This window comes from Xanthomonas sp. SI, assembly GCF_014236855.1.
Lineage (GTDB): Bacteria > Pseudomonadota > Gammaproteobacteria > Xanthomonadales > Xanthomonadaceae > Xanthomonas_A.
In genome coordinates this window covers 1,088,211-1,203,553 of the sequence record NZ_CP051261.1, presented here as the reverse complement: position 1 = coordinate 1,203,553, position 115,343 = coordinate 1,088,211, and the positions used below count along the sequence as shown (strand labels likewise).

Annotated in this window: 98 protein-coding genes (2 of these 98 cut by a window edge); 39 read left to right on the top strand and 59 right to left on the bottom strand. The window is 69.4% G+C overall.

The genetic code is table 11. From position 1 onward, the window contains the following. The 10 genes from uraD to HEP75_RS05080 form a co-directional block, all read right to left on the bottom strand. A protein-coding gene (uraD, locus tag HEP75_RS05125) for a 2-oxo-4-hydroxy-4-carboxy-5-ureidoimidazoline decarboxylase (RefSeq protein WP_185825679.1) crosses the window boundary here: on the bottom strand, nt 1–415 show its 5' portion. The gene continues 77 nt to the left of window position 1, outside the view; the window shows 415 of its 492 coding nt (coding positions 1–415); the start codon lies at nt 413–415; the stop codon falls past the left edge of the window. Beyond that, nucleotides 412–792, bottom strand: coding sequence for an oxalurate catabolism protein HpxZ (gene hpxZ, locus HEP75_RS05120; protein WP_185825678.1), 381 nt, complete (start codon nt 790–792; stop codon nt 412–414). Before hpxZ ends, uraD begins: the two co-directional genes overlap by 4 nt. Then, nucleotides 789–1,679: an allantoinase PuuE gene (gene puuE, locus HEP75_RS05115; RefSeq protein WP_185825677.1), complete on the bottom strand. Its 891-nt coding sequence runs from the start codon at nt 1,677–1,679 to the stop codon at nt 789–791. The genes hpxZ and puuE overlap by 4 nt, the downstream gene beginning before the upstream one ends. Next, the gene (locus HEP75_RS05110) at nt 1,676–2,872 is read right to left on the bottom strand and encodes an alanine--glyoxylate aminotransferase family protein (protein ID WP_255424077.1); all 1,197 of its coding nucleotides are present in this window, start codon (nt 2,870–2,872) and stop codon (nt 1,676–1,678) included. The genes puuE and HEP75_RS05110 overlap by 4 nt, the downstream gene beginning before the upstream one ends. Before the next feature lie 52 nt (nt 2,873–2,924). Continuing rightward, nucleotides 2,925–4,145, bottom strand: coding sequence for an allantoate amidohydrolase (locus tag HEP75_RS05105; RefSeq protein ID WP_255424076.1), 1,221 nt, complete (start codon nt 4,143–4,145; stop codon nt 2,925–2,927). A gap of 610 nt (nt 4,146–4,755) precedes the next feature. Next, nucleotides 4,756–5,670 (bottom strand): LysR family transcriptional regulator, encoded by a 915-nt coding sequence (locus HEP75_RS05100; RefSeq protein WP_185825674.1) that lies wholly within the window; start codon nt 5,668–5,670, stop codon nt 4,756–4,758. A 139-nt stretch (nt 5,671–5,809) separates the two neighbouring features. Next, on the bottom strand, nt 5,810–6,196 hold the full coding sequence (locus HEP75_RS05095; RefSeq protein ID WP_185825673.1) for a tetratricopeptide repeat protein: 387 nt from the start codon (nt 6,194–6,196) through the stop codon (nt 5,810–5,812). Between the two features lie 22 nt (nt 6,197–6,218). Then, nucleotides 6,219–7,799, bottom strand: a complete 1,581-nt coding sequence (locus tag HEP75_RS05090) for a gamma-glutamyltransferase (protein ID WP_185825672.1) — start codon at nt 7,797–7,799, stop codon at nt 6,219–6,221. Continuing rightward, nucleotides 7,799–9,256 (bottom strand): AtzE family amidohydrolase, encoded by a 1,458-nt coding sequence (locus HEP75_RS05085; RefSeq protein WP_185825671.1) that lies wholly within the window; start codon nt 9,254–9,256, stop codon nt 7,799–7,801. Before HEP75_RS05085 ends, HEP75_RS05090 begins: the two co-directional genes overlap by 1 nt. A gap of 216 nt (nt 9,257–9,472) precedes the next feature. Beyond that, nucleotides 9,473–10,579, bottom strand: a complete 1,107-nt coding sequence (locus tag HEP75_RS05080; protein WP_185825670.1) for a nucleoside hydrolase — start codon at nt 10,577–10,579, stop codon at nt 9,473–9,475. A 220-nt stretch (nt 10,580–10,799) separates the two neighbouring features. Between HEP75_RS05080 and HEP75_RS05075 the strand changes: the two genes are divergently transcribed. Continuing rightward, a complete protein-coding gene (locus HEP75_RS05075) occupies nt 10,800–11,306 on the top strand; it encodes an isoprenylcysteine carboxylmethyltransferase family protein (protein ID WP_185825669.1) in 507 nt (168 codons plus the stop codon). Nucleotides 11,307–11,495: 189 nt separating this feature from the next. Here HEP75_RS05075 and HEP75_RS05070 read toward each other — a convergent pair whose 3' ends face one another. Then, a complete protein-coding gene (locus tag HEP75_RS05070; protein ID WP_185825668.1) occupies nt 11,496–11,981 on the bottom strand; it encodes a hypothetical protein in 486 nt (161 codons plus the stop codon). A 126-nt stretch (nt 11,982–12,107) separates the two neighbouring features. On the opposite strand from HEP75_RS05070, the gene HEP75_RS05065 reads away from it, so the two are divergent. The 3 genes from HEP75_RS05065 to HEP75_RS05055 all read left to right on the top strand — a co-directional run bounded on the left by HEP75_RS05065 (nt 12,108) and on the right by HEP75_RS05055 (nt 20,626). Continuing rightward, complete coding sequence (locus HEP75_RS05065) at nt 12,108–12,665, top strand: O-acetyl-ADP-ribose deacetylase (protein ID WP_185825667.1); 558 nt, start codon at nt 12,108–12,110, stop codon at nt 12,663–12,665. A 580-nt stretch (nt 12,666–13,245) separates the two neighbouring features. Beyond that, on the top strand, nt 13,246–14,862 hold the full coding sequence (locus HEP75_RS05060) for a ShlB/FhaC/HecB family hemolysin secretion/activation protein (RefSeq protein ID WP_255424002.1): 1,617 nt from the start codon (nt 13,246–13,248) through the stop codon (nt 14,860–14,862). Nucleotides 14,863–14,875: 13 nt separating this feature from the next. Next, entirely contained in the window at nt 14,876–20,626 is a 5,751-nt protein-coding gene (locus HEP75_RS05055) for a GLUG motif-containing protein (RefSeq protein WP_185825665.1), read from the top strand. A gap of 221 nt (nt 20,627–20,847) precedes the next feature. Here HEP75_RS05055 and HEP75_RS05050 read toward each other — a convergent pair whose 3' ends face one another. Further along, nucleotides 20,848–22,821, bottom strand: a complete 1,974-nt coding sequence (locus HEP75_RS05050) for a sensor histidine kinase (protein ID WP_255424001.1) — start codon at nt 22,819–22,821, stop codon at nt 20,848–20,850. 169 nt (nt 22,822–22,990) lie between these two features. On the opposite strand from HEP75_RS05050, the gene HEP75_RS05045 reads away from it, so the two are divergent. Beyond that, complete coding sequence (locus tag HEP75_RS05045; protein WP_185825663.1) at nt 22,991–23,668, top strand: response regulator transcription factor; 678 nt, start codon at nt 22,991–22,993, stop codon at nt 23,666–23,668. 198 nt (nt 23,669–23,866) lie between these two features. On the opposite strand, the gene HEP75_RS05040 is transcribed toward HEP75_RS05045, so the two are convergent. The 6 genes from HEP75_RS05040 to HEP75_RS05015 all read right to left on the bottom strand — a co-directional run bounded on the left by HEP75_RS05040 (nt 23,867) and on the right by HEP75_RS05015 (nt 33,126). Then, on the bottom strand, nt 23,867–24,871 hold the full coding sequence (locus tag HEP75_RS05040) for a class I fructose-bisphosphate aldolase (RefSeq protein WP_185822387.1): 1,005 nt from the start codon (nt 24,869–24,871) through the stop codon (nt 23,867–23,869). Nucleotides 24,872–25,099: 228 nt separating this feature from the next. Beyond that, nucleotides 25,100–26,566, bottom strand: a complete 1,467-nt coding sequence (gene pyk, locus HEP75_RS05035) for a pyruvate kinase (protein ID WP_039005845.1) — start codon at nt 26,564–26,566, stop codon at nt 25,100–25,102. 402 nt (nt 26,567–26,968) lie between these two features. Beyond that, nucleotides 26,969–27,613: an HAD-IA family hydrolase gene (locus HEP75_RS05030; protein WP_185825662.1), complete on the bottom strand. Its 645-nt coding sequence runs from the start codon at nt 27,611–27,613 to the stop codon at nt 26,969–26,971. Further along, nucleotides 27,610–28,788 carry a phosphoglycerate kinase gene (locus HEP75_RS05025; RefSeq protein ID WP_185825661.1) on the bottom strand — a complete coding sequence of 393 codons (1,179 nt, stop codon included), beginning with the start codon at nt 28,786–28,788 and terminating at the stop codon, nt 27,610–27,612. The genes HEP75_RS05030 and HEP75_RS05025 overlap by 4 nt, the downstream gene beginning before the upstream one ends. A gap of 265 nt (nt 28,789–29,053) precedes the next feature. After that, entirely contained in the window at nt 29,054–30,418 is a 1,365-nt protein-coding gene (locus HEP75_RS05020; protein ID WP_185825660.1) for a DUF3999 domain-containing protein, read from the bottom strand. After that, nucleotides 30,415–33,126, bottom strand: coding sequence for a DUF2339 domain-containing protein (locus HEP75_RS05015; protein ID WP_185825659.1), 2,712 nt, complete (start codon nt 33,124–33,126; stop codon nt 30,415–30,417). Before HEP75_RS05015 ends, HEP75_RS05020 begins: the two co-directional genes overlap by 4 nt. Before the next feature lie 250 nt (nt 33,127–33,376). Here HEP75_RS05015 and HEP75_RS05010 point away from each other — a divergent pair, with 250 nt between their 5' ends. Next, entirely contained in the window at nt 33,377–34,453 is a 1,077-nt protein-coding gene (locus HEP75_RS05010; protein WP_185822382.1) for a methyl-accepting chemotaxis protein, read from the top strand. A 26-nt stretch (nt 34,454–34,479) separates the two neighbouring features. On the opposite strand, the gene HEP75_RS05005 is transcribed toward HEP75_RS05010, so the two are convergent. The 5 genes from HEP75_RS05005 to HEP75_RS04985 form a co-directional block, all read right to left on the bottom strand. Then, a complete protein-coding gene (locus tag HEP75_RS05005) occupies nt 34,480–35,487 on the bottom strand; it encodes an NADP-dependent oxidoreductase (RefSeq protein WP_185825658.1) in 1,008 nt (335 codons plus the stop codon). Further along, nucleotides 35,484–35,858: a hypothetical protein gene (locus tag HEP75_RS05000; RefSeq protein ID WP_185825657.1), complete on the bottom strand. Its 375-nt coding sequence runs from the start codon at nt 35,856–35,858 to the stop codon at nt 35,484–35,486. The genes HEP75_RS05005 and HEP75_RS05000 overlap by 4 nt, the downstream gene beginning before the upstream one ends. 5 nt (nt 35,859–35,863) lie before the next feature. Beyond that, entirely contained in the window at nt 35,864–36,649 is a 786-nt protein-coding gene (locus HEP75_RS04995; RefSeq protein ID WP_185825656.1) for an SDR family oxidoreductase, read from the bottom strand. A gap of 40 nt (nt 36,650–36,689) precedes the next feature. Then, complete coding sequence (locus HEP75_RS04990; RefSeq protein WP_185825655.1) at nt 36,690–37,478, bottom strand: SDR family oxidoreductase; 789 nt, start codon at nt 37,476–37,478, stop codon at nt 36,690–36,692. A gap of 72 nt (nt 37,479–37,550) precedes the next feature. Beyond that, nucleotides 37,551–38,645 carry an alkene reductase gene (locus HEP75_RS04985; RefSeq protein ID WP_185825654.1) on the bottom strand — a complete coding sequence of 365 codons (1,095 nt, stop codon included), beginning with the start codon at nt 38,643–38,645 and terminating at the stop codon, nt 37,551–37,553. 173 nt (nt 38,646–38,818) lie between these two features. Here HEP75_RS04985 and HEP75_RS04980 point away from each other — a divergent pair, with 173 nt between their 5' ends. Further along, nucleotides 38,819–39,418: a TetR family transcriptional regulator gene (locus HEP75_RS04980; protein ID WP_221899325.1), complete on the top strand. Its 600-nt coding sequence runs from the start codon at nt 38,819–38,821 to the stop codon at nt 39,416–39,418. A gap of 265 nt (nt 39,419–39,683) precedes the next feature. Here HEP75_RS04980 and HEP75_RS04975 read toward each other — a convergent pair whose 3' ends face one another. Further along, complete coding sequence (locus HEP75_RS04975) at nt 39,684–40,109, bottom strand: hypothetical protein (protein WP_170867566.1); 426 nt, start codon at nt 40,107–40,109, stop codon at nt 39,684–39,686. Nucleotides 40,110–40,401: 292 nt separating this feature from the next. On the opposite strand from HEP75_RS04975, the gene HEP75_RS04970 reads away from it, so the two are divergent. Both HEP75_RS04970 and HEP75_RS04965 read left to right on the top strand, forming a co-directional pair. After that, nucleotides 40,402–40,869 carry a hypothetical protein gene (locus HEP75_RS04970; RefSeq protein ID WP_185825653.1) on the top strand — a complete coding sequence of 156 codons (468 nt, stop codon included), beginning with the start codon at nt 40,402–40,404 and terminating at the stop codon, nt 40,867–40,869. A 103-nt stretch (nt 40,870–40,972) separates the two neighbouring features. After that, nucleotides 40,973–41,380, top strand: coding sequence for a hypothetical protein (locus HEP75_RS04965; RefSeq protein WP_185826500.1), 408 nt, complete (start codon nt 40,973–40,975; stop codon nt 41,378–41,380). 85 nt (nt 41,381–41,465) lie between these two features. Here the strand turns inward: HEP75_RS04965 and gap are convergent, their stop codons facing one another. Next, entirely contained in the window at nt 41,466–42,467 is a 1,002-nt protein-coding gene (gene gap, locus HEP75_RS04960; RefSeq protein WP_185825652.1) for a type I glyceraldehyde-3-phosphate dehydrogenase, read from the bottom strand. Between the two features lie 160 nt (nt 42,468–42,627). Between gap and HEP75_RS04955 the strand changes: the two genes are divergently transcribed. From HEP75_RS04955 to HEP75_RS04945, 3 genes are all read left to right on the top strand, one after another. After that, a complete protein-coding gene (locus HEP75_RS04955) occupies nt 42,628–43,257 on the top strand; it encodes an OmpW family outer membrane protein (RefSeq protein WP_185825651.1) in 630 nt (209 codons plus the stop codon). A gap of 117 nt (nt 43,258–43,374) precedes the next feature. Beyond that, on the top strand, nt 43,375–43,995 hold the full coding sequence (locus HEP75_RS04950; RefSeq protein ID WP_185815437.1) for an OmpW family outer membrane protein: 621 nt from the start codon (nt 43,375–43,377) through the stop codon (nt 43,993–43,995). A 105-nt stretch (nt 43,996–44,100) separates the two neighbouring features. Next, a complete protein-coding gene (locus HEP75_RS04945; RefSeq protein WP_185825650.1) occupies nt 44,101–44,913 on the top strand; it encodes a S1/P1 nuclease in 813 nt (270 codons plus the stop codon). A gap of 151 nt (nt 44,914–45,064) precedes the next feature. Here the strand turns inward: HEP75_RS04945 and trxC are convergent, their stop codons facing one another. From trxC to HEP75_RS04910, 7 genes are all read right to left on the bottom strand, one after another. Further along, nucleotides 45,065–45,502 carry a thioredoxin TrxC gene (trxC, locus tag HEP75_RS04940; protein ID WP_185825649.1) on the bottom strand — a complete coding sequence of 146 codons (438 nt, stop codon included), beginning with the start codon at nt 45,500–45,502 and terminating at the stop codon, nt 45,065–45,067. Next, the gene (locus HEP75_RS04935; protein ID WP_185815434.1) at nt 45,499–45,672 is read right to left on the bottom strand and encodes a hypothetical protein; all 174 of its coding nucleotides are present in this window, start codon (nt 45,670–45,672) and stop codon (nt 45,499–45,501) included. Before HEP75_RS04935 ends, trxC begins: the two co-directional genes overlap by 4 nt. 214 nt (nt 45,673–45,886) lie before the next feature. After that, nucleotides 45,887–46,165 (bottom strand): hypothetical protein, encoded by a 279-nt coding sequence (locus HEP75_RS04930; protein WP_185825648.1) that lies wholly within the window; start codon nt 46,163–46,165, stop codon nt 45,887–45,889. Between the two features lie 101 nt (nt 46,166–46,266). Next, nucleotides 46,267–47,262, bottom strand: a complete 996-nt coding sequence (locus tag HEP75_RS04925; RefSeq protein ID WP_185825647.1) for a trypsin-like serine protease — start codon at nt 47,260–47,262, stop codon at nt 46,267–46,269. A 250-nt stretch (nt 47,263–47,512) separates the two neighbouring features. Further along, a complete protein-coding gene (locus HEP75_RS22255; RefSeq protein ID WP_255424000.1) occupies nt 47,513–47,767 on the bottom strand; it encodes a hypothetical protein in 255 nt (84 codons plus the stop codon). An 84-nt stretch (nt 47,768–47,851) separates the two neighbouring features. Next, nucleotides 47,852–51,076: an efflux RND transporter permease subunit gene (locus tag HEP75_RS04915; protein WP_185825646.1), complete on the bottom strand. Its 3,225-nt coding sequence runs from the start codon at nt 51,074–51,076 to the stop codon at nt 47,852–47,854. A gap of 1 nt (nt 51,077) precedes the next feature. Beyond that, complete coding sequence (locus HEP75_RS04910) at nt 51,078–52,160, bottom strand: efflux RND transporter periplasmic adaptor subunit (RefSeq protein ID WP_185825645.1); 1,083 nt, start codon at nt 52,158–52,160, stop codon at nt 51,078–51,080. A gap of 136 nt (nt 52,161–52,296) precedes the next feature. On the opposite strand from HEP75_RS04910, the gene HEP75_RS04905 reads away from it, so the two are divergent. The 7 genes from HEP75_RS04905 (at nt 52,297) to HEP75_RS04875 (ending at nt 56,772) form a co-directional block, all read left to right on the top strand. After that, the gene (locus HEP75_RS04905) at nt 52,297–52,659 is read left to right on the top strand and encodes a rhodanese-like domain-containing protein (protein ID WP_185825644.1); all 363 of its coding nucleotides are present in this window, start codon (nt 52,297–52,299) and stop codon (nt 52,657–52,659) included. A gap of 5 nt (nt 52,660–52,664) precedes the next feature. Next, nucleotides 52,665–53,015 (top strand): metalloregulator ArsR/SmtB family transcription factor, encoded by a 351-nt coding sequence (locus HEP75_RS04900; RefSeq protein WP_185822368.1) that lies wholly within the window; start codon nt 52,665–52,667, stop codon nt 53,013–53,015. Next, nucleotides 53,012–53,845: an MBL fold metallo-hydrolase gene (locus HEP75_RS04895; protein ID WP_185825643.1), complete on the top strand. Its 834-nt coding sequence runs from the start codon at nt 53,012–53,014 to the stop codon at nt 53,843–53,845. Before HEP75_RS04900 ends, HEP75_RS04895 begins: the two co-directional genes overlap by 4 nt. Before the next feature lie 115 nt (nt 53,846–53,960). Then, entirely contained in the window at nt 53,961–54,737 is a 777-nt protein-coding gene (gene modA, locus HEP75_RS04890) for a molybdate ABC transporter substrate-binding protein (protein ID WP_185825642.1), read from the top strand. Nucleotides 54,738–54,747: 10 nt separating this feature from the next. Beyond that, nucleotides 54,748–55,443, top strand: coding sequence for a molybdate ABC transporter permease subunit (modB, locus tag HEP75_RS04885; protein WP_185825641.1), 696 nt, complete (start codon nt 54,748–54,750; stop codon nt 55,441–55,443). 85 nt (nt 55,444–55,528) lie between these two features. After that, the gene (locus HEP75_RS04880) at nt 55,529–56,146 is read left to right on the top strand and encodes an ATP-binding cassette domain-containing protein (protein WP_185825640.1); all 618 of its coding nucleotides are present in this window, start codon (nt 55,529–55,531) and stop codon (nt 56,144–56,146) included. 68 nt (nt 56,147–56,214) lie between these two features. Then, entirely contained in the window at nt 56,215–56,772 is a 558-nt protein-coding gene (locus HEP75_RS04875) for a flavin reductase family protein (protein WP_185825639.1), read from the top strand. 212 nt (nt 56,773–56,984) lie between these two features. On the opposite strand, the gene HEP75_RS04870 is transcribed toward HEP75_RS04875, so the two are convergent. From HEP75_RS04870 to HEP75_RS04860, 3 genes are read right to left on the bottom strand one after another with little or no spacing between them, the layout of a single operon-like run. Then, complete coding sequence (locus HEP75_RS04870; protein ID WP_185826499.1) at nt 56,985–57,569, bottom strand: hypothetical protein; 585 nt, start codon at nt 57,567–57,569, stop codon at nt 56,985–56,987. 5 nt (nt 57,570–57,574) lie between these two features. Then, nucleotides 57,575–59,044 (bottom strand): TonB family protein, encoded by a 1,470-nt coding sequence (locus tag HEP75_RS04865; RefSeq protein WP_255424075.1) that lies wholly within the window; start codon nt 59,042–59,044, stop codon nt 57,575–57,577. Between the two features lie 16 nt (nt 59,045–59,060). Continuing rightward, complete coding sequence (locus HEP75_RS04860) at nt 59,061–59,429, bottom strand: BlaI/MecI/CopY family transcriptional regulator (RefSeq protein WP_185815421.1); 369 nt, start codon at nt 59,427–59,429, stop codon at nt 59,061–59,063. A gap of 112 nt (nt 59,430–59,541) precedes the next feature. Here HEP75_RS04860 and HEP75_RS04855 point away from each other — a divergent pair, with 112 nt between their 5' ends. The 9 genes from HEP75_RS04855 to HEP75_RS04815 all read left to right on the top strand — a co-directional run bounded on the left by HEP75_RS04855 (nt 59,542) and on the right by HEP75_RS04815 (nt 72,485). After that, entirely contained in the window at nt 59,542–61,488 is a 1,947-nt protein-coding gene (locus HEP75_RS04855) for an acetyl-CoA hydrolase/transferase C-terminal domain-containing protein (protein WP_185825637.1), read from the top strand. A gap of 379 nt (nt 61,489–61,867) precedes the next feature. Continuing rightward, nucleotides 61,868–63,037, top strand: coding sequence for a phosphatidylinositol-specific phospholipase C1-like protein (locus HEP75_RS04850; protein ID WP_185825636.1), 1,170 nt, complete (start codon nt 61,868–61,870; stop codon nt 63,035–63,037). 136 nt (nt 63,038–63,173) lie between these two features. Beyond that, nucleotides 63,174–65,897 (top strand): TonB-dependent receptor, encoded by a 2,724-nt coding sequence (locus HEP75_RS04845; protein WP_185825635.1) that lies wholly within the window; start codon nt 63,174–63,176, stop codon nt 65,895–65,897. A 174-nt stretch (nt 65,898–66,071) separates the two neighbouring features. Beyond that, nucleotides 66,072–67,031, top strand: a complete 960-nt coding sequence (locus HEP75_RS04840) for a L,D-transpeptidase (RefSeq protein WP_185825634.1) — start codon at nt 66,072–66,074, stop codon at nt 67,029–67,031. Between the two features lie 4 nt (nt 67,032–67,035). After that, nucleotides 67,036–67,746, top strand: coding sequence for a M23 family metallopeptidase (locus HEP75_RS04835; protein WP_185825633.1), 711 nt, complete (start codon nt 67,036–67,038; stop codon nt 67,744–67,746). Between the two features lie 304 nt (nt 67,747–68,050). Further along, complete coding sequence (locus HEP75_RS04830; RefSeq protein ID WP_185815415.1) at nt 68,051–68,782, top strand: DUF3348 domain-containing protein; 732 nt, start codon at nt 68,051–68,053, stop codon at nt 68,780–68,782. Nucleotides 68,783–68,792: 10 nt separating this feature from the next. Continuing rightward, nucleotides 68,793–71,129: a DUF802 domain-containing protein gene (locus HEP75_RS04825; protein ID WP_185825632.1), complete on the top strand. Its 2,337-nt coding sequence runs from the start codon at nt 68,793–68,795 to the stop codon at nt 71,127–71,129. Beyond that, on the top strand, nt 71,126–71,776 hold the full coding sequence (locus HEP75_RS04820; RefSeq protein WP_185825631.1) for an OmpA family protein: 651 nt from the start codon (nt 71,126–71,128) through the stop codon (nt 71,774–71,776). Before HEP75_RS04825 ends, HEP75_RS04820 begins: the two co-directional genes overlap by 4 nt. Then, entirely contained in the window at nt 71,766–72,485 is a 720-nt protein-coding gene (locus HEP75_RS04815; protein WP_185825630.1) for a DUF2894 domain-containing protein, read from the top strand. The genes HEP75_RS04820 and HEP75_RS04815 overlap by 11 nt, the downstream gene beginning before the upstream one ends. A 218-nt stretch (nt 72,486–72,703) precedes the next feature. Here the strand turns inward: HEP75_RS04815 and tkt are convergent, their stop codons facing one another. Together tkt and HEP75_RS04805 are read right to left on the bottom strand one after the other, a co-directional pair. After that, nucleotides 72,704–74,704, bottom strand: a complete 2,001-nt coding sequence (gene tkt / locus HEP75_RS04810) for a transketolase (protein ID WP_185825629.1) — start codon at nt 74,702–74,704, stop codon at nt 72,704–72,706. Between the two features lie 152 nt (nt 74,705–74,856). Beyond that, on the bottom strand, nt 74,857–76,170 hold the full coding sequence (locus HEP75_RS04805; RefSeq protein ID WP_185825628.1) for a dicarboxylate/amino acid:cation symporter: 1,314 nt from the start codon (nt 76,168–76,170) through the stop codon (nt 74,857–74,859). Nucleotides 76,171–76,919: 749 nt separating this feature from the next. Between HEP75_RS04805 and HEP75_RS04800 the strand changes: the two genes are divergently transcribed. Continuing rightward, nucleotides 76,920–77,909 carry a hypothetical protein gene (locus tag HEP75_RS04800; protein WP_185825627.1) on the top strand — a complete coding sequence of 330 codons (990 nt, stop codon included), beginning with the start codon at nt 76,920–76,922 and terminating at the stop codon, nt 77,907–77,909. A gap of 643 nt (nt 77,910–78,552) precedes the next feature. Here the strand turns inward: HEP75_RS04800 and HEP75_RS04795 are convergent. The 11 genes from HEP75_RS04795 to HEP75_RS04745 form a co-directional block, all read right to left on the bottom strand. Continuing rightward, nucleotides 78,553–80,283, bottom strand: coding sequence for a BatD family protein (locus tag HEP75_RS04795; RefSeq protein ID WP_185826498.1), 1,731 nt, complete (start codon nt 80,281–80,283; stop codon nt 78,553–78,555). 41 nt (nt 80,284–80,324) lie between these two features. Beyond that, the gene (locus tag HEP75_RS04790; protein WP_185825626.1) at nt 80,325–82,148 is read right to left on the bottom strand and encodes a tetratricopeptide repeat protein; all 1,824 of its coding nucleotides are present in this window, start codon (nt 82,146–82,148) and stop codon (nt 80,325–80,327) included. Next, nucleotides 82,145–83,176 (bottom strand): VWA domain-containing protein, encoded by a 1,032-nt coding sequence (locus tag HEP75_RS04785; RefSeq protein WP_185825625.1) that lies wholly within the window; start codon nt 83,174–83,176, stop codon nt 82,145–82,147. The genes HEP75_RS04790 and HEP75_RS04785 overlap by 4 nt, the downstream gene beginning before the upstream one ends. After that, nucleotides 83,173–83,628, bottom strand: a complete 456-nt coding sequence (locus tag HEP75_RS04780; protein ID WP_185825624.1) for a DUF4381 family protein — start codon at nt 83,626–83,628, stop codon at nt 83,173–83,175. The genes HEP75_RS04785 and HEP75_RS04780 overlap by 4 nt, the downstream gene beginning before the upstream one ends. Next, on the bottom strand, nt 83,625–84,554 hold the full coding sequence (locus HEP75_RS04775) for a DUF58 domain-containing protein (protein ID WP_185825623.1): 930 nt from the start codon (nt 84,552–84,554) through the stop codon (nt 83,625–83,627). The genes HEP75_RS04780 and HEP75_RS04775 overlap by 4 nt, the downstream gene beginning before the upstream one ends. Nucleotides 84,555–84,676: 122 nt before the next feature. Beyond that, nucleotides 84,677–85,696 carry a MoxR family ATPase gene (locus tag HEP75_RS04770; protein ID WP_185822347.1) on the bottom strand — a complete coding sequence of 340 codons (1,020 nt, stop codon included), beginning with the start codon at nt 85,694–85,696 and terminating at the stop codon, nt 84,677–84,679. 177 nt (nt 85,697–85,873) lie between these two features. After that, nucleotides 85,874–87,775 (bottom strand): type IV pilus secretin PilQ family protein, encoded by a 1,902-nt coding sequence (locus tag HEP75_RS04765; protein ID WP_185825622.1) that lies wholly within the window; start codon nt 87,773–87,775, stop codon nt 85,874–85,876. A gap of 20 nt (nt 87,776–87,795) precedes the next feature. After that, nucleotides 87,796–88,335, bottom strand: coding sequence for a pilus assembly protein PilP (locus HEP75_RS04760; protein WP_185815400.1), 540 nt, complete (start codon nt 88,333–88,335; stop codon nt 87,796–87,798). Next, nucleotides 88,332–89,006, bottom strand: coding sequence for a type 4a pilus biogenesis protein PilO (locus HEP75_RS04755; RefSeq protein WP_185815399.1), 675 nt, complete (start codon nt 89,004–89,006; stop codon nt 88,332–88,334). The genes HEP75_RS04760 and HEP75_RS04755 overlap by 4 nt, the downstream gene beginning before the upstream one ends. After that, nucleotides 89,003–89,779, bottom strand: coding sequence for a PilN domain-containing protein (locus HEP75_RS04750; protein WP_185825621.1), 777 nt, complete (start codon nt 89,777–89,779; stop codon nt 89,003–89,005). Before HEP75_RS04750 ends, HEP75_RS04755 begins: the two co-directional genes overlap by 4 nt. Beyond that, nucleotides 89,779–90,837, bottom strand: coding sequence for a pilus assembly protein PilM (locus tag HEP75_RS04745; protein WP_343203498.1), 1,059 nt, complete (start codon nt 90,835–90,837; stop codon nt 89,779–89,781). Before HEP75_RS04745 ends, HEP75_RS04750 begins: the two co-directional genes overlap by 1 nt. A 217-nt stretch (nt 90,838–91,054) precedes the next feature. Between HEP75_RS04745 and HEP75_RS04740 the strand changes: the two genes are divergently transcribed. The 3 genes from HEP75_RS04740 to HEP75_RS04730 all read left to right on the top strand — a co-directional run bounded on the left by HEP75_RS04740 (nt 91,055) and on the right by HEP75_RS04730 (nt 95,215). After that, nucleotides 91,055–93,484 carry a penicillin-binding protein 1A gene (locus tag HEP75_RS04740; protein WP_185825620.1) on the top strand — a complete coding sequence of 810 codons (2,430 nt, stop codon included), beginning with the start codon at nt 91,055–91,057 and terminating at the stop codon, nt 93,482–93,484. Between the two features lie 209 nt (nt 93,485–93,693). Beyond that, nucleotides 93,694–94,341 carry a hypothetical protein gene (locus HEP75_RS04735; protein ID WP_185815395.1) on the top strand — a complete coding sequence of 216 codons (648 nt, stop codon included), beginning with the start codon at nt 93,694–93,696 and terminating at the stop codon, nt 94,339–94,341. A gap of 55 nt (nt 94,342–94,396) precedes the next feature. Next, nucleotides 94,397–95,215, top strand: a complete 819-nt coding sequence (locus HEP75_RS04730; protein WP_185825619.1) for a DUF4375 domain-containing protein — start codon at nt 94,397–94,399, stop codon at nt 95,213–95,215. Between the two features lie 375 nt (nt 95,216–95,590). On the opposite strand, the gene HEP75_RS04725 is transcribed toward HEP75_RS04730, so the two are convergent. The 9 genes from HEP75_RS04725 to HEP75_RS04685 all read right to left on the bottom strand — a co-directional run bounded on the left by HEP75_RS04725 (nt 95,591) and on the right by HEP75_RS04685 (nt 105,832). Next, nucleotides 95,591–96,880: a citrate synthase gene (locus HEP75_RS04725; protein WP_185815393.1), complete on the bottom strand. Its 1,290-nt coding sequence runs from the start codon at nt 96,878–96,880 to the stop codon at nt 95,591–95,593. Between the two features lie 288 nt (nt 96,881–97,168). Then, complete coding sequence (locus tag HEP75_RS04720) at nt 97,169–97,411, bottom strand: type B 50S ribosomal protein L31 (protein ID WP_046977672.1); 243 nt, start codon at nt 97,409–97,411, stop codon at nt 97,169–97,171. A 160-nt stretch (nt 97,412–97,571) separates the two neighbouring features. Beyond that, nucleotides 97,572–98,510, bottom strand: coding sequence for a nucleoside hydrolase (locus HEP75_RS04715; protein WP_185822341.1), 939 nt, complete (start codon nt 98,508–98,510; stop codon nt 97,572–97,574). 145 nt (nt 98,511–98,655) lie between these two features. After that, a complete protein-coding gene (gene recG / locus HEP75_RS04710) occupies nt 98,656–100,812 on the bottom strand; it encodes an ATP-dependent DNA helicase RecG (protein WP_185825618.1) in 2,157 nt (718 codons plus the stop codon). A gap of 9 nt (nt 100,813–100,821) precedes the next feature. Beyond that, nucleotides 100,822–101,205, bottom strand: coding sequence for a RidA family protein (locus tag HEP75_RS04705; protein WP_185825617.1), 384 nt, complete (start codon nt 101,203–101,205; stop codon nt 100,822–100,824). 301 nt (nt 101,206–101,506) lie between these two features. Beyond that, entirely contained in the window at nt 101,507–103,678 is a 2,172-nt protein-coding gene (locus HEP75_RS04700) for a bifunctional (p)ppGpp synthetase/guanosine-3',5'-bis(diphosphate) 3'-pyrophosphohydrolase (RefSeq protein ID WP_179566931.1), read from the bottom strand. 101 nt (nt 103,679–103,779) lie between these two features. Then, a complete protein-coding gene (gene rpoZ / locus HEP75_RS04695; protein WP_003470812.1) occupies nt 103,780–104,079 on the bottom strand; it encodes a DNA-directed RNA polymerase subunit omega in 300 nt (99 codons plus the stop codon). Between the two features lie 112 nt (nt 104,080–104,191). Then, on the bottom strand, nt 104,192–104,821 hold the full coding sequence (gene gmk, locus HEP75_RS04690; protein WP_185815388.1) for a guanylate kinase: 630 nt from the start codon (nt 104,819–104,821) through the stop codon (nt 104,192–104,194). A gap of 150 nt (nt 104,822–104,971) precedes the next feature. Then, nucleotides 104,972–105,832: a YicC/YloC family endoribonuclease gene (locus tag HEP75_RS04685; RefSeq protein WP_185822339.1), complete on the bottom strand. Its 861-nt coding sequence runs from the start codon at nt 105,830–105,832 to the stop codon at nt 104,972–104,974. Between the two features lie 109 nt (nt 105,833–105,941). Between HEP75_RS04685 and rph the strand changes: the two genes are divergently transcribed. From rph to pepQ, 7 genes are all read left to right on the top strand, one after another. Then, complete coding sequence (rph, locus tag HEP75_RS04680) at nt 105,942–106,667, top strand: ribonuclease PH (RefSeq protein ID WP_046981340.1); 726 nt, start codon at nt 105,942–105,944, stop codon at nt 106,665–106,667. Continuing rightward, the gene (locus tag HEP75_RS04675) at nt 106,664–107,056 is read left to right on the top strand and encodes a VOC family protein (protein WP_185825616.1); all 393 of its coding nucleotides are present in this window, start codon (nt 106,664–106,666) and stop codon (nt 107,054–107,056) included. Before rph ends, HEP75_RS04675 begins: the two co-directional genes overlap by 4 nt. Next, the gene (gene rdgB, locus HEP75_RS04670) at nt 107,053–107,646 is read left to right on the top strand and encodes an RdgB/HAM1 family non-canonical purine NTP pyrophosphatase (RefSeq protein ID WP_185822338.1); all 594 of its coding nucleotides are present in this window, start codon (nt 107,053–107,055) and stop codon (nt 107,644–107,646) included. The genes HEP75_RS04675 and rdgB overlap by 4 nt, the downstream gene beginning before the upstream one ends. 103 nt (nt 107,647–107,749) lie before the next feature. Then, the gene (hemW, locus tag HEP75_RS04665) at nt 107,750–108,907 is read left to right on the top strand and encodes a radical SAM family heme chaperone HemW (RefSeq protein ID WP_185825615.1); all 1,158 of its coding nucleotides are present in this window, start codon (nt 107,750–107,752) and stop codon (nt 108,905–108,907) included. Between the two features lie 87 nt (nt 108,908–108,994). After that, nucleotides 108,995–111,505, top strand: coding sequence for a DUF1631 domain-containing protein (locus tag HEP75_RS04660; RefSeq protein WP_185825614.1), 2,511 nt, complete (start codon nt 108,995–108,997; stop codon nt 111,503–111,505). Beyond that, nucleotides 111,502–111,843 carry a PilZ domain-containing protein gene (locus HEP75_RS04655; RefSeq protein ID WP_185815382.1) on the top strand — a complete coding sequence of 114 codons (342 nt, stop codon included), beginning with the start codon at nt 111,502–111,504 and terminating at the stop codon, nt 111,841–111,843. Before HEP75_RS04660 ends, HEP75_RS04655 begins: the two co-directional genes overlap by 4 nt. Before the next feature lie 273 nt (nt 111,844–112,116). After that, complete coding sequence (gene pepQ / locus HEP75_RS04650) at nt 112,117–113,445, top strand: Xaa-Pro dipeptidase (protein ID WP_185825613.1); 1,329 nt, start codon at nt 112,117–112,119, stop codon at nt 113,443–113,445. A 92-nt stretch (nt 113,446–113,537) separates the two neighbouring features. Here the strand turns inward: pepQ and pepP are convergent, their stop codons facing one another. Both pepP and HEP75_RS04640 read right to left on the bottom strand, forming a co-directional pair. Beyond that, nucleotides 113,538–114,899 carry a Xaa-Pro aminopeptidase gene (gene pepP / locus HEP75_RS04645; protein ID WP_185825612.1) on the bottom strand — a complete coding sequence of 454 codons (1,362 nt, stop codon included), beginning with the start codon at nt 114,897–114,899 and terminating at the stop codon, nt 113,538–113,540. A gap of 3 nt (nt 114,900–114,902) precedes the next feature. Continuing rightward, nucleotides 114,903–115,343 carry the 3' portion of a YecA family protein gene (locus HEP75_RS04640; RefSeq protein ID WP_179566969.1) on the bottom strand. Its footprint extends 105 nt past the window's final position, so the window shows 441 of its 546 coding nt (coding positions 106–546); the start codon falls outside the window, past its right edge; the stop codon is at nt 114,903–114,905.

Genomic DNA, 115,343 nt, shown 5'->3' with positions numbered 1-115,343 from the left:
CGTTCGCCAGCCGCGCCTGCATCGCCGCGAGAATCCCGGCCTTGTCGGTCAGCCGCACGCAGATCACGAACGGGAAATCGAAGCGCGCGCGGTAGGCCGCATTGAGCGCATGGAAGCGCGCGAACTCCTCGGCAGTGAGCCGGTCCAGCCCGGCCTGCGCCTGCTCGGCGGCCGAGGCCGCGGTCAGGCTGCCGTCGATCGCGGCCTTGCCGGCCAGTTCCGGATGCGCGCGGATCAGTGCCAGTTGCTCGTCGGCGCTGGCCGCATGCAGCACCTGCAGCAGGCCGGCATGCAGATCGGCGAAAGGGCGCCGTGCCGCGGCCCGTTCGGCCACCCACGGCGAGTGCTCGAACAGCGCGTGCAGGCGCGCGACGAACTCGGCAGAGGACAGCGCATTCCAGTCGACGGCGTTCATGCGTGCTCGCCCTGCAGCGACACGTGCGCCGACACCACCTTCCAACCGTCGGCGAAGCGCACCCAGCTCTGGCTCTGGCGACCGCGGCGGGTTGCGCCTTCGCGCAGGAACTCTGCATCGGCGGTGGCGAAGTCGCGCCCGTACGCGACGATCTGCACGCGCTGCAACTGCCGCTGCGGCGAACCGCCGCGCGCGCGGCGGAACGCGCGGATCGCCTCGGCGCCGTACAGCGTCTCGCCGACGCCGTAGCGCACCGTGGTCGGCGCATCGTGGAACAGCCGGTCCAGCGCGGCGACGTCGTCGGTCATCAGCGCACGCTCGTAGGCGGCGAACGCTGCCTGCACCTCGGCCAGCACCTCGGGCGCATCGACGATCATGCCGGGTGCACCTGTTGCCAGTGACGGGCGATGTCGATGCGCCGCGCGATCCAGGCCTGGCCGCTGGCCAGCGCATGATCGACGAAACGGGCCAGCGCCAGCGCGCGCGCCGGGCGTCCGGCGATGCGCCCATGCAGGCCCACCGACATCATCCGCCCGCCTTCGGCGCACAGTTGCTCGAAACTGTCGCGCAGGTAGCGGAAGAACGGTTCGCCGTCGGCGAAGCCGTTGTAGGCGACGAACTTCATGTCGTTGGCGTCCAGCGTGTACGGCACCACCAACTGCGCGCGGCCGTGGCGGCGATCGTAGTACGGCAGGTCGTCGGCGTAGCTGTCGGCGTCGTAGACGAAGCCGCCCTCCTCGGCCACCAGGCGCGCGGTGTTGGGGCTGGTGCGGCCCTGGTACCAGCCCAGCGGACGCGTCCCGGCGACTTGCGTGTGCAACGCGATCGCCGCGGCGATATGCGCGCGTTCGGTTGCCTCCGGTACCTGCTGGTAATCGATCCAGCGCAAGCCGTGGCTGGCGATCTCCCAATCGGCGTCGCGCATCGCCTGCACCGCCTCGGGATTGGCCGCCAGCGCCTGCGCCACGCCGAACACCGTGACCGGCACGCCGCGTGCGGCGAACAGCCGCTGCAGCCGCCAGAAGCCGGCGCGGCTGCCGTATTCGTACAGGCTCTCCATCGCCATCGCGCGTGCGCCCGGCTGGCTGTGCGCGCCGACCATCTCCGACAGGAACGACTCCGAGCCGGCATCGCCGTTGAGCACGCCGTTCTCGGCGCCTTCCTCGTAATTGATCACGAACTGCAGCGCCACCCGCGCGCCACCCGGCCACTGCGGGTCCGGCGGCTGCGCGCCATAGCCGACCAGGTCGCGCGCCGTACTCATCCCTGCGCTCCGTCGGCGTGCCAGGCGGCCAGCGCCGCATCCACCCCGGCGCCCGGCGTGCAGGCATAGCCTTCTGCGCGCAGCACCGCTTCCAGCGCGCCCAGGGTGATCAGCACCTTGTGCTTCATCGCGTTGTAACCCATCGCGCCGATCCGCCACAGCTTGCCCTGCAGCGGCCCGAACGCGGTGCCGATCTCGATCTCGAAATCCTCGCGCATGCGCCGCCGTACCGCCTCGCCATCGATGCCGGCGGGAATCGCCACGCCGGTGACGTTGGCCATGCGGTAGCGGTCGTCGCCGAACACCTGCAGTCCCAGCGCGCGCACGCCGGCGGCGACTGCGCGGCCGGCCGCGGCGTGCCGGGCGAAGCGCGCGGGCAGGCCTTCCTGCAGCGCCACGCGCGCGCACTCGCGCGCCGCGTACAGCATGCTGGTGGCTTCGGTGTGGTGGTTGAGGCGCTTGTCCGACCAGTAGTCCATGACCATCGCCAGGTCGAAATAATTCGAGCCGATGCGCACGCCGCTGCCGTTGGCGATGTCGTCGCGGACGATGCCGCGCTCGACATGGCGGCGCGCGAAGATCGCCTCGGCGGCGCGTGCGGACACGGTGATCGGCGCCGAGCCGGACGGCCCGCCCAGGCACTTCTGCAGGCCGCCGGTGACCACGTCCACGCCCCAGGCATCGCTGGCGATGCGCATGCCGCCGATGGTCGCGGTGGCGTCGACGTAGGACAGCGCGCCGGCGGCGCGGCACAGCGCACCCAGGCCGTCCAGCGGCTGCGCCATCGTGGTCGAGGTATCGCCGTGCACGCAGGCGACCAGCTTCGGCGCGACGCGTTCGATCGCGTCGGCCACCGCCGCCATCGGCACCACCTCGCCCCACGGCGCATCCACGCTCTCGACCACGGCGCCGATGCGGCCGAGGATCTCGCCCAGCAGCAGCCCGAAGCGGCCGAAGTTCAGCACCAGCACGCGATCGCCCGGCGCCACCAGCGACACCAGCGCCGCCTCGATGCCGGCACGCGCGGTGCCGTCGACCAGGAAGGTCCAGCGGTTCTCGGTCCCGAACAATGGCCGGTACAGCGCCATCACCTGGTTCATGTAGCCGGTCATTTCCGGATCGAACTGGCCGAGCAGGTCGGCGGACATCGCGCGCAGCACGCGCGGATGCGCATTGACCGGGCCCGGTCCCATCAGCAGGCGTTGCGGCGGATCGATTTCGCCGAACAGGTCGGCGTGCAGCGGATCAACGGACAAGGGTGTCTCCCAGGGACTCGATGAAGTGCAGCATCGCCGCCACCGCCACGTCGGCATCGGCGGGATCCACATGTTCGGCAGGGTGGTGGCTGACGCCGCCGGCGCAGCGCAGGAACAGCATCGCGGTCGGGCACAGCGCGGCCATCACCATCGCGTCGTGGCCGGCGCCGGACACCAGCCGCCGCGGCGCGAGGCCCTGCGCGGCGATCGCCGTGTCCAGCGCGGCGACCAGGCGCGGGTCGCAGGGACTGGCCGGCAGGTCCTGCACGCACTGCAGCTCCAACTGCACGCCGCGCGCGGCGGCGATGGCGTGCAGGCGCTGCGCGATCGCCGCGGCCGCCGCATCGCGCACGGCGTCGTCGCCGGCCCGCACGTCGATCGAGAACTCGACCCGCCCCGGCACCACGTTGACCGCACCCGGCGCGACCTGCAGGCGCCCGACCGTGGCCACCAGGTCCGCGCTGCCGGCGCGCGCCACCTGTTCCACCGCCAGCACGCATTCGGCGGCGGCGGCCAGCGCATCGGCGCGCAGGTCCATGCGCGTGGTGCCGGCATGGCCGGCGCGGCCGACCAGCAGCGCGCGGTAGCGCCGCTGCGCGGCGATGCCGGTGACCGCGCCCAGCGCCAGGCCTTCGGCCTCCAGCACCGGGCCTTGTTCGATATGCGCTTCCAGATAGGCCAGCACGCTGTGCGGCGCGCGCGCCGCGCTCGGTAGCAGGGCGATGTCCAGCCCCCAGCCGGCCAGCGCATCGGCCAGCGTCACGCCGTCGCCGTCGGTCACCTGCAGCGCCGCCGGGTCCAGCGTGCCGGCGACGGCGCGGCTGCTCAGCATCGAGGCCGGGAAGCGCGAACCTTCCTCATCGCCGAACGCGATCACCTCGATCGCGAACGGCAGCCGGCGGCCCTGCGCGTGCAGCGCGGCCACGCATTCGATGCCGAGCATGATCCCGAGCGGGCCGTCGTAGCGGCCGGCGTCGCGCACGCTGTCCAGGTGACTGCCGATCAGCAGCGCCGGCGCCTGCGCGGCGACGCCCTCGTAGCGGCCGAGCAGGTTGCCGGCCGGATCGATGCGGGGATGCAGGCCGGCCTCGCCCATCCACGCGGCCACGGCCGCCACGCTGGCGCGATGCGCCGGACTCAGCCAGCCGCGGAACAGGCCGTCCGCGGTGTCGCTATAGGGCGCCACGCCGAGCGCGTCGCAGCGTGCCACCGCGCGCTGGCCAGGAACGCAGGCCGGCATCAGCATGGCTGCTGCCGGCTCAGGTGCGGCCGCCGTCGGGGTCGGGATGTGGCGAGGTGTCGCGCATGGCTGGGTTCGCTTGGAAGACGGGCGGAGCGGGACGGGCGATCGGTGCGAGCCGTGGCGCGGGTCTGGCGCGCCCAAGGAAGTTCTTTCAATTCAAAAGCTTATTTCCGAGGAAACGCAGCTTTGCCGGGGTAAAAGCACTATACGAAGCGTGCCGAAAGCCGGCAAACACCGTTTTCGCGTGCGGGCAGTGCAAAAAATGCAACACCGACGCGGGCTACGTGCTCATTCGCGTGCGAAGGAGGTTGTGCGTGCTGCTTCGTGCGCTTTCGAGACGGGGCCTTGACTGGCGCCGGTTGGACGTTGTCGCGGCTGAAGCCGCTCCTGCAGGGACTTGCGGCGAGCCGGCTGGTGCACTGTGGGAGGGACTTCAGTCCCGACGCATTGCCCCGCCGGAAAGCGCAGCGCTTCGTTCGTCGCGGCTGAAGCTGCTCCTACAGGGACGTCATGGGCTGGCGGTGAGACTACGGGAGGGGGTTTTCCAACCCCGACCGCTGCAGCCGCCGGCGCTCGGCTAGCGCGGTTCCAGGATGGCTTCCACCCGCGGCGCCAGCGCCTTGAGCATGGTCTGCGCGGCTCTGGACAGCTGCCGCTGCGGGGCCACGCACAGCGACAGCGTCATCGGCTTGGCCAGGCCTTCGCGCAAGGGCACGAACGCCAGCCGCCCCTCGGCCAGGTCCGCCAGCACGTCCAGTTGCGACAGCAGGCCCACGCCCACGCCCTGCCGCACCAGCGCGCGCAGCGTGCGCACGTCGTTGCAGCGGATGCAGCGGCGCGTGTCGATGTGCTGGCGCTGGTACACCACCTTGGCGTGTTCGTTGACGATCAGCGGCGCGGCCGGCAGCAGCAGGCGATGGTCGTCGAGCACTTCGTTCAACTGCAGGCTGGCCCTGCCGCTGAGCGGATGCCCCACCGGCATGCAGATGCCCAGCGGGATCTCGGCGAAGGCGACCACCTCCAGGTCGATGCCGCTGACCGGATCCAGCAGCAGGCCGAAATCCACCTCCGCGGCGATGACCTTGTCGGCCACCTTCTGGTTATCCTCGGTCTGCAGGCCGAAGGTCAGACCCGGATGCTCGTCGATCAGTTGCGCCAGCGCATCGACCACGATGCCCTCGCTCAAGGCATCGATCATCGCAATCTCGACATGGCCGCGGCGCAGGCCCTTCAGTTCGTCGAACTGCTCCAGCGTGCGTTGATAGCTCTTCTCCCAGCGCCGCACGTCGACCAGCAGCAACTCGCCGGCGCTGGTCAGGCGCAGCCCGCTCGGCAGCCGCTCGAACAACTGCACGCCCAGCTCCTGCTCGGCCTTGAGGATCTGCCGGTCGATCGCCGACGCCGACACGTGCAACGCTTCGGCCGCGCGGCGGATGCTGCGCCAATGCGCCACTTCCATGAAATAGCGGGTGAAGCGGGAGAAGGTCGGCATGGCGGCATCGGTTCCTGTGGGGCCTGACGCTCGGCGTGGAAGCGGCTGCGTCGTCGCGCGACTGCCATGGTACGGAAGCGTCGCCGCTGGCGCCGCCTGCGCTCGTCTTGTGCTTCGCCTGCATCGTGCGCATGGCGCTTCATTGCGCCTGAGGATCGAAATACGCTTCCCAGGTCGCCGCCGACGCACGCCGCGACGCCGCCTGCCGGAAGCGCTGCATGGCCTGGCGGCGCTTGCCGCTGTTGAGCAGCGCGACGCCGAGATTGAAGTAGGTGTTGCGGTCGTCCGAGCGCAGGCGCACCGCGCGCTGCAGCGCCTCGGCGGCCTCGCGGTACTTCGCCAGATCGCACAACACCGCGCCCAGGCAGGTGAGCACCGCGCTATCGTCCGGCGCCGACGCCGATGCGGCCATGAGCAGCGCCTCGGCCTGCGCAAGATGGGCGGACCAACGCTCCGGATCGCGCATCGCCGCATCCACCAGCGCTCTGGCACGCGCGAGGAATTGGCTGTCGTGGTTCATTGCCATCGCAAGCTGCAGGCAGCGAGCGCTACCAGCCCGCCACCGCGCCATCGCTGCGCGGATCGCTGGCGCCGCACAGGGTGCCGTCGGCCTCGCGCACCAGCGCGCCGGCATGGCCCATCACCGCGCTGTAGGCCGGCAGCAGTTCGACCGCGTGGCCGGCGGCGCGCAGTGCGTCAACCACCGCCGGATCGAAGCGGTCTTCCAGTTTCAACGTGGTGCTGTCCTCGCCCCAGGTGCGGCCGAGCAGCCAGCGCGGCGCGCTGAGCGCCTGCTGCAACGGCATGCCGAAGCGCGCATAGCGGCTGAACAGCGCCGCCTGAGTCTGCGGCTGGCCTTCACCGCCCATGGTGCCGTAGGCCATGAGCCGGCCGTCGTCGAAACGCGCCAGCGCCGGATTGAGCGTGTGGAACGGCTTGCGCCCAGGCGCCAGCGCGTTCCAACCGTCGGCGGCGAGGCGGAAACTGCAGCCGCGGTTCTGCCAGACGATGCCGCTGCGCGGCAGCACCAGCCCGGAACCGAATTCGAAATAGGTGGACTGGATGCAGCTGACCGCGCGGCCGGCGCCGTCGATCGCGCCGAACCACACGGTGTCGCCGGCCTGCGAGGGCTGCGGCCACGGCAGCGCGCGCGCGGGATCGATGCGCGCGGCCATCGCGTCGAGCGCGCCGGCATCGTCGAGCAGCGCTTGCGCGTCCAGCGTCATCCAGGCCGGGTCGCCGACGTGCGCATCGCGCACCAGAAACGCCTGCTTGGTCGCTTCGATCAGCCCATGCAGATGCGCATAGCCGTCGGCCTGGTCGGCGGCCAGGCGGTCGAACAGCGCCAGGATCAGCAGCGAGGCCAGGCCCTGGGTCGGCGGCGCATGGTTGTACAGGCGCGCACCGGCGATCGCCACCGACAGCGGCACGCTGGCCTCGGCGCGGTGCGCGGCCAGATCGACTGCACGCAACGGACTGCCCAGGGCCTGCAGGTCGGCGGCGATGTCGGCGGCCAGCGCGCCGCGGTAGAAATCTTCCAGGCCGGCCGCGGCCAGGCGCTGCAGCGTGGCGGCCAGCTGCGGCTGGCACAGCAGTTCGCCTTCGCGCAACGGGCGACCGGCGGCTTCGAAGATCGCCGCATAGGCGCCGGGCTGCTCGCGCAGTTCGGCGCCCTTGGCCGCAGCGATGGCGGCACCGCCGAGGGTGACCGGCACGCCTGCCGCGGCGTGATGGACGGCGTCCTCGAACAGGCGCGACAAAGGCAGCCGTGCGTCGCTGCGCAGCAGCGCCAGCGCCCAGCCGGACACGGTACCGGCGACGGTGTTGGCCGCGCCCGGACCGCGCCAGGGGATCGCCGCCTGTCCGGCGTAGTGCTGCAGCGTGGCCGCCTGCGCGGCGCGACCGCAGGCATCGATCGCATGCACGCGGCCATCGGCTTCGGCGATCAGCCAGAAGCCGTCGCCGCCGATGCCGGTCATGTGCGGATAGACCACCGCCAGGCAGGCCGCGGTCGCCACCGCCGCCTCCACCGCGGTGCCGCCGTCGCGCAGCACATCGCGCCCGGCCTGCGCGGCCAGGTGATGCGGCGCGACCACCATGCCGCGCCGGGAACGCAAGGTGTGCAGCATCAGCGCGGCTCCAGCGACGGCGGCGTGGAGCCGATCAAACCGTCGCGTTCCAGTTGCGCGGCGAGCGCGAACAGGCGGTCCTCGCGCCCCGGCGCGGCGATCAATTGCACGCCCAGCGGCAGGCGCCCGGGACTGTACAGCGGGGCGGCCAGCACCGGGCAACGCGCCAGGCCCAGCGGCTGGGTGAAGATGCCGAGGTTGGCGCGCGCCGACACCGCCTTGCCGTCGATCTGGATCGTCTCCTGATCGATGCGCGGCGCCGCACACGGCGTGGCCGGCGCCAGCAGTACATCGACCTCGTCCCACAGGCGCTGCATCGCGCCGGCGAACCACGCGCCGAACCGCTGCGCATCGGCGATGGCGGCCGCGGGCACTTGCAGGCCGGCGAGCAGGCGCTCGCGGGTGGCCGGATCGAAGCGCTCGCCGTGCGCGGCCAGTGCCTGCCGATGACGGTAGCCGCCTTCGGCCGCAGTCATCACGAACGCCGCGGCGCGCGCGCGTTCAGCCTGCGGCAGTTCGCGCAACGCATTGCCGCCGAGCGCGGCATGCAGCGCGGCCAGGCCGGCCTCCAGTTCTGGATCGAGGTTGCGCTGGAACCAGCCGCCCAGGCGCGCCACGCGCAACGCGGCGGTGTCCACCGGCGCCGGTTCGCGCCCGCGCATCGCCGCGTACACCGCGCGCAGGTCGGCGACCGTGGTCGCGAACGGCCCGACCACGTCGAAGGCCTCGACGAACGGGAACACGCCGTCCATCTCCAGGCTGCCGTGGCTCGGGCGCAGGCCGTACACGCCGCACAGCGCCGCCGGCACGCGGATCGAGCCGTTGGTGTCCGAGCCCAGCGCGAACGGCACCCAGCGCGCCGCCACCGCCGCCGCCGAGCCGCCCGAGGACCCGCCGGCCAGGCGCTGCGGATCGTGCGGATTGGCCGTGGTGCCGTAATGCGCATTGACCGTGGCGAAGCCGTAGGCGAATTCGTCCATGTTGGCGGTGCCGACCAACACCGCGCCGGCGTCGGCCAGGCGCCGCACCACCGCCGCATCGTGCGTGGCCGGCGGTAGCTCGGCGCGCAACGCGGCGCCGGCGGTGGTCGCCAGACCGGCGACATCGAACAGGTCCTTGACCACGAACGGCACTCCGGCCAGCGCACCGCCATCGCCGCCGCCGGCCAGCGCCGCCTGCACGCGCGCCGCATCGGCCTCGGCACGCGCCGGCAGCGCTCGCGTCACCGCGCACAAGCGCGGATTTTCGCGTTCGATCTGCGCCAGCGCCTGCCGCGCGTGCCGCTGCGCGGCCGCGCCATCCGTGCGCGTGGCGGCGACCATCGCGGCGACCGCTCCGCCGCCGTCCGCGACCGGCGGCTCGGACGGCGTTTCGAACGCCTGCAGCAGTTGGGCGTAGCCGAGCAGCAACTCGGTGTTGCGCTGGATGCCGGCGTGCCACGTCGTGGGGATCTGCATGACGCTTGTCTCTCGATGAGGGGAGCCGGCCAACCTTCGCCGCGGTTGCAGGGTCGCCTGCGGCGAGCGGATCGCGCAAGCGCGGTCGCGCATCGGCCTGGCGGCGCGCCGGCAGCGCGGCGCACAGCGGAGTGCCGGCGGACGGAGCGACGCGACCTGGCGCGGGAGCGCGCCTGCGTCGGAAATGCCGTGCACGCTACCGGCGCCGCGCTACCGTCAGCCCGGCAAAGGCACGCCCAGCGCCGGCGGCTGCGGCGCGGTCAGGCGCTCCACCAACAGGCGTTCGATCGCGTCCACGTCGACCTCGCACACCACCTGCTGCGCCTGTTCGCCGAGGCCGGGCTGGTAGCCCGGCGCCCACGACAGGATGTCGCCGTAGCCGGGGCCGAACTCGGTGTTGGTGTCGATGTACAGGGTTTCGCTGACGGTGGCCAGTTCCGGATGCAGCCATAGCGCCGTGGCCAGTTCGTCCCACAGCGGGAACCCCGGCTCGCGCCGGCGTAGCGCGTGGCCGATCGGCGTGTCGGCAGCGCTCATCCGCGCCAGCAGCTGCGGGGTCAGTTCGGTGGCGGTGGACGGGTCCACCGGCACCATCACCATCTTGCGCCACGGCGAGCGCATCACGATGCTCGCCGCTTCCGGATCCCAGCGGATGTTGAATTCGCGCCGCGGCGAATTGACGAACTCGCGCGCGAACTGCCGCGCCGACACGCTGTCGCGCCGCTGCCGCGGGTTGAGGCTGCCGCCCATGTAGACCAGTTCCTTGGCCAGCGACGCGAACTGCGGGTCCAGCCGCTGCGCCAATGCCAGATTGGTCAACGGGCCGGTGGCGACGATGCTGACTTCGCCAGGGAACTCGCGCACCTTGCGGATCATGAACAACGCCGCCGGTTCGCTGGCCGCCTGCACCACCGACGGATTACCCAGCGCCAGATCCGGCACCACGTCGTGCGCGTGGTAGCGCGGCGAACTCTGCACGGTGTCGTGCTCGATCCATTGCCGGGTCCACGCCCCCTTCCACAGCAGCTTGCCGTACAACGCTTCCCAGCGCTCGGTGGCCAGCTCGCTGTTGAGCAGCGGATGCACCGGCCCGGGCAGCACCGGCACCTCGCCGCGGCCGGCGATTTCCAGCAGGCGGCGCGTGTGCGCCAGCGCCTCGTCGCGCCAGATGTTGCCGCTGACCACCGAGATGCCGAGCACCTCGACCTCCGGCGATTGCAGCAACAACAGCTGCGCGGGAGTGAAGCCGTCGATGTCGTCTTCGAGGATGACGCGGCGGCGCGGTGCGAGGGAAGCAGCGGAAGCGGATGTCGGATCGGGCATGGAATGCGTATTGGAAGGAGGAGGAAGGCAACGCGTGTGCAGCGGGCCAAGTGAACACCATTGCGCCAGCGCTGCACAGCCTGCGCGTCGGCGCATGCCTGCAGCGCGCGCCGCCGGCGGACTGATCGCGGCGCGGCGGCGAACGATGGCGCGCTCCCTGCATGAGCTGCGGCGCGTTACAGTGGCGCTGCACGGAGCCTAGGGGACGGGAGAAGTAGCGTTGAGCGATCAAGCAAGCGGCCAGCGGCAGGACCGGTACCCGCGTATCCCGCTGCTGGTGCGCACCACGTCGCCCGCGCATTTCATTGCCGCGATGCTGATCGGCGCATGGCTACAGCGCGCGTTGACCCTGCCGCTGCCGCAAGGCCGTGCGCTGGCCTGGATGCAACTGGCCGGTGGCGTGGTCGCCGTCGCCGGGCTGACGCTGTCGCTGCTGTGCCTGGCACTGTTCGTGCAGCGACGCACCACCGTGCTGCCCGAACGCGATCCGTCCCATCTGGTGCTGCGCGGTCCGTACCGCTACACCCGCAACCCGATGTACCTGAGCCTGGTGCTGAGCTACGCCGGCCTGTGCGTGCAGATCGGCTGGCCGTGGGCGCTCCTGCTGCTGCCGTTGCCGTTGCTCGCCTTGCAGCGCGTGGTGATCCCGTTCGAGGAGGCGCGCTTGCGCGAACGCTTCGGCAGCGCCTATGACCGCTATTGCGCGCAGGTGCGGCGCTGGGTGTAGGCGGCGCCGCACGGCGAATCGGATGGCGTCGCGTTGGAGCGCAACTGCGCTCGCCTCGGCAAGTATTAGATCTCGCTACCTTGCTCGCTCCCTTGTAGGAGCGACTTCAGTCGCGACGGGCATTACCAGCGAAGCCCGTCGCGACTGAAGTCGCTCCCACAACCTGCAAACAGTTCGCAGAACAATCCGCTAGCCGCGCAGCCACCAGAACGCCGCAGCAGCGACCACCAGCAGCAGGAGCACGCCCCACAGCCACGCGCCGGGGCGATCGCCACCGGCCACGGTCGGTGGCGTGCCTGCGCGCGGCGCATTGCGGTCGCGGTAACGCTCGACCAATTCCTTGGCCTCGCGCAGGCCCATACCTGGATGCTGCTCGCGGGTCAGCTTGATCGCCTGCAGCAGTTGCCCCTGGCCCAGCGCCAGCAACGCCGCCGGCGGCAGCCGGTCCGTCTCCGCGCCCAGCGATGCCCTGGCGGGGGTCTGGCTGGCGCCGGCATGCCGGTCGAGCATCTCCGCGACCGTCTGCGCCGCCCCGGCCTGCAGCCACGCATCCACCTGCAGCTTGGCGCTGCGCAGGTCCATGCCGCTCTGCGCGCGCAACAGCTTGATTGCCTTGATGATCTCGCCACGCGCCAGGGCCTCGGCGATGGCGGGTGACGGCTGGGTCGGGTTCATGTCGCAGGCGCTGAGATGAAGACGCTGCAGTCTTGCCGTTCGCCAGTTAAGCCGCCGTTGCATCGCAGCGGCGCGAACTCCACGTTCATCACGTTTCCATCATTGGAATCCCATAAAGATCCCGGCATGAAGATCGAAATCTGGCAAGGCGACATCACCGAACTGGACGTGGACGCCATCGTCAACGCCGCCAACGAATCCCTGCTCGGCGGCGGCGGCGTGGATGGGGCGATCCATCGCGCCGCTGGTCCGCAGCTGCTGGACGAATGCCTGCGGCTTCCGGAACTCAAGCCCGGCGTGCGCTGCCCGGTCGGCGAGGTCCGCGCCACCGCGGGCTACCGGCTCAAGGCACGCCATGTGCTGCACACCGTCGGCCCGGTGTGGCGCGACGGCGCCCACGACGAACCGGCGCTGCTGGCCAACTGCTACTGGCGCTCGCTGCGCTTGGCCGAACAGATGGGCCTGCACTCGGTGGCATTCCCGGCGATCAGCTGCGGCATCTACGGGTATCCGCTGCACCAGGCCGCGCGTATCGCGGTGGCCGAAACCACAGCCTGGCAGCGCGCGCATGCGGTGCCGAAGCGGGTGATCCTGGTCGCCTACGGCGATGCGGCCTACAAGGCCTACCAGCAAGCGCTGATGCAGGTATCGTTGCTGCAGGCGGCGCAGACGCAGGTGGCCTGAGCCGCATTCGCGCCGCTGCATCCGATGGGCGGCATCGCGCTCATCGGGCTTGGCTTGCACCCAGCCGTGTTTCCGCGATCGGTTCTGGGGTGGCCTGCCAAGCATCCCACCCAGGCCGCGCGCGTCGCGGCCGCAGAAAGACTCGGCACCGGACAGGCATGCAGTACCCAAGCGGCGAGCCTACAATGACGCCCGCGCCAGGGCCTGGCGTGCGCAACGCGGCAGTTGGCGTACACCAGCGATACGGCCTGTAAGCACCGCACATAGCGTTACTGCGATATTCCGCCACCGCTCGCGCGGACATCGCAACACCTAGCCGCGTGGATCGGCCCTGCTGCGCAGGCGACGACCTGAAGCGCCCGCCGTAGGGATTTTCCCCACACCCCTGTCAGGGTGTGACGGCCGGCACGAGGGCGCGCTCAGATTTGCTCAGATTGGCCTGCAGTGGCGGCGCTACATTGCGCCAACTTCACACTATTTTTACTTCCCCATGACCAAGACCTCTTGCCGTCAGCCACGTCCGAGTGCGCTGGCGAAAGCCCTGTTCGCCCTGCCCTGGGCGACCAGCCTGGCCTTGGTCATGGCCTCCTGCCCCGCCGCCTTCGCCCAGGATGCGGGCGCCGCCACTAATAGGCCTGCCGCAGCGGCGGCGCCCATCGCCGTCCAGGCCATCCGCGTGACCGGCGTCGGCGAACATCCGCGCCAGGACATCAGCCCGCAGCGCCTCCAGGCGCTGGCCGATGCGCGCCTGCGCGAACTCGGCGGCCAGGCCCTGCCGGCCCAGCTCAGCTTCGCCCAGTTGCAGCAGATCGCCGATGCCTTGACCCAGGCCTATCGCCAGGCCGGCTCCCTGGTCGCGCGCGCCTACCTGCCGGTGCAGACCATCGGCGCCGACCACAGCGTCGAGATCCGCGTCGCCGAAGGCCGCGTCGGCAAGATCACCGTCGAAGGCACGCGCCGCTACGACGAGCGCCTGATCGCCAGCCCCGCGCTGGCCCTGCAGGGCCAGATCCTGCGCCAGCAGGACCTGCAGTCGGCGCTGCTCTACGCACGCGACCTGCCCGGCGTATCTGTCACCTCGGTGCTCAAGCCCGGCGCGCAGCTGGGCGAGACCGACGTGGTGATCCAGGCCACCGAGGACCGCCCGCTGCAGGTCAGCGTCGGCGCCAGCAACTACGGCACCGAGAGCATCGGCCGCTACCGTGCCCAGCTCGGCGTGGACTGGAACAATCCGCTCGGCCTGGGCGACCACCTCTCCGCCAGCTACGCCTATGCGCTGGATCCGGCCAACAACTGGCAAGGCAGTTTCGCCTACCAGGTGCCGATCGCCGACGTCGACGGCCTGAGCGTCAACGCCGCCTACACCCGCAGCCTGATCAACCTGGACACCGGCGCCTTCGCCGCGCTGGGCATCCAGGGGCCGACCCAGCAGAAATCGCTGGGCCTGGACTGGAAGTTCCGCAACACCGACGCCTGGCGCATGCAGACCTGGCTGCACCTGATCCAGGAAAGCTCGCGCATCCAGGGCCTTGGCGTGCTGCTGTCCAAACAGAAGTTCGACGTGGTCGAACTCGGCGCGGCCTTCCGCCATGACGACCGCCAGCGGCATGCGATCGACGCGCTGCAGCTCAGCGTGCGCAGCGCGCTGGACGACGACTCGCAGCGCACCGACTACCTGTACGCGCAGCACGACCGCCACTTCCTGGTCGCGCGCCTGGCCTACACCCGCCTGCAGGGCCTGACCGCCACCCAGCGCCTGCAGCTGCGCCTCAACGGCCAATACAGCGACGATGCGCTGACGCCGCTGGAGCAGTTCTCGCTCGGCGGCCCGACCAGCGTGCGCGCCTTCGCGCTCGGCGGCGCGCTGGGCGACCGCGGCTTCGACTCCAGCCTGGAATACCAGGTCGACGCGCCGGGCTTCGCCGGCGCCGCCTCGCCGTTCGGCGGCCGCCCCTGGGGCGAACTGCTGACCGCCAGCGTGTTCTACGACTACGGCCGGGTCTATCCCAACGGGGCCAACCGTGCCGTGTACGACGCCGTCACCACCTTCCAGGGACCCGGCGTCGGCTTGAATTTCCGCCTTCCCCACTGGCAGGGCCTGTCGTTCGACCTGGCCGCGGCCAAGCCGACCGGCGGCACCGAGCCGGCCGACGGCAAGAACGTACGCTACTGGGCCCGCTTCGGCCTCACTTTCTGATTTGGGGAACGCCATGAACCGCATCTATCGCCTCGTCTTCAACCGCAATCTCGGCGTGCTCCAGGTCGCCTCCGAAGTCGCCGCCGGCCACGCCGGCGGCGGCACCTCTGGCGCCAAGCGCCTGCTGGCGCCGCTGCTGCCGTTCGCCCTGGCCTGGGTGCTGGCCGCGCCTGCGCACGCCGGCGGCCTGCCCTCGCTGTCCAGCGCCACCGGCGCCAGCGTGTCGCAGCACGGCAGCACCCTGACCATCGACCAGAACGCGGCCAAGGCCGTGCTCAACTGGAACAGCTTCAACATCGGCAAGGACGCCAGCGTGATGTTCGCCCAGCCCTCCAGCTCGGCGGTCGCGCTCAACCTGATCGATGCCAGCCATGGCGCCAGCACCATCAACGGCAGCCTGCGCGCCAACGGCAACGTGTTCCTGATCAACTCGGCCGGCATCCTGTTCGGTAGCCATGCCCAGGTGAATGTCGGCGGCCTGGTCGCCAGCTCGCTGGGCCTGGCCGACGACGACGGCGACGGCTACCTGCTCGGCCGCGGCGATGCAGCAGCCGCCAGCGTGATCAACCACGGCCAGATCACCGCGCGCGACGGCGGTTCGGTCAACCTGGTCGGCAACCATGTCGCCAACAGCGGCACGATCAGCGCCAACGGCGGCGCCATTCGCCTGCTCTCCGCCGACCAGGTCCAGGTGACCATGGACGCGGCAGGCGCGATCGGCCTGCAGCTGCTCGCCGCCTCCACCCAGACGGCGAGCGGCACCGGCGCGGCCGTGGAGAACAGCGGCACGCTCACCGCCGGCGGCGGGCAGATCCTGCTGCAGGCAGCCAGCACCGGCCTGTCCGAACTGCTGGTCAACAACACCGGCGCGCTCGAAGCCTCCGCCGTAGACACCTCCGGCGGCAGCATCCGACTGGTCGCCAGCGGCGGCGGCGTGGCCAGCAGCGGCAGCATCGACGTCTCCGGCAGCGACGGCGGCAGCGTACAGCTGCTGTCGGACGCCAACGTGGCGGTCGACGGCAGCATCGATGCACGCGGCACCAACGCAGGCGGCAGCATCCGCATCGGCGGCGGCTACCAGGGCGGCGAGAACCTGCTGCAGGCCAGCTCGGCCACGGTCGGCAGCGGCAGCGTGCTCGACGCCAGCGCCACCGCGCACGGCGACGGCGGCTCGATCGTGGTCTGGTCCAACGGCGACACCGCGGTACACGGCAGCCTGCGCGCCAATGCCGCCGGCAGCGGCGACGGCGGCAGCATCGAGACCAGCGGCCACCACGTGGACTTCGGCGGCATCGCGGTCGGCGCCAAGGCGGCCGGCGGCGGCAGCGCCGGCACCTGGCTGGTGGATCCGGAAGACCTGACCGTGGACAGCGCCGCGGCCGGCACCATCGGCAGCACGCTGGACGGCGGCACCAACGTCACCCTGATCACCACCAGCACCACCGCCAGCGGCCCCGGCACCGTGAGCAGCGGCAGCGGCGACATCAACGTGAATTCGGCGATCAGCTGGGGCGGCAACTCCACGCTGACCCTGGATGCCTACAACGACATCAACCTCAATGCCGCCATCACCGCCACCGGCAACAACGCCGGCCTGGTGCTGAACTACGCCGGCTACACCGCCAACGGCGCCGCCGCCAGCGGCAGCGACTACCGGGTCAAGACCCCCGTCACGCTCAGCGGCAGCAACGCCCAGCTGAGCATCAATGGCGATGCTTACACCCTGCTGCGCTCCATGGACGATCTGCAGAACGTGATAAGCAATACCGGCAACTACGCCCTGGCCGCGGACCTGGACGCCAGCGGCACCACCTACGGGTCGCCGATCATCGCCCGCACGGCCTCCGGCGAGTTCTCCGGCACCTTCACCGGCCTGGGCCACACCATCAGCAACCTGAGCATCAACTCGGGGAATAACTACGTCGGCCTGTTCGGCTACGTCGGCGTCGCGACCATCCGCGACCTGGGCCTGGTCAACGCCAGCGTCACCGGCAGCAACTATGTCGGCGCCCTCGTCGGCAGCAGCAGGGCGACGATCAGCAACGTCTACGCCACCGGCAACGTCAGCGGCAACAACTATGTCGGCGGGCTGGTCGGCTACAACCCCGACGGCACCATCACCGCCTCTCACTCGGGCAGCAATGTCAGTTCGAACGCGGGCTACTACGGCGGGCTGGTCGGCTACAACGGCGGCACCATCCGCAATTCCTACGCGACCGGCAACGTCACCGGCACCGTCCTGTTCGCCGGCGGCCTGATCGGCTACAACACCGGCGCGATCAGCGATGCCTACGCCACCGGCAACGTCTCGGGCGTGTCCTATATCGGCGGCCTGGTCGGCTATACCAACGGCCCCCTCGACCATGTCTACGCCTCCGGCAACGTCTCGGCGACCAGCAACAACGCAGGCGGCCTGGCTGGGCAGATGGTCGGCACCTCGATCGACAACGCCTACGCCACCGGCAACGTGACCGCGACCTCGGAGGTGGGCGGCCTGGTCGGTTACACCTACCAGGCGACGCTCGACAACGTCTACGCCACCGGCCTGGTCACCGGCACCAACGGCGGGACCGCAGTGGCCGGCGCCCTGGTCGGCTACCACCGCTACAACTCGAGCCTCACCAACGCCTACTGGGACGCGGGCAGTTCCGGGCAGGCCAGCGCGATCGGCCAGAACTTCGAGAACTCGACCTCCGCCAACGTCGCCAGCGTCACCGGCGGCAGCCGCTATGCCCATGCCAGCTACGGCGCGTTGGGCACCTGGTCGCTGCTCAACGGCAGCAGCGATGTCTACGTCGCAGCCGACGGCAACGGGCAAGCGGCCTGGATCATGATCGAGGGGCAGACGCGCCCGTTCCTGGCCAGCGAGTACAGCACCACCATCGGCAACGCCCACCAGCTGCAGTTGATGGCCTACAACCTGGCGGCCAGCTACTCCGTGGCCACGGACATCGATGCCAGCCAGACCTCCGGCAGCAACGCCAGCGGCATGTGGAGCAGCGCCGGCTTCGATCCGGTCGGCGATGCCACGCGCGCCTTCACCGGCAGCTTGAACGGATACGGCCACACCGTGAGCGGCCTGAGCATCGCCCGCGGCGCCGAAAACAGTGTCGGTCTGTTCGGCGTGACCGGCAGCGGCAGCGCGATCCGCAATCTCGCGCTGACTGGCAGCAGCATCGCGGGCCTGGCCTATGTCGGTGGCCTGGTCGGCCAGAACGCCAGCACCCTCAGCGGCGTCTCCGCCGCGGGCAGCGTGGCCGGCACCGGCAATTTCGTCGGCGGCCTGGTCGGCTACAACGACGGCGGTGCGATCTCCGGCGCGCAGACCGCAGGCACCGTGGTCGCCAGCGGCGGCGCCTACAGCGGCAACTACGTCGGCGGCCTGATCGGCAGCAACAACGCCGGATCGGTGTCCGCCTCGTCCTCGACGAGCACGGTGTCCGGCGGCAGCACCGTCGGCGGCCTGGTCGGCAACGACTATCTGGGCACGTACGACGATGTCCGCGCCAGCGGCAACGTGACCAGCACCAGTTCGTCCACCGGCAACAACGTCGGCGGCCTCATCGGCAGCGCAACCCAGAGCAACATCCAGAACGCCCATGCCACCGGCGACGTCACCGCGACCACCGCGAGCGCGGGTGGCCTGGTCGGCCTCGCCGCGTCCAGCAGCATCCACAATGCCTACGCCAGCGGACACGTCTCCGGAACCAAGAGCGTCGGCGGTTTGGTCGGCCGCAGTTCCAGCACCACGATCGGCAACGTCTATGCGACCGGCGCCGTGACCGGCACCACCTACGACACCGGCGGCCTGGTCGGCAGCCTGTCCGGCGGCAGCATCGAATCGGCCTACGCCAGCGGCAACGTGTCGGGCGGAAGCTATGTCGGCGGTCTGGTCGGCTACAACGATTCGGCCAGCGTCGGCACGGTCTACGCGATGGGCAATGTCTCCGGCGACGATTACATCGGCGGACTGGTCGGCTACAACGACGAAGGCAGCATCGCCACCGCCTACGCCACCGGCACCGCGACCGGCGACATGTATGTCGCCGGGCTGGCCGGCTACAACTACAACGGCACCATCGCCAACACCTACGCCAGCGGCAATGTCTCGGGCAGCGCGTATGTCGGCGGCCTGGTCGGCGTCAACTACAACAACACCCTGCGCGACTCCTATGCCACCGGCAGCGTGACCGGCAGCAATGCGGTCGGCGGCCTGGTCGGCTCCAATTCCAACGGCACCATCGTCGCCAGCTTCTTCGCCACCACCGATGCCAACGGCAATGCGATCAATGCCGGCCTGAACCTGGCCGGCAATGCCGGCGGCAGCATCGACGGCTACAGCGGCGGCAAGAGCTGGAACCAGCTGACCACGTTGTCCACCTTCACCAATGCCGGCTGGAACATCGACGACAAGGGCGGGACCGGCCTGACCTGGCGCATGTACGAGGGCCATACGTCGCCGTTGCTGCGCGGTTTCCTGAAGTCGCTCACGGTCACCGCCACTGTCTCCGGCGTGGACAAGACCTACGACGGCACCGGCGCCAGCGGCACCACGTCCAACTACACGGTGGGCGGCAACCCCAACAGCAACCTGCTGCTCGGTTCGTCGTTGACCTACGCGACCGCCGGCAAGAACGCGGGAACCTACACCACCGGCAATGGCGGCATCGCCGTGAGCGGGCTGTACTCCACCCAGCAGGGCTACGACATCGCCTACACGGCAACCGGCAGCATCACCATCACACCGGCGAGCCTGACGGTGACCGCCAGCAACGCCGGCAAGACCTACGGCAACACCGCCAGCCTCAACGGCTACAGCGTGTCCGGCCTGATCGGTGGCGACGCGGTCTCCGGCGTGACTCTGAGCAGCGGCGGCGCGGCCGCCACCGCCGGGGTCGGCACGTACGCCATCGGCGCCTCCGGCGCCAGCGGCACGGGACTGTCCAACTACGTCATCAGCTATGTCGATGGCAGCCTGACGGTGGATCCGGCGACGCTGCGCATCGTCGCCACCGATGCCAACAAGACCTACGGCAGCGGTGTCGGCCCGACCGGCTACAGCGTGTCCGGCCTGCTCAATGGCGATGCGGTTTCCGGCGTCAACCTGAGCAGCGCCGGTTCGGCCGCCACCGCTTCGGTCGGCCGCTACGCCATCGGCGCCTCCGGCGCCAGCGGTTCGGGACTGTCCAACTACGTCATCAGCTACGTCGACGGCAGCCTGACGGTCGATCCGGCGACGCTGCGCATCGTCGCCACCGACGCCAGCAAGACCTTCGGCAGCAGCATCGACCTGACCGGCTACACCGTGTCCGGTTTGCGCAATGGCGACACGGTCTCCGGCGTCGGCCTGAGCAGTGGCGGTTCGGCCGCCAACGCCGCGATCGGCAAGTACGCGATCAGCGCGTCCGGCGCCACCGGTGCGGGGCTGTCCAACTACACCGTCAGCTATGTCGATGGCCTGTTGAGCGTGCTGCCCGGCGGCGATACCGGCCCCGGTCCCGGTCCCGGCATTCAGCTGGAAAATGCGACGGTGCAAGCGATCAACAGCTCGGTCTCGGCGACTGCGCAAACCGGCACTTCCGGCACCAGCAACGACGAGACCGCCAGGGAGCTGGCGGCGAGCGCCCAGGCCGCAAGCGGCAGCAGCGCCACGGCCGCGACCGACTCCATCCTGATCGTCGATGGCGGCGTTCGCGTCCCCGCGCTCGCCTGCAGCCAGGGCACGTCCGCCGCGCCCGCGGAAACCTGCATCATCCAGCAGTAGCCGCCATCGGCTGCGGCGCCTCGCCGAGGCGTCGCGCGGCCGAGCCGCCGCCATTCCCGCATCGCGAATGGCGGCGGTCTGCGCCGAACGGCCAAGGCCTGACGGACGGGCACGCCATTCTCGCGCGGCAAGCCGGCGCGCGGGTCGCCCGCACGTGGGTGGCTCGAATCTCGCGCCGCCACGCCACGGAATCCACGCGCGCGATCGCGTGCGCTGCAAGATCAGGAATCGAACGCTGGCGGTAGCGGCTCGATCTGCGCCTGCGGGCGCCGCGGCAGCAGCAGAACGAAGCACACCGGTGCGTCCGCAGCGTCCCCGGCCAGCCCCACCCAACCGCCGAGACGCTCGGCGATCCTGCGCACCAGGTACAGGCCGAGTCCGGCGCCTGGCGTATTCCTGGCGTTCTCGCCCCGGTAGTATTTCTGGAACAGCCGCTGCCGATCGGCGGCGGCGATGCGATCGCCCGCATTGGCGATCTCCACCCGCAGCGCTTCGCCGTGCCCGCGCACGCGGATGTGGATCGGCTCGTCCGGCGGGCTATGGCGATCGGCATTGGCGATCAGGTTGCGCAAGGCCACGCGCAACAGTCCGCTGTCGGTGACCAGGCTGTCGTCGTCGCTCTCGTATGCGCAGACCACGCGCTGCGGCGGGAAGTCACGACACACCGCGTCCAGCAGATCGCGCAGCGCGCAAGGCTGCAGCCGCAGTTCCGCGGTGGTCGCGTCCATGCGGTCGGCGCCGAGGTATTCGTCCACCAGTGCCAGCAGCCGCTGCGCCGCGCCATGGATGTTGCCGCAGCGCGCGCGGTTGCGCTCTATCGGTCCCTCCAGCTTGCGCGCCAGTTGCTGCGCCGAGGTCATGATGACCGCCAGCGGCGTGCGGAACTCGTGCGACACCATCGCCACGAATTCGCCCTGCTCCTGCATCACCCGGCGTTCGGTTTGCAACGAGGCGCGCAGTTCGTCCTCCAGGCGTTGCCGCCTGCGGATCTCGCCATGCAGTTCGGCGGTGCGCAACGCGACCTCGCGTTCCAGCTGCATGCCGTGCCTGCGCGCCAGTTCCGCCGCGGCATTGGCGTGGCGCCGCTCGCGGATGCGCCGCCGGCGTTCGTAGCGACCAATGACCAAAAAACTCATCACGGTCATGTGCAGCATGGTGCCGACGGTGGTGGCGTACTGGGTCCATGCATTCACCGGCACCAGCCCCAGATTGCGCAGGAATCCGAGCATCACCCCCAGATAGAACGGGAAGAACGCGAGCGCGAACAACGCCGCGGGCGGATAGCGTTTCCACAGCAAGCGCAGCGCCAGCGCCGTCAGTACCGCGATGCCGAGCAAGGCCAGCATCTGCACCGGCTGCATGCCCAGCGCGTAGTGCCCGGTCGCGACGAGCGCGGCGCAGACCAGCGCGACGCCGCACAGGAAGCGGATCGACCAGCGCGCGAACCGCGGATACAGGGCGCGCAGGTGCAACTGCCTGCTCGCGATCTGGAATCCCACCGGCAGGCTGCAGGCGATGCTGATCCCCAACAGGCGGTCGCTCCACTCCACCGGCACTCCCGTCACCTGCTGCACCAGGCCGATCGACATGGCCTCGTTGAGCACGCAGCCGCCGAGGTAGGCGACGAACAGGCCGCTCATCGGCGCACGCGTCACGCTCCAGAACAGCAGATGCACGCAGATCAGCAGCAGGTAGAAGCCGAAGTACAGGCCGAACTGCAGCCCCTCGCGCCGCGACTGGTTGTCGAACGGCAACCGTTGCCAGATATCGAGGCGGGTGACCAGCGCATTCTTGCTCTGCAGCCGCAGCAGGATCACGTAGTCGCCGGGACGCGACGGTGCGAACTGGAACACCGGGCTGCGGTAGTCCACCGGCCAATCGTGGCGGCGGACGTTCTCGCCGCTATGGCCCAACGCTTGCCAAGCGCCGCCGTCGACGCTGGCGTAGGCCTGCGCATCGTCGATGACGGCATTGCTCAGTCGCAGCATCCAGCCCGCGGACGCTACACTGTCCACGCGCAACGGAACGCGCAGCCACACGGTGTTGGCGGTGAACCCGGCATTGAGGCTGGCGGGCAGCGGGGTCCAGCCGGACGCCGCCGCGGCCTGGCGGGCGTCCAGCCGGCCTTGCGGATCGTCCAGGCGCTGCAGGTATCCGCTCGCATCCAGATGCTCGGCCGCGGCGGTCAGCGGCAACGTTCCAGGCGGCGCCCATCCCGGTTGCGCCGCAACACAGGCCACCGCGCCCCAGCACAGCCATGCGCCCACAAACCAGCGAAAACACCTCGCCATCATTTGCCACACCGCACGATCGCCGAACCCGGTTGAGTCACAGCGATCAATGATGCACCAAGAGTTTGCCGCGATGGGCGAGGTGATCCTGCTTGAAGACGAGCCCGTGCTGCGCGAGGAGCTCGGCGAATTTCTCGAGGATCTCGGCTACGCCACGACGTGCGCGGCCAGCGTCAGGGAATTCTGGCAACGGTTCGATCCGCTGCGCCATGGCCTGGCGGTGATCGACGTCGGACTCCCCGACGGCAGCGGCCTGAACCTGATCGGCGAACTGCGGCAAGGCGCGCAACGGCTGGGCATCGTGGTGTTCAGCGCGCGCAACACCAGCCGCGATCGCGTCGCCGGCCTCGACATCGGCGCCGACCACTATCTGGGCAAAGGCGCCGACCTGGACGAACTGGCCGCGACCCTGGCTGCGCTCGGCCGGCGCCTGGGTCTGCAAAACGCCTGCTGGATGCTGGAGCTGGGTGCTGCACGCCTGAACGTGCCCGACGCGCCGTCGGTTCCGCTCTCGCACCAGGATCTGCTGGTGCTCAAGTGCCTGATGAGCCGCGCCGGCGAAAGCGTGGGCCACCGCGAAATCGCCGAGGCGCTGGGTGCGAACTTCCTCGACCACGATCGGCGCCGGCTGGACACGCAGATGTACCGGCTGCGGCGGCGGGTGGAGGAGATCAGCGGGCGGCCGCTGCCGGTGAAGACGCTGCGTAATAGCGGTTACCGGTTTCATGCGCCGGCTGCGTTGAGGCCTTGAGTTTGTGGTGTGCGGTTTGCGGTTTGCGGTGGGCGGTGGTGTGCGCTAACAGGCTTTGTTAGAGGCTTCGCCCCGTACCCTCATCCGCCCCTTCGGGGCACCTTCCCCCGAAAAGGGGGCCATGGTCCCGCAGGGAGAAGGAGGGGCAAAAAAACGCCGGCGCGATGCCGGCGTTTTTCGTGCGCTTCTAGCCGGACCTCAGTCCTGCCACTTGCCCAGCGCGGCCAGGCCGTTTTCCTTGGCGCGGTCGTAGACCACCTGCTGCGCCTTGGCGAAGTTGCCCTTCATGTCCTGCGCCCACAGCTTCAGCGCGGCCTGCTGCATCGCGCGGCCGTAGGAGAAACTCAGCGGCCACGGCAGGGTGCCGATCTGGTTCATCGCATTGAGATGCGCGGTGGACTGCTCGTCGGTCTGCCCGCCGGACAGGAACACGATGCCCGGCAGGATCGCCGGCACCGTGCTCTTCAGGCACATCACGGTGGATTCGGCCACTTCCTCGACGCTGGCCTGCTCGTCGCAGTCCTTGCCGGCGATGACCATCGAGGCCTTCAGGATGGTGCCTTCCAGCACCACGTTCTGCTCGTACAGCGCGCCGAACAGCGAACGCAGCGTGGCTTCGGTGACTTCGTAGCAGGTCTCGATGTCGTGGTTGCCGTCCATCAGCACTTCCGGCTCCACCATCGGCACCAGGCCCTGCTCCTGGCACAGCGCCGCGTAGCGCGCCAGCGCGTGCGCGTTGGTCTCGATGCACACGCCCGACGGGATGTCCTCGCCGATGGTGATCACCGCACGCCACTTGGCGAAGCGCGCGCCGAGCTTGTAGTACTCCTCCAAGCGCGCGCGCAGGCCGTCCAGGCCTTCGGTGATCAGCTCGCCAGGCATGCCCGCCAGCGGATGCGTGCCCTTGTCGACCTTGATCCCGGGAATGATGCCGTGCTCGGCCATGTACTTCGGGAACGGCACGCCGTCCTTGGTCTTCTGGCGGATGGTCTCGTCGTACAGGATCGCGCCGGAGATGTGGTCGCTCAGCTTCGGCGTGGTCAGCAGCAACTCGCGATACGCGCGGCGGTTCTCCTCGACATTCTCGATGCCGACGCTGGCGAAGCGCTTGGCGATCGTGCTGGTGGATTCGTCGATCGCGATGATGCCCTTGCCCGGGGCGACCATCGCCTGTGCGGTTTCGGCAAGCTGTTCGATGCTCATGGAATTCCTATGGCACGGGGGGAAACCCGAAGTATATCGCGGCAAACGCTACCGATTCCTTCACGGAATGCCTGCAACCGTTTCCATCCGGTAGACGCAATCCGCGACCGCATGCGCAATCGCGCGCACCGGCAGGCGACCGGCAGCGCCCGCCGGACAGGCAAAAGAAAACCGCGCGCTGCAGACGCAGCGCGCGGTCGTGGGTCGGCGTTGGCGACGCGGTTGCGGCTACAGCTCGCCCAGGCCGCTGGCGCGGCCGTCGGGGCCGACTTCGAGCAGGCGCAGGGTGTTGGTCGCACCGTGCGTTTCCATGTGCTCGCCACTGGTGAACACCACGCGGTCGCCGGGGCCCATGCGCTCGGCCTCGACCAGCAGGCGGATCGCCGCACGCGCCGCTTCGCGCGGGGTCAGGCCGCGGCTGTCGAAGTTGATCGGGAACACGCCGCGCATCATCGCCATGCCGCGGCGCGCGCCGTCGTGGCGGGTGAACGCGTAGATCGGCATCTTCGAACGGAACCGCGACAGGAAGCGCGGGGTGCCGCCGGATTCGGTCAGGGTGACCACGCCGCTCAGGCCGATGTGCTCGGACAGGAACATCGTCGCCATCGCGATCGCCTGGTCGGCACGCTCGAGGTTGCGCTGCGCGGCCTCGAAGTCGGTGTCCATCTCGAACTGGCGCTCGGCGCCCAGGCAGATGCGCGCCATCGCCTGCACCGCCTTGACCGGGTAGGCGCCGGCGGCGGTCTCGGCCGACAGCATCACCGCGTCGGTGCCGTCGATCACCGCGTTGGCTACGTCCAGCACCTCGGCGCGGGTCGGGATCGGGTTCTCGACCATCGACTGCAGCATCTGCGTGGCGGTGATCACCACCTTGTTCTGCGCCAGCGACTCGCGAATGATCTTCTTCTGCAGGCCCGGCAGTTCGGCATCGCCGATCTCCACGCCCAGGTCGCCGCGCGCGACCATCACCACGTCGCTGGCCTCGACGATCTCGCTCAGGTTCTCGATCGCCTCGGTGCGCTCGATCTTGGACACCAACGCGGCCTCGCAGCCGTGTTCGCGGGCGATGCGGCGCGCATCGTGCATGTCCTGCGCGTTGCGGCAGAACGACACCGCGATGAAATCCACGCCGATCTTGGCGACGATGCCGATCAGCTCCTTGTCGCGCTCGGTCAGCGCGCCCAGCGACAGGCCGCCGCCCTGCTTGTTCAGGCCCTTGCGGTCGGACAGCATGCCGTCGTTGAGCACGGTGTTGACGATGCGCGCGCCGTCGACCTCGACCACCTGCAACTGCAGCAGGCCGTCGTCGAGCAGCAGCACGTCGCCCGGCTTGACGTCGTTGGGCAGGCCCAGGTAGCTGACGCCGACCTGGTGCTCGTCGCCGGCCGGCGCGTTGGGGTCGGCGACCAGGTCGAAGCGCGCGCCGGCCTTCAGCGCCACCTTGCCGGCGGCGAAGCGCTCGATGCGGATCTTCGGCCCCGGCAGGTCGGCGAGGATGCCCACTTCGCTGCCCACGCGCTGCGCGGCGGCGCGCACTTCGGCGGCGCGCTTGGCCTGGCCGGACGGGTCGCCGTGGGAGAAATTCAGACGCACGACGTTGACGCCGGCGCGGAACAGGTCCTCGAGCACGCCGGGCGGATCCGTGGCCGGGCCGAGGGTGGCGAGAATCTTGGTGCGGCGCTGGCGTTCGATCATGAGACGTCGTTCCCTGGAAAAGCCGTCAAAACTAGCACAGGCGCCGCTACCGCAGGATGGCGAATCGACATAGGCGACCGCGGATTCATGCATGTCTTGCAGACAGTGCGGGACAGTATGCGGACTCGAAGCCGCGCTGGCGCCGCCGCGCCCGCGCCCAGCCCGCGGCGCGAGCGCCATGCCAGGCAAGCCCAGGCTCAGCTCTCTTGCGCTGTTGCCGGCCCTGTCAGGCGAAGCCGCCAACCGCCGGACACACACGCCACGCGATGATCTGCCGCTACGCCCGGCGCACGCGACGCAGGCCGGGCAGCGCACCTGGAGCCGGCAATGACGCGAATGCGCGGATTCGGCAACAGGACCCGCTTTTACGAATCCCGAATCCCCAATCCCAAATCCCCGCCGTCAAGCAACCAAGCCAGGCAACTGCGCCGGCAACTGCGCCAGCGCGCTGGCGCCGGCCTGGCGCAGTTCCGCCGCGTCGCCGAAGCCCCACAGCACGCCGATGCTGCGCATGCCGTGGTGGTTGGCACCCTCGATGTCCATGCGCCGGTCGCCGATCATCACGCACTGCGCCGGCTGCAGCGACAGCCGCCGCAAGGCCTCGGCGATCAGGTCCGGCTTGAAGCGGCGCTGGCCGTCGTCGCTGGCGCCGACGATCTCCTCGAAATGCGCGGCGAACGGCAGCGTGGCGACGATGCGCCGGGCGAAGCGCTCGTTCTTCGAGGTCACCACCGCGAAGCGATGGCCGGCCGCAGCCAATGCCGCGACCGCCGCGCCGATCTCCGGGAACACGGTGTGCTCGCGCCAGCCCTGCGCGTCGTAGCGCTCGCGGTACAGCGACAGCGCCTGCTCGACCAGCGGCGGGTCGCCGGGGAAGTAGTCGTTGAAGCTGTCGCGCAACGGCGGCCCGATCCAGGCGCGCAGTTGCTGCGGCTCGGGCGCCGGGCGCCCGAGTTCGGCGAACGCGTGGCGGATGCTGCCGACGATGCCGGCCTCCGAATCGACCAGGGTGCCGTCCAGGTCGAAGAACAGGGTATTCGCGCTCACGCGCCGCGCGCCTGCAGCGCCGCCACCGCCGGCAGGGTCTTGCCTTCCAGGAACTCCAGGAACGCGCCGCCGCCGGTGGAGATGTAGCTCACCTGCTCGGCGATGCCGTACTTGTCGACCGCGGCCAGGGTGTCGCCGCCGCCGGCGATGGAGAACGCCGGCGAGGCGGCGATGGCGCGCGCCAGGGTTTCGGTGCCGTGGCCGAACGCATCGAACTCGAACACCCCGACCGGGCCGTTCCAGACCACGGTGCCGGCCTTGGCGATCAACTCGGCGTAGTGCGCGGCGGTCTGCGGGCCGATGTCCAGGATCAGGTCGTCGGCGGCGACCTCGGCCAGCGCCTTCACCGTGGCTTCGGCATCGGGCAGGAACTGCTTGGCCACCACCACGTCGGTGGGCAGCGGGATCGCCGCGCCGCGCGCATTGGCGTCGGCGACGATCTTGCGCGCGGTGTCGAGCAGGTCCGGCTCGCACAGCGACTTGCCGACCGGGTAGCCGGCTGCGGCGATGAAGGTGTTGGCGATGCCGCCGCCGACGATCAGCTGCTCGACCTTGTTGACCAGGTTCGACAGCAGCTCCAGCTTGGTCGAGACCTTGCTGCCGGCGACGATCGCCAGCAGCGGCTTGGCCGGGTGCTCCAGCGCCTTGGCCAGCGCGTCGAGTTCGGCCATCAGCAGCGGGCCGCCCGCCGCGATCGGGGCGAACCGAATCACGCCGTGGGTGGACGCCTGGGCGCGGTGCGCGGTGCCGAAGGCATCCATCACGAACACGTCGCACAGCGCCGCGTATTTCTTCGACAACGCCTCGTCGTCCTTGCCCTCGCCGACGTTCATGCGGCAATTCTCCAGCAGCACGATCTGGCCGGGCTGCACGTCCACGCCGTCGACCCAATCGCGCAGCAGCGGCACCTCGGTGCCGAGCAGCGCGGTCAGCCGCGCGGCGACCGGCGCCAGCGAATCGGCCTGCGTCCACACGCCTTCCTTGGGCCGGCCCAGGTGCGAGGTCACCATCACCGCTGCGCCCTGCTCGAGCGCGTGGCGCAGCGTCGGCACCGAGGCCAGGATGCGCTGCTCGGACGTGATCTGGCCGTTGTCGTCGATCGGCACGTTGAGGTCTTGCCGGATCAGCACACGCTTGCCGGACAGGTCGAGATCGGTCATTCGCAGGATGGGCATTGTCGGTTGCTCGCTATCGTGGGGTTGCTGAGGAAAGAGGAGGCCGTGCGCAGCATGGGCGCGGCGCTCGGAACCTCCGCTGCAGGCACGCTGGCGCCAGCGCGCGCGGGCGGTGCCGAGGCGGGTATTGTCCGGCGTCGGCCGCGCAGCGGCAAATCGAGACATCGCGCAGCGTGCGGCCGCAGCGCTGCGGCGCGGGCAAAACCACGCGCGCACGGAGGTGGCCACGCCGCGACGGGCGCGTGGCGTGGCGGTACCGAGCCGATCAGCCCGCGCCGGGCGCGGCCGGCTTGCGCAACAGGCTGAAGGCGAAACCGACCACGATCAGCGCGCCACCGACCAGCAGCGCCCACAGCAGCCAGGTCTTCCAGTCGCGTGGCGTCGCCGGCGCCTGCAGCGCGGCGGCGCCGGCCAGCGGGACCGCAGCGCCGAGCGTGGCGGTGGCCGGCGTCCATTGCGGTCCGCGTTGCGCGCGCAGGGCCTGCAACGTGGTCGCCAACGGCGCGGCAGCGCGCTGGGTGCGCGCGCTGCCGGCGGCCAGCGCGTAGGGCGGCATGCCCTGCGCCAGGAAGATCAATGTTTCCGGCTGGTAGCCCAGGCGCAGCGCCGGCCGCTGCCGGCCCGGATCCTGCGTGGCCAGCAGCCGCCAGTAGCGGTCGCGCACCGGCTGGGTCAGCGCCTGCGGCGGCGAGCGGCTGGCGCCGGCGCCGACCTGGTAGGCCACCCACGGCCCGGCCCGGTCCTGCCACGGCGCCTCGGCGCTGTCGCGGCTCTGCACCCGCCATTCGATCGCGCTGTTGCCGGGCAGCGCGATGTCGAGCTGCGCGACCGGATAGCGGCCGGGCGATACGAAGTCGAAGCTGTGCTGCGCCGGATCGGCCTGCAGCGCATCCAGTTGCTGCCAGTGCCAGTCGGCGGCGACCGGCGCCGGCGCCAGTTCGGCCTCCACCCCGGTCAGCGTCGGCAGCGGCGGCGAGGACAACGGCAGCAGCCGCAGATAGCGCACCTGGCGATCGATGGCGATGCGCAGTTGCTGCAGGCGTTTGCCCTGGTTGGCCAGGTCGACCAGGGTCGCCTCCGGCACCAGCAGTTCCCAGTCGCGCAGATCGTCGCTGGCCTCGACCCGGTAGCGCGCCTGCCGCGGCTGCGCATCGGCCGCCCACTGCAGCGACAGCGCGCGCAACGGCTCGCGCAGCGCGCTGGCATCGATCAACCAACCCGCTTCGGCGCTGGCCGTGGCGCTGCTGGCGATGCGGGTGCGGATGCGGCGCACGCTGCCGTCGGTATCGCGCTCGGCGATCAGCTCCAGATTGTCCGCACCGCCACCGGCCACCGCCGGCAGCGGGAACCAGGGCAACGGCTGCCGGCGCGGCGTGGTTTCGGCATGCTCGGCAGCGAACAATGCGGTCGGCAGCGGGTCGCCGGCCGCGTTGAACACCTCCACGTCGCCCAGCGAGGCGAGGTGCGCGCTGCGGTACACCGCGTCGTCGAGTTGCACGCGGTAGGCGCCGGCGGCCGGATCCTGCAGGGTCAGCGGCCATTGCTGCACGTAGTCGTCGCGCTGGCTGGCAGCGGAAGCCGCCATCGGCAGCAACGCCAGCAGCACGGCCGGAATGATCAGGCGTTTCATGGATGGGCCTCCTCGGCCGGTTCGATGGCGCGCGGCGGCGCCGGCGCGAAATAGCCGACCACGGTGCACAGCAGGCCGTAGGCGATGAACGAGGCGATGCCGGCGACATTGCCGAGGTTGCCGCGATCCACCAGCAGCAGCTTGCCCAGCACCACCGCCATCAGCAGCGCACCGGCCAGCCACAGGCCGCGCTGGCCGCGGCGCGAGCCGAGCACCCAGCCCAGTACGCCGAGCACGCTCCACACCACGGTCAGGCTGGTCTGCGCCACGCCGGCGGACAACAGCGACGCCCACGGCATCGGCGCCCAGTAGTGCACCGCATGCAGGGTCACGCTGGTGACCCACAGGAATCCGGCAGCGGCCAGCAGTTGCAGGCGCTGCGCCCGCAACAGGGCCGGCGCGGTCGCCGACCACAGCCAGCGCGCCGCCAGCGCCACCACCAGCAACTGGCTCAGTTCCAGCGGATTGAGCAGCGGCACCCATGGCAGCGGCGCGCTGGCGCCGGGTACGCACAGCGTCCACAGCCAGGCCAAGCCGAGCAGGCCGAAATAGCTGCCCTGCAGCGCCGTGCGGCAACGGTCGAAATCCGCACCCAGCGGCGCGGCCAGCCACGGCCAGCGCAGCAGCGACAACGCCGCCGCCGCCAGCCATGGCGCCAGCAGCAATGCCCACTGCCAGCCCTCGGCCAGGGCGAAGCGCTGCGCCAGCCAGAGGCCGAGCATCGACAGCACCGACGGCCACACCAGCCACCAGGCGAATTGCGCCGCCCGCGCCACCCAGCCGCCGCTGCCGCGCAGGCAGATCAGGCTGCGCACGCCGAGCACCGCGAACAGGGTCCAGGCCCAGGCGCCATGCCCGGCGAACGGCTGGCCGTGCGCGTCCGCCTGCAGCACCGCCAGCGGCAACGCCAGCAGCAACCCGCCGAGCGTGGTCGCGGCCAGCGCGCGCGCCGGCCAGTGGCGCTGCGCCTCGGCGGCCAGCCAGCCGCTGAGCGCGACGAACGCCAGCAGCAGGTCGGCCTGCGCCGCGGCCGCGACGAAGCGTTCGATCTCGGCGACGCCGATCCCGCACCACCACGCCAGGCCCCATAGGTAATAGGCCAGCGCCGGCGTGTCGGCGCCGGCACGGCGATAGCTCCAGGCGCTGGCGAGACCGGCCAGGGCCAATAGCGCGCCGCTCATGAAGGTGGCATTGGCCAACGCATGGACGTCGTGCCAGGCCACGTCCAGCCCCAGCACGAAGCCGATCGCCGCGGCCAGTTGCAGGCCGGCACCGGTGAACTGCGGCAGCCAGCGCTGCTGGCGCAGTCCCAGCCAGGCCAGCGCCGCGCCTTCCAGCGCGAAGATGCTGGCGGTGGCACGCGCGGACAGCGCCAGCGGCACTGCCAGCGTGGCGAAACCCACCGCCAGCAGCGCATAGGCCTGGCCGAGCACCGCGAAGCGTTCGCGCCGGATCAGCGCCGCGGCCAGCAACGCATACACCGCCGCCAGGCCCAGCGCGCACAGCGCCAGCGGCAGGCCTTCGCCGCGCAGCAGCCCGGCCTGCAGCGAGAACGCCACCAGCGGCGTGCCGAACACCAGGCTGCCGTCGACCAAGTTGCCGCGCGTGGCCGGCTGGCGCCGCGCGTACAGGATCGGGATCAGCAGGTAGAAGGCGAAGAACAGCAGCAGGAACGGCTCGGTGCTGGCGAACTTCGACGGCTGGTACTGCAGCGCGCCCCACAGCGTGCCGATGCCGAAGGTGAAGCCGAACCCGAGCAGGTTGAGCACCCGCCACGGCCGGTACCAGGCGATCGCGAACACTGCCGCGTTCAAGACCGCGTAATAGGAGAACAGGCCGACATGGTTGCCGCTGCCGGTGGACAGCCAGATCGGCGCCAGGAACCCGGCCAGCGTGGCCAGTACCGCCAGCGTGCGCGATTCCTGCACCACCGCCAGCACGCACATGCTGGCCACCAGCACGATGCTCAGCGCGAACGCGGCGCCGGCCGGAATCAGCCCGGACAGCTTGAACGCGGCGAACACGGTCAGCAGCAACACACCGATCGCACCGCCCTGCAAGGCCAGCGCGAAGCTGCGCTTGCGTTCGCGCTGGCGCCAGCCGAAGCCCAGGCCGGCCAGCGCCGCGGCGGCGATGCCGGCGTAGCGCAGTTCGATCGGCATGCGCAGCCAGCCCTGGTCGCCGGCGTACTTCAGCAGCGCGGCGACGCCGGCCAGCAGCACCAGCATGCCGATCTTGACCGGCACGTTGCCTTCGGTGAACCAGCGCTTGGTGCCGGCCAGCAGCCGCTCGATCGGGCCTGGACCCTGCGGCACATACGTCTCGGGCGCTGGCGCAACGCCCATGTCGGTATCCGTGTCCGCAACGTCGCGCACCGCGGATGCGCGGGTTGCGAACTGCGGCGGAAGCGGCGGTGGCGTGGGCGCTGCGGGTGCGGTGGCGACAGGCGCGGTGACGAAGAACGGACCCTCGGCCGCAGCGCGGTCCTCGAACCCGGCATTGAATTCGGCTTCGGTATCGGTATCGGCTTCGGCAGCGAACCCGACATCGGCCTGCGCCGCCCGCGGCGCGGCGCCGCGCAGTTGCGCCAGTTGCAGTTCCAGCACCGCCACGCGCCGGCGCACGCCCGCCAGCGCCACCAGCATCATGATCATCAGGATCGGTACCGCCAGTACCGCCACCACCGCCAACACGATCAAGCCTTCCATCCGCACTCCATGCCCAAGCCGGCACGGCGCTGGGCGCGTACCAATGGTCCGACGGCGCCGGTCCTGGGGCAGATGGTAGACGAGTTCGGCCTTGCCGCGGCCGCGCCGGCAGCGGTGCAAGCCAGGCGCGGCAACGCATTCCGGCAACGCGGGCCAGCGCAATCGGCGCTAAAGCCGATGCATTCGCGGCCGCTACCTCCCTTATCCCACGTTGCGTCCGCTGTTCCCTCCCCTCCCACCGACAGCGCCAATGAACCTGCCAGCCAAACCCACCGAAGCGGGCATCGACGACCATATCCGCTCCGTGGTCGGCCTGTCCGATCAACTGCTCGGACAGCTGCGCCAGTCGTTGCAGCGCATCGACGAGATCAACCGCACCACCCACGTGATCTCGATGAATGCCCGCATCGAATCGGCCCGGATCGGCCAGGCCGGGCGCGGCTTCAGCGTCATCGCGCAGGAAATGGACGTGCTGTCGCGGCGCGTCGCCGATGCCACCCAGGATCTGGACAAGGTCGCCGCCAGCACCAGCGCCGACATGCGCCACACCCTGCAGCGACTGGAAGACGACGTGCGCCGCACGCGCCTGAGCGAACTGGCGCTGAGCAATATCGACCTGATCGACCGCAACCTCTACGAACGCAGCTGCGACGTGCGCTGGTGGGCGACCGACGCGGCCATCGTCGCCGCCGCGCGTCCCGGCCGCGGCGACGACGAACTCGCCTACGCGTCGCGGCGCATGGGCCAGATCCTGGATTCGTACACCGTGTACTTCGACCTGGTGCTGGCCGGCACCGACGGCCGCATCCTCGCCAACGGCCGGCCGCAGCAGTACGCCTCGGCCGGCAGCGACGTGTCCGGGCAGGCCTGGTTCGAAGACGCCACGCGCACCCGCAGCGGCGAGGAATTCGGCTTCCAGGACGTGCATGCCAGCACCCTGGCCGATGGCGAACGCGTGCTGGTGTACTCGTGCACGGTGCGCGACGGCGGCCGTGTCGACGGCCGCGTGCTGGGCGTGCTCGGCATCGTGTTCCGCTGGGACGCGCTGGCGCAGACGGTGGTGCAGCGCACGCCGCTGTCGGAGCAGGAATGGGGCCGCAGCCGGGTCTGCATCGTCGACCAGCGCGGCCAGGTCCTGGCCGACTCGGCCGGGCGCATGCTGCAGGAGCGGATCGAATTCCAGGGCCGCGACGCGCTGTTCAAGCAGCCGCGCGGCGCCGTGCTGAGCGACCTCAACGGGCGCCCGCACTGCATCGCGCATGCGGCCTCGCCCGGCTACGAAACCTATCGCACCGGCTGGCATTCGCTGATTCTGCAGGCGCTGTAGCGCGACGCGCGCGGGTCGGCCAACGCTCAGCGCTGGCCGACCCTGATCACCACCTTGCCCTTGGCGCGTCCGCTCTCGACGTAGGCCAGGGCCTGCGCGGTTTCCTCCAGCGGAAACACCCGATCCATCACCGGCCCGATGCTGCCGGCCTCGATCAGCGCGCCGATCTCGCGCAACTGCTCGCCGTTGGCGGTCATGAACAGGAAGGCGTAGCTGACGCCGTGCCGCCTGGCCTTCCTGCGGATGCCGCCGCTCAGCAGACGGATCGCCTGCCGCAGCGGCCACGCCAGTCCCTGTCGCACGGCGAAGTCCGGGTCCGGCGGGCCGGAGATGGAAATGAGCGTGCCGCCGGGTTTCAGCACGCGCAGGGATTTTTCCAGCACGTCGCTGCCCAGGCTGTTCAGGACCACGTCGTAGCCGTGCACGACGGTCGCGAAGTCCTGCGTCCGGTAGTCGATCACCAGGTCGGCGCCCAGCGCCTTCACCCAGGCGACATTGTCGGTGCCGGTGGTGGTCGCGACGAAGGCCCCGAGGTGCTTGGCGAGCTGGATGGCGATGCTGCCGACGCCGCCGGAGCCGGCATGGATCAGTACCTTCTGGCCCTTCCGCAGCCGTGCCGTCTCGACCAGCGCCTGCCACGCGGTCAGCGCGACCAACGGAACCGAGGCGGCTTGTTCCATGCCGAGGTTGGCAGGCTTCAATGCCAGCGCGCTTTCCTTGACCGCGATGCGTTCGGCGAAGCTGCCGATGCGCGCCTGGTCGGGACGCGCATACACCGCGTCGCCCGGCTTGAAGCGGCGCACGCCGGCCCCGACCCGCAGCACCACGCCGGCCACGTCGTTGCCCAGCACCAGCGGAAAGCGGTACGGCAGGATCAGCTTGAACTCGCCCTTGCGAATCTTCGCGTCGAGCACATTGACGCCGGCGGCATGCACCTCGACCAGCACCTCGTCGTCGCGCATCTCCGGTTCGGGCAGTTCGCCGATCCGGCCCGGATGCCTGTTGCCGTAGCCTTCGATGAAGAACGCTTTCATGATGTTTCCCTGACGAAAACGAATGCGAGAACGAAGACGATTTCGAGCACGACCGCGACCAGGATCCCGCGGCCCGCGTGGCCGCTGGCCAGTTCGCCGATGCCCAGCGCCGCCAGCAACGCACAGGCGGTGACCAAGCCCGCCACCAGCGCTGAACGCGCCGGCGATGGCGCCGCGCCGCGCGCCATGAACAACATCACGCTCAGGCCCGCATACAGCGCGGCCCCGCGTCGCGCCATCAGCTCGGCCGATGGCGAGGCGATGATGTCCCAGTTCGCCAGCATCGTGCCTGGCGAGAACATCCAGGTGCAGGCGATCGCCAGGAACAGCAGCGAGGCCAGCACCGACAGCGAGCGGAAACGCGGGCGCATGGCGGTCACCGGTTGAGGATGCGCGACAGCAGGGCCTGGTGGATCCAGCGCGGCGTCGCCCACATGAAGGCCGCGTTCAACTTGTTGAGCAGCCCGGGCACCACGCTGATGCGGCCGGCATCCAGCGCGCGCATGCCGGCACGCACCACCGGCGGGGTCTGCATCATCAAGGCGTTCAACTGCGGCGTGATCCGCTGTTGGGCCACGCGCGCGAAGCCGGTGTCGGTCAATCCCGGGCACAGCGTGGCGACGGTGACGCCATCGCGCGCGAACTCGCGATGCAGCGCCTCGCCCAGGCGCAACACGTAGGCCTTCGCGGCCGAATACACCGCGAAGTTTTCCACGCCCTGGTAGGCCAGCAGGCTGGCCACCTGCAGGATCTTGCCGCGCCGGCGTCGGCGCATGTCCTGGCCGAACAGGTGGGTCATCGCGGTCAGGCTGGCGATGTCCAGCTGGATCATCGACAACGCCGGCTCCAGGTCGCCATCCAGGAACGGTCCCTGCAGTCCGTGCCCGGCATTGTTGATCAGCACCTCGACCTCGATGCCGCGCGCATGCAGACCGGCGTGGAGCCGGCGCACGGCCGCGATCTGCGACAGATCGACCTGCTCGACCAGGACCTCGACACCGTGCCGCTGCCGCAACGCCTGCGCCAGCGCATCGAGCCGGTCCAGGCGCCGCGCGACCAGGATCAGCCTGTGGCCGCGCGCCGCGTACTGCCTGGCGAACTCCTCGCCGAATCCGCTCGATGCGCCGCTGATCAGCACCCAGCTATCGCGTTGCGTTTGCATGATGATCGCCTCGATCGCGCCAGATGCAGGGTTGCAGGCTTCAGGCCGCCGGCCGGTAGCGTTGCGCGGCATTGGCCTGGCGGATGCTGCCCAGCAGCGCTTGCCGGGCGCCGTCGAGCGCGTCCCAGCGGTCGGCGTCGTGCAGCGGCGGAATGGTGACCAGCTCGCGGCGATCGAAACCGATCAGCGCCGCATCGACCAGCTCTTCCACATCCATCACCTCGGGCAGCGTGTTGACGTCGATGCCCGCGCGCTCCCAGATCTCGGTGCGGGTGGCCGCCGGAAGCACCGCCTGCACGTACACGCCCTTGGGCGCCAGCTCCAGGCTCATGCCCTGCGACAGGAACAGCACGAAGGCCTTGCTCGCGCCGTACACGGTCATGCCGAATTCCGGCGCCAGGCCGACCACCGAGCCGATATTGACGATCGCGCCGCTGCCGGACTGCGCCAGACGCGGCGCGATCGCCAGCGCCAGCCGGGTCAGTGCGGTGGTGTTGAGGGCAAGCAGGCGTTCGACGCCGTCCGCCGTCTGCTCGGCGAAGCCGCCCGACTGGGCCATGCCGGCGTTGTTGATGAGGATGCCGATGCGCGCGTCGTCGCGCAGGCGCGCTTCGACCGCGGCCAGGTCGGCCTGTGCGGTCAGATCGGCCTGCAGCACGTCGACTGCGACCTTGTGTTCCTCGCGCAGGCGCGCGGCCAGCGCGTCCAGGCGGGCGTGGTCGCGTGCGACCAGGACCAGGTCGTGGCCGCGCTGGGCGAAGCGCTGCGCGTAGACGGCGCCGATGCCGCTGGAGGCGCCGGTGATGAGGACGGTGGAAGTGGTGCTCATGCGAGTGGTCTCTTCGGATCAAAAAAGGAAGGTGCGGTCGCGGGAACGCGGCCGGTGGTGCTGCGGTGCTGCTCAGGCGCTGGCGCTCTCGGCCAGCGTCGGGTAATCGGTGTAGCCCTTGGCCCCGCCGCCGTAGAGCGTGGCCGGATCGGGAGCGGCCAGCGGCGCGCCGGCCCGCAGCCGCTCGACCAGATCGGGATTGCCGATGAACGCGCGGCCGAAGGCGAACAGGTCCGCGCGGCCGGCGGCGAGGCTGGCGCTGGCCAGCGCCGGGTCGTAGCCGTTGTTGGCCAGGTAGGTCTGCCTGAAGCGGCTGCGCAGCGCGGCGTAGTCGAACGGCGCCACGTCGCGCGGCCCGCCGGTGGCGCCCTCCACCACATGCAGGTAGACGATGCCCAGCGCGCTGAGCCGCTCGGCGATGTAGTCGTACTGCGGCTGCGGATCGCTGCAGGAGATGCCGTTGGCCGGCGACACCGGCGAGAGGCGCACGCCGGTGCGCTCGGCGCCGATCGCCTGCGCCACCGCCGCGGCGACCTTGAGCAGCAGCCGCGCGCGATTCTCGATGGAACCGCCATAGGCGTCGGTGCGCTGGTTCGCGCCGTCCTTGATGAACTGTTCCAGCAGGTAGCCGTTGGCGCCATGCAGCTCCACGCCGTCGAAGCCGGCGGCGATGGCGTTGGCCGCGGCCTGGCGGAAGTCGTCCACGATGCGCGGCAGCTCGTCGTGCTCCAGCGCGCGCGGCGCGGAGACGTCGGCGAAGCCGTTGTTGACGAAGGTCTTGGTGGCGGCGGGAATCGCCGAAGGCGCCACCGGCGCGGTCCCGCCGGGGCGCAGGTCCACGTGAGAGACGCGGCCGACATGCCACAGCTGCATGAAGATGCGCCCGCCCTTGGCATGCACCGCATCGGCGACCGCGCGCCATCCCGCGACCTGCGCCGGCGTGTAGATGCCCGGCGTGTCCTGGTAGCCCTGCGCGTCCGCCGAGATCTGCGTCGCCTCGGTGATCAGCAGGCCCGCGGACGCACGTTGCGCGTAGTAGGTGGCCGCCAGTTCGCCCGGCACCAGGCCCTTGCCGGCGCGGTTGCGGGTCAGCGGCGCCATGACGATGCGGTTGGCGAGCGTCAGCGGGCCCAGCGAATACGGCGTGAACAGGGCGGTGTCGGACATGGCGGGGTCGTTCTCGATGGAGGGAGATGCGCTGGCGGCGCGACGGGCGCAACCGGCGGTGCGAAGCAAGTCGCTTAATGATGATGATCATAATCTTACTTGTCAATATTTTGATGATGCCCGACATCAATGTATCCTTGGGCCCTGAAAAAGCGACGCTGGAGGCATCCGCGATGAAGGTCAGCAAGGCGCAGGCGCAGGCGAACCGGGCGCATATCGTCGAAACCGCGTCCGCGCTGTTTCGCGAGCGCGGCTACGAGGGGATCGGCGTCGCCGATCTGATGGCCGCCGCCGGTTTCACCCACGGCGGTTTCTACAAGCACTTCCCGTCCAAGGCCGACCTGATGGCGGAGGCGACGACATGCGGGATCGCGCAGACCGTGATGCTGGTGGACGGGGTCGATGCGCCGGAATTCGTCCGCCGCTACGTGTCGCGCGAACACCGCGATGCCCGCGCGGCGGGCTGCACCATGGCCGCGCTGGGCGGCGACGCCGCACGCGAGCCGGAAACGGTGCGCTCCGCGTTCGCGGACGGTGTCGAAGCCGTGCTGGCGACCATGGAGCGCGGGGACGCTGCGGCGACCGGCGCCAGCCCCGCCGATGCGCGCGCCGCGCGCCTGGACATGCTGGCGCACGCGCTCGGCGCGATCGTCATGTCGCGCGCCTGCCCGGACGATTCGCCGCTGGCGGACGAGATCCTCGCGGCGTGCCGCGCCAACATGCTCGCGGCGCTGGACACGGCCCCGGCAGCAGGCACGCGCAGCAGAACGTGATCGCGGCAGCGCGACGCGACGCCGGCGCGCGTGCTTGCCGCCGGCGGTCGCACCAGGCGCGCCGCCGAGGCTGGGCGACTCCTGGCCGGCAACACGTCGCCGCGCGAAAGCGCTGAGCGCCAGGCGCCCGCATCCGCAGCGCGGACGACCGTCATCTGCCTGCCGTCCCCGCACCGGATGCATCCAGGCGCGCACGAATGGCGTTTCGCCAGGCAAAAAAAAGCCCGGGCGCGCGACGCGGCCCGGGCTGCGCTGCTGCGCCCGCTTATTCGCGGTAGCCGCTGTCGTTCTTGTTGTGGATGATCCAGATCAGGTTGCCGCCGCTGCCCATCGACTTGCCGGCGAACACCAGGCGGCCCTGGCCCTTGTAGGCCAGTTCGTAACGGTAGCGGTCGCCGCCGTAGAAGAACGGGATGAACGCCTTGCCGGTGACATAGGAACCCTGGTCGGTGGGTTCGCCGATCAGGTCGGTCACCTGCTTCATCGGCATGCCGATCTTGAGCTGGGTGAACTTGCTGCCGGGTGCCGGCTTGCCGGTGATCTCGCCTTCGTAATCGTTGACGCCCTTCACGGTCTCGCCGTAGCCGGCTTCGACCTGCGAGGAATTGGTGACCTCGCCATCGGCGTTCATCCAGCTCGGCGTGCCGCTGTGCTTCTTGGCCATCGCCTGCATCGGCAGCGCGGCCGCCATCGCCACGGCCAGCACCAGGGCTCCCGTCCATACACGGTTGATCTGCATCTTTTCGCTCCTTGCATCCATTGAGTGCCCCCTTGTCCAGCGTCTGTCATGCCAGCGCGGGAACATCCGCTGGCCAGCGTCGCATTAGTGCATGCGTCGGCGCCGATGTCCACGCCTGGCGGTGCCGCCATCGACGCTTGCCGGCACCCGCCGGGCATGCTAAAAAACGCGCCAGCGCGATGCGCGCATTCCAGGCGCAGCCCATGGATCTGGCGTCGCCGCCCCACCGCAAGGACGTACCGCAATGCCAACTTACCGTCGCTCCCATATCCTGCCCGCGCTGTGCGCCCTGGCACTGCTGGGGAGCGCGCCGCTGGCCTCGGCCGACATGTTCGGCAGTCCCGAAGATGTCGCGCGCAGTTGGATCGGACACGATGCCAGCGAACTGATGATGCAGTGGCCGGTGGACCGCGGCCTGTACACCGCGGAAAACATCGAGACCCACGAAACCGCCTACACCTACAACTTCGGCATCGACGCGCACTACCGGACCGATTACTGGACGACGGACGGGCCGTTGATAGGCGTGGATCGCGGCACGCCGCTCTATCGGCAGGAAGAGCACAGCCAGACCACCTTCGTCCCCACCGAAAATCATTGTGAAGTCACCTTCGTCGCCAATGCCGACGGCATCATCACCCGCTACGATTTCGCCGGCAGCAAATGCAGCCCGTACTTCCGCGGCTGGGGCCGGCCGAAGAAAAAGAAGTAGTCGCCGCGCCTGCAGGCCGGCTTTCGATCCACATCCACAGGGGCAACATCCGATGACCGCAAAGAACTCGCTCGCCCGTATCGCCTGGTCGGCGATCGCATTGATGCTGCTGGCCCTGAGCGTACCGGCGCTGGCCGCAGGAGCGCGGCACGGCGCGATCGTGGCGCTGGAGCCGATCGAGAACAAGAACACCGACGTGCCGGAGCGGACCAAGACCATCAAAAATGCCGCCGCCAGTCTCGGCGGCCTGGCCGGCGGCTTCCTCGGCCTGAAGAGCAAGAGCTCGATGGGCGTCGGCACCGGGCAGGCGGCCGGCACCGCCGCTGGCGAGACCGTCGGCGCCAAGATCGCCGGCAACGGCCCGGCCGCGCACTACATGGTGAAGATCCGCTTCGACGACAAGTCGCAGGTGGTGGTGTCCAAGCCCAGCGCCGAAGTCTCCGGGCTGGCGGTGGGCAGCCGGGTCACGGTCACCGGCAGCGGCGAGAGCATGCGCATCGCCGCCGAGTGAGCGGGTGGCCGGCGCGCGGCGCCGGCAGCGACAGCCACAAAAAAAGCGCCCGAGGGCGCTTTTTTTGTGGGCGGCGCGGCGCGGTTTACTGCGCCACGACCTTGACCATTTCCAGGCACTTGTTGGAATAGCCCCACTCGTTGTCGTACCAAGACACCAACTTGACGAAGGTGCTGTCCAGGGCGATGCCGGCGTCGGCGTCGAAGATCGAGGTGCGCGCGTCGCCGCGGAAGTCGGTGGCCACCACCTTGTCCTCGGTGTAGCCGAGGATGCCCTTCAGCGCGCCTTCGCTCTGCGCCTTCACTTCGGCGCAGATCTCGGCGTAGGTGGCCGGCTTTTCCAGTTCCACGGTCAGGTCGACCACCGATACGTCCGAGGTCGGCACGCGGAAGCTCATGCCGGTCAGCTTCTTGTTCAACTCCGGGATCACCACGCCCACGGCCTTGGCCGCGCCGGTGCTGGACGGAATGATGTTCTCCAGGATGCCGCGGCCACCGCGCCAGTCCTTGTTGCTGGGGCCGTCCACAGTCTTCTGCGTGGCGGTGGCGGCGTGCACGGTGGTCATCAGGCCGCGCTTGATGCCCCACTTGTCGTTGATCACCTTGGCCAGCGGCGCCAGGCAGTTGGTGGTGCAGCTGGCGTTGGAGACGATCGCCTGGCCGGCATAGGTGGCGTGGTTGACGCCGTACACGAACATCGGCGTGTCGTCCTTGGACGGGGCCGACAGGATCACCTTCTTGGCGCCGGCGTCGATGTGCTTCTGTGCGGTGTCCTTGGTCAGGAACAGGCCGGTGGATTCGATCACCACCTCGGCGCCGACCTCGTCCCACTTCAGCGCCGCCGGATCGCGTTCCTGGGTCAGGCGGATCTTCTTGCCGTTGACCACCAGGTGATTGCCGTCGACCGACACCTCGCCGTCGAAGCGGCCGTGCACCGAGTCGTACTGCAGCATGTACGCCAGGTAGTCGGGCTCGAGCAGGTCGTTGATGGCGACGATCTCGATGTCGCTGCCGAAATTCTGTACCGCCGAGCGCAGCACGTTGCGTCCGATGCGACCGAAACCGTTGATGCCAACCTTGATTGCCATTTCAGTAGCTCCTGCGGCCGCGCCTGACGCGGCGGATGGAAGGGGGCGAGCATTCTATCAGGCCGGCCGCATCGCGCCGGGCACGCGCTTTTGATCAGGATCAAGGCGGCGCGGTGACGCCGGCGGGACACTGCGCCCACACCCAAACGAGACACCCATCATGCGCAAGACCTCCCCCCTTCTGCTGTCCGGCCTGGCCGTCGCCCTGTCGCTGTGCGCCCTGCCGGCGCTGGCGCAGTCGCAGGGCGACTGGACCGTGGGCATCGGCGCCCACCAGGTCAACCCGAAGTCCGACAACGGCAAGCTGGCCGGCGGCACCCTGCCGCTGAGCATCGGCAGCGACATCAAGCCGACCGTCACCTTCGAATACTTCGTGCACCAGGACCTGGGCATCGAAGTGCTGGCCGCGCTGCCGTTCAAGCACGACATCGCGGTCAAGGGCGTCGGCAAGGTCGGCAGCACCAAGCAGCTGCCGCCGGTGGTCTCGCTGCAGTACCACTTCAACAGCGCCGGCAAGGTCTCCCCGTTCGTCGGCGCCGGCATCAACTACACCACCTTCTTCAGCGAAGACAGCACCGGCGCGCTGGCCGGCACCAAGCTCAAGCTGGAAGATTCCTGGGGCCTGGCCGCGCATGTCGGCGTGGACGTCGCGCTCACCGACAAGTCGGCGCTGCGGGTGGACCTGCGCTGGGCCGACATCGACAGCAAGGTCAAGGTCGACGGCGCCAGCATGGGCACCGCGAACATCGATCCGCTGGTGTACGGCCTAGCCTACGTGATGAAGTTCTGAGGCTGCGCGGGCGCCGCGCTTCTCTGGCAGACTACGCTCCACAAGGATGTGGATCGGTCGCCGCCGGGCCGACACTGGGATTCGCATCCGCCCATTCGCCGTCCACCGGGGTCCCCAATGAAGCCACGCCTGTTCCGCCGTCTTGCCGTCGCCGCCCTTGCCGCCATCGCCCTGCCCGCCGCGGCGCAGTCGGCCGGCCACTACACCACCAGCTACGGCATCCACGGCATGGTGCCCGGCTCTTCGAACGGCACGCTGGACGGCACCGACCAGCGTTTCAGCGCCGACACCACGCCGGCGCTCTCGTTCAGCTACGAATACTTCTTCCGCGGCAACCTCGGCGTGGAGATCCAGACCCTGGTCGGACAGCAGAAGATCGGCCTGGAACAGGGCGGCGATATCGGCAGCGCCTGGGCGCTGTCGCCGACAGTCTCGCTGCAGTACCACTTCAACGGCAACGGCGACATTTCCCCGTTCGTCGGCGTGGGCCTCAACTACACCACCTTCCTGGGCGCCGACGGCAAGGGCGCGTTCTCCCGCGACGACGTCAAGTTCAAGGACAGCGTCGGCCCGGCCGTGCATGCCGGCGTGGACTTCGCCATCGGCGAGCGCAGCGCGCTGCGCGTGGACGCGCGCTGGACCAGCATGCGCAGCGATGTGGAAGTGGACAGCGGCACGCTCGGCAAGGCCAAGCTCGACCCCATCACCTACGGCCTGGCCTACCTGCTGTATTTCTGATTCGCAGGGCCCGCAGCCGCGTCCGCAAGGGCGAGGCTTAGCGGTTGCGCAACGGCGCGACGACGCGGCCATGGCAACGTCATCGGCGCCGGCTAGAATTCTCGGATGAAATCCTCTCTCTTCGTGTCCGCCGCGCTCGCCACGGCACTGGCCGCCGCGCCGTCTGCCGCCTTCGCCTGGGGTCCGCTGGGCCATCGCCTGGTCGCCGATCTCGCCGATGCCCGACTCACTCCGCAGGCCCGTGCGCAGGTGCAGCAGTTGCTGCAGGGCGAGCCCGAGCCGACCCTGGCCGGCGTCGCCAACTGGGCCGACCAATTGCGCGAAAGCGACCCTGACATGGGCAAACGCACCGGCCCCTGGCACTACGTCAACCTCGGCGAAGAGCAGTGCCACTACGAGGAAACCCGCGATTGTCCCGACGGCAACTGCGTGGTCGAGGCGCTGCGCCGCCAGGCCGCGATCCTCGCCGACCGCAGCCAACCGCAGGCGGCGCGCACCCAGGCGCTGAAGTTCGTGGTGCACTTCGCCGGCGACATCCAGCAGCCGCTGCACGCCGGCTACGCCCACGACAAGGGCGCCAACACGTTCCAGATCCAGTTCGAGGGCAAGGGCAGCAACCTGCATTCGCTGTGGGACAGCGGCCTGCTGCGCAGCCGCGGCCTGGACGAGGCGCACTACCTGGCGCAACTGCAGGCGCAACCGCTGCCGGCACCCTCGCCTGCCGGCAGCGCGCTGCCGCCGCCAGCCGCGGCCTGGGCCGAAGCCTCGTGCAAGATCATGCTGCGCCCGGGCTTCTACCCGCCCGGCGCCAAGCTGCCGGCGGACTACGTGGCGACCTGGCGCCCGGTCGCCGAAGCGCAGCTGCGCCAGGCCGGCGTGGATCTGGCGGCGACGCTGAACGCGGCGCTGGGGAAGTAGCGCACGGCATCTGCTCCATCTGCTTTTTGTAGGAGCGGCTCCGGGTGGCCTCGGGCCATCAGCCGCGACAGGTCTTACCGATAGATCCTGTCGCGGCTGAAGCCGCTCCTACAGGAACGCAATAGGAATTCGGCGCCTGACAGGGGGACGCCTAACCCGCGTTCGCTCGCGCCCAGCGCACGATGTCGGCCACACCGATCGCACCGCTGTGCCGCGCCAGCTCGCGGCCATGCCGCAGCAAGGCCAGGGTCGGAATGCTGCGGATGCCGAAGCGCGTCGCCAGCGCCGGCTGCGCCTCGGTGTCCAGCTTGCCCAGGCGTATGCGCGGCTCCAGTTGCGCGGCGGCGGCCTCGAACTGCGGCGCCATGGTCCGGCACGGACCGCACCACGGCGCCCAGAAATCCACCAGCAGCGGAATGTCGCTGCGCTCGGCATGTGCGGCGAAGGTGTCCGCGCTCAACGCGACCGGCGTGCCGACGAACAGCGCACGATGGCAACGCCCGCATTGCGGCGCCGCCGCCAGGCGCTCGGCCGGCACCCGGTTCAGCGCCTGGCAGTGCGGGCAGGCGATGTGCAGCGGATCGCTCACGCGCCGGCCTCGATGCTCTTGTCGCCCAGCAGCACAGTGCCGTGCGCGTCCTTGACCGTATAGGTGAGCGAGATGCGGCACCGCCCCTGCTCGCGCGCTTCGAAGACATGGACCTCGCTGGTCACGCCGCCGGGAACCGTCCACGTCGCGACAGCGTCGGAATCGATCAATGCGCGATGGACGGCGCAGCGCGCGGTGCATGGATGCGGCCGGCGATGCGGGTGGTGGGCATGGCGGCTGCGGCCTGGGTTCGTCGTTCCGACGACGTCAACCGAACGAGAGCAAGACGCCAGCCAATTCATCTCTAGCGCGTCGCCTACTGCCATGCCAGTCCCCCGAAATGCGGATGAGTCGAGTAAGCATCCCCGGTAAAGTCGGCTACCGCTAACGCAACTTGCCGGACCGAGGGATTCCATTGAGCTCGTCGATTACTTTCTGTGGTGCGCGCAAGCGGATCTGCACGGGAAAGGATTCGTGCACAACGACATCTTCCACTACACCGCTTTTTTCCAACTCCATGACCTTGACCAGCACTGGGTCCGGAGATTCTGCACTGCCGATGATCAGCGCGCGCTCCAACGGCTCTTGATTCTTGGCCGGCTGCGTGCGGTCGAGGCCGCAGCCTGCCAACAGCATCAGCGCTGCAATAAAAACCGTTTTCATATTTGCCTCCTCGCGCCTTGGCCGATACGCCGCGAAAACGTGGTGCGCCGGCCATGCGGCGCACCACGTCCGTGTTATTTCAAGTCAGCGTCAATGAGCAGTCACGGGTACGTAGCGATCCAGTTTTGAAGCGTATTGTAGACGGTGCTGGTCAGCCTCGTTCCACAGTTCTGACTGGACGATCCCGTAGTATGGATCCCGCGGACATTGACCCCACCGTCGCTTGCAATCCCGCTTCCGCTGTTCCCGCCGGAGGTATCGATGGTATAGCAAAGCCTGTAAGAACCACTGGTCGATACCGACCCGGAATGCGTCCACATCGTACCCAGAGGTTTGTCACCCGGATAACCGGTGATGGTATGCGTACCTCCCGAATACACGCCCCAGCCGGAGTTACCGCCATGCGGAGCCGTGCTCAGCACGATCAGCGCATAATCGTAGTTGCTGTCCGCGCTGTTGTGCCATGCCGACGTGGTGATGGCCCTCGACCATGTGGTCGTCCCCCAAGGCTGATAGCTACCGTTCTGCGCCGTGGTGAAATCCAGGCTGGAATAAAAAGTACCCGCTCCGTTGGATACACAGTGCCCCGCGGTGAGGACATGTTTCGGCGTAATCAGCGTACCGGTACAACCGATTCCGATACGACCGATATGCCAGTACGGAGACGCCACGGTATTCGACACTTGCACCCGGTCGTCGGTGCCGATAACGACATTGGGATTGACGCGACTGCTTCCGTAGAAATCTGGAAGCCTCGGAGGCGTGCTGAACGTCGTGGACGTGCGGCCAAGCATCTGCAAGTCCATGATGGCCTGCTCGAAAATGGCGACATCTTCCGGATCCATCCTGGATTCGTACAAGTCGCCATTGCGGGTGACCATGACAGCACTCAGCCCGGCGGCCTTCTGCTGAGGTGACTGCAGACGGTCGTCAGCCGACGCCCCCCTTTCCGGTAGAACGTTTGTCACCAGATTGTCGCCATGTATGAAGCTGGCTTTCTTGTTCAACTTCTCGAATGTGGCTTCCTTTGCTACCGCAGTGTTCACCGCGGGGGCCGAAACCAGCAACACCAAACTCAGAACGGCTAGATTTTTCATAACAATCTCCGTTGTTGGTTGAATGATCCTTAGCAGCGTGATCGGCAATTGCTATCCCATGCCAGCCACGCCAATCGACGGCTACGCCGGCTTTCGTTAGAAAGTCGTGAAAACAGTAGAGTTTCGACCGATTCTGGGATCGCTTCCGACACTCGTCATGCGTCCGGCGATCGGACGGAGCCTCTTCGCATTCCGCTGTAGCTCGTGTCCGACTAACAGGAGCGCTTCATGCCCCTGACGTTTTTCTTAACTACTGCAACGAAGCCGCAGTCTGCGTGCGTCGTCCGGATGGTGTCGATTGAACGATAGCAAGACCGCCAAGCCAGGACCTGCACGTCGATGCCCTGGCGCACGCTCTGTGTGACCACGCAGAACCGTTCGAACTGGTCGAGGCGGCGCGGTCTCGTCGCCCAGCCACGGCCAGATCGGTTTCGTCGAACTGGATGCGGAACGCGAAATCCGTCTCCTGTTTGAGGGTGACGCGGATCGGATCGCCGATGCTCATGCGGATCTCCAGGACGTCGATGACGGAATCGCCGGCTCTACGCCTGCACTGCAAAGACCGCGTGGACGCGCATGCGCATCCCGCTCACGCCGGCTTGGCAGCGCGGCGCGCCAGCGGGTAGTACAGCAGCGGGATCACCAGCAGGGTCAGCGCGGTACTGACCAGGATGCCGAAGATCAGCGACACCGCCAGGCCGTTGAAGATCGGATCGTCGAGGATGAAGAAGGCACCCAGCATCGCCGCCAGCCCGGTCAGCACGATCGGCGGCGCGCGCACCGCGCAGGCCTCCACCACCGCCTGCTCGGCGCTGCGGCCCTGCGCCAAGGCCTGGCGGATGAAGTCCACCAGCAGGATCGAATTGCGCACGATGATGCCGGCCAGCGCGATCATGCCGATCATGCTGGTGGCGGTGAACTGCGCGCCGAGCAGCGCGTGCCCCGGCAGCACTCCGATCACCGTCAACGGGATCGGCGCCATGATCACCAGCGGCACCAGATAGCTGCGGAACTGCGCCACCACCAGCAGATAGATCAGCAGCAGGCCGACCGCGTAGGCGATGCCCATGTCGCGGAAGGTCTCGTAGGTGATCTGCCACTCGCCATCCCACTTGACCGCGAAGTCGCCGCTGTCGAGCGGTTGCGCGATGAAATACTGCGCCACCGCCTGCCCGCCGACGCGCTGTCGGCGCAGTTGCCCGACCAGGTCGAACATGCCGTAGAGCGGACTGTCCAGGCGCCCGGCCTCGTCGCCGGTGACGTACACCACCGGCCGCAGATCCTTGTGCGAGATCGCACCGTCCCAGGGCAAGCGTTGCACTGCGACCAGCTCCGACAACGCCACCAGTTGGCCGTCGCCGCCGCGCACATGCAGCGCCAACATGCGCGCGACGCCGGCCTGGTCGGCCGCGGCCAGGCGCAGCCGCACCGGTTGCGGGTACTTGGAGGCGCCATCGTGCAGCCAGGTCGCATCCACGCCCTGCACCGACGTCGCCAGCGCATCGGCGATCGCCGATTGGCTCACGCCCAGCCGCGCCGCGCGCCCCCGATCGACCACGATCACCTCGCGCGTCGCGGCGCTTTCCACGCTGGTATCCACATCGACCACGTTCGGCGTGCGCAGGAAGCGCTGCTGCAACGCCAGTGCCAGCTGGCGGCTGCGCGCGTAATCCGGGCCGTACACCTCGGCGACCAACGGCGCCAGCACCGGCGGACCCGGCGGCACCTCCACCACCTTCAGCGCCGCGCCATGGCGGCGTGCGATCGCCGCCAGTTCGGGACGCAACGCGCGCGCGATGGCATGGCTCTGCCGCGTGCGCAGGTGTTTGTCGACCAGGTTCACCTGCAGGTCGCCGACGTTGTTGCCGCTGCGCAGGTAGTACTGGCGCACCAGACCGTTGAAATTGACCGGCGCCGAGGTGCCGGCATAGCCCTGGTAGTCGTGCACGTCCGCGGTGCGGTCGAGCACGCCCGACAGTTCGACCAGCAGCGCATCGGTGTCCTGCAGGGTGCTGCCTTCGGGCAGATCGACCACGATCTGCAGTTCGGACTTGTCGTCGAACGGCAGCATCTTCATCACCACCCATTGCAGCCCGACCAGCGACACCGCCAGCACCAGCAGCGCGGCGATGCCGGAGAACAGCCAGCCGCGCCGCCGCGCGCCGCGATCAGGGGCGAGGAAGGGATGCAGCAAGCGCGAGAAGAAGCGCTGCAGGCGCGGCGATGCGGACGCCGTCGCTCTGTCGGCAGCGGCATCGGCTACCGCCGGCGCATGCCGCGCCAGCAGCTTCAGCGACAGCCACGGGGTCACGATCAGCGCGATCGCCAACGACAGCAGCATGCCGACCGAGGCGTTGATCGGGATCGGCCGCATGTACGGCCCCATCAAGCCGCTGACGAAGGCCATCGGCATCAGCGCTGCGATCACGGTGAAGGTGGCGAGGATGGTCGGCCCGCCAACCTCGTCCACCGCTGGCGGGATCGCCTCGCGCAACGTCTTGCTGCCGGCGCGCATGTGCCGGTGGATGTTCTCCACCACCACGATGGCGTCGTCGACCAGGATGCCGATCGAGAAGATCAGCGCGAACAGCGAGACCCGGTTGAGGGTGAAGCCCATCGCCCACGACGCGAACAGGGTCAGCGCCAGGGTCAGCACCACCGCGCTGCCGACCACGACGGCCTCGCGCCAGCCCAGCGCGAACAGCACCAGCAGCACCACCGAGCCGGTCGCGAACACCAGCTTGTGGATCAGCTTGGCGGCCTTGGCGTCGGCGCTGGCGCCGTAGTCGCGGGTCACCTCGGCGTGCACGCCCTGCGGGATCGTTTCGCCGCGCAGCTGCTGCAGGCGCGCGGCGACCGCGCGGGTGATCGCGGCGGCATCGCTGCCGGGCTGCTTGGCGATGGCGAGGGTCACCGCCGGCGCGCGGCCCTGCGCCGGATCGCCGCGGGCCGCCGGCGCGCCGTACCAGACATAGCTGCTGGGCAGGTAGGCGCCGGCGCGCACCTGCGCCACGTCGCGCAGATGCAGCGGCTGGCCGTCGTGCACACCGATCACCAGCGCCGCCACCGTGTCCGCATCGGCCAGGAAGGTACCGGCGGCGACCGGTACCGCACGGCCACCGCCGATGCGCTCGCCGAGCTGGCGCACCGCATTGGCCGCCTGCAGCGACTGGCTCAGGTCGGACACGGTCAGGCCATAGGCGGCCAGCCGCGCCGGATCCAGGGTCAGCGTCAGCACCCGCTGCGGCGCGCCGATGCTGTAGATGTCGCGTGTGCCGGGGATGCGCTTGAGTTCGGTTTCCAGCGTGTGCGCGACCTCGCCCAGGTCCACCGCGCTGCGCTGCGGATCGTCGCTCCACAGGGTCACCGCCATCACCGGCACGTCGTCGATGCCCTTGGGCTTGATCAGCGGCGTGCCCACGCCCATGCCCTGCGGCAACGCATCCAGGTTCGAATAGACCTGGTTGTACAGGCGCACCAGCGCCGCCTGGCGCGGCACCCCGACCTGAAACTCGACGGTCAGCAGCGCCTGCCCCGGGCGGCTGACCGAGTACACGTGCTTGACCCCTTCGATCTCGGCCAGCTTCTGCTCCAGCGGCGTGCTCAGCAGCTGCTCCACTTCGCGCGCATCGGCGCCGGCGAAGGCCACCGACACGGTGGCCATGGTCACGTCGATCTGCGGCTCTTCCTCGCGCGGGGTGATCGCCACCGCGGCCAGGCCCAGCAGCAGGCCCAGCAGCGCCAGCAACGGAGTCAGCGGATTGGCCTGGAACGCCGCCGCCAGCCGCCCGGACACGCCCAGTCGCGCCGCCATCTCAGCGCTCCGCCAGCGCGCGCCGCTGCGCGGCCAGCGCCTGCCCGGCGGCGACCGGATCGCGCGCCACGCGCTCGCCGGCGCGCAATCCCGCCAGCACCTCGACCCGCTGCGGCTCCTGCCGGCCTACGCGCAGCTGGCGCAGGCTCAGCGTGCCGGCGGCGAGCACATAGGCCGCGCTGAGTTCGCCACGCTGCAGCAACGCCGCGCGCGGCATCCACAGCGTGGCCGCGCTTGCGTCTGCGCCCTCGGTGGGCAGCGCGAACGCGACCTTGGCGGTCGTGCCCGGCGCCGGTGCCGGCAGCAGCGCGGGAAACGGCACGCGCACGGTCACGCTATGGCTGTTCGGATCGGCGGTGGGGAACACCACCACCTGCGCCACCGTCAGCGCGCGGCCGTCGTCCAGCCGCACCTGCGCGCGTGGCGCGGCGCGGATCGCGGCGGCGTCGGACTGCGGCACCTGCACGTCGATGCGCTGCGCGCCAGGCGCATACAGCGACAGCAGGGCCTGGCCGGTCGCCACCGCTTCGCCGGGCTGCACCTGGCGCGCGCTGACCACGCCGGCGAACGGCGCGCGGATCACCGTGTAGTCGGCCGGCTGGCGCGCCTGCGCCAGTTGCGCGGCGGCGGACTGGCGCGCCGCGACCGCGGCATCGCGGGTGGCCCGGGCCTGGTCCAGTTGCGCCCGCGACACGTACTGCGCGCCGGCCAGCGCGGCGTAGCGGCGGTAGCTGGCCTCGGCCTCGTCGGCGCTGGCCGCGGCCGAACGCAGCTGCGCCTGCGCGCTGTCCACGCTGGCGCGCTGCTCCACCGCGCTGAGCCGCAGCAGCACCTGGCCGGCGACGACGCGATCGTCGACGTCCACCGTCACCTCGCGCACGCGCCCGTCGGTCTGCGCCGACAGGTCGGCATGCTCCACCGCGGCGACCACGCCATCCCAGGCGCGCGCGGCGGGATCGGCGAACGCCACCGGATCGGTCTGCAGCGCGGGCAGCGGCGGCGGCATCGGCGAGGCGGATTCGTGGCGGCACGCCGCTAGCGACAGGCTCGCGGCCAGCGTGATCGAGAGGATAAACGGTTTCACGCAGGACTCCGGGACGAAGGTTCGACCGAACCCGGTCGGCGCCAGCGAACCTTCGCTGGCTGCGAGATAAATTAGAACTTTCTTATATTAGAGTCAACTGATATTATGAGCGCCGTTCATCCACCGGAGCCCCCCAATGCCCCATTCCTCCGCACAAGCCCTGGTCGACAGGGCGCGCCCGCAGATCCAAGAAGTCGATACCGACGCGGCCGCCACGCCGCTGCCCGGCGAATGGATCATCGACGTGCGCGAACCCGGCGAGTTCGCCGTCGGCCACTTGCCCAACGCGATCAACATTCCGCGCGGCATCCTCGAATTCCGTCTCGACACCGACCCGGCGCTGGCCCGGCGCGACCAGCCGATCCTGCTGTACTGCGCCAGCGGCGGCCGTTCCACGCTGGCCGCGCTGAGCCTGCAGCAGCTGGGCTACAGCGCGGTGCGCTCGTTGAACGGCGGCTTCCTGGGCTGGACCGCGGCCGGCCTGCCGGTCGCCTTCTGAGTCCGATGGCCCGCCGCCTGCAACCCGCGATGGATCCTGCGGCGATGCGTGCGCATGCCGGCGAAGCCGCGCGCCTGCTGAAGGCGCTCGGCAACGAAAAGCGGCTGCTGTTGCTGTGCCTGCTGGTGGACCACGAACACTCGGTGGGCGAACTCAACACGCGCCTGGACCTGAGCCAATCGGCGCTGTCGCAGCACCTGGCGGTGCTGCGCGAGGACGGCCTGGTGCAGACCCGCCGCGACGGGCAGACCATCTACTATTCGCTGGTCCCCGGCCCGGCGCAGCGCATCCTCGATACCTTGCACGGCATCTATTGCAGCGCCGCACCTTCCTCTCCCGCCAAGGCAGGCACATGAGCCAGATTCCCAACGTCCACCCCTTCCACCACGCCGGTTCCGGCACCTGGAGCTACCTGGTCGAAGACGGCCACGAGGCTGCAGTGATCGACCCGGTGCTGGACTTCGATGCGGACACCGCTACCCTGCGCGACGCGCCGGTGCGGGGCCTGGCCGAGCTGCTGTCCGCACGCGGCCTGCAACTGCGCTGGATCCTGGAGACCCACGCCCACGCCGACCACGTCTCCGCCGCGCAGTGGTTCAAGCGACGCTGGCCGCAGGCGACGCTGGCGATCGGCGCCGGCATCCGCGCGGTACGCGCGCGCTTCGCGCCGCAGTTCGGCCTGGCCGAGGACAACGGCGACACGCGCTGCGGCTTCGACCACCTGTTCGCCGACGGCGAGCGTTTCGCGATCGGCGCGCTGCAGGCGCAGGTGATCGCGGTGCCCGGGCATACCGACGACAGCATCGCCTACCTGATCGGCGATGCGCTGTTTCCCGGCGATTCGCTGTTCATGCCCGACAGCGGCACGGCACGCTGCGATTTCCCCGGCGGCGACGCGGCCACGCTGTTCCGTTCGATCCACAGGCTGTACGCACTGCCAGCCGCCACCCGCGTGTTCGTCTGCCACGACTACGGCGTCGGCGGCCGCGCGGTCGCCTGCGAAACCAGCATCGGCGCGCAGCGCCGCGACAACATCCACGTGCGCGACGGCATCGATGAAGCCGAGTTCGTCGCATTGCGGCAGGCGCGCGACGCGACCTTGGCGCAGCCGCGGCTGATGCAGCCGTCGGTACGCGCCAACATCCAGGCCGGCCGCACCGACGACCTGCACGCCGCGCCGCGCTGAAGACGGTAGGATGCGGGCGTACCGCGCACGATCGCGCTGCCATCGCAGCGGCCTGCGCGCCACTGCGCCAGGTCCAGCCGATCGCCGCCCGTCCCCTGATTCCTCGGAGCGCCCCATGTCCCGTTCGCTACGCAGCCTGCTGTGCCTGCTCTCGCTCACCGTCGCCATGGCCGCGCCGCCGGCCTGGGCGCAGACGCCGCTGACCGTATTCGCCGCGGCCAGCCTGAAGGAATCCCTGGACGAGGCCACGGTTGCCTACCAGCGCTCCAGCGGCACGCCGGTGCAGGTGTCGTACGCGGCCAGCTCGGCGCTGGCGCGGCAGGTGGAACAAGGCGCGCCGGCGGACGTGTTCTTCTCCGCCGACCTGGAGTGGATGGACTATCTGCAGCAGCGTCAGCTGGTCGATGCGGCGCAGCGCCGCAACCTGCTCGGCAACACGCTGGTGCTGGTCGCGCCGGCGGCCAGCAAGACTAAGGTGGACCTGCGCAAACCCGGCGCGCTCGCCGCCGCGCTCGGTGCGCAGGGCCGCCTTGCGGTCGGCCAGACCAACAGCGTGCCGGCCGGCAAGTACGCGCGCGCCGCGCTGCAGACACTCGGCCAGTGGGACGGCGTGCAGGCGCGCCTGGCCGAATCGGAAAGCGTGCGCGCCGCGCTGATGCTGGTCGCGCGCGGCGAGGCGCCACTAGGCATCGTCTACGGCTCCGACGCCAAGGCCGAACCGAAGGTGCGGGTGGTGGCGGTGTTCCCCGCCGACAGCCACGCGCCGATCGTGTATCCGGTGGCGGCGCTGCGCGCCAGCAAGCATCCGGCCGCGGCCGATTTCGTGCGCTGGCTGGGTACGCCGCCGGCGCAGGCGATCTTCCAGCGCCGCGGTTTCTCGCTCGCGCACTGAGCCATCGCCGTTGTTCGCATTCACGCCGCAAGAGCTCACCGCGATCGCGCTCAGCGTCAAGGTCGCGCTGGTCGCGGCGCTGGGCAGCCTGCCGTTCGGCGTGGTCTGCGGCTGGCTGCTGGCGCGGCGCCGTTTTCCCGGCAAGGCGCTGCTGGATGCGTTGCTGCACCTGCCGCTGGTGATGCCGCCGATCGTCACCGGCTATGCGCTGCTGATCGTGTTCGGCACGCAGGGGCCGGTCGGCGCCTGGCTGCTCGAGCACCTTGGCGTGCAGTTCGTATTCCGCTGGACCGGCGCGGCGCTGGCCAGCGCGGTGATGGGATTCCCGCTGATGGTGCGCGCGATCCGCATGGCGCTGGAAGCCACCGACCGCCGCCTGGAGGCGGCCGCGGCCACGCTCGGCGCCGGGCCATGGCGAGTGTTCTTCAGCATCACCCTGCCGCTGGCCTGGCCCGGGCTGGTCGCCGGCACCGCGCTCGCCTTCGCCAAGGCGCTGGGCGAATTCGGCGCCACCATCACCTTCGTGTCGAACATTCCCGGGGAAACCCAGACCCTGTCGTCGGCGATCTACGGCCTGCTGCAGGTGCCCGGCGGCGAAGCGGGCATCTGGCGGCTGGCGGCGGTGGCCCTGGCGATCTCGCTGGCCGCGCTGCTGCTGTCCGAATGGCTGGTGCGGCGCCAGCGCGGGCCGGAGGCGGACGCGTGAGCCGGCTCCGCAACGCCGCGCGCGATCTGCCCGCCACGCGTGTCCACGGCGCGCCGCATTCGCAACGTGACGCGAGCATGCGCCGATGCTGAGCATCGATATCGAAGTGCAGCGCGGCCGCTTCCAGCGCCGCTTGCGGGTCGAGGAAACGGCGCGCGTGGTCGCGCTGGTCGGCCCGTCCGGCGCCGGCAAGACCAGCATGCTCAACGCCATCGCCGGCGTGTTGCGGCCGCGCAGCGGACGCATCGCCATCGACGAGCGCGTGCTCTACGACAGCGCCGCCGGCATCGACGTGCCCACCCACCGGCGCCGCATCGGCTACGTATTCCAGGACGCGCGACTGTTCCCGCACATGGACGTACGCCGCAACCTCGGCTACGGCCGCCACGGCCGCGGCCAGGCCGAGCGCTTCGGCTTCGATGCGGTGGTGGAGCTGCTCGGCATCGCGCCGCTGCTGGCGCGGCGCCCCGGCAACCTGTCCGGCGGCGAGGCGCAGCGCGTGGCGATCGGCCGCGCATTGCTGTCGCAGCCGGCGATCCTGCTGTTCGACGAACCGCTGTCGGCGCTGGACGCGCAACGCCGCGGCGAACTGATCCCGTACCTGCAGCGCGTGCGCGACGAAGTGCGGCTGCCGATGCTCTACGTCAGCCATCAGGCCGAGGAAGTGGAACGCATCGCCGACGCGATCCATCGGCTGGAATAGCGCGCCGACGCCGCGTTCACCGCCGATGGCAAGACTGTGCGCCATCGCAACGAAGCGAGGCCGCCGCCATGCGCCGCTACCGCAAGCATGATTTCCCGCTCGACCAGGTGCGCCGGTTCCTGGAACCCGGCCCGGTGGTGCTGGTCGGTTCTGCATGGAAAGGGCAGCGCGACATCATGACCATGGGCTGGCACATGGTGCTGGAGTTCTCGCCGTCGCTGATCGCCTGCTGCATCTCCAGCGCCAACCACAGCTTCGAACTGGTCCGGCGCAGCAAGCAATGCACGATCAATCTGCCGACCGCGGACCTGCTCGACACCGTGATCGGCATCGGCAACAGCAGCGGCGCGCAGCTCGACAAGTTCGCGCACTTCGGCCTGACCGCGGTGGCCGGCACGCACGTCGATGCGCCGTCGATTGCCGAGTGCTACGCGAGCTTCGAGTGCCGCCTGCACGATGGCCGCCAGATCGCCAGGCACAACCTGTTCGTCTGGGAGGTGGTCAAGGCGCAGGTCGCCACGTCGCCGAAACTGCCCAAGACCCTGCACTACCGCGGCGACGGCAAGTTCATGCTGTCCGGCGCGGAAGTCTCGCGGCGGCGCCTGTTCAAGCCGGAAATGCTGTAACCGCGATGACAGCGCGCGGCAGCGATCCTGCTGCCGCCATATTGGGCATCCCGTCGAGATGCCGCCCTTGTAGGAGCGACTTCAGTCGCGACAGACTCTACGGCGACGCCTATCGCAATCGATGGCCAGAAGCTAACCGATCGCTTCCGTAACCCTCAATCGTCAATCGTCAGAGAAGTACTTTCCGGCGCTCACTGTGCGGCATCAAACACTCAACGCGCACTTCGACCGCCCACACGCCCGGCCTGCACGCTGGCCTTGCCCTCGCGCACCTCGAAGGTGAACGCGTAGGCCAGCGTCACCGGCACCTCTTCCACCGACACCGCATCGTCGCAGCGTCCCTCCACTGCCGGCCGCTGCGCCGGATCGGCATAGGTGCAGATCGCCGCGGGCACGAAGCGCCAACGCGCGACCTCCTGCTGCACCGCCTGCAGCAGATCGGCAGTGTCCGCCAGGGCACCGGCGCTGCATTCCTCGCGGTCGTGCAAGGGCTCGCTGCGCTGCACCGCGCCTTGCGCGGACAGGACCACGCGCACGCATACCGTGGTCGGCGCCAGCGTGCGCCGCGGCGAATCGGCCGGCAGTTGCGGCGTCGCCGCGTCCAGCGGCTGCGGCATGCGGAACACCTGCTGCGGCTGCATCGTGTAGGCGGTGATGGCGCCGCCCGGGGCGCCATCGCCGCGTGGTGCAAGCAGGCGCTGGTCCACGGAGTCCAGCCGCTGGGTCTGCTCGCGCGGCGGCTGGCTGGCGCAGCCGGCCAGGCACAGGCACAGGCTGGCCAGGCAGATCCTGCGCAGGCTCATCACTTGGCCGTCTTGATGGACATGCCGCAATACACGCGCCGGTTCGGCCCTTGCCCATCGACAGAGACAACGTCGCAGGTTTGCTCAGGCGCATCATCCGCCTCCGTATCCACCAGATACCAGCGATAGTTCGATGCATTCGGGACCCCCGATGGCGCATCCACAGGCTCCCTCCCGGATTCGAAGGTGACCGGTATCTTCAACCGCGACGCCACCGTCCGTCCCTGCTTCTGCGCCGGAACGAAGCGCCACTTCCTGGCGGCGGCAATCGCCGCCTGGTCCAGCGCCGCATTGCCCGTACCACGATCAAGCAACTGCACATCGCTGACGGCGCCGGCCGCATCCACGCTCACCAACAGCGACAGTTTTCCCGAGGCGCCCTCGCGCAGTGCGTCGCGCGGATAGGCCGGTGGCGGCATGGCCATTGGCTTGGCATCCACGGTGGCGCGCTTGGCGGATGTGGTCGCAGCATCGGCTGCCGAAGCCATCAGCATTGGCAAGCGCGTCCCGGTGCTGGCTGGCCCTGCGCCCAGAGTCCCGGCCAGTGCATCCGCATCCGGCGCTTGCGCATCCGCCAACGCGGATGCCGGCAGCGGTTGCAACGCCCATGCCGCGCCGCCGCCGCACAAGGTCGCCATCGCCACCACGGCGATGCCCGCACGCCGCCGCCAGCCGCGCACGGCCGGCCGCTGCAGCATGCCGATCCGCTGCCGCAGGGTCTGCCCGGCCTGCCAATGGCAACCCACCGGCAATGCAGTCGCATCCAACTGGGTCTGCAGCATCGCTTCGGCGTAGCTGCGGCGCGAAGCTGGATGCCGTGCCAGCACCGCCGCATCGCAGGCCAGTTCCTGGTCGAAGCGGAACCGCGACGCGGCCCAGTGCAGCAAGGGGTTGAACCAGTACGCGCAGCGCAAGGCAGCCAGCAACAGATTGTGGCGGGTGTCGCCGCGGGCGATATGCATGCGCTCGTGGGCCAGCACCAGTTGCGCCTGCGCGGGCGGATAGCGCTGCGCGAAATCCATCGGCAGTACCACACGCGGGCGCCAGGCGCCGAGCACCAACGGACCATGCACCGCGTGTTGCGCGTACAGCACCCCATCGGTGCCGGGCGACAGCTGGCCTAGGCTATGCCGATAGCGCTGCTGCTGCCGCCACAACGCGGCGGCCATCGCCGCCGCGCCCAGCAGCCAGAGGGTAGCCATCCACAGGGCGGCATGGCTGCTCGCCAGCGTCATCGCACCGGCAGCGCCAGCGGATTCCTGCGGCAGCCCGACCCAGACCTGCGGCATCGCCAACGCCGCCGGCAGCGCCGGACGCACGTCGCCAGGCAGCAGCACGGCGAGCATGGCCAACGGCACCACACCCCATACCGCGTAGGCGACGCCGGCACCGAACGCGCGCCGCAACGGCGCACGCAGCGCCAACGCCAACACGATCGCCACACTGCCGGACAGCGCCGTGGCCCACATTCCCGCTACGAAGGTTTCAACGCTCATCGTCCAGCTCCTGGATCAGTCGTTTGAGTTCGGCGATATCGGCGTCGCTGAGCTTGCCGCGTTCGCTGAAGTGCGCCACCAGCGGCGCGACGCGGCCGCCGAACAGGCGTTCGAGCAGGCCTTCGCTCTGTTGCTGCACCCACTGTTCGCGCTGCAGCAGCGGCGCGTACAGATAGCGGCGGCCCTGTTTGTCGGCGCGGATCGCGCCCTTGTTGAGCAGCCGATTGAGCAAGGTCTTGACCGTGGGTTCGGCCCAGCCGCCATGCCCCGACAGCGCCGCGAACACCTCCTCGGCACCGAGCGGGCTCCGGTTCCACAGCACCTCCATCACCACGGCTTCGGCATCACTGATCGACATATCGTTTACGCCTGTAATTTTTATCGATTACATGAGTAATCGAATCCGTTGTCAAGCGCTTTCGCCAACCGCGGAAACACGCGATTGCGGCGCTCGCCTAAGCTATGCCGCTATGACCGACTCCCTCGAAGACCTCGACGCCGCTGTCGAGCTGATCCTGCAGCGCATCCCCGGCCCACTGCGCATCGGCGCGCCGCTGGGCATCGGCAAGCCGCACCGCCTGCTCAACGCGCTGTACGACCGGGTCGCCGCCGATCCGCAGCGACCGATGCAGCTCTACACCGCGCTGTCGCTGAACGCGCCGGCGCCCGGCGGCGGACTGGAAGGCCGCTTCCTGCGCCCGTTCGTGCAGCGCCATTTCGGCGACGATTTCCCCCAGCTCAAGTATGTGCAGGCCTTGCAGCGCGATGCGCTGCCGGCGCATATCCAGGTGGAAGAGTTCTACATGCAATCCGGCGCGCTGCTGCGCTCGACGCAGGCGCAGCGCAACTACACCAGCCTCAACTACACGCATGCGGCCGATGCGGTGGCGCAGCGCGCGCCCAACCTGATCGTGCAGAAGGTGGCGCGCGAACCCGACGGCACCCGCCTGTCGTTCTCCTGCAACAACGACATCACCCAGGACACGCTGGACGCGGTGCGCCGGCGCGGCCTGCCGCGGCCGCTGCTGGTCGCCGAGATCGATCCGCAGCTGCCGTGGATCGGTGGCAGCGCGGCGGTGGAGCCATCGTTCTTCGACGTGGTGGTGACCCCGCCGGGCCCGTATCCGCGCCTGTTCGGACTGCCGCGGCAACCGGTGGCCGATGCCGACTACGCCATCGGCCTGTATGCGAGCACGCTGGTGCGCGACGGCGGCACGCTGCAGATCGGCATCGGCACCCTGGCCGATGCGCTGTGCCACGCGCTGGTGCTGCGGCACACCGACAACGCGCGCTACCGGCAGGTGCTGGCGGCGCTGGATCCGGAACTGCAAACGCATCCCGCGGTCCAGGAATGCGGCGGACTCGCGCCGTTCTCGATCGGCCTGTTCGGCTGCAGCGAGATGCTCAACGAAGGCTTCCGCCAGTTGGTCCAGTGCGGCGTGATCCAGCGCAAGGTACTCGACGACGCGGAGCTGATGCAGCGCGTGGCCGATGGCAGCGCCGATGCCGGCGACCAGGCGCGACTGCAGCGCGACGGCGAATACCTGCAGGGTGCGTTCTATCTCGGCTCGCCCGAGTTCTACGCCTGGCTGCGCGAGATGGCGCCGCAGGCGCGCGCCGGCATCGGCATGCACCGCATCAGCGCGATCAACCAGCTGTATGGCGACGAGCGCCTGCGCCGCCTGCAACGCCGCGAGGCGCGCTTCTTCAACTCGTGCATGATGGCCACCGTGCTGGGCGCGGCGGTGTCCGATGCGCTGGACGACGGCCGCGTGGTGTCCGGGGTCGGCGGCCAATACAACTTCGTGGCGATGGCGCACGCGCTGGACGACGCGCGCAGCGTGCTGATGTTCCGCGCCGTCCGCGGCGAGGCGCCCGCGCTGCACTCCAACGTGCGCTGGAACTACGGCCACACCACGATCCCGCGCCACCTGCGCGACATCTATCTCAACGAATACGGCATCGCCGACCTGCGCGGCATGACCGACGAAGACTGCGTCGTCGGGATGATCGGCATCGCCGATGCGGCGTTCCAGCCGGCGCTGCTGGCCGAAGCCAAACAGGCCGGCAAGCTGTGCGCCGATGTCATCGCGCGGCCGCACTGGCAGCGCAACCGCGCCGAACGCGTGCGCGCCGCGCTGGCCCCGTTCCGCGCCGACGGCACCCTGCCCGACTATCCGCTGGGCAGCGATTTCACCGAGGTCGAACAGCGCCTGCTGCGCGCGCTGGCCTGGCTCAAGCGCAACACCGCAGGCACCGGCACCAAGCTTGCCACCATCGTGCGCGCGCTGCTGTCGCGCACGCCCGGCGATCCGGCCAGCCTGCAACGCATGGCGCTGGATGCGCCGCGCAGTATCGGCGAGCGCGTGGAAGCGCGTCTGCTGGCCTACGCCCTGCGCCAGACCAGGGCGCCCTGAGAACCTCGACGCAGCGGTGCGGCGAAAAACGGCACGGCGCGTCTGCGTACCAGCCAGCGCCGAGGTCGCCGCATCGCCATCTCCGTCGCAGTCTGTTGCTTGCCGCGTTATCGGCGAGCGCGTGGAAGCGCGTCTGCTGGCCTACGCCCTGCGCCAGACCAGGGCGCCCTGAGAACCTCGACGCAGCGGTGCGGCGAAAAACGGCACGGCGCGTCTGCGTACCAGCCAGCGCCGAGGTCGCCGCATCGCCATCTCCGTCGCAGTCTGTTGCTTGCCGCGTTGCGGTCACACCGAATGACGCAATGCAGCAATAGTTTGGAAAGATGCGCGTCAAGCTGACCCTCGATGATGCTCGCACCACGTTCTTCGGCTTTGCCGCATGCGCCCCTGTTCACCTGTATCCCCGGCGCTGGAAACGGCCTGCCCCACGCTACCGCCTGCCGCGCGCCTGCACCTGATCCGGTGCGCCCTGCTCGGCCTGTTGACGATCGTCCCGCTCGCATTGCATGCCGCGCCGCGGCTCAACGAACTGCAGTACATCGGCAGCCACAACAGCTACCACGCCGGTTTTGCGCCCAGCGAAGCGGCACTGTGGAAGCAAACCAATCCGGCGGTGTTCGCCAAGCTGGACTACCGCCATCCGCCGCTGACGCAGCAGTTCGACGACGGCGTCAGGCAGATCGAACTGGACATCTATGCCGACGCCAAGGGCGGCCGCTATGCGCATCCGGCGATCGCCGAGCAGATCGCCAAGGCCGGACTGCCGCCGGCGCCGGCCCACGCCGCGCCCGGGGTGATGGAGAAGCCTGGATTCAAGGTCATGCATGTGCAGGATCTTGACCAGCGCAGTACCTGCCAACCGCTGGTCGCCTGCCTGCGGGAAGTGCGCGCGTGGTCCAAGCGGCATCCGCGCCACCTGCCGATATTCGTGCTGCTGGAAACCGAGGAGTCGCCGTTGCAGCTGGCGTTCCCGACCGTGCAGCCCGAACCCTTCGATGCCAAGGCGATGGACGCGCTGGATGCGGAAATCCGCTCGGTGTTCCGACGCGGCGAGTACCTGAGTCCCGACCAGGTGCGCGGCAGCGCAGCCACGCTCAATGCCGCGATCCTCGAACACGGCTGGCCATCCCTGGACGAGGCGCGCGGCAAGATCGTGTTCCTGCTCGACCAGCATTCGGTGGGCCGGCACTACTTGCCCGACCATGCGTCGCTGCGCGGCCGCGTGTGCTTCACCAATGCCATTCCCGGCGAAGACGATGCCGCCTTCACCGAGCGCAACGACGGCAGCGCGGAAGAGATCGCGCGCCTGGTGAAAGCGGGATATCTGGTGCGTACCCGCACCGATGCGGACCTGAAAGAGCCGGCAAACAACGACACCACGCGCCGCGACGCCATGCTCGCCAGCGGCGCGCAATTGCTCAGCACCGATTTTCCCGATCACGAAGCGGCCGCTTCCGGCTACGTGGTGCGTTTCGATGGCGACGCCGCCGCGCGCTGCAATCCGCAATTCCCGAACGCACGCTGCGACGGCACCGATTTGACGCATTGAATCGGCGTCGCTCGCCCCGTTCGTACCGCACCACCTCCACACACCTGTCGCAATGGAACGCATGGGCGATGCAATTCGCCTGCGCCCGCTTAGCCGGGGCCAGGGTACCCAAGCTCACCAACCGCGAGTTCTCTGCATGCCGTCCTTCCGTTCCATCAGCCGCCTGACCTACGCCATCAGTATCGCCCTGACGTTCTGCGCACCCGCGTTCGCGGAGGACGCGAGCCCACGCACGCCCACCACGCTGGACTCGGTCAACGTGCAGGCCGACCAGGCGCCCGCGCCCGGTTCGATCAACGAACAACGCCTGTCCGCCAGCGTCAACAGCGTGATGGACAAGGAGCAGATCGACGCGATTCCCTCGGCCGGCATCGCCGATGTGCTCGCGCACATGCCGGGGTTGTCGGCCTACAGCGACATGCACCTGGGCCAGGCCACCACCGGCGAGAACGCTTACGTCAGCATCCGCGGCATGGACGCCAGCTACAACGCCTACACCCTCAACGGCTTCGGCATGCCCGAAACCGACTCGTCGACGCGTGCGATCTCGTTGAACATGCTGGCCCCGTTCGGCATCCAGTCGGTGCAAGTGTCCAAGGCGCCGACGCCGGACATGCCCGGCGATGCGATCGGTGGCGCGATCGATATGCGCACCCCCAGCGCGTTCGACTTCAACGGCGATTTCTACGGCAAGACCACCGCGCAGGGCCAGTTCAACGCGCTGGCCTCGGACCTGGGCGGCAAGGACAAGGGCGGCACGCTGCAACAGGAACTGGCCTGGAAGTTCGGCGACAACCAGGCCTTCGGCCTCTACGCCTCCGCTTACTACGGCAAGAACAACAACATGGCGCAGGCGCCTGCGCCCAACAGCAAATACGTCCCGGCCGATCCGGCGCAGGCCAATGCCGTGGATCTGCGCGACGTGGGGCCATTGGTCAGCACCCGCTACAAGTACAGCGTCTACACCAGCCAGATCGAGCGCTATGGCGCCAATCTCGCCTTCGACTGGCAGGGCGAGCACAGCAAGCTGTACGCGCGCGCCATCTACGGCAGTTACGATGTCAGCGGGCAGCAGGACCAGTCCAGCGCGCGTCTGGAAACCTATTTGAACCAGCCCACGGCCGTGCGCGGCGGCTACTTCAACACGCACGACATCGGCGAAAAACTGGCGACGCTGCAACTGGGCGGCACGACCACGCTGGACCGCCTGCAATTCGACTACGGCACCTCGTTCGGCCGCGGCACCCGCAGCCGGCCGGACTACGTCTCGGCCAGCCTGTACGGCTTCACCCCCGGCAGCTTCGCCTTCGACCTCAGCGACCCGACCTATCCGGGCATCGGCCCCAGCTCCGACGCGCTGAAGAATTACTTCTACAACCTGGATTCGTCGTTGCTGTGGAAGGTGCAGGGCCATGATGCCGGCAGCCACGACAACCGCGTCAATGCGCATACCGACATCACCTACCGGGTGGACGACAGCGTGCTGGACAGCGTCAAGGTCGGGTTGTCGGCCGACCACGCCGACCGCGGCGCCTACGACCATCCGTTCTTCCACAAGGACGGCAACTTCGTTTCCAACGGCCCCTACTTCGGCGGCCCCAACTACGCCTTCCCCACCGCCGGCGGCCCTCCGCTGAGCGCGATCCCGGGGCGGGTGACCTACGGCGCCTTCGATGGCCACTATGCCGGCCCGTTCAAGATCCTGGACCGCAACTGGATGCTGGCGCAGGCCGTGCCCTACAAGTACATCGACGATCCCAAGGGCGCCGGCGTCTATACCGCCAACGACTACAACGCCAACACCACCTCCAGTACCGAAGCGATCTATTCCGGCTACGCAATGGCCACGCTGCACATCGGCGAGGTGACCGTGCTGCCCGGCGTGCGCTACGAACTGACCCGCTACTCGGCCGACTCCTGGCAATCCAGCGGCGATGGCGTCAATGGCCAGTTCGTCGGCAACGGCCGCACCTACGGCGAAGTGCTGCCGGGAATCAGCCTCAACTATCGCCCGGACGATCTCACCGTCTACCGCGCCTCGCTGCGGCGCAGCTTCAGCCGCCCGGCGTTCGGCCTGATTTCCGGCGAGACGGTCTACACCATCGATCCCAACAACACGGTCATCGGCATTTCCAAGCCCAATCCCGACCTCAATCCGAGCAAGGCCGACAACGCCGACCTGTCCGCGGAGTTCTACGACGCCCACGGCGGCGTGCTCAGCGCGGCGGCCTACTACAAGCGCATCACCGGCTTCGTCTACACCTCGCAGTCGGCCACCAGCAACGACAACACGCTCGGCGGCCTGGTTCCCACCGGCACCACGTTCGAGAACGGCGTGCCGGTGACCATGCCGCAGAACGGCGGCACCGCCAAGCTCTACGGCGTGGAATTGGCGCTGAGCAAGCGCCTGCAGGATCTGCCCGGTTTCTGGGGCAATTTCGGCGCCACCGCCAACCTGACCCTGCAGCACAGCTCGGCCGACAGCAAACGCGCCGACCAGCCGGAGAACACCTGGTTGCCGCGCGCGCCGGAGCGCATCTACAACCTGGACCTGTTCTACGACGACACCAAGCTGCGTGCAGACCTCAGCTACAACTACACCGGCCTGCAACTGCTCGGCCTGACCAGCGACCGGCTCAACTACTACCTGCAGCCGGTGAAGTCGCTGGACTTGAACGCCACCTACCACCTGCCGCACGGCATCGACGTGGGCGTATCGGCCAAGAACCTGCTCAATGCGGCCACGTTCTACGAGACCCAGGGCAAGTCCACGCGCTACATGGCCTACGATCCCGGCGCCGACGGTGCCTATGTCGAGACCGGCCGGGTGTACATGCTGACGCTGGGCTATACCTACTGAGCGCAGCCTGCCTCCGGCGTATCGCGCCGGAGGCCTCGCGCCTTCGATCTCGAAGGCGACGGATGCGAGGCCCGGCAGTGCCGGCCGCGCTCCGGTCAGCGGACAGCCAGTCATTTCACGCTGGCTAGTCGCGGCGCTTAGGCATGGTGGCGGGAATTCATGCCGGAGTCGCCGATGTCCCGCCTATCGCTTCCACTCGCCTGCCTTGCCGTGCTGTTCGCAAGCGCAGTCGGCAACGCGTCGGCGCAACCGCCCGCCAAGGCCGCGGCCTCCAGCGCAGCCCCGGACAGCGGCGAGCGTTCGCCGCTGCACGCGCAAGTGCTGCTGGACCGCGCGCACTTCTCCCCGGGCGAGATCGACGGCCAGCCAGGCTCCAACCAGCGCCGCGCCGTCTCCGGCTTCCAGCAGGCGCGCGGGCTGACCGCAAACGGCGAACTCGACGACGCCACCTGGCAGGCGCTGGTGCAGGACGCCGCGCCCGCGCTGATCGCCTACACGCTCACCGCCGAGGACGTCGCCGGCCCGTTCCCCAAGATTCCCGAGGACACCGCGGAGAAGGCCAAGCTGCCGGCGCTGGGCTACGAGTCGGTGGAAGAGCGCCTGGGCGAACGCTTCCACGCCGCGCCTGCGCTGTTGCGTGCGCTCAACCCATCGGTCGATTTCAGCCAGGCCGGCGCCAGCGTGCAGGTGCCGAACGTGCTCGGCACCGCGGCGCTGCCGAAGGCGGCCAAGCTGGTAGTCGACAAGTCCGACTCCACTGTGCGCCTGCTCGACGCCGGCGGCGCGATTCTGGCCCAGTTTCCCGCCTCCACCGGCAGCGAGCACGACCCGCTGCCGATCGGCGATTGGAAGATCAAGGGCGTGGTGCGGCAGCCGACCTTCCACTACAACCCCAAGCTGTTCTGGGACGCCGACAAGTCCGACAAGAAGGCCACACTGGCCGCAGGCCCGAACAATCCGGTCGGCGAGGTGTGGATCGATCTGTCCAAGGACCACTACGGCCTGCATGGCACGCCGGATCCGGCGCGGGTCGGCAAGGCGCAATCGCATGGCTGCGTGCGCCTGACCAACTGGGATGCGCTGACCGTGGCCGCTGCGGTGAACGCATCGGTGCCGGTGACGATGCAGGAGTGAGCGGATGAAGACCCTGCTCAGCCTGGCGGCGCTGGTGATGGCGGTAGCGCTCGGCTACTGGGTGCTGCGCGCCGGCGTGCAGGTGCGCCCCAGCGCTGCCCATGCCGACGATGCGGCGGCCACGCCGGCGATGTCGCCCGCCGCAGCGCCGGCAACGGCGCCGGCGCAGCGGGAGGCGCTTACCCTGGTGCCTGCCCCCGTGGCGATGGACGCCACACCGGCGGAGCAGCCTGTCGCGGCCGTAGAGGCCCCCGCGGCAGCGCCGGCGAACGCATCCGATGACCTACTGATCCCGGTACAAGGCGTGCGCCGCGACCAGCTGCAGGACACCTTCACCGACGCGCGCAGCCAGGGCCGGCGCCACGACGCGATCGACATCCTGGCGCCGGCCGGCACGCCGGTGCTGGCGGTGGCCGACGGCAGCGTGGAGAAGCTGTTCGACAGCGAACGCGGCGGCCTCACCGTGTACCAGTTCGAACCCAGCGGCCGCTACGCCTACTATTACGCGCACCTGCAGCGCTACGCGGATGGACTGGCGGAGAAACAGACGATCCGCCGCGGCCAGGTGCTCGGCTATGTCGGCAGCACCGGCAATGCCGATCCCGGCGCGCCGCACCTGCATTTCGAGATCCACCGGCTGGGCCCGGAAAAGCAGTGGTGGAAGGGCGAATCGCTCAATCCGTATCCGCTGCTGCGCGGCGAGCAGCGGTTGTAGGCGCAGGCGCGGCCTGAAGTTGCGTCTCCACAGGCTGCGCGAGCGCAGGCACGTCCGCATCGTGTCTGGATCCGCCGATGGCCGAACGCCTTGAAACGCAGGCCTCCGCCCCACCGACGCTTGCCTGCGCAGCCGCTCCCGCAGTAAGCCCACGCAAGGCGCTCTGCGCCATTGCCGGCGGCAATCGAAAAACCGCAGCTTGAACCGCACCGGACCGGTGAGCCGGCTTTCGGGCCGCCGCCGGGGTCGCCGGCCGGCCCGCCATGTCATTCGCGTGTAAAATTCCCGGTTTTACCCAGAAGCAATGGCGAAAGCTCTTCCACGGCCGCCTGTCCCGGGCCCGGCGTTCATTCGCCTCCTCGCACGTCTCACCGACGCCGACATCGCGCCGTCCAGCCCCGCGCTGGCCGACCGGCTCGGCCAATGGATCGACTGGACGCGTGCCGTGGCCGTGTCCAGGGCGCTGGACGGCAGGCCGACCGCCATCGACGCCGACGCGCCGTTCGAGGGCGTCGACGCACACGAGTGCGCGCGCGTGCGCAGCGCGCTGGAGGAGGCGATTTCCAGCGACACCGCCGCGGACGCCGGCAAGCAAGGCCCCCGGCCTGGCCACGCCGCCGACGCGAACGCGCCGCTCGACTATGCGCCGTTCCGCCAGCGCTACCTGGCGCTGCAGCGCTCGATGCTGACCGCGACCGGCCGCCTGCGTGGCCAGCTGCGCGACACACTGGCGCGCACGTCGGCCGACATGGCGCGGCTGGCGGACGTGGATGCGGTCATGGAGCTGACCCTGAGTCCGCGCGAACAGACCCTGCTGGCGGCCGTGCCGGCGCTGCTGCAACAGCATTTCGAACGCCTGCGCGACACCGAGCCCGCCGCGGCGGCCGATACGCACACGGCGGACACCGCTCAGGCACCGACCGCCAACGCCTGGCTGGACGTGTTCCGCCAGGACATGCGCAACGTGCTGCGCGCCGAGCTGGACGTCCGCTTCCATCCCATCGACGCGCTGCTCGCAGCGCTGCGCCCCCGCTGACCGAGACATCATGTTCAAGAACTTCTTCAATTCCGTCGTGTTCCTGGCCGGCCTCGCCGCCGTGTGCTGGATCGGCGTGGGCTACCTCGGCAACAATCCGCTAGGCATCTCCTTCGCGCTGCTGATCGGCGCGTGCTACGTGGCCGGCGCGCTGGAGCTGTACCGCTACCAGCAGGCCACGGTCACGCTGGTCCATGCCGTGGACGACGCGGAGGCGGCGCGGTCCGACCTGGGCGGCTGGCTGCAACGCCTGGATCCGAGCCTGCGCAACGCGGTGCGCCTGCGCATCGACGGCGAGCGCGTGGCCTTGCCGGCGCCGGGGCTGACCCCGTACCTGGTCGGCCTGCTGGTCCTGCTGGGCATGCTCGGCACCTTCCTGGGCATGATGGCGACCCTGCGCGGTACCGGCCTGGCGCTGGAAAGCGCGACCGACCTGCAGGCCATCCGCGACTCGCTGGCCGCACCGGTCAAGGGCCTGGGCTTCGCGTTCGGCACCTCCATCGCCGGCGTGGCCAGCTCGGCGATGCTCGGCTTGCTCGCCGCACTTTGCCGGCGCGAGCGGCTGCAGGCGGTGCAAGCGCTCGACCTGGCCATCGCGACCACCCTGCACGTCCATTCGCAGGCGTTCCAGCGCAGCGAAGCGTTCAAGCTGCTGCAGCGGCAGACCGAATTGATGCCGGCCTTGATCGACCGGCTGCAGGCGATGGCAGCCGGCATCGAGCAACAGGGCGCGGCCAGCGGCGAACGCCTGGCCAGCAACCAGGACGCCTTCCACGCCAGGACCGAGGCCGCCTACACGCGCCTGGCCGGCGCGGTGGAGCAGTCGCTGCAGGCCGGCGTCGCGGAGAACGCGCGCGCGCTCGGCGCGGCGCTGCAGCCGGTGATGCAGGCCACCCTGGACGGCCTGGCGCGCGAAACCGCCACGCTGCACGAGCACGTCGGCCAGGCCGTGCAACGCCAGCTGGACGGCCTGGCCAGCGGCTTCGAGAACGCCGCTGCGCGCGCCGCACAGGCGTGGGAGGCCGCACTGGCCGGCCAGCGCGATACCAACCAGGCGCTGGTCCAGGATCTGCGCAGCGCGCTGGAAGGCTTCGGCGACAGCTTCGCGACGCGCTCGAACGGCGTGCTGGATGCCGTGTCGGCGCGCCTGGACGCCACTGCGGATGGTGCCAAGCAGGCCTGGAACGATGCGCTGTCGCGGCAGCAAGAGATCAACGCGCAATTGGCGGAGCGCAACGCGCAGGCGCTGGATGCCATCTCGGTGCGCCTGGATGCCACGGCGGATGGCGCCAAGCAGGCCTGGAGCGATGCGCTGTCGCGCCAGGAAGCGATCAACGCTCAGTTGGCGGAACGTAACGCACAGGCGCTGGACGCGATCTCGGTACGGCTCGACGCCACCGCGGATGGCGCCAAGCAGGCCTGGAGCGATGCGCTGTCGCGCCAGGAGGACGTCAACGCCGCCCTGGCCGAGCGCAACGCGCAGGCGCTGGACGCGGCCGCGGCAACGCTGCAACAGCGCGCGGCGGCGCTGGTCGAGGCCATGCAGCATTCCCACGCGCAATCGCAGGACGCGCTGCAAGCGCGCGACCAGGCGCGCCTGGCCACGTGGACCGACACCTTCGCCACGATGGTCGCCGGCTTGAACGCGGACTGGGAGCGCAACGGCGAGCGCATCGCGCAGCGCCAGGAGGACATCTGCGACACCCTCGAACGCACCGCAGGCGCGATCGCGGCGCAGATCCAGGCGCATGCCAGCGAGACCATCGCCGAGATCTCGCGCCTGGTGCAGACCGCCTCGGAAGCGCCCAAGGCCGCCGCCGATGTCGTCGCCGAACTGCGCCAGAAACTCTCCGAGAGCATGGTCCGCGACACCGCCATGCTGGAAGAGCGCAGCCGCCTGCTGGACACGCTGCACACCTTGCTCGACGCGGTGAACCACGCCTCCACCGAGCAACGCACCGCGGTGGACGCCCTGGTCACTACCTCGGCCGACCTGCTCGAACGCGTCGGCACCCGCTTCACCGACCACATCGAAGCGGAGACCGGCAAGCTCGAATCGGTCGCCGCGCAGGTCGCGGTCGGGGCCACCGAGGTGGCGAGTCTGGGTGATGCATTCGGCGGCGCGGTGGAGGCGTTCGGGCAATCGAACGCGGCACTGCTGGAGCGCCTGCAGGGCATCGAGCAGGCGCTGGACAAGTCGCTCGCGCGCAGCGACGAGCAACTGGCCTATTACGTAGCCCAGGCGCGCGAAGTCATCGACCTGAGCATGCTGTCGCAGAAGCAGATCATCGAGGAATTGCGCCAGCTGCCCGGCCAGCACGCCGACGGCGGAGCCGAAGCGGCATGAGCGACGAGCTGGAAATCGACGCCGAATCAGGCGCGCCGATCTGGGCCGTGTTCGGCGACCTGATGTCGGTGTTGCTGGGCGCGTTCGTGCTGATCCTGATCGGCGTGATCGGCGTGCAACTGCAGCTGTCGAACAAGTTGGACGAGGAAGTCCGGCAGCGGCAGGCCGAGGCGCGGCAACGCAAGACTCTGGAACAGGCGCTGGCCGCGCCGCTGGCGGCGGGCCGGGTGACCCTGGTCGATGGCCGCATCGGCATCCGCGGCAGCGTGCTGTTCGCGCTCAATTCCGATCAGTTGCAACCCGAGGGGCGCGAGGTGTTGAAGAGCCTGGCCGCGCCACTGGCCGGTTACCTCAAGGCGCGCGGCGAGATCCTGATGGTCAGCGGCTTCACCGACGACCGCCAGGTGCGCGACAGCAACCGCCAGTTCGCCGACAACTGGGAACTGTCGGCGCAGCGCGCGCTGACCGTGACCCGTGCGCTGATCGAAGAAGGCGTGCCGGCCGACGCGGTGTTCGCCGCCGCGTTCGGCGCGCAGCAACCGGTCAGCCCGAACACCGACGAAGCCGGACGCGCCAGCAACCGGCGCGTGGAAATGGCGCCGCTGCCGAAGCTGTCCACGTCTGCCGCGAGAGCGCATGCGCGATAACGCGACATCCGCCAGCGAACTGCTCGGCGCCTGGCGGCAGCGGCACGCCGAGCGCATGGATCCGCTGCGCTTCCGCTTCATCGAAGCGCTGGCGCGGCGCGTCGATGGGCATCATGGCCAAGCGCGGCGCCTGCTCGAACAGAAACTGTCCGTGCTGCTCGACGCCTATGCCGCGGACCTGGCCAGGATGTCGGCTGCGACGACCGCCGACGTCGATGCCCATGACGCTATCGATACCGACAGCGAGGCCGTCGCTGTAGCCGATGCCGATACCGCGCCGGCCACAAGCGCGACCGCGCGCAGCCCACTCGGCGAACTGCTGCAGCGGTTCGCCGGCGGCGCCGCGCATAACGCGCATAACGCGAACGACGCGGCAAACGCCATATCGCCGCAGTCTGCGCAGCAACTGCCCGCACTCGATGATGCGCGCAGACTGTGGACCGAGCTGCGCAGCCGCAGCCAGCTGCGGCAATCGCTGCAGCAGGCCCCTGCCGATGCCGGCCCGCTGAATTCCGGTGTGCTGGTACACCGCGCGCTGGCGCTGATGCGCACCCTATCGCCGGGCTATCTGCAGCATTTCCTGGCCTACGTCGACGCGCTGTCGTGGCTGCAGCAGATGCAAGACGCTGACGTACTCGCGACCCAGCAGAAACCCGGCGCCGCCATCGGCAAGAAGCCGACGCGCGGCAAGCCGCGCAAGCGCGGTTGAAACACCGCCAGGCGCTGGCCGCAATGCGTGCCGGCGCATGGCCCAATCCAGGCCGATAACGCCTCTGCAGGAGCGGCTTCAGCCGCGACAGGCTGCCTCAGAAAACCTGTCGCGGCTGAAGCCGCTCCTACAGAGTGCGCTTCTGATTAGGCGAGGCACACACACAAGAAAAAGGCCGGCTTGCGCCGGCCTTCTCCGTTCCCGCGGAAGACGCCGCGTTACAACGCCTTCGCCGCCGCGACCACGTGCTCGGCGGTGATCTCGAAGTACTTGTACAGTTCGTCGGCCGGTGCCGAGGCGCCGAACGTGTCGATGCCGACCACCGCACCATCCAGGCCCACGTACTTGCGCCAGAAACCGGTGACGCCGGCTTCCACCGCCACGCGCTTGCGCACCGCGTTCGGCAGCACCGATTCGCGGTAGGCCGCATCCTGGCGGTCGAACACGTCGGTCGACGGCATCGACACCACACGGGTCTTCAGGCCCGCGGCATCCAGCACCTTCTTCGCGTCCACGGCCAGGCCCACTTCCGAACCGGTGCCGATCAGGATCACGTCCGGCGCGCCGCCCTCGGCATCGGCCAGCACGTAGCCGCCGCGTTCGATCTGCTTGATCTGCGCGTCGCTGCGCGCCTGGAACGGCAGGTTCTGGCGGCTGAACACCAGGCAGCTCGGGCCGTCCTGGCGGGTGATCGCAGCCTTCCAGCTCACCGCCGACTCCACCGTATCGCACGGGCGCCACACGTCGTTGTTGGGGATGTAGCGCAGCGAGGCCAGGTGTTCCACCGGCTGATGGGTCGGACCGTCTTCGCCCAGGCCGATCGAATCGTGGGTGTAGACGTGGATCGCATGCGCCGGGTTCAACGCGCTCATGCGCACGCCGTTGCGCGCGTAGTCGCTGAACACCAGGAAGGTGGCGTCGAACGGGATGAAGCCGCCGTGCAGCGCAAGACCATTGGCGATCGCGGTCATGCCGAACTCGCGCACGCCGTAGTACACGTAGTTGGCGTTCGGGTCGTCGGTGGCGACCGACTTGCTGGCCTTCCACAGGGTCAGGTTGGAATGCGCCAGGTCGGCCGAGCCGCCGACCAGTTCCGGCAGCAGCGGCGCGAACGCCTCGATCGCCATCTGCGAGGCTTTGCGCGAGGCGATGGTCTGCGCTTCGCTTGCCTGCTTGGCGATGTAGGCGTCGGCCTGGGCGATGAAGTCCTCCGGCAGTTCGCCGTGCGAACGGCGGGTCAGCTCCGCGGCTTCGGCCGGGAACTGCTTGGCGTACTTGTCGAACGCCTGCTCCCACTCGGCCTGGCGCAGCGTGCCGGCGCCACCGGCGCGCCAGCCGTCGTAGATCTCCTGCGGAATCTCGAACGGGCCGTACGGCCACTGCAGCGCCTTGCGTGCGCCTTCCAGTTCGTCCTTGCCCAGCGGCGCGCCGTGCGAGGATTCCTTGCCGGCCTTGCTCGGCGCACCGAAGCCGATGGTAGTGCGGCAGCAGATCAGGGTCGGCTTGTCGCTCTCGCCGACGGCGGCCTCGATCGCGGCCTTGATCGCGTCGGCATCCTGGCCGTCGACATCGCGCAGCACGTGCCAGCCATAGGCCTCGAACCGCGCCGGGGTGTTGTCGCTGAACCAGCCGGCGGTGTTGCCGTCGATGGAGATATGGTTGTTGTCCCAGAACGCGACCAGCTTGCCCAGGCCCCAGGTGCCGGCCAGCGAGGCGGCTTCGTGCGAGATGCCTTCCATCATGCAGCCGTCGCCCATGAATACCCAGGTGCGGTGGTCGACGATCTGATGCTCGGGGCGGTTGTAGCGCTGCGCCAGCAGTTTCTCGGCCAGCGCGAAACCGACCGCGTTGGCGAAGCCCTGGCCGAGCGGGCCGGTGGTGGTCTCCACTCCGGGGGTCTCGCTGCGCTCGGGGTGGCCGGCGGTCTTGCTGTGCAGCTGGCGGAAGCGCTTCAGCTGCTCCAGCGGCAGGTCGTAGCCGGACAGGTGCAGCAGCGCGTACTGCAGCATCGAACCGTGGCCGTTGGAGAGCACGAAGCGGTCGCGGTTGAACCACTTCGGATTGTTCGGATTGTGGCTGAGGAAGTCGTTCCACAGCACTTCGGCGATGTCGGCCATGCCCATCGGCATGCCGGGATGGCCGGACTTGGCGGCCTCGACCGCATCGGCGGCGAGGAAGCGGATCGCGTTGGCGAGCTGGCGGCGAGTAGGCGTGGTCATGTGGGTTCTATTGGACAGGGAACGGGCGCGGGGGCGTCGGGTCCACCATTGTCCCACAGCCCGGAGCGCAGGACAGTCACCGGACCTGGACACGCGACCACGACCGCGACCGCGGCGGCCTCGGACGCCGCCGCGCTCGGCCGATTAGCCGATCAGCCGACCGCGGCCGCCCGTGGCGCGGCGTCGTTCCCCTCGCCCTTCGCCACCAGGGTGGTCAGCGCCAGGTCGCCGGTCACGTTCAGCGCCGTGCGGCACATATCCAGGAAATGGTTGACGCCCAGGATCATGCCGATGCCAACCGGGTCCACTCCCACCATCGCGCAGATCAGCGCCACCACCGGCAGCGAGCCGGACGGCACGCCGGCGGTGCCGATGCCGCCGAGGATGCACACCAGCATCACCATGAACTGCTGCGCGATGCTCAGCTCCACGCCGAAGAACTGGGCGAGGAAGATCACGGTGACGCCCTCGAACAGCGCGGTGCCGTTCTGGTTGGCGGTGGCACCGACGGTCAGCACGAAGCGCGACACCTTGCTCGGCAGGCCCATCTCGTCGGCCACGCGCAGCGCGGTGGGCAAGGTGGCGTTGCTGGAGGCGGTGGAGAACGCCATCACCGTGGCCTCACGGGTGGCGCGGAAGAACGCCAGCGGCGAGCGCCCGGCCAACTTCACCGCCAGCCCGTAGGTCACCACCATGTGCAGGCCCAGCGCCAGCACCACCACGCCGACGTAGGCACCGAGCCGGATCAACAGTTCGAAGCCGAACAGCGCCGCCAGGTTGAACATGAAGCAGGCCACCGCGTACGGCGCCAGGCGGATCACCAGCCCGATCAGGGTCATCGAGATCTCGAAGACACCCTCGATGCCGCGCCGCAGCGTCGCCACCTTGGCGTCGTCGCTGAGCACCATGCCCACGCCGAACATCACCGCGAAGAACATCAGCGACAGGATCGCGCCGTTGCTGGAGGCGGCGGCGACCACGTTGTCGGGCACGATCGACAGCAGCATGTCCATCCCGCGCGGCTGCTGCTTGCTCTGGTCGACGATCTGCGCGGCGCGCTCGGCGTTCTGCTGCAGCAACTGCTGCGCCAGGGCGTGGTCCACGCCGATGCCCGGCTTGAGCACGTTGACCAGCACCAGCCCGAGCAGCACGGCGATGCCGGACAGCACCACCGTATAGCCGAGCGTCTTCCAGCCGATCCGGCCCAGCGCGCGGATGTCGCCCATCTCGGAAATGCCCATCACCAACGCCGAGAACAGCAGCGGCACGATCAGCATGAAGATCAGGCTGAGGAACAGCTTGGACAACGGCGTGGTCAGGTACTTGGTCAGCGCCTGCACCCAGGCCGCATCGCCGCCCACGCTCATGTGCACCGCCAGGCCGAACACCAGCCCGAAAGCGAAGCCGATCGCCATTTTCCAATGCAAAGGCATGCCGGTCTTGGCCTTCACGGGGGTGTCGGTCATGGTGTGTGCCTTGCAGGAAAGAACCGCGAGCTTAACAAACCCGCACCGGTGGCCTGCAAGCGTGCGCGGGCGGCGAGCGAGGCGCGCACAGGCGCGGTGGCATGCCGATCCGTGCCCTAGAGCGTGGTCACGTCGTCCACCACGCAGAATGCGCGATGCCGACCGGCCTCACCATCCCGCTCTTGCCGCGTCGATCTTCCGCGCAGCCCCGCGCTCTACCGTCACACGCAGTGCTTCGCGCCGAAGGCATGCCGGGAACGTGGCGCGTAGTTGGCTTGGACGCACGATAACCGCGCCTGCCGCTGGACCCGCGGCGCCGTCCGCGCTCGCTGCCGAACTACATCCACTACGCGTCCTGCATCGTCCAGCAGACATTCGCCGAGAACTCGCGCAACCTGTGCAAGCGCAGGGCGTACCTCTTTGGGAGCAGGTCGCAGCGAGGCGATTCGACGTAATTCCTCGATCGCAGCGACCATCGCTGGAGGCGCAGCCGGCGATCAGCAGTGCATCGCACATGCCGCCAACCGTGCCCCGTACGCAGAGATGCAGCCATAGCTGGGCGTATCGGCCATGCTGCAACTAGAAACTGGCACACGGCTTGGAATAATTGACAGCCGAATCTTTTTATTGTGCTGGAAATCTTATTTCCGACATTGCTGGATAGCTAAATTGAAGCGCGGGGACAGCACTGGAATCAGTCCCCTCGAGCATTTCGCTCGACGCCAATATCGGCACAAAAAAGGAAACCCATGAAGAAGACTCTGTTCGCCCTGACGTTGGCTACCGCCGCCTTGACTGGCACAGCAACGACAGTGAAGGCCGAGAATGAAATCTGGCAACGCGCATCCGGTACCGAGTGGGCAGGCGGGTTGGCGGGCAAGGCGCACCAACCCAAGGGCTACTATCTATTCAATGAAGGTCACGGCAGCGCGGTGGACTTTCCGCTGCACGCACTGTGGGACGTGAATGCCTTCACTCAGGCCGGCGCACCTGTACAAGCGGCGAATCAAGCCAGCTTCAATGCCACCCACTATGGCAGTACGAGCTTCAACATGGGAGGAGGCAAGGCGGGCGTATTCTTGAATACCTACGCGCATGACGGCGCTGTCGACTACAAGATGGACGGCGCATTCGGGGGCTCGCTGGACAACAACCAGATCCACAACTGGTCCTTTGGACCCAATAGTCGAGTGTGCTTTGCGGCGCGGCACAAGGTGACCTACTTCTCCGGAGAAAGCGACCCCAAGGTGCAAAGCTATTTTTCGGTCTTCATCCAGGACACCAGGCTGGGCAAGAACATCAACTTGACGATCAAACTTTGGGCCAACCGGAACGAAGGCACCGGTGAAGGCTGGGGCAACGCCGAAGTAGGCCGCTACATGTATTCGCTGGCCAAGGAGAATGGTCTATTCACGACGAAAGCGCCTGGTTCGGACGATTCCGTCATCGGCCGGGTCCCGCTCAACGAAGAGCGTTTCTACCACACCTGCATCACCCGTCAAAACCTCGCGAACATGGTCCAGGCTTACAACGAAGGCCTGCCGGAACAGCTGAAAGCCAGCTGGGATTTGAACGATTACCGGGTGGACGGGGTATTTGCCCAGACCGAGGCCATGGACCTGCGGCACATCGCAGCCGGCAATGATCCCAACACTTGGGTGCTGGGGCCAGTCAGGCAGGAAGGCATGCTGAAAGTGGGTGTTCTTTGGTCGGACCATTCGGTCATCACCCGGTATTGAAATTTGGCGCCTTGCCCTACCGTAGCTGATGAGCGCGCCTTGCCGCTTACAAGCCATCAACGCTCGCATCCGGCATAGACGCAGGACGTCGGATCGAGGCAATGGCCGACAACAGCCATGTTCGAATCATCTCCTTGGACGCGGACGGGCGGTGCCGGCGAGACCGGCCCGCCCTCCAAGGCGAACATCCGCTGCGCCGTATCAGACTTCAACGTGGGCGGTGCCGGTGAAGAAGCCGAACCCCGGCAGCAGCGCCGGCTGCGGGGGCGATGCCGAAGCACGGCTAACGCACGGCGTCGCGCGCGGCCCCGCAGCACCGCGGACGGGCGCACGTGACTGGCCAGCACATGGCGTGGGATGGGGTCTGCGGACGGTGGCAGCACGCGAGCGGCCGGCGGACCAGAGCGCATCCACCGCCGCTGTGCCCAGGGCCGTTAGCGGGGCGCTTGCATAGCGGTCGTAGTTGCCGCGTACCAGCACCATCTCGGCCGTGGCGTGCCGCACGAGGCGGCGAGCGCAGGCGCGAGACTGGCGCCCGTACCGCGGCGGCATGCGGGAAATCACCGACACCAACGTCGCCGGGCGCCAAGGCGTGCAGCCAGGCGCTACCTCGCGCCAGATTATCTTGTCCGCGAGAAACGCCTTACGCGTCGCGCGGATACAGCGGCGGCAGCTCGTCCTTGCCATGCTTGCGCGGCGCGTCGCGCCAACGCGGCCCGGCCCAGAACGCCTGGCGCAGCGCGGCGCGCGCGCCGGGCACATCGCCTGCACCGCCCCAGCGCGCGCGTTGCAGGCGCAGCACCGCTTCGCGTTGCGCGGGATCGTCCAGGCGGGTCAGCAGCGCATCGAGGTCGGCGACGCCGGCCTGCGCGCACAGGATCGCGGCGACCTCGTCCAGGCCGCCGGCATCCAGCGCCTTGCGCAGGTCGGGCAGGCCGTAGCGCGCGCGTGGCGCAGCCCCCACCGCAGCCGGCGCAGCGTATGCGCCGGCCGGTGCAGGCGCACCGCGGTTGCGGCCGCGGCGCCAAGCCCACACCAGCGTCGCCAGCCACAGCAGCGCGAACAGCGCGGCGAGCGCCATCCATAGCGGCAACGACCCGCGCCATCCGGACACTGCGTGAGTCGGCGTCACCGCATTGCCGGCCGGCGCCGTGTCCACGCTCGGCGCCGCTGCGCTGGCCGGCGCCGCAGGCGCAGCGGGTGCGGCACGCCCGGGCAGCACCTGCAGGTCCAGATCGGGCAAGCTGGCCTCGCGCGCGCTGCCGGCCGCCACGTCCCACCACGGCACGCGCAGCCCGCTGACCCGCAACGGCCCCGCGGTTTGCGGCACGATCGAGTAGCGCCGGGTGATCTTCAGTTGCGGGCTGCCGTCGACGAACTTCTCATCGAACTGCGGCGGCTCGGCGAACACCTGCGCGCCATCCACACTTGGCGTCGGCAGCTCCGGAAACTGCGCCTGGGTGGCGCCGCGCGCGCTGGCCTCGACCACGATGTCGGCCGCCTCGCCCACCGCCGCACGCTGCGGCGTGGCGGTGTAGCGCAGGCGCAGGTCGTGCAGCGGCAGCCACGGCTGCGGCGCATTGGCCGGTTGCGCGCGCACCTGCAGGGTCTGCGCCGCACTGCGCGCGCTGAGGTCGCCGCCGCGGCCGAAATAATCGTCGAAGAAGCCGCTGGGGCCGCGGCCGCGGAAGCGCGCGCCGGGCAGCGTCAACGGCCCGCTGCGCTCGGGCACCAGCAGGTAGCGGCGCTCGACGATGGTGAACATGCGTCCGTCGATTTCGCGCCGGCTCTGCACATCGTCGCCGATGCGCTGCAGCGCGGCGCCGGCCGGCGGATCCAGATCCAGTTCGCCCGAGGTCAGCGGCACGCCCAGGTACAGCCGCACCACCACGCCGACGCTTTGCTGCACATACGGCTGCGCGTCGTCGGCCACGGTCTGCACGAACACGTCGGCATTGCCGAGTTGCGCCGGATCGCCCGCGCGGGTGCTGCCGGCCGGCGCCGGCACGGCCGGGGCGACCTGCAGCCGCAGCGGCGCGGTGCGCTCGTTGCCCACCCGCAACGACGGAATGTCGATCGTGCCGGTGTCGCGTGGGGTCAGCGCCACGCCGAACAGCGACTTGGCGGTGACCTGGCCGTTGACCATCTGCATCTGCCGGCTGTTGACCTCGTCGCTGAGCGCGAACTGCGCGCGCAGCGGCGCGTACTCCGGCGCCGCCAGGCCCTGGTCGGTCTCGATGTTGAGGGTGACGCTCTCGCCGGCGCCGATGCTGTCGCGGTCCAGCCAGGCACGGGTGGCGGCCGCGGCCGGCAGCGCCAGCGCGGTCAGCAGTAACGCTGCCCACACCGTCAGCAGTGCCGATCGCATCCGCATCGCGGACACGCCCCCGCGCCAGCGGCGTTGCTTGCGTTCGATCATGGTCCTTCCCGCTGCCTGCGTTCGTGTTCGAGCTTGAATTTGGCGCGCAGCAGGTTGCCCGGATCGTCCGGCACCCGCCGCAGCCATGCCTCCACCGCCTGGCGCTGTTCGCGCTGCTGCGGGGTTTCCGCGGCAGCGGCGGCAGCGCGTGCGGCCGCCTCCTTGCCTGCCGCGCCCTGCTGCGCCATCGCCTGTTGCATCTGCTGGCGCTGCGCCGCGTCGGCCTGCTGCTGCGCCTGCGCATCGCCCGGCTTCGGTGGCCCCGGCGGCGACGCATCCTTCTGCTTGGACCCCGCCTGCGACTGCGCATTCTTCTGCCCTGGCTGCCCTGGCTGCCCTTGCGCATCCGCCGGCGCCGGCGCCTTAGCCTGCGACGGATCCTGGCCCTTGGGCGCGCCGCCGGCGTCCGGCTGCGACTGGCCCTTCTGGCTCTGCTGCGATTGGTCCTTGCCCTGCTGCCCCGGCTTGTTCTGCGCGGAATCGTTCTGCCCGGACTGGCGTTTGCGCGCGGCATCGACCGCGGCGCGGTTGGCGACCGCATCGGGCATCTGCGGATGCTGCCGCAACGCCTTGTCGTAGGCGTCGATCGCCTCGTCGTAGCGGCCCTGGCGGGCCAGGGCATTGCCCAGGTTGTACCAGCCCTGGTCGCTGTCGATGCCTTCGAACTGTTGCTGCGCGGCGGCGAAATCGCCCTTGCGGTAGGCCTGCACGCCCGCATCCAGGCGCTGCTGGCGCACCTGGTCGGCACGCCGCCACCAATCGCCGGCGACCGCTTCGGCTGCCGCCGCGTGCGCCGGCAGCGGCATCGCCAACGGCAGCAACAACACCAGCAGCAACGTAGCGCCACCGCGGCGGCGGAACGCGAACAGGGCCAGCAGCAATAGCGGCGGCAGCAACCAATAACCCTGGTCCAGCCAGACCCGGCCGCTGTGCTCGCCAGCGGCTGTCGCGTCCTGCTGCTGCGCCGGTTGCAGCACGCCCAGGCCGCGCAGATCGGCATCGGTGGGCGTCAACGCGGCGTAGCGGCCGTTGCCGGCGCTCGCCAGTGCCTGCAGCGAACCGGCATCCAGCTGCGCGTGGCCGACGCCGCCCTGGCCGTCGCGATAGGCCGCGCCCTGCGCGGTTCCCAATCCCAGCGCCGACACCCGGTAGCCCTGCCCGGCCGCGCGCGCCGCGGCCTGCTGCGCCTGCGCGTCGGCCTGGTCGCTGAGCAGCAGGATGTCGCCGCGGGTGAACCCGGCCTGGCGCAGCAGCTGTGCCGCCCAATCGATAGCCAGGTCGCTGCGCTGTCCAGGCGCCGGCATCACCTGCGGCGACAGCGCGTCCAGGAACAGGGCGACGTTGGCCGCGTCGTCGGTCAACGGCGCGACGGTGTAGGGTTCGCCGGCGTAGGCCAGCAACGCGACTTCGCCGCCGGCACGCTCGCGCAGCAGCGTCGCCAGCTTGGCGCGCGCCTGCAGCAATCGCGACGGCGGCAGGTCGCCGGCCTCGATCCGCGGCGACAGATCCAGCGCGATCACCAGCGGCGTGCGCGACTGCCACAGCGGCTGCTGTTCCTGGCGCCAGCTCGGCCCGGACAGCGCCACGACCGCGAGCACGTAGCCGAGCGCGGCCAGCCACAACCCGGACAGCGATTGCCGCCCATCCTCCTTCGCCAGCAGATGCGGCAACAGGTGCGCGTCCACCGCGTACCGCCACACGTTGCTGCGCCGGCGCCGGCGCAGCCAGCTCCAGCCCAGCACCGGCAGCAACGCCAACGCCCACAGCCACTGCGGACGCAGCAGATGCAACGCCTCCAGGAAACCGAGCACGGCGTTCATTGCCGCCTCCATGGCCACACGAAGGCGATCAGTCCCAGCAGCAGCGCCGCGCCCAGCGGCCACGCATAGCGCTCGATCCGCGGGCGCACCGCCGGACCGGCCGAACGCACCGGTTCCAGCCGCTCCAGCTCGGCATAGATCGAGACCAGTTGCTCTGTGTCGCGGGCGCGGAAGAAACGCCCGCCGGTGTCCTGCGCGATCTTGCGCAAGGTGTCCTCGTCGACCTGGTCGTCGCCGCCGCCACCGGGCATCGGCAAGCCGAACAGCGAATAGCCGCCGGCGCCGCCGAAGGCGATGGTGTAGACGCGCACGTGTTCGGCCTTGGCCAGCTCCGCCGCCTTGCTCGGTTCCAGCACGCCGGCGGTGTTGACGCCATCGGTCAGCACGATCAGCACCCGGTCGCCCTGCGGTTGCTCGCGCAGGCGCTTGACCGACAGCGCGATCGCATCGCCGAGCGCGGTCTCGCGTCCGGCCAGGCCGACCACGCTGTCGCGCAACTGGTCGCGCACCGTCGCCAGGTCGGCGGTCAGCGGGGTCAGCGCATACGCCTGCTGGCCGAATACCAGCAGGCCGATGCGGTCGCCGTCGCGGCGATCGAGGAAGTCGGCCAGCACCGCCTTGGCCGCGGTCAGTCGGTCGACCACGCGCCCACCCAGGGTCATGTCCGGCTCGCTCATGCTGCCGGACAGGTCCACCGCCAGCATCAGTTGCCGCGCCTGCTGCGGCGGCGAGATCGGCTCGCCCAGTTGCAACGGCCGCGCCGCCGCACCGCACAGGCAGAACCAGGCCAGCCATGTCAGCCACAGGCCGACCCGCCACAAGCCGCCGCGCGCGGGCGCAGCCGCTACCGCCTGCAGCTGCGCGCCATACGGCACGCGCAGGGCCGGCGCGCTGCCGCGCTGCGCCGGCAGCAGCAGGCGCGCCAGCAGCGGCAACGGCATCGCCAGCCACATCCACGGCCAGGCGAATCCGGCGAGCAGATCGCTGAAGCTTTGCCAGTGCTGCGAGAGCGTGCCCATCGCCATCATGCGCGGCGCCCGCCCATCAGCTCGAGGAAGCGGCGCCGCGCCAGCGGCAGCAGCGCCTGCAGTTGCGCATGCTCCAGGTCGCGCCGATAGCCGCCATCGAGCAGCACGCGGCCCGGTCCCACGGAGAAGTCCTTGCGCTTGCCGCCGTCGAGGAAGCGCAGCCATGGCTCGCCCTGCAATGCGGCGGCGGCCGGGTCGCGCCGCCGCGCTGCGCGGCGCAGCAGTTCCGACACCGCGGCCACTTGCGCCGGCGCAGCGCCGGTAACGAGCGCCGCATCGAACTGGCGCTGCCAGCGGCGCAGGCGCGCGCGCCGCCAGGCCCACAGGCCGAGCGCGATCCCCAGCGCCAACAACAGCGCTGCGCCGAGCAGCAACCAGCCCGGCGCCGGCGGCCACCACGGCGGCGCCGGCGGCAGATGCACATCGCGCAACGGCAGCTGTTGCGGCGTCATCGCGGCGCGCTCCCGCCGGGCACCGGCAGCAGCCAGGATTCGCTGGCCGCATCGCTGCGCAGCACGCGCACCTGCACGCCGCGGCCGGGCAGTTCGGCCGCCAGGGTTTCCAGCGGCGCGACGAATTGTTCGTGCCAGCGCTGTTGCGCACTGGCCGCCTGCAAATCGATTTCCACCCGCCGCCCGCCGGCCCAGAACGGCAACGCCGCCCGCGGCGGCTGCAGTTCCAGCGCGTCGGCCAACAGCAGCAGCACCACATCGTTGTGCAGCGCCAGCCCGGCCCAGCGCGCCGCCGGAATCGCATGCGCGCTGGCCGGATCGGCCAGCACCACCAGCCGCGAGCCCGGCCGCAGCAGCTTGGCCGCGTGTTCCAGCGCCACGCCGAGGCCGGCATCGTCCTGCGGCGGTTGCGCGTACCAGCGCGCCAGCGCGTCGAGCACGCGCAATGCGCCGCGCGGCCCGGCCGCAGGCGGTACCGGCGCCTCGCTGCGGCTGCCGCGCAAGGCGGCCAGGCGGTCGCCCTGGCGCTGTGCGGTCCACGCCGCCACCGCCCCCGCACGCGCCGCCTGCACCGACTTGAACCGCACGCGGGTGCCGAAATACAGCGTCGGCGCGGTATCGGCCACGATCAGGCTGAGCCGCTCGCGCTCGGCCTGGAACAGCTTGGTATGGGTGCGCCCGCTACGCGCGGTGAGCCGCCAGTCGATGTGGCGCACGTCGTCGCCGGCCACGTATTCGCGCGACTCGGCGTACTCCATGCCGCGACCGCGCAGCGCCGCCGGCGCACTGCCGCTGAGGCCATGGCGGCCGCGCCGCGGCGGCGGCACCCGTGCCACCGTCGCGCGCAGCGCCACCAGTTCGGCCAGAGACGGCCGCACGCCGGCCGCGCCGGTCGCGGCATCGGCGCGTGGCGTCTGCGGAGGCATCACCTGCACCGCCATGGTCGCTTACCTCGCCTGCGCCACGCTGCCGCGCGCTGACCGCGCGGCGGCGCGATACGCCGCCGTGCCGCGGCGCTGCGGCCGCCCGGATTGGCGCTGCCGCTCGCTCAAGGCGGCGGCACCTTGTCCAGCAGCGCTGCGACCAGACGATCGCCGTCCCAGCCCTCGGCCGTGGCTTCGTAGCTGGGCAGCACGCGATGGCGCAACACGTCCGGCGCGACGGCGCGCACGTCGTCGGGGGTCACGAAATCGCGTCCCGCCAGCCAGGCACGTGCGCGCGCGCAGCGCTCCAGCGCGATCGAGCCGCGCGGACTCGCGCCCCAGGCAATGCGCCGCGCCAGTGCCGGGTCGTAGCCGCTGGCGTCGCGCGAGGCCAGCACCAGTTCGATCAGGTAGCGCTCCAGCGGCGGCGCCATGTGCAGCGACAGCACTGCACGGCGCGCGGCGAACACGTCGTCCAGTGGCATCCGCGGCGGCGGCGCTTCGCCGTGGTCCAGGGTTTCGCGTGCGCGCTCGCGCGCCAGGCGCAGGATCTCGGCCTCGGCGGCGGCCTCCGGATAGCCGATCCGCACATGCATCAGGAACCGGTCCAGCTGCGCTTCCGGCAGCGGGAACGTGCCTTCCTGCTCGATCGGGTTCTGCGTCGCCATCACCAGGAACAGCTTCGGCAGCGCATAGGTATGCCGGCCGACGGTGACCTGGCGCTCGCCCATGGCTTCCAGCAACGCCGACTGCACCTTGGCCGGCGCGCGGTTGATCTCGTCGGCGAGCAGAATCGGATGGAAGATCGGCCCGGGCAGGAACTCGAAGCGGCTTTCCTGCGGACGCCATACCTCGGTCCCGGTCAGGTCGGCCGGCAACAGGTCCGGGGTGAACTGGACACGGGCGAAATCCGCTTCCAGCCGCGCGGCCAGCGCGCGGATCGCGGTGGTCTTGGCCAAGCCAGGCGCGCCTTCGACCAGCAGGTGGCCATCGGCGAGCAGCGCGATCAGCAAGCGCTCCACCAACGCGGACTGGCCGACGATGGTTTCGGACAGGCCGTCGCGCAGGGCAAGGAACGCCGCGTGCAGGCGCTGCTGCTCGGGCGCGGCGGGAGTGGGATCGAAGCTGGAGGGCGTGGTGTTCATGTGCCGAGTTTGACCCATCGGCGGTGAAATGGTTCTGCGTCCAGCGCAACAATCGGCCGCAAATTCAGATTTGCCTCATCCGCCGGCACAAACGACGACGGGAGAAGCAGATGCTTCTCCCGTCTCGATACCGCCGCGATGCTGGCCTGTGCGCCGTCGTTCGGCAAGGCCGGCGCGTCAGCCGGCGGCAGGCGCGCGCTTGGCCACGCGCATCACCTTCGGGGTCACGAAGATCAGCAGCTCGGCCTTGCTCTTGCTGCGGCCGCGCTTCTTGAACAGATTGCCCAGGAACGGGATATCGCCCAGGAACGGCACCTTGGAAATGCTGTTGCGGTCGCTGAACTCGTACACGCCGCCGATCACCACGGTCTGGCCGTCGTCCACCAGCACTGCGGTATTGATCTCGCGGCGGTTGATTTCCGGGACCGTGCCGTAGTTATCCAGCACCACGAAGCGCTCGACCTCGTCCTTCTTCACGTTCATGTTCAGGAAGACGCGATTGTCGTCGGTGATGGTCGGGGTGACCTTCAGTTCCAACAGCACTTCCTTGAACTGCACGTTCGGCGTCGCCGCAGTCCCGCCGGTACCGCCGGTGATGGTGACGTAGCCGATTTCCTTACCTTGCTTGATCACCGCTTCGCGCTGGTTGGAAGTGACGATGCGAGGGTTGGAGATGACTTCGCCACGGCCCTCTTCCTGCAGCGCCGACAGCTCCAGATCCAAGTTGAAGTTGGATCCGAGCAGCGTATAGGCCAGGCTCGGCAAGGTCGTCGCACTGGTGAGGCTGGGACCGCTCAGATCGACGTTGAGCCCGCGCGTGGCCGCGCTGCCGCCGCCCGCCGCCCCGCTGCCGACGGTAGCGGTGTTGTCGCCGTAGGTATGGGTGCCGCCGATGCCGAACTTGGCGCCCAGATCGCGGGCGAAGGTATCGGTCGCGATGACGATGCGGCCCTCGATCAGCACCTGGTCGACCGGACGGTCGATGACATTGATCAGCTCGCGCATCTGCGCGATCTTCTTCGGAATGTCGCTGATCATCAGCGTGTTGGTGCGCTCGTCGGCGACGATGCGCCCGCGCGGCGACAGGAAGCCGTTGTCGGTCTGGCCGCTACCGCCGCCGCCACCGCCTCCGCCACCGGAGCCGCCGCCGATCCCCTTGGCCTCGGTCAGCGCTTTGAAGATCGTGCTGGCGCTGTGGTAGTTGATCTGGATGTAGTCGGTGCTCAGGTCCTCGCGGTTCTCGATCGCGATCCGCGCGTCTTCCTTGTCCTGCTCGAACTTGGCCAGCTCCTGCTGCGGCGCGACCCAGACCACGGCGCCGTCGCGGCGCTTGTCCAGGCCCTTGGCGCGCAGCACGATGTCCAGCGCCTGGTCCCACGGCACGTTGACCAGGCGCAGAGTGACGCTGCCCTGCACGGTGTCGGAGGCGACGATGTTGAGGTTGGATTCCTCGGCGATCAGCTGCAGCACGGTGCGCACCGGCACGTCCTGGAAGTTGAACGTCACCGGGCGGCCGCTATAGCCGCGCGCGGCGACCTGCGCCGCCGCCTGGCTGACCGTGGCCGCGCTGACCGCGCCCACCGCCGGCGCCGAGGTCCGCGGCGAAATCTCCACCACATATTCGTTCCCGGACTGGTAGGCCATCGACTCGAACGCGCCATTGGTGCTCAGCACCAGCTGCGCGCCGCCGGCGTACGGCTTGGCGTCGATGCGCTGTACCGGAGTGGCGAAATCGGTGACGTTGAGCGGATGCTGCAACTCCGCCGGCAACGCGGCGTTGCCGACATCGACCACCACGGTGTTGCCCTGGGTGCGCAAGTCGGGACTGGCGCCGGCGCCGCTGAAGTGCAGGATCAGCCGCCCCGCATCGCCGTCGCCGCGCTTGAAGTCGATCTTCGACACCGTGAGCTTGGCCGGTGCCTGCGCTGTCGCCTGCGCCGGACCCGCCGCAGGCGTCGCCGCCAGCGCCGCGCCCATCGCGGCCGAACTCCCCAGCAGCGCCGCCAACCCCAATGCGCGTAGCCGCACCGTCGCGTGGCGCCGGATGGGACGCAGGCTCAGGGCTTTGGAAAAAGTCATCGTGCTATCCCCATAATCAATCATTGATCGTCCAGCGCCACGGCAGCCGGACGTTCCAGCCAACCGCCAGCGCCATCCGGCACCAGTTCAATCAAATCGATGCGATCCTCGTGCACCCCGGTCACGCGGCCATCGCTCTGCCCCATGTAGATGCCGGGACGGACCCGATACGTCACCTTGTCCGGCGCCATCACCAGCGCCACCAGGCCCGCCCCGTTGCCCAGCGTGCCGACCATCTTCAGGCCGTCCAGCGGGAACTGCTCCAGCGGCTCCTTGCGCCGGTTCGGATCCGGACGCAGCCCGTTGTTGCCGTCCGGACTCGTCCAGGCGTCGCTGAACGGATCGCGCAGGCCCTGCGCCGCATATTCGAAGGTCTCGAACTGCTGCATCACCGGCAGCGGCTCCAGCGGCTGCGCTGGCCGCGCGCGCACTTCCTTGACCCAGTTCTCCAGGTTCGACGTTTCGCCCGGGCCATTGGTCACGCTACGGCCGCAACCGCCGAGCAGCGCCACCAGCGCCAGCCCCGCCAAGCACTTGAATGCCCTGGTCCGCCGCTTCATGCGCCACCGCCTTGCTTGGAACCCTTCTTCGCCGCAGCCGCCGCCTTTTCCTGATCCGCCATCTCCTTGTCGTCCAGGTAGCGGTAGGTCTTGACCGTGCCGGACAGCTCCAGCTCACCGCGCGCGGTGATGCCGACCTTCTTGTCCTTGGGCTTGAGATTGATGTCGTGCATGGTCAGGATCACCACCCGCGGCAGCGACGCCACGCCGCTGACGAAGGCGCCGAACTGGTGATAGCTGCCGACCATGCGCAGCGCGATCGGCTTCTCCGCGTAAAACTCCTTCGGCGACTCCGGGCCCGGCTGGAACAGTTCGTTGGCCAGGCCGCTGGACAACGCTGTCTGCGAGATGTCGATGATCAGGTCCGGCATTTCGGTCTTGCTCGGCAGCTGCCGCAGCATCTGTTGCAGCACCTGCTCCATCTGCGCCAGCTGCTGCCTCAGCGGCTCGAGATTGACCGCACGGCTCTGCTCCTTCTCGAACGAAGCGCGCAGTTCGGTTTCCTTCTGCTCCAACGTTCCCAGCTCGTCGCGCTTGTCGCTGAGCAGCAGGAACCAGGACAGGATCAGGATGAACAGCGTGACCAGCACGCAGAAGCCGATCTTGGCCTGCTGCGGCCAGTTGCCGAGATTGTTGAAGTCCAGGTCTTTTACGTTGAATTTCTTGCTCATGACGCCGGTCCCTGTTGCGCTGGCGTGGCGGCTGGCGGCGCCGGCGCGGCGGCCGGCGGCGTCGCGGGTGCGGTCGGTGCAGACGGTGCGGCAGGCGCGGGAACGGCAGCGGGTGCCGGCGCGGCGGCGCCCGGAGCCGGAGCTGCGGCAGGCGCGCCTGGCGCCGGCGCGGCAGCGTCAGGCATGGCGTCCGCGGCATCGCCCGGTACCGGCAGCTTGACCTTGAGGGTGAACACGTACGGCAAGGCCTTGGCGTCGACGATCGGCCCCTTGACCTCCTTCTCCTGCGCCTTGGCTTCGATCACCGACAGCTCCGGATTGGTCATCCAGCCCGAGCCCTCGAGGTTGCGCATGTAGGCGCTGACTCGTGCATTGGATTGCGAGCGCCCTTCCAGGGTCAGGATGTCGCCTTCCTGCTTGACCGCGGTCAGCACCACGCCGTCGGGGATCGTGCGCACCAGCGAATCGAACAGGTGCACCATCTGCGAGCGCTTGGCCTGCAGTTCCTCGATGACCCGCTTGCGCGCCAGCAGGCGCCGCTTCTGCTCGTCGAGCTTGTCGATTTCCTTGTTCTGCGCCTTGACCTTGTCGATCTCGGTCTGCAGGTAGGCATTGCGCTCGTTCTGCCCGGTGATCTGGCGGTCGTAGTAGAACCAGATCAGCAGCGCCAGCAGCACGCCGGCCAGCGCGGCGAAGCCCAGCATCGCGTAGAACTCGCGCTCGCGCTGCTTGCGCCGCTCCGCCCGCCAGGGCAGCAGATTGATTTTTGCCATCAGTCGAAGCTCCTCAGAGCCAGGCCGGTGGCGATCATCAGCGCCGGTGCGTCCTGGGCCAGCGCGTGCGCCTGGACCTTCGGCCCCAGGGTCATCTGCGCCAGCGGGTTGGCGACCACGGTCGCCACTCCCAATTGTTCCTCGACCATCTCCGGCAGCCCGGCCAGCGCCGCGCAACCGCCGGCCAGCACGATATGGTCGACCCGATTGAATTCGCTGCCGGCGTAGAAGAACTGCAGCAGGCGGCTGATCTGCTGCACCGTGGCTTCCTTGAACGGCTCCAGCACCTCGATTTCGTAGCTTTCCGGCAGCCCGCCCTGGCGCTTGGCCATGCCGGCTTCCTCGTAGGTCAGGCCGTAGCGGCGCATCACTTCGTCGGTCAGCTGCTTGCCGCCGAACACCTGTTCGCGGCTGTACAGGCTGCGTCCGCCACGCAGCACGTTGAGCGTGGTCATGGTGGCGCCGATGTCGACCAGGGCGACGACGCCGTCGGCCGCCACCGGCAGCTCGCTGGCGACCAATGCGAACGCGTTCTCGACCGCGAAGGCCTCCACGTCCATGACCTTGGCGACCAGGCCGCCGAGCTCCAGCGCCGACTGGCGCAGCTCGACGTTCTCCGAGCGCGACGCGGCCAGCAGCACCTGCACCATTTCCGGATTGTTGGGGATGATCCCCAGCACCTCGAAATCCAGGTTCACTTCGTCGATCGGGTACGGGATGTAGTTGACCGCCTCCAGCTCGACCTGCGCTTCCAACTCGTTCTCGTCGAGCTCGGCCGGCATCGGGATCAGCTTGGTGATCACCGCCGAGCCGGCCACCGCCGCGGCGGCATGCTTGGCGCGGGTGCCGGAACGGGTCACGGCGCGGCGGATCGCCTCGCCCACGGCCTCGACCTCGACGATGTTCTTCTCGACCACGGCGTTGGGCGGCAAGGGTTCCACGGCGTAGTGCTCTACGCGGAACCGGTTGCCGCTACGGGACAGCTGCAACAGCTTGACCGCGGTCGAACTGATGTCGATACCGATCAGCGGTTGCTGACTCTTTGGAATAAGCCCCACGGATTTTCCCCTGCCGACGGGCACTTGGACGGCAATGCTGCGCCCACGCATTAATAACAAATTTTTTGCAAATGGCAACCGCCGCAGACATGTCGCGACCTACGTCACAACGTATCCCATGGCAGCAAACCGGTCGCATCCCCGGAATCGGCCCCAGCCTTTCCCCGGCGTACTCTATACTCTGCGCCCAAGAAATCTGCAATCGGAATCTCTCTCGATGCCCCGTTTTCGTCGTTGGCTGCGCTGGGCGCTGGTCACGTTCGTCGTCCTCGCCCTGATCGGAGCAGCCGCCGCCGGCGGGCTGTATTACGTCGTTTCCTCCAAGCTTCCCGACGTGCAGACGCTGCGTCAGGTGGAGCTGCAGGAGCCCATGTACGTCTATGCCAGCGATGGCAAGCTGATGGCCCTGTTCGGCGAGACGCGGCGCTATCCGATCACCATGAAGGACGTGCCGGAACGGCTGAAGCAGGCGTTCCTGGCCACCGAGGACGCCCGTTTCTACCAGCACGGCGGGGTCGACTACAAAGGCATCGCCCGCGCGGTGTGGCTGCTGGCCACCACCAGCGACAAGCGCGTGCCGGGCGGCTCGACCATCACCCAGCAGGTCGCCCGCCAGTTCTTCCTGAGCTCCGAATACAGCTATACCCGCAAGCTGGCCGAGATCCTGCTGGCGCGCAAGATCGAGGCCGAGCTGAGCAAGGACGAGATCTTCGAGCTGTACCTCAACAAGAGCTTCTTCGGCAACCGCGCCTACGGCGTCGCCGCCGCGGCCGAGTACTACTACGGCAAGAAGCTCAACGAACTGAGCCTGGACGAGATGGCCTCGCTGTCCAGCATTCCCAAGTTCCCGTCCAGCGGCAACCCGATCAGCAACCCCGAGCGCGCCAAGCAGCGCCGCGACAACTACGTGCTCAGCCGCATGGCCGCGCTGGGCTTCGTCACCCAGGCCGAGGCCGACGCGGCCAAGGCGGTGCCGATGCACGCGACCCCGCACGAGCGCCCGGTCGAGGTCGAGTCGCCCTACGTGGCCGAGCTGGTGCGCCAGGAAATGATCGCCCGCTTCGGCGGCGACGTGCTCGACAAGGGCTACCACGTCACCACCACCATCGACCCCGAGCTACAGGCCGCGGCCAACCACGCGGTGCGCCAGGGCCTGGTGATCTACGACCGCCGCCATGGCTGGAATGGCGTGGAGAAGCATTTCGACGTCGCCGCCGATGCCGACGCGGCCGCGCTGGCCAGCCACCTGGCCGGGATCAATGCGCAGGGCGGGATGCTGCCGAGCATCGTCGCCGCCACCGGCAGCGACGGCAGTGCCAGCGTGGTGCTGGCCAACAAGACCGAACTGGTGTTGCCGGTCGCCTCCAGCCGCTGGACCGGGCGCAGCCCCGCCACCCTGCTCAAGCGCGGCGACCTGGTGCGGATCCAGGCCGGCGACAAGCCGGGCGAGTGGGAAGTCACCCAGCTGCCGCGCGGGCAGTCGGCGCTGGTCTCGCTGGACGCCAACAACGGCGCGCTGCGCGCCCTGGTCGGCGGCTTCAGCTATGCCGGCAACAAGTTCAACCGCGCCACCCAGGCGCGGCGCCAGCCGGGTTCCAGCTTCAAGCCGTTCCTGTATGCGGCCGCGTTCGAGAAGGGCTTCAATCCGGCCTCGATCGTGCTCGATGCGCCGGTGGTGTTCCGCGACCGCCGCGGCAAGACCTGGTCGCCGCAGAACGACGGCGGCGGCTTCCGCGGCCCGATGCGCCTGCGCGAGGCGCTGGTGCAGTCGCGCAACCTGGTCTCGGTGCGCCTGCTCGACAGCATCGGCGTGGACTTCGCGCGCAAATACATCAGCCAGTTCGGCTTCCAGGAGGCCGAGCTGCCGCCCAACCTGTCGATGTCGCTGGGTACCGCCTCGCTGACCCCGCTGTCGGTGGCGCGCGGCTATGCGGTGTTCGCCAATGGCGGCTCGCGGGTGGACACCTGGATCATCGACAAGGTCACCGACCGCGACGGCAACGTGCTGTTCCAGGAGCATCCGCCCACCGCCTGCCGCAGCTGCGGCAGCGTCGGCGGTGTCGCCACTCCGGCCAGCCAGGTCGTCGACGGCTTCAACTTCGGCAGTGCGGCGCCGCCGCCGGCACCCAAGCCTGCGGCCACCGCCGCAGCGACCCCGGCCGAGACTGCGCCGGCGACCGACCCCGAAGCCAAGGTGGCGCCGCGCGCGATCGACGAGCGCACCGCCTATCAGTTGGTCTCGATGATGCGCGACGTGGTCCAGCGCGGTACCGGCACGCCGGCCAAGGTGCTGGGGCGTGCGGACATCGGCGGCAAGACCGGCTCCACCAACGACCACCGCGACGCCTGGTTCTCCGGCTTCGGCGGCCCGTACGTGACCACCGTGTGGGTCGGCCGCGACGATTTCCGTTCGCTCGGCTACCGCGAGTACGGCGGCAAGGCGGCGCTGCCGATCTGGATCGAATACATGCGCGTGGCGCTGAAGGACAAGCCGATCGCCAGCAACGACCCGCCGGCCGGCATGGTCCAGGCCACGCTAAACGGCGCCACCGAATGGGTCAAGGTCGAGGACATGGATCGCATCCAGGAGTTCGACTACGGCCTGCAGGACCAGAAGACCGACGACGCGGCGTTCGATATTTTCTGATCGACGTTCGGGACTCGGGACCGGGGACTCGGGAACGCGGCGGGTCCCGGTGCCGAGGCGGCGATGGCTGGCGGAATCGCCACGAGGCGATGCCGCGTCGCAGAGGCCGGCCGAGCGGACTGCAGCGGCTGTCCGGCGCGTCGATCGCGCTGCATGCCGATGTCACCGCGCTGTTGTACAGTCGGGGCAGGCTTTGAGGGAGGCGGCCCATGCACCACGCTCGGCAACATGCCCAGACCCGCACGCACGAACGCCGCCGCCGGCTGGCCCACGAAGCCGCCCGGCTGATGGCCGAAGGCGGCATCCGCGACTTCCACCAGGCCAAGCTGAAGGCCGCCGAGCGGCTCGGCATCCACGACGACGCCTCGCTGCCGCGCAACCGCGAGATCGAGGATGCGCTGCGCGAGTACCAGCGCCTGTTCGCCGGACCCGACCACGCCGGCGGCCTGCGCCTGCGCCGCGAGGCCGCGTTGCGCGCGATGGACTTCCTGCATGGCTTCGCGCCGCGCCTGGTCGGCCCGGTGCACGACGGCACTGCCGATGGCAACAGCCCGGTGCAGTTGCACCTGCACAGCGACGACGCCGACGCGGTGGCGCGCTTCCTCGAAGAACACCGGATCCCGGCCGAATCGCGCACGCGCCGGCTGCGCCTGGACCGCGAACGCAGCGAGGACTTCCCGGTTTGGCTGTTCGCCGCCGAAGAGCTGACCTTCGACCTGACCGTGCTGCCCTACGACGCGCTGCGCCAGGCGCCGCTGTCGCAGGTCGACGAGAAGCCGATGCGGCGCGCCTCGGAAAGCCAGTTGCGGCAGCTGCTGACCGAGCAGGACATCGCCGACTACCAGCAGCGCCGCTGAGCGCCCGCGCGCCGCGCCGTCGCACCGATTCCTTTCCGCCAACGGACCCCGTTGCATGCCCGCCATTCCGCCCGACGCCATCGTCGTCTCGCGCAACAGTCTCGCCAGCGACGACGCGTACGCGCCGATCCAGTCCAACATCAGCTTCATCAACGCCCAGCTCGACCAGTGGCTGCGTCCGCACGAGATCGCCGCCGATGCGATGTGCAGCTACTACGTCGACTTCTACGTGGCGCAGGTGGAAAACGGCGGCTTCGCCCAGTTCGTCTACAACTGCAACGCCGATCCGCTGGTACTGGACCAGGTCGGACGCGGCCTGCAGGCGATGCAGGCGCCGCGGCATGCAGCGCTGTACGCGGCCAGCCGCGCGCTGCTCGAACAGATGGACGAGGACACGCTGCAGGCATTCATGGACGGCGAGTACTTCGGCGACAACCCCGCGCGTGACGCGCTCGACCGGCATGGCGATGCGTTCTTCGCGCTGGCCGAAGAGGAAGACCTGATCGCCCTGAATTCGGCCTGGCTGCGCGCGCATCCGCGGTTGGTGGCGCTGTCGATCGAGCAGATGCAGGCCGAGGTCGAGCGCCGTGGCGCCGCCCTGCCCGATCGCCTCGAACGCATCGCCGCAGCGCTGCAAAACGAGCCGCGCTACATGAAACTGATCCGCCGCCTGTGCGCCGACAGCGGGCACACGCTGGACCGCATCACCGCCGGCGACCCCAGCCACCAACACAACGGCAGCCAGGTGCTGGCCTGGCATTTCCTGACCGACCGCGGCCACTTCTACCTGCTCGACCTCGACGGCATCGCGCGCATGCACGACGCCGACAGCCATGCGCTGGTGGCGCAGATCGAAGTGCCGGCCGAGCATTAGCGGGCTTCTCGGCAATGAATTCGAATTCCGAATCCGGCCAGCGTCGCGGCGCGGCTGCGGAAAAGCGTCGGGACTGAAGTCCCTCCCACAGTGCATCCAGTGAGTTGGCCGCGAGTCTCTGTAGGAGCGGCTTCAGCCGCGACGAACGAAGCGGCAGACCTTCCGGCTGCAGATACTGTCGGGACTGAAACCCTTCCCACATGAAAAGCGCTTCAGCGCGGTGAATGCATACATGTTTGTGGGAGCGACTCGGGGCGGCCTAAGATCATCAGCCGCGACGCGAGGCCTCCGGAAAGGCAGCCGCCCTGTGGTCAGCCCATAAAAAACGCCCCGCAAAGCGGGGCGTTCGATTGCGACAGAACAGCGGCAGCGCACTCAGCGCTGGCCGTCGGCCTTGTAGTCGCGCTTGTCGTAGCCGGTGTAGATCTGGCGCGGACGGCCGATCTTCATTTCCGGATCGACCTGCTGTTCCAGCCAATGCGACACCCAACCCGCGGTGCGCGCGATGGCGAACATCACGGTGAACATCTCCACCGGAATGTTCAGCGCCTTGTAGATGATGCCCGAGTAGAAGTCGACGTTCGGGTACAGCTTGCGCTGCACGAAGTAGTCGTCCTTCAGCGCGGCCTCTTCCAGCTTCAGCGCCACTTCCAGCAGCGGATCGTTGACGCCCAGTTCGCCCAGCACCTTGTGGGTCATCTCGCGGATGATCTTGGCGCGCGGATCGAAGTTCTTGTAGACGCGGTGGCCGAAGCCCATCAGGCGGAAGCTCGAGTTCTTGTCCTTGGCCTTGGCCACGGCGCTCTCGACGTTGTCGGCGGTGCCGATCTCTTCCAGCATCTTCAGCACGGCTTCGTTGGCGCCGCCGTGCGCCGGGCCCCACAGCGCGGTGATGCCCGCGGCGACGGAAGCGTACGGATTGGCGCCGGTGGAACCGACCAGACGCACGGTCGAGGTCGAGGCGTTCTGCTCATGGTCGGCGTGCAGGATGAACAGCAGGTCCAGCGCCTTGGCCACGACCGGATTCATCTCCAGCTGCTCGCTCGGCACTTCGAACATCATGTGCAGGAAGCGGTCGACGTAGCCGAGGTTGTTGCGCGGGTAGCGGATCGGCCAGCCGATCGAATAGCGGTGCGCCGCGGCGGCGATCGTCGGCACCTTGGCGATCAGGCGGATCGCGGCCAGGCGCCGCTGTTCCGGATCGTTGAGGTCCAGCGTGTCGTGGTAGAACGCCGACAGCGAGGCCACGGTACCGGCCATCATCGCCATCGGGTGCGCGTCGTGGCGGAAGCCGCCGAGGAAGTTCTTCAGCGACTCATGCATCATCGTGTGATGCGTCACTTCGTGGTCGAAGGTCTTGAATTCGTCGGCGGTGGGCAGCTCGCCGTTCATCAGCAGGTAGGCCACTTCGAGGAAGTTGGACTTCTCGGCCAGCTGCTCGATCGGGTAGCCGCGGTACAGCAGCACGCCGTTGTCGCCGTCGATGTAGGTGATCGCCGACTTGCAGCTGGCGGTCGCGGTGAAGCCCGAGTCGTAGGTGAACAGACCGGTTTCTTTGGTCAACTTGGAAATGTCGACGCAATCGTTGCCCAAGGTGGGTTTGAGTACCGGCAGAACGACCGACTTGTCGCCGGCATTCAGCGTGACCTGATCAAGATCGGACACAGTGTGCGCTCCTCAGTGGAAGGCGCCTGTCCGTACTTTGCGAACAGACGCGTGAAGGAAGTCCACGGCAATTACCACGGATCGCGCCATTATCGCACAGCAACATTTGAGTAGTCGCTCGTACTGAAGTCGTAGAGCGAGGGTGCGACAGCGACACAGCGTTGCATCCTCGCCGTCGCCAGGACGGGAGAATCTACGCCGACATCACGGCCGGGAATCGATGCATCGGGGACGCCAAAAAAGAAAGCCGCGCAGGGCGCGGCCTTCTTCATCACTTCGACCGCTCGATCAGCGCGCGTAGCGCTTCTGGAACTTGTCGATGCGGCCGCTGGTGTCGATGACCTTGTGCTTGCCCGTATAGAACGGGTGCGAAGCCGAGGAAATTTCGACCTTGACCAGCGGATATTCTTCGCCGTCCTCCCACTTGACCTTGTCCTTCGAGGACATGGTCGAACGGGTCAGGATCTTGAAATCGGAGGTGACGTCGTGAAACACGACATTGTGGTACTTGGGATGGATGTCGGCCTTCATGGGCTCGCACCGTAGGGGGCTGCTGGACAAGAGGGAAACTATAGCAACTCACCCGGCCTGCACGCAAGAACAACTTGCGCCGAATTCACGTCCGCCGCCAAGGTGTCGACGCAGCGGCCCCGACCACGGCGGCCCGCGCCCGGGCCGCCGCCTGCCGGGCTCAGCCGGCGCCCACCGCCGCGCGCGCCAGCGCCTGGAAACGGGCCTGGTCGTAGCGGATCAGCATGGCCGCGTTGTCGGCCAGGCCCAGCTGGCGGTTCCAGTCGACCAGCGTGGCGCCGCGGCTGTGGACCCCGGCCAGTTCGACCTGCAGCGGCCGCGACTGCACCTCCAGCGCGCCCTCGGGCTGCAGCGCCCAGGCCATCGCCAGCGCATCGGCGGCATACCAGTGCTCGCCGCGCGAATCCTCCGACCACAGCCGGGTCTTGCGCGAGATCTCCTCGTAGAAGCGCGCCTTGTCGGCATCCGCGGCCAGCCACTGCTCGACCTCGCGGTGCGGCAGGCCATGCGCGACGGTGGCCTCCCAGTCGGCGACCTCGATGTGCGGGAACCCGGAAAACACGATGTGCGCCGCTTCCGGATCGAAGGCGATGTTGAACTCGGCGGCCGGGGTGATGTTGCCGTGGCAGGTGATCGCCCCGCCCATCACCACGAAACGGCGTACCCGCTGCGGCAAGGTCGGATCCAGCTTCAGCGCCAGCGCGATGTTGGTCAGCGGACCGAGCGCGACCAGCAGCAGCGCGCCGGCGTACTGGTGCGACAGGCGCAGGATCGCCAGCGCCGCATGCTCGGACTCGGCGCCGCGCGCCGCCGGCGCCAGGCCGACATCGCCGAAACCGTCCAGGCCGTGCACGTGGGCGGCGTCCACCGCCGGATGCAGCAGCGGATCGGCGCAGCCGGCGAACACCGGCACGTCCTCGCGCCCAGCCACTTCGCACAGCTTCAGCGCATTGCGCACGGTGTGCTGCAGGCCGACGTTGCCGGCGGCAATGGTCAGGCCGACCACGGCGTGGCGCTCGTCGGCGAAGGCCATCAGCAGGGCCAGGGCATCGTCCACGCCGGGATCGGTGTCGATCAACAGGGGAATCTTGTCGCTCATGCGTGATTCTTCGTCAGTCCGTTCGGCCGCCGAGTCTGGCACCGCGGCGCGGCCGTGGAAAGCCGGGCTTCCACGGCTCTGGCGCATCCCCAATCCCCAATCCCCAATCCCGAATCCCGAATCCCAGCCGTGGCGCCAGCCACGACTAAGCTCCCGCGAACCGCGCCGCGCCGCCGACCCAGCGCGCGACGATGCCATCGGCCAGCCCCGGCGATTCGGCCAGCAGCCGTTCGGCCAGCGCATGCACCCGCGGCAGCAGGCCGGCGTCGCGCGCCAGGTCGGCGACGCGGAACGCGGCCAGGCCGGTCTGGCGGGTGCCGAGCAACTCGCCGGGGCCGCGCAGTTCCAGGTCCTTCTCGGCGATGACGAAGCCGTCGTTGGTCTGGCGCATGGTCTGCAGCCGCTGCCGCGCCATCGCCGACAACGGCGCCTGGTACATCAGCACGCAGCTCGACGCGGCCGCGCCGCGCCCGACCCGGCCGCGCAGCTGGTGCAGCTGCGCCAGGCCCAGGCGCTCGGCGTTCTCGATGATCATCAGCGAGGCATTGGGCACGTCCACGCCGACCTCGATGACCGTGGTGGCGACCAGCAGGTCGATCTCGCCCTGCTTGAACGCGCGCATCGCCGCCTGCTTCTCGGCGCCCTTCATGCGCCCGTGCACCAGGCCCACCTTCAGTTCCGGCAGTTGCGCCGACAAGGCGTCGTAGGTGGCCTGCGCGGCGCTGGCATCGATGCGGTTGCCCGCGCCGCCGCCCTGCCCCTGCGCCGGCTTGTCGCTGTCCTCGGCTTCGTCGATCAAGGTGCACACCCAGTACGCCTGGCGGCCTTCGGCGCAGGCCACGCGGATGCGCTGCACCAGCTCCGGGCGGCGCTCGGCACTGAGCACGATGGTCTGCACCGGGGTGCGCCCGGGCGGCAACTCGTCGATCGCCGACACGTCCAGGTCCGCGTACGCGGCCATCGCCAGCGTGCGCGGGATCGGGGTGGCGGTCATCACCAACTGGTGCGGCACGCCCGCACCGGTGGCGCCCTTGTCGCGCAGCGCCAGGCGCTGGTGCACGCCGAAACGGTGCTGCTCGTCGACGATGGCCAGGGCCAGGTCGTGGAACGCCACGGCCGCCTGCATCAGCGCGTGCGTGCCGACCACCACCTGCGCCTCGCCCGAGGCGATCTGCGCCAGCACCGCGGCGCGCGCCTTGCCGGTGACCTTGCCGGCCAGCCAGGCGACGCGGATGCCCAGCGGCTCCAGCCAAGCACGCAGGTTCGCCAGGTGCTGCTCGGCGAGCAATTCGGTCGGCGCCGCCAGCGCAGCCTGCTTGCCCTTGTCCACCGCCAGCATCGCCGCCAGCGCCGCGACCACGGTCTTGCCGCTGCCGACGTCGCCCTGCACCAGGCGCAGCATCGGCGAGGGTTTTTCCAGGTCGGCGCGGATCTGCGCGAACACCCGCTGCTGCGCGCCGGTGAGCTGGAACGGCAACGACTGCTGCAGGCGCTTGGCCAGCAGGCCGCGCCCGCGCAACGACGGCGAACGCTGCCGCTGCAGCGCGATGCGCTGGCGGCGCAGGCTCAGATGGTGGGCAAGCAATTCTTCCAGCGCCAGCCGCTGCTGCGCCGGATGCAGGCCGGCGGCGAGCGCGCCCAGATCGGCCTGCGGCGGCGGCCGGTGCGCGATCAGCAGCGCGCTGCGCAGCGACGGCAGCCCCAGTTCGGCCAGCATCGCGGCCGGCAGCAGCTCCAGCGACGCTTCGTCGGGCAGCCGGTCCAGCGCCTGCCCGATCAGCTTGCGCAGCGTCGCCGGGCCGATGCCTTCGACCGCCGGATACACCGGGTCCAGGCTGTCGTCCAGACCTGCGAGGTCATCGCCAGCGAGGATCTGGTAACTCGGATGCACGATCTCCAGGCCGTGCTGGCCCGGCTTGGGCGTGCCGAACGCGCGCAGCCGCGCGCCGACCGCGAACTGCGCCACCTGCGCGGCGCGGAACTGGAAGAAGCGCAGCACCAGGGTGGCGCGCGAGTCGTCGGCCACCGCCACGCGCAGCATCGGCCGGTAGCGGAAACCGCGATCCACCGCCTCCACCCGTACTTCGACCTGCGCCGGCACGCCCGGCTGCAGCGCCGCCACCGGGGTTAGCCGGGTGCGGTCCTCATAGCGCAGCGGCAGGTGCAGCCACAGGTCCTGCAGGGTCAGCAGGCCGCGCGCGGCGAACTTCTCGGCGACCTTCGGGCCGACGCCCGGCAGCGCCGACAACGGCGCCTCGCCTGCCGCCGACAGCGCCGGCGCCGGAACCTGCACGCGCGGCACGGGCGATGGTCAGTCGAGCACCATCACCGCATCGACCTCGAAGCCGACGCCTTTCGGCAGGCCGGACACTTCGATGGTGGAACGCGCGGGGAACGGCGCCTGGAAATAGTCCTGCATCACCGCATTGACCTGGGCGAACTGCGACAGGTCGGTCAGGTACAGGCCCAGCCGCACGATCCGGTCGAGCGAACCGCCGGCCGCCTCGGCCACCGCCTTGAGGTTGTCGAAGGCGCGGCGTGCCTGCGCGCCGACATCGCCCGGCACGACCTCACCGGTGGCCGGATCCAGCGGGATCTGCCCGGAGAAATACACCGTGTTGCCGGCGCGCACCGCCTGCGAATACGGGCCGATCGCGGCCGGCGCCTGCTCGGTGTGGATGATCTGGCGGGACATGGCTGCTCCAACGGAAAAGGGAATGGGTATTTTACTCGGGACTCGGGACTCGGGACTCGGGACTCGGGACTCGGGACTCGGGACTCGGGACGGCAGGATGCTGCCCCGGGGCAAATCGCTGTCAAGCGGCTTGATGCAAAAAGGCGCTTTTTGCGCGCTGCGGCGCAACCGCCTCCTGTAGGAGGGGCTTCAGCCCCGACGCTTTATCGGCAAGGCGTCGGGGCTGAAGCCCCTCCTACAAAAGCGCAGCTGGCGCGCACTTGCGAATCCCCAATCCCGAATCCCCAATCCCGGCCCACCCCTACTGGCGCCGCACACTCTGCACCGCCGTCAGCCGCCGCAACCGGCGCATCACTTCGGCCAGGTGGTTGCGGTCGCGCACCTGGATATTGAAGCGCAGCACCGCGGCGTTGAAGTCGCGGTCCAGGTAGTCCACGCGCTCGATGTTGGACTGGCTCTGCGCGATCGCCGCGGCCAGCTGCGCCAGCACGCCGGTGCGGTTCTCCACGTCCACCACCAATGCGGTGTCGTAGTCGCCGATGACGCTGGTGTCCCAGCCGATCGGCACCCAGCGCTCCGGCGACTTGCGCAGTTCGGCCAGGTTCGGGCAATCCAGCCGGTGCACGACGATGCCCTTGCCGGCGGTGTGGTAACCCATGATCTCGTCGCCGGGAATCGGCTGGCAGCAGTTGGCGAAGCTGACCACGCCGCGCTCGGTGCCGTTGATCAGGATCTTTTCCTGCGAATGCTTGGACAGGCCGCCGCCGCGCAGTTCCGCATAGGCCATCAGCGCCTGCGCGGCCTGGTTCGGCATCCAGTTGCCCAGCGCGATGTCGGCCAGCAGCGCCTCCAGGCGCGGATAGCGGTGCTCGCTGAGGAACGAGTCCAGACGCCCCTTCGGCAGCCGCTCCAGCGCGCTGTCCATCGCCTCCAGCGCGCGGTCGAGCATGCGGTGGCCGAGCTGCACCGCGTCCTCGTGCTCGAGTTGCTTGAGCTGATGGCGGATCGCGGTGCGCGCCTTGCTGCTGACCACGAACTCCAGCCACTGCGGCTTGGGCGTGGCCGAACGCGCGGTGATCACTTCCACGGTCTGCCCGCTGACCAGCTTGGTGCGCAGCGGCACCAGCTTCTTGTCCACCCGCGACGCCACCGCGCGGTTGCCGACGTCGGTATGCACCGCATAGGCGAAATCCAGCGCGGTGGAATTGCGCGGCAGCGCCAGGATCTTGCCCTTCGGGGTGAACAGGTAGACCTCGTCCGGGAACAGGTCGACCTTGACGTTGTCGAGGAATTCCAGCGACGAACCGGCGGCGCGCTGCGATTCGATCAATTCGACGATCCACGCATGCGCGCGGCTCTGCGCGCTGTTGGGCGAATCGCCGCCGAACTTGTAGGTCCAGTGCGCGGCCACGCCGCGCTCGGCGATCAGGTCCATTTCCTCGGTGCGGATCTGCACTTCGATCGGCGAGCCGTAGGGGCCGAACAGCACCGTGTGCAGCGACTGGTAGCCGTTGGCCTTGGGAATGGCGATGAAGTCGCGGAAGCGCGCGTCCAGCGGCTTGAACGTGGCGTGCACCGCGCCCAGCGCGTGGTAGCAGTCCGGCACCCCGCGCACCACCAGGCGGAAGCCGAACACGTCCATCACCTGGTCGAAGGATTTGTTCTCGTCGCGCATCTTGTTGTAGATGCTCCACGGGGTCTTGATCCGGCTGACCAGGCGGTGCTCCAGCCCCTCCTTGGCCAGCCGCTGCGACAGCTGCACCTCCACCTGCGCCATCGACTCGCGGCGCACCACCGGCTGGCTGCGGATGTGCTTTTCGATGATCGCGTGGCGCCACGGATGCAGCGCGCGGAAGCCGAGGTTCTGCAGCTCGGACTTCATCAGGCTCATGCCCAGGCGCTGCGCGATCGGCGCGTAGATCTCCAGCGTCTCGCGGGCGATGCGGCTGCGCGCCTCGGCGCTCTGCGCGCCGAGCGTGCGCATGTTGTGCAGGCGGTCGGCGAGCTTGATCATGATCACGCGCAGGTCGCGCGACATCGCCAGCAGCATCTTGCGGAAGCTCTCGGCCGCCGCTTCCTGGCGGTCGCGGAACTTCAGCTTGTCCAGCTTGGTGACGCCATCGACCAGTTCGGCCACCGCCTCGCCGAATTCGGCGGCCAGTTCGGCGCGGGTCAGTGGCGTGTCTTCGATGGTGTCGTGCAGGATCGCCGCGATCAGCGCCTCCACGTCCAGGCCGAGCTCGGCCAGCACCCCGGCCACCGCCACCGGATGGGTGATGTAGGGCTCGCCCGACTTGCGGGTCTGCCCGGCATGCGCGGCCGCGCCCACTTCCCACGCGCGCCGCAGCAGCGGGATCTGCTCGGCCGGCAGATAGCTGGCGCTGCGTTCGAGTTGCAGAACGTAGTCGGGGATCGCCTCGTTGGCCGGCGATGGCGCGGCGGTGGCGACCTGGGCAGAAGGGCCTGGGTTCATGCGCGAAGACTATGCCAGCGGCGCGAGGACGGCAAACCCGCAAAACGAAACAGCCCGCGGATGCGGGCTGTTCGGCAGACGTTCCGAGCGCGGTGACGCGGTCAGTCGTCGTTCTTGGACATGTCTTCGTCGGCGACGACCTCGGCCGCGGCCCACTCCAGCGCTTCGCGCTCGGCACGCTCGCGCTCGGACTTCTCGACTTCGTCGATCAGCGCGTTGTCGATCTTGCGCGCGGCGATCTCGCGCAGCGCCAGCACCGTCGGCTTGTCGGCCGATTCGGTGTTGTCGAGGGTGGCCTGCACGCCGTTGGCGAGCTGGCGGGCGCGCTTGGACGCCATCATGACCAGTTCGAAACGGTTGTTAACGACTTCCAGGCAATCTTCTACGGTGATGCGGGCCATGCGGGCTCCCGGCGGGCCGGTGACGGCCACGCGCTCGAATGAGGGAAAGGGCGGCGATTGTAGGGCGCGGGCCGGCTGAAATCAACCCGCTGTCATTCAGTTTCCTTTGGAATCAGCCAGTTGCCTGATCCTGGTCGAGCAGCGCCGCGATCAGATCGGCATGCCGCTGCTGTTGCGGCAGGCGCCGCAGGCGGCTGGCGACGAAGATCGCGCACATCTCGCCCACCGCGGTGTCGAAGTCCTCGTTGACGATCACGTAGTCGAAGTCGGCGTAGTGCGACATCTCCTCGCGCGCCGCGGCCAGCCGCTGCGCGATCACCGCCTCGCTGTCCTGGCCGCGCTTGCGCATGCGCTGCTCCAGCGCCGCCCGCGACGGCGGCAGGATGAACACGCTGACCGCGTCGGGCACCTTGGCCCGCACCTGGCGCGCGCCCTGCCAGTCGATCTCCAGCAGCACGTCGTGGCCGGCGGCCAGCTGCGGCTCCACCGATTGCCGCGCGGTGCCCTTCCAGTCGCCGTGGACGCGGGCGTACTCGAAGAAGTCGCCGGCATCGATCATGCCCTGGAACTCGTCGGCGGACACGAAGTGATAGTGCTCGGCATGGCGCTCGCCCGGCCGCGGCGCGCGCGAGGTGAACGAGATCGACAGCGCGATCTGCGGATCGCGCGCCAACGTGGCGTTGACGATGCTGCTCTTGCCGGCGCCGGAAGGCGCCGCAACGATATAGAGAGTGCCGCGCATAGGATCAGGGAGTCGGGATTGGGGAATCGGGATTCGCGAACAGGGCCGCGGGCCAGCACCCACGGGGACAATATGCTACCCGGTATTGAGCGCGCCCCGGCCGACGCCGGATCCGCTGTGCCAATCCCCAATCCCGAATCCCCAATCCGGCTACTCCAGGTTCTGCACCTGCTCGCGGATCTGGTCGATCAGCACCTTCAGCTCCACCGCCGCGTTGGAGGTGCGGCTGTCCACCGACTTGGAGCCCAGGGTGTTGGCCTCGCGATTGAATTCCTGCATCAGGAAATCCAGGCGCCGGCCGGCCGGCTCGGGCTGGCGCAGCACGCGGCGGATCTCCTTGATGTGGCTGTCGAGCCGGTCCAGTTCCTCGTCCACATCGAGTTTCTGCAGCCACAGCACCAGTTCCTGCTCGGCACGGCCCGGATCGACCGGATGCGGCAGGTCGGCCAGGCGCGCGGCCAGCTTGGTCCGCTGGCCCTCGCGGATGGCCGGAATCAGCTGCTTCACCTCGGCGGCGACGCGCTCGACCGCATCGACCCGCTCGACGATGGCCGCGGCCAGCTTGCCGCCCTCGCGCTCGCGCGCGGCGACGAACTCGGCCACCACCTCGTCCAGCAGCTCCAGCGCCTGCGCCTGCAGCGCGGCCGGGTCGACCGCCTGCCCCTGCAGCACGCCGGGCAGCTGCAGCAGGTCTGCGAACTGCACCTGCAGCTGCGGGAAGCGCGCGCCGAGCCGTTGCGCGAGCACCGCCAGCTGTTCGACCAGCGGCTCGTTCACCGCCAGCGACTGCGCGGCGTCGGGCGCGCGCAGGCGCAGCATCAGGTCCAGCTTGCCGCGGCTGACGCGGGCGGCCAGGCGCTCGCGCAACTGCGGCTCCAGCGCGCGCAGCTCTTCCGGCAGGCGCACGCCCACTTCCAGGAAACGGTGGTTGACCGAGCGCAGTTCGCAGCCCAGCGTGCCCCAGGGAGTGATGCGCTCGGCGCCGGCGAAGGCGGTCATGCTGCGGATCATGTGCTGTTCCGGTGCGTGCAAAGCGCGAATGGTAACCTAGCGCCTCTCAGCTCCCACGGCCCGGCCCGCTGCCGCGCCCGGCCCTCACGACACCTCCGGATCGATCCCCATGTCCTTTTCCCGTCCCAGTGGCCGCACGGCCGATCAACTGCGCCCGGTGCGCATCGAACGCGCCTTCACCCGTCACGCCGAAGGCTCGGTGCTGGTCAGCTTCGGCGACACCCGCGTGCTGTGCACCGCCAGCGTGGAGAACCGGGTCCCGGGCTTCCTGCGCGGCAAGGGCGAAGGCTGGGTCACCGCCGAATACGGCATGCTGCCGCGCGCCACCCATTCGCGTTCCGACCGCGAGGCCGCGCGCGGCAAGCAGGGCGGGCGCACGCTGGAAATCCAGCGCCTGATCGGGCGCGCGCTGCGCGCCTGCGTGGACCGCAATGCACTGGGCGAGCGCACCATCACGCTGGACTGCGACGTGCTGCAGGCCGACGGCGGCACCCGCACCGCGGCCATCACCGGCGCCTACGTGGCGCTGATGGACGCGGTGAACTGGCTGCAGAAGCGCGGCGACCTGAAGAAGCCGGTGGTGCTCGGCGCGGTCGCCGCGGTCTCGGTCGGCGTCTACCGCGGCACGCCGGTGCTGGATCTGGACTACGCCGAGGACAGCGACTGCGACACCGACATGAACGTGGTGATGAACGACGGTGGCGGCTTCATCGAAATCCAGGGCACCGCCGAAGGCCACGCGTTCCGCCGCGACGAACTGGATGCGCTGCTGGCATTGGCCGAAACCGGCATCGGCCAACTGCTTGCCGCCCAGCGCGAGGCGCTGGCGCGGTGAAGCGGCGGATCGCGCTGACCACGCTGGTCGTGGCCGACTACGACGCGGCGATCGCCTGGTACACCGGCAAGCTCGGTTTCGCCCTGCTGCAGGACGTGGCGCTCGGCGACGGTAAGCGCTGGGTGGTGGTCGGCCCGGGCGGCAGCGACGATGCCGCGCTGCTGCTGGCCGAACCCGGCGACGACGCGCAGCGCGCGCGGATCGGCGACCAGACCGGCGGGCGCGTGGACCACTTCCTGTACACCGACGATTTCGCCCGCGACCACGCCGCGATGCTGGCGCAGGGCGTGGAGTTCCTCGAATCCCCGCGCGCGGAACCCTATGGCACGGTCGCGGTGTTCCGCGACCTGTACGGCACCAAGTGGGACCTGCTGGAACCCAAGCAATGAAGACCCTGGTCCTGGCCAGCAGCAATGCCGGCAAGCTCGAAGAACTGCATGCGCTGCTCGACGGCGCCGGCATCGACCTGGTCGCGCAGTCCACGCTCGGCGTGCGCGATGCCGACGAGACCGGCCTGACCTTCGTCGAGAACGCGCTGCTGAAGGCGCGCCACGCGGCCCAGGTCACCGGCCTGCCAGCGCTGGCCGACGACTCGGGCATCTGCGTGGACGCGCTGCGCGGCGCGCCCGGGCTGTACTCGGCGCGCTATGCCGGCGAACACGGCAATGCCGCGGCCAACATCGACAAGCTGCTGCACGCACTGCGCGATGTCCCCGACGCGCAGCGCACCGCGCATTTCTATTGCGTGCTGGTGCTGCTGCGGCATGCCGAAGACCCGCAACCGCTGCTGGTGGAAGGCCGCTGGCGCGGGCGCATCCTGCATGCGCGCGCCGGCGACGGCGGCCATGGCTACGATCCGGTGTTCTTCGATCCGGACCACGGCCAGAGCGCGGCGCAGATGCCGCTGGCGCTGAAGAACCGGATCAGCCACCGCGGCCAGGCGCTGGCGCTGCTGAAGCAGCGGCTGGCGTCGCTGTAGCGGCCGCTGCGCTGGCGCAGCCGGTCGCTTTCAAGACGCAGTCCCCGCCACAGCGGCGCGCATACGCCGCCGCGCCAGCCCACCGCCCTACACTGCCCGCCTGATGCCGCCGCTGATCCCGCCCCCGCTGTCGCTGTACGTGCACCTGCCCTGGTGCGTGCGCAAATGCCCGTACTGCGATTTCAACTCGCATGCGGCCAAGGGCGCGCTGCCGTTCGACGACTACGTGGACGCGCTGATCCGCGATCTGGACCAGGACCTGCCGCTGGTCTGGGGCCGCACCGTACAGACCGTGTTCTTCGGCGGCGGCACCCCCAGCCTGTTTCCGGCCGAGGCGATCGACCGTTTTCTGCAGGCGGCCAGCGCGCGCCTGCGCTTCGCGCCGAACCTGGAAATCACCCTGGAGACCAACCCGGGCACCGCCGAGCACGGGCGCTTCGACCGCTACCTGGCGGCCGGGGTCAACCGGCTCAGCTTCGGCATCCAGAGCTTCGACGACGCCGCGCTGCAGCGCCTGGGCCGGATCCACGACAGCGCCGATGCCGAGCGCGCGGTGAAGCTGGCGCAGGACGCCGGCTACGCCAACTTCAATCTGGACCTGATGTACGCGCTGCCGCAGCAGACCCTGGCCGGGGCGGAGAGCGACATCGCGCGCGCGCTGGCGCTGCAGCCCACCCACATCAGCCATTACCAGCTGACCCTGGAACCGAACACGGTATTCGCCGCGCGCCCGCCGCAGGGCATTCCCGAGGACGACGACGCCTGGGACATGCAGGAGCACTGCCAGGCGCTGCTGGCCGCGGCCGGCTACGCCCAGTACGAAGTCAGCGCCTACGCCCGCGACGGCTACCAGTGCGCGCACAACCTCAACTACTGGAAGTTCGGCGACTACCTGGGCATCGGCGCCGGCGCCCACGGCAAGATCAGCTCCGGCGCCGAGCAGAACATCCTGCGGCGCTGGAAGACCAAGCATCCGCAGGCGTTCCTGGCCGCCGCCGGCACCCCGGCGGCGATCGGCGGCGACGACTGGATCGGCGCCGAGCGGCGTCCGTTCGAATACATGCTCAATGCGCTGCGCCTGAACCAGGGGTTCGCGTTGCGCGACTTCGCCGTGCGCACCGGCCTGGAACCGGAGACGATCGCTCCGGCGCTGGCCCAGGCACAGGCGCGGGGCTGGCTGCATGTGGAATCCGGGCATGCGCTGCCGACCGAACTGGGACGGCGCTTCACCAACGACGTGGTCGCCCTGTTCATGCTCTGAAATGCTGCGCCAGGCCGCCGCCAACATGGTTGCGCCGCCAGAAACGTGTTACATACCGGACCCCGGAAATCAAACGGCGATCACAGGATGTCATTGTCTGCCATTCCGTCGGCAAGCCCGGCGACGCTCGCCAGCGCCGCCCTGCCCACGCGCGTGCGCGACATCCTGGAGGCGCTGACCGGCCTGGTGTGGCAGACGCTGGAAGCGCCGTTGCAGTCGACCCTGAGCGAGCTGGAACGCGAGCTTTTCGACCAGGCCGAACGCGCGCGCAACAGCCAGCTGCAGGAGGACATCTACCAGGAACTGCAGGGCCTGCGGGCGCGCCGCGAGCGCTTCGCGCCGTTCTACAAAGCGCAACTGGAAGCGGCCCTGGCCACACTGCGGCTGCCGCTCGCCCCGGTCGGCCTGCTGCGCCAGGACAAGGCCAGCGCGGCGATGCAGATGCTGACCCTGGTCGCCGACGTGGACATCGACCGCGACATCGTCCTGCACGACATCGCCCGGCGCGAGGCGGCGCGGGCCAGCACCCCGCTGCAACTGCTCGGCCAGCGTTTCGGTGTACTCGCCGCGCGGCCGGCGTTCGAAGCCGAGCACACGCCGCTGGGGCCGCACCTGCTGTGCCGGATCCTGCGCGAGGCCGGCGAGGAACTGCGCCTGGGGCTGGACGCGCAGCTGACCCTGTACCGCGCCTTCGAGCGCCAGGCGCTGGTCCGCTACGGCGAGATGGTGGAACGCGCCAACGTGCTGCTGGCGCACGCCGGCGTGCTGCCCGGCCTGGTCTACCTGCCCTACGTGGCGCGGCCGACGAGCGCGCCCGCCGCGGCCGCCGGCAACCGCGCCGCGCCCCGCCCGTCCTCCGCCACGCGCCCGGCTACCGGTTGGTCCGGACAGGCGGCGCCCGGCGGCTGGTCCGGCCCGGGCCCCGGTGCCGCCGGCGGCGAAGCGGCCCCGCCCAGCGCAGCGCCCCCGCTGCCGCCGCCGACCGCGGCCAATGCCGCGACGGCGGCAAGCGCCGCGCCGGCCACGCCCGACAACGCACCGACCGACTTGGCCACGCTGCGCCAGCTGCTCGCTGCCGCACGCGACCGTGCGATGGTGCCGGCCACCCAGACGGCGCCGGCCGGGACCGCGGGTGCGATGCCCGCAGGCGCCGTCCCCGCTGCCGCAGCGACAGCGATGCCTGCGTCATCCGGCAACGTCCCGATGCCGGCCCCGCGCGCCGCCGCAAGTGGCGCGGCGAGCGCCTCCGTCCAGGCCAGCGCCTCCGCCGTGCCCACCGCATCGCTGCTGCAGGCCTTGGGCGAACTGCAGGCGCAACCGCCGGCGCACAGCACCCTGGCCGGCCTGCGCGGGCGCCGCCAGGTGCGCGACGTGCAGGCGGCGCTGCTGGCCACGCTGCGCAGCGAACATGGCCCGCAGGCGGCGCTGGCGCCGCAGGATGCCGACACCTTCGACCTGCTCGGCCTGCTGTACGCGGAAATCGAACGCGAAGTGCGCAGCGATGCGCCGGCCGCCGCTCTGCTGGAGCGCCTGCAGGTGCCGCTGGTGCGCGCCGCGCTGCAGGACAGCGCGTTCTTCGTGCGCAGCCAGCACCCGGCGCGCGAGCTGCTCAATGCGGTCGCCGAGTCCGGCGCCACCTGGCTCAGCGAAGAGGACACCGATCCGCAGTTGCTGCTGAAGTTGAACCAGACCGTCGACCGGGTGGTCGAGGAATACGAGGGCGACGAGCAGGTCTTCGAGCAGGCCCACCAGGACATCCTGGCGCAGTACCGCGCGTTGGCGCACAAGGCCGAGATCGCCGAGCGCCGGCATATCGAGGCCGCACGCGGCAAGGAGCGGCTGGAGGTGGCCAAGGAATTGGCCAGCGCCACGCTGGAAGCGCTGTGCCGGACCTGGGAGCCGCCCAAGTTCGTGCAGGCGCTGCTGAACCAGGCCTGGTCCGATGTGCTGACCCTGACCCTGCTGCGCCAGGGCGAAGACTCCGATGCATGGCGCGAGCGCAAGCAGCTGAGCCAGTGCATCGCCGAGGTCACCTGCCGCGCCAGCGGCGGCGACCCCGATCCGGACCTGGCCGGCGAAGTGCGCAACGCCCTGCTGCAGGTCGGCTACCACCAGGACGAAGCCGAGGCGATCGCGCGGCGCCTGTCCACCCCCGGCGGCGGCGACACGCTGACCTCGCGCACCGAACTCAGCGCCAAATTGAAGGCGCGCACCCGCCTCGGCGATCAGGGCGAGGATGGCGAGCGGCCGCTGCTGGCGCCGCGCAACGAAGCCGAGCAAGCGGCCTATGCGCGGCTGCGCAGCCTGCCGTTCGGCACCTGGTTCGAATTCGTGACCAACCAGCAGGGCGACCTGAAACGGCAGCGCCTGTCCTGGTACAGCCCGATCACCGACCGCGCCCTGTTCGTCAACCAGCGCGGACACAAGACCGCCGAGTACTCGCTGGATGCGCTGTCGCGGCTGCTGGCGCAGAGCCAGGCACGGATCGTCACCGAGGACCGCGCGCGCCTCATCGACCGCGCCTGGCACGCCACCGTGCGCGCCTTGCGCACTCTCGCCGGCGCGCCGGTCCCCGCCGACACCCTGGAGGACGCATGATCGCCGAAGCCCGCCGTTCGCCGCGCCGCCAGGTCCCGGACATGGTGCCGGTGCTGGACATGATGGAAGACGCCGTGGTCGGCCGGCTCGGCAACCTCTCCGAGAGCGGCATGCTGTTGCTGGCCTCGGTGCCGCTGCACGAGGACGCGCTGTACCAGTTGCGCTTCGCGCTGCCGCAACTCGGCCGCGAGGCGCAGATCGACGTCGGCGTGCACCTGTTGTGGAGCGAACGCGCGCAGGCGCCGGGCCAGGCCTGGGCCGGCTTCCGCTTCCTGACCATCTCGCCGGCGCATCGCGAGCTGCTGCGGCAATGGATCAACGCCGGCCCGGCCGGGTAGCGCGCCGGCAGCATCGCCGGCGCCCCCTGTAGGAGCGGCTTCAGCCGCGACAGACACTCTCGATGGAGTCTGTCGCGGCTGAAGCCGCTCCTACAGTTTCATCGCCTGCACAAGATGGAAAAAGATCCGTCGGGCTTGGCAACGCCTACCGCTTCCCGGCTACGCCTACACATAGCCGCATGCCATGCGCAGGCACGCGGTGCGTCAACGCGCGCGTGCCGTTTGCGGCAAACTTGGCGCCTGCCTTTCCGCATCGCCGACCGAGCCGCCGCCATGATCCAGCAAGACCCCAGCGCCCTGTACGCCGACCACCTGCGCACGCTGGCGCAACGCGCCGACACGGCGCTGGCGCGCGGCGGCTTCGACCATCTGCTCGTGCCCAGCGGCAGCCTGCACTACCAGCTGTTCGACGATCGCGACTATCCGTACGCGGTGAACCCGCAGTTCAAGGCCTGGCTGCCGCTGACCAGGGTGCCGAACAGCTGGCTGGTCTACACCCCGGGGCGCCGCCCGCAGCTGATCTTCCACCAGCCGCGCGACTACTGGCACGTGGTGCCGGCCGCACCGAACGGCTGGTGGGTCGAGCATTGCGACATCCACGTCATCCGCAGCCCGGAAGAGGCGCTGGCGCTGCTGCCGGGACCGGCCGCGCGCTGCGCGATCCTCGGCGAAGCGCAGAGCGCGCTGGGCGACTACGTGCCGAACAATCCCGAAGCGGTGGTGCAGTACCTGGAGTACCACCGCGCCTACAAGACCGCCTACGAACTGGTGCTCATGCGCCAGGCGCAGCACCTGGCGGTACGCGGCCACCGCGCCGCCGAAGCCGCGTTCCGCGACGGCCGCAGCGAGTTCGAGATCCACATGGCGTATTGCAGCGCGGTGGGCCAGGACGCCAACGAGCTGCCGTACGGGAACATCGTGGCGCTGAACGAACACGGCGCGGTGTTGCACTACACCGAACTGGAGCGGCAGGCGCCGGCGCAGAGGCGCAGCTTCCTGATCGATGCCGGCGCCTCCGCGCACGGCTACGCCAGCGACATCACCCGCAGCTACGCCGCCGACACCGGCAGCGAGTTCCAGGCACTGATCGACGCGGTCGACGCCGCGCAGATCCGCATGGGCCAGGATGTGCGTGCCGGCGTGGACTACAAGCAGCTGCACATCGACGCGCACCTGGCGCTGATGGGCGTGCTCAAGGACTTCGGCGTGATCACCGTGTCGCCGGAAGCCGCGCTGGCCACTGGCGTCAGCGCCGCGTTCTTCCCGCACGGCCTCGGCCATCCGATCGGCCTGCAGGTGCACGACGTGGCCGGCTTCGCCGCCAGCGACCGCGGCGGCCGCATCGAACGCCCCGCCGGTCATCCCTACCTGCGCATGACCCGCGTGCTGGAACCAGGCATGGTGGTGACGATCGAACCGGGCGTGTACTTCATCGACATGCTGCTGGACGAGGTCAAGCAGAACGGCCATGCCGCCAGCGTGGACTGGAACCGGATCGAGCAGTTCAAGCCCTACGGCGGCATCCGCATCGAAGATGAGGTGGCCTGCACCGACGGCGAACCGGAGAACCTGACGCGGCCGGCGTTCGCTTTGGCGGCCTGACGGCCGCCGGGAATGGGGAATCGAGAATGGGGAATCGCAAAAGCAAAGGCTTAAAAGCGATCACCTGAGGTTTCCGCTTGCGGACGTCCACGTCACGCGCGACCTGCCGCTTTACCCATTCCCGATTCCCGTTTCCCAGCCATCAAGGCCTCGATCTCCTCGGCGCTGCGCGCCAGCGCGGCGGTCAGCACGCGGTGGCCGTCGTCGGTGATCAGCACGTCGTCTTCGGTGCGGATGCCGATGCCGCGCCAGCGCGGCTCCACCTGTTTGTCGTCGGCGGCGATGTACAGCCCCGGTTCGATGGTGAAGACCATGCCCGGCTCGAGCAGGCGCGAGGCGCCGGCCAGCTTGTAGTCGCCGACGTCGTGCACGTCCAGGCCGAGCCAGTGCCCGGTCTTGTGCCGGTAGAAACGCCGGTAGTCGCCATCGGCCAGGTTCTGCTCCAGCGTGCCCTTGAGCAGGCCCAGCCGCAGCAGGCCTTCGGTGAGGGTCTGCACCGCCGCCAGGTGCCCGGCCTCGTAGGCCACGCCCGGCCGCGCCTGCGCCAGCGCCGCCGCATGCGCGGCGCCGACCAGCTCGTGCAGCGCGCGCTGCTCGGCGCTGAAGCGGCCGCTGACCGGGAAGGTGCGGGTGATGTCGGCGGCGTAGCCGCGGTACTCGGCGCCGGCGTCGACCAGCACCAGGTCGCCGTCGCGCAGGCGCGCGGCGTTGGCGCGGTAATGCAGCACGCAGGCGTTGGCGCCGCTGCCGACGATGCTGCCGTAGGCGGGCCAGGCGTCGCCGGCGCGGAACTCGCGTTCGATCTCGGCTTGCAACTGGTATTCGTGGATGCCCGGCCGCGCCAGCCGCATCGCCGCACGATGCGCGGCCACGCTGAGGTCGGCGGCGACCTGCATCAGCGCGATCTCGTCGCGCGACTTGAACAGGCGCTGCTCGTGCAGCAGGTGGCCCAGCTCCAGGAACTCGTGCGGCGGCTGCGCGCCATGCCGCACCTGCTCGCGCACCCGATTGACCCAGCCGATCAGCTTGAGGTCGAAATCGACATCCCGGCCGAAGTGGTAGTAGACCCGCGAGCGGCCTTCCAGCAGGCCCGGCAGGATCTCGTCGAGGTCCTCGATCGGATAGGCATCGTCCATGCCGTAGCGTTCCACCGCGCCGTCCTGGCCTTCGCGCGGGCCGTCCCAGGCCTCGCGCTCGGGATCGCGCTCGCGGCAGAACAGCAGCGCCTCGCCGTGCTTGCGCCCGGGCACCAGCACCAGCACCGCCTCCGGCTCGGGGAAACCGCACAGATACCAGAAGTCCGAATCCTGCCGGTACGGGTAATGGGTGTCGTGGCTGCGCACCCGCTCCGGTGCGCTCGGCAGCACCAGGATGGCGTGGTCGCCGGCCATGTCCATCAACTGTTTGCGCCGACGCGCGTATTCGCCCGCGCCGATGCCGGTGAGTCGTTTCATCACTCAGTTCAGGCGTTGCCGATGGCGCGGGCCGAGCACGCAGTCGCTGTGCAGCAGCAGCGCGGCCACGCGCACGAATTCCTCGATCTCGGCCAGCGCGTCCTCGTCCTCGTCGGCGCTGTCGAAATCGTCGGTGCTGGCCTGCGCCAGCCGCGCCAGATCCTGCAGCGATTCTTCGCCTTCTTCCGACAACGGCGGCTTGGCCCCGGCGGCCAGGCCGAAACCGCCGAGAAAGCCGCGGCACCAGTCGAACAGCGCATCGGCGCGCTCGGACAGCGGCGCGCCGGCATCGGCCAGGACCAGGTCGAAGGCGAAATCGCGGTCCTCCAACTGCGCGGCAGTGGCCTCGCGCAAGCGGTCCAGCACGTCGCCGCGGCGCGGCGTGGCGATGCCGGCATCGGCCAGCACCGCGGCCGGCCACGCCGCCAGGTCGGCGCCGCCGCC

Bases quoted from the DNA above. Each gene is read 5' to 3' on its own strand.
- HEP75_RS05110 (WP_255424077.1), bottom strand. From the start codon at position 2,872: ATGGGACCGGGCCCGGTCAATGCGCATCCGCGCGTGCTGCGCGCGATG.
- HEP75_RS05000 (WP_185825657.1), bottom strand. From the start codon at position 35,858: ATGCGCCCGCGTTTCCGCTCGCTGTCGGTGCTGGCCTCGCTGCTGTTC.
- HEP75_RS05070 (WP_185825668.1), bottom strand. From the start codon at position 11,981: ATGAACCCGACCCAGCCGTCACCCGCCATCGCCGAGGCCCTGGCGCGT.
- HEP75_RS05065 (WP_185825667.1), top strand. From the start codon at position 12,108: ATGAAGATCGAAATCTGGCAAGGCGACATCACCGAACTGGACGTGGAC.
- puuE (WP_185825677.1), bottom strand. From the start codon at position 1,679: ATGAGTACGGCGCGCGACCTGGTCGGCTATGGCGCGCAGCCGCCGGAC.
- HEP75_RS04790 (WP_185825626.1), bottom strand. From the start codon at position 82,148: ATGAACGCCGTGCTCGGTTTCCTGGAGGCGTTGCATCTGCTGCGTCCG.
- HEP75_RS04740 (WP_185825620.1), top strand. From the start codon at position 91,055: ATGCCCCGTTTTCGTCGTTGGCTGCGCTGGGCGCTGGTCACGTTCGTC.
- HEP75_RS04905 (WP_185825644.1), top strand. From the start codon at position 52,297: ATGCCCCATTCCTCCGCACAAGCCCTGGTCGACAGGGCGCGCCCGCAG.
- HEP75_RS04900 (WP_185822368.1), top strand. From the start codon at position 52,665: ATGGCCCGCCGCCTGCAACCCGCGATGGATCCTGCGGCGATGCGTGCG.
- HEP75_RS04800 (WP_185825627.1), top strand. From the start codon at position 76,920: ATGAAGAAGACTCTGTTCGCCCTGACGTTGGCTACCGCCGCCTTGACT.
- HEP75_RS04700 (WP_179566931.1), bottom strand. From the start codon at position 103,678: ATGAACCCAGGCCCTTCTGCCCAGGTCGCCACCGCCGCGCCATCGCCG.
- HEP75_RS04985 (WP_185825654.1), bottom strand. From the start codon at position 38,645: ATGTCCGACACCGCCCTGTTCACGCCGTATTCGCTGGGCCCGCTGACG.
- HEP75_RS04880 (WP_185825640.1), top strand. From the start codon at position 55,529: ATGCTGAGCATCGATATCGAAGTGCAGCGCGGCCGCTTCCAGCGCCGC.
- HEP75_RS04990 (WP_185825655.1), bottom strand. From the start codon at position 37,478: ATGAGCACCACTTCCACCGTCCTCATCACCGGCGCCTCCAGCGGCATC.
- rdgB (WP_185822338.1), top strand. From the start codon at position 107,053: ATGAAGACCCTGGTCCTGGCCAGCAGCAATGCCGGCAAGCTCGAAGAA.
- HEP75_RS04955 (WP_185825651.1), top strand. From the start codon at position 42,628: ATGCGCAAGACCTCCCCCCTTCTGCTGTCCGGCCTGGCCGTCGCCCTG.
- HEP75_RS04795 (WP_185826498.1), bottom strand. From the start codon at position 80,283: ATGCGGATGCGATCGGCACTGCTGACGGTGTGGGCAGCGTTACTGCTG.
- pepQ (WP_185825613.1), top strand. From the start codon at position 112,117: ATGATCCAGCAAGACCCCAGCGCCCTGTACGCCGACCACCTGCGCACG.
- HEP75_RS04805 (WP_185825628.1), bottom strand. From the start codon at position 76,170: ATGACCGACACCCCCGTGAAGGCCAAGACCGGCATGCCTTTGCATTGG.
- HEP75_RS05055 (WP_185825665.1), top strand. From the start codon at position 14,876: ATGAACCGCATCTATCGCCTCGTCTTCAACCGCAATCTCGGCGTGCTC.
- HEP75_RS04685 (WP_185822339.1), bottom strand. From the start codon at position 105,832: ATGATCCGCAGCATGACCGCCTTCGCCGGCGCCGAGCGCATCACTCCC.
- hemW (WP_185825615.1), top strand. From the start codon at position 107,750: ATGCCGCCGCTGATCCCGCCCCCGCTGTCGCTGTACGTGCACCTGCCC.
- pepP (WP_185825612.1), bottom strand. From the start codon at position 114,899: ATGAAACGACTCACCGGCATCGGCGCGGGCGAATACGCGCGTCGGCGC.
- HEP75_RS04915 (WP_185825646.1), bottom strand. From the start codon at position 51,076: ATGGCGGCGCGACTGGGCGTGTCCGGGCGGCTGGCGGCGGCGTTCCAG.
- HEP75_RS04755 (WP_185815399.1), bottom strand. From the start codon at position 89,006: ATGAGCAAGAAATTCAACGTAAAAGACCTGGACTTCAACAATCTCGGC.
- HEP75_RS04760 (WP_185815400.1), bottom strand. From the start codon at position 88,335: ATGAAGCGGCGGACCAGGGCATTCAAGTGCTTGGCGGGGCTGGCGCTG.
- HEP75_RS04705 (WP_185825617.1), bottom strand. From the start codon at position 101,205: ATGTCCCGCCAGATCATCCACACCGAGCAGGCGCCGGCCGCGATCGGC.
- HEP75_RS04820 (WP_185825631.1), top strand. From the start codon at position 71,126: ATGAGCGACGAGCTGGAAATCGACGCCGAATCAGGCGCGCCGATCTGG.
- HEP75_RS05085 (WP_185825671.1), bottom strand. From the start codon at position 9,256: ATGCAGATCCCCACGACGTGGCACGCCGGCATCCAGCGCAACACCGAG.
- HEP75_RS05015 (WP_185825659.1), bottom strand. From the start codon at position 33,126: ATGGAAGGCTTGATCGTGTTGGCGGTGGTGGCGGTACTGGCGGTACCG.
- HEP75_RS04865 (WP_255424075.1), bottom strand. From the start codon at position 59,044: ATGTGGGCCACGGCGCTGTCCGGCAGTGTGGCGATCGTGTTGGCGTTG.
- pyk (WP_039005845.1), bottom strand. From the start codon at position 26,566: ATGATCGAACGCCAGCGCCGCACCAAGATTCTCGCCACCCTCGGCCCG.
- HEP75_RS04965 (WP_185826500.1), top strand. From the start codon at position 40,973: ATGCTGCTGGCCCTGAGCGTACCGGCGCTGGCCGCAGGAGCGCGGCAC.
- rph (WP_046981340.1), top strand. From the start codon at position 105,942: ATGTCCTTTTCCCGTCCCAGTGGCCGCACGGCCGATCAACTGCGCCCG.
- HEP75_RS05100 (WP_185825674.1), bottom strand. From the start codon at position 5,670: ATGCCGACCTTCTCCCGCTTCACCCGCTATTTCATGGAAGTGGCGCAT.
- HEP75_RS04750 (WP_185825621.1), bottom strand. From the start codon at position 89,779: ATGGCAAAAATCAATCTGCTGCCCTGGCGGGCGGAGCGGCGCAAGCAG.
- HEP75_RS04785 (WP_185825625.1), bottom strand. From the start codon at position 83,176: ATGATGGCGATGGGCACGCTCTCGCAGCACTGGCAAAGCTTCAGCGAT.
- HEP75_RS04925 (WP_185825647.1), bottom strand. From the start codon at position 47,262: ATGAAAAATCTAGCCGTTCTGAGTTTGGTGTTGCTGGTTTCGGCCCCC.
- HEP75_RS04830 (WP_185815415.1), top strand. From the start codon at position 68,051: ATGGCGAAAGCTCTTCCACGGCCGCCTGTCCCGGGCCCGGCGTTCATT.
- HEP75_RS04845 (WP_185825635.1), top strand. From the start codon at position 63,174: ATGCCGTCCTTCCGTTCCATCAGCCGCCTGACCTACGCCATCAGTATC.
- HEP75_RS05005 (WP_185825658.1), bottom strand. From the start codon at position 35,487: ATGAAAGCGTTCTTCATCGAAGGCTACGGCAACAGGCATCCGGGCCGG.
- HEP75_RS05040 (WP_185822387.1), bottom strand. From the start codon at position 24,871: ATGAGCATCGAACAGCTTGCCGAAACCGCACAGGCGATGGTCGCCCCG.
- HEP75_RS04660 (WP_185825614.1), top strand. From the start codon at position 108,995: ATGTCATTGTCTGCCATTCCGTCGGCAAGCCCGGCGACGCTCGCCAGC.
- HEP75_RS05025 (WP_185825661.1), bottom strand. From the start codon at position 28,788: ATGCCCATCCTGCGAATGACCGATCTCGACCTGTCCGGCAAGCGTGTG.
- HEP75_RS04895 (WP_185825643.1), top strand. From the start codon at position 53,012: ATGAGCCAGATTCCCAACGTCCACCCCTTCCACCACGCCGGTTCCGGC.
- gmk (WP_185815388.1), bottom strand. From the start codon at position 104,821: ATGCGCGGCACTCTCTATATCGTTGCGGCGCCTTCCGGCGCCGGCAAG.
- HEP75_RS22255 (WP_255424000.1), bottom strand. From the start codon at position 47,767: ATGAGCATCGGCGATCCGATCCGCGTCACCCTCAAACAGGAGACGGAT.
- HEP75_RS04840 (WP_185825634.1), top strand. From the start codon at position 66,072: ATGTCCCGCCTATCGCTTCCACTCGCCTGCCTTGCCGTGCTGTTCGCA.
- hpxZ (WP_185825678.1), bottom strand. From the start codon at position 792: ATGATCGTCGATGCGCCCGAGGTGCTGGCCGAGGTGCAGGCAGCGTTC.
- HEP75_RS04720 (WP_046977672.1), bottom strand. From the start codon at position 97,411: ATGAAGGCCGACATCCATCCCAAGTACCACAATGTCGTGTTTCACGAC.
- tkt (WP_185825629.1), bottom strand. From the start codon at position 74,704: ATGACCACGCCTACTCGCCGCCAGCTCGCCAACGCGATCCGCTTCCTC.
- HEP75_RS05080 (WP_185825670.1), bottom strand. From the start codon at position 10,579: ATGCCCGATCCGACATCCGCTTCCGCTGCTTCCCTCGCACCGCGCCGC.
- HEP75_RS04975 (WP_170867566.1), bottom strand. From the start codon at position 40,109: ATGGCGGCCGCGCTGCCGATGCAGGCGATGGCCAAGAAGCACAGCGGC.
- HEP75_RS04875 (WP_185825639.1), top strand. From the start codon at position 56,215: ATGCGCCGCTACCGCAAGCATGATTTCCCGCTCGACCAGGTGCGCCGG.
- HEP75_RS04825 (WP_185825632.1), top strand. From the start codon at position 68,793: ATGTTCAAGAACTTCTTCAATTCCGTCGTGTTCCTGGCCGGCCTCGCC.
- HEP75_RS04980 (WP_221899325.1), top strand. From the start codon at position 38,819: ATGAAGGTCAGCAAGGCGCAGGCGCAGGCGAACCGGGCGCATATCGTC.
- HEP75_RS04815 (WP_185825630.1), top strand. From the start codon at position 71,766: ATGCGCGATAACGCGACATCCGCCAGCGAACTGCTCGGCGCCTGGCGG.
- HEP75_RS04780 (WP_185825624.1), bottom strand. From the start codon at position 83,628: ATGACGCCGCAACAGCTGCCGTTGCGCGATGTGCATCTGCCGCCGGCG.
- HEP75_RS04835 (WP_185825633.1), top strand. From the start codon at position 67,036: ATGAAGACCCTGCTCAGCCTGGCGGCGCTGGTGATGGCGGTAGCGCTC.
- HEP75_RS04850 (WP_185825636.1), top strand. From the start codon at position 61,868: ATGCGCCCCTGTTCACCTGTATCCCCGGCGCTGGAAACGGCCTGCCCC.
- HEP75_RS04715 (WP_185822341.1), bottom strand. From the start codon at position 98,510: ATGAGCGACAAGATTCCCCTGTTGATCGACACCGATCCCGGCGTGGAC.
- HEP75_RS04735 (WP_185815395.1), top strand. From the start codon at position 93,694: ATGCACCACGCTCGGCAACATGCCCAGACCCGCACGCACGAACGCCGC.
- HEP75_RS05095 (WP_185825673.1), bottom strand. From the start codon at position 6,196: ATGGCAATGAACCACGACAGCCAATTCCTCGCGCGTGCCAGAGCGCTG.
- HEP75_RS04730 (WP_185825619.1), top strand. From the start codon at position 94,397: ATGCCCGCCATTCCGCCCGACGCCATCGTCGTCTCGCGCAACAGTCTC.
- rpoZ (WP_003470812.1), bottom strand. From the start codon at position 104,079: ATGGCCCGCATCACCGTAGAAGATTGCCTGGAAGTCGTTAACAACCGT.
- HEP75_RS04930 (WP_185825648.1), bottom strand. From the start codon at position 46,165: ATGAAAACGGTTTTTATTGCAGCGCTGATGCTGTTGGCAGGCTGCGGC.
- modA (WP_185825642.1), top strand. From the start codon at position 53,961: ATGTCCCGTTCGCTACGCAGCCTGCTGTGCCTGCTCTCGCTCACCGTC.
- HEP75_RS04765 (WP_185825622.1), bottom strand. From the start codon at position 87,775: ATGACTTTTTCCAAAGCCCTGAGCCTGCGTCCCATCCGGCGCCACGCG.
- HEP75_RS05060 (WP_255424002.1), top strand. From the start codon at position 13,246: ATGGCCTCCTGCCCCGCCGCCTTCGCCCAGGATGCGGGCGCCGCCACT.
- HEP75_RS04775 (WP_185825623.1), bottom strand. From the start codon at position 84,554: ATGCCTCCGCAGACGCCACGCGCCGATGCCGCGACCGGCGCGGCCGGC.
- HEP75_RS05010 (WP_185822382.1), top strand. From the start codon at position 33,377: ATGAACCTGCCAGCCAAACCCACCGAAGCGGGCATCGACGACCATATC.
- HEP75_RS04655 (WP_185815382.1), top strand. From the start codon at position 111,502: ATGATCGCCGAAGCCCGCCGTTCGCCGCGCCGCCAGGTCCCGGACATG.
- HEP75_RS04995 (WP_185825656.1), bottom strand. From the start codon at position 36,649: ATGCAAACGCAACGCGATAGCTGGGTGCTGATCAGCGGCGCATCGAGC.
- HEP75_RS04945 (WP_185825650.1), top strand. From the start codon at position 44,101: ATGAAATCCTCTCTCTTCGTGTCCGCCGCGCTCGCCACGGCACTGGCC.
- HEP75_RS05020 (WP_185825660.1), bottom strand. From the start codon at position 30,418: ATGAAACGCCTGATCATTCCGGCCGTGCTGCTGGCGTTGCTGCCGATG.
- HEP75_RS04950 (WP_185815437.1), top strand. From the start codon at position 43,375: ATGAAGCCACGCCTGTTCCGCCGTCTTGCCGTCGCCGCCCTTGCCGCC.
- HEP75_RS05045 (WP_185825663.1), top strand. From the start codon at position 22,991: ATGGGCGAGGTGATCCTGCTTGAAGACGAGCCCGTGCTGCGCGAGGAG.
- HEP75_RS04860 (WP_185815421.1), bottom strand. From the start codon at position 59,429: ATGTCGATCAGTGATGCCGAAGCCGTGGTGATGGAGGTGCTGTGGAAC.
- HEP75_RS05090 (WP_185825672.1), bottom strand. From the start codon at position 7,799: ATGCTGCACACCTTGCGTTCCCGGCGCGGCATGGTGGTCGCGCCGCAT.
- HEP75_RS04855 (WP_185825637.1), top strand. From the start codon at position 59,542: ATGACCGACTCCCTCGAAGACCTCGACGCCGCTGTCGAGCTGATCCTG.
- HEP75_RS04970 (WP_185825653.1), top strand. From the start codon at position 40,402: ATGCCAACTTACCGTCGCTCCCATATCCTGCCCGCGCTGTGCGCCCTG.
- HEP75_RS04770 (WP_185822347.1), bottom strand. From the start codon at position 85,696: ATGAACACCACGCCCTCCAGCTTCGATCCCACTCCCGCCGCGCCCGAG.
- gap (WP_185825652.1), bottom strand. From the start codon at position 42,467: ATGGCAATCAAGGTTGGCATCAACGGTTTCGGTCGCATCGGACGCAAC.